Genomic DNA, 93,587 nt, shown 5'->3' with positions numbered 1-93,587 from the left:
CTTCTTTAGCCGCCTCAAGCAGTTTCGCCGCGTGGCTACCCGGTACGACAAGTTAGATGCCCATTTTCTAGCCTTTATTCACCTCGCGGCAACTGTCCTTTGGCTACGTGACTGTTAACACATCCTAATTCCTGATGTTAGGATTACTTACGCGGGAGAGATGCTTCGACTTCGCTCAGCATGACGTTTTATTCCTCCCCGCCGCCTCTCGCTCCCCCCGTCGGCCGGCTGGCGCCCACGCCCAGCGGCTACCTGCACCTGGGCAACGCCGTGAACTTCGTACTGACCTGGCTGCTGGTGCGCCAGAAAGGCGGGCAGCTGCACCTGCGCATCGACGACCTGGACCGGGCCCGCCTGCGGCGGCCGTACGTGGAGAATATTTTTCGGGTAATCGACTGGCTGCAGTTGGATTACGACCACGGCCCCGCCGGCCCCGACGACTTCTTGCGCCACTACTCGCAGCTGCTGCACCTGCCCACCTACAACGCTGCGCTGCGCCGCCTAGCTCAGCGCCCCGGCCTGCTTGCGGCCAGCCACCGCTCGCGCACCAGCGGCCCCGGCGCGGCCGCCGCCCCGGTGGCCCTCGATACGCCCGGTGTGGCCTGGCGGGCGCAAGTACCCCTAGGCACCATCGTAACCTGGACCGACGGCTGGCAGGGCGCCCCGCAGGTGCCGCTGGGCGCGGCAATGCCCGACTTCGTGGTGCGCAAAAAAGACGCCGTAGCAGCCTACCAGCTCGCCTCGGTGGTCGATGACCTGCGCCTGGGCACCACGCTCATCGTGCGCGGCCTCGACCTGCTGCCCAGCACGGCGGCGCAGCTCTGGCTGGCGGCCCAGCTGCCCGAAATGCAGAATTTTCGGGCGGCCCGCGTCCGCTTTTTTCACCACGACCTGCTGACTGATGCCGCTGGCCACAAGCTCAGCAAGAGTACCCAGGCCGGCGCCGACCGGGGCGTGCTGGAGATGCCCAGCGGCCCTAGGACCGTGTACGCGGCCGTAGCCCGGCTACTGGCCCTGCCCCCCGCGGCGGCAGAGTCGCCGGCTACGCTACTGGCCGCGTTGGGATGCCGTTTAAGTAATGATGCATAACTAAGTAGGCAGAGTACACAGGCGGTCATGCTGAGCCTGTCGAAGCATCTCTACCGCGTAACTAATTCCTGACGTTAGGATTACTTACGCGGTAGAGATGCTTCGACAGGCTCAGCATGACCGCCTGTGTACTCTGCCTACTTAGTTATGCATGGTGAGCCCCCACTATGCGCTACTGGCGCACCACATTCAGGCGCACCTGCTGGCCGGCTTGCTGCACCCGCATAATGTACTTGCCGGGGCTCAGCTGCTCGGTGCCGGGCAGGCTTACGGTGCTGGTGCCCACCTCCACATTGGCCAAGGTGCGGTCGTAGAGGCGGCGGCCCAGCACGTCGAACACCTGCGCGGTGAGCGGCCCCGCCGTGGGAGTGGTGACTTGCAGCGCCAGGCCCTCGGTAGCAAACGGAACCGGGAAGGCATTGAGAATAAGCGTACTTGCCACCGGGGCCAGCGGCGTAGTGGTGCTGGCCAGCGTCCAGCGGCCGGCCAAGTCGGTTACGTAGGCGCGGGTAACCAGCCGGGCGCTGGCATCGCGCGCGGTGGCGCCCTCATTGGCGAAGTCCGCGCTGCCGGGGGGCAGCCGAAACAGCGCCAGGCTGCTTTCGGGCAGGCCGTTTAGCTCGTGGGGTAGGTAGGCCAGGGCCAGGGTGGCGCCCTGCAGGCCGCGGCTGGTGGCGGGCCGAATGTCGTAGTAGCGGGCAATGCCGGCGTTGCCGCTGCCCGCTAGCGCGGTGCCCGTGGTGCGCCGCACGGTGGTAGTGCCCGGCACGAAGCCCGCCGCTAGGCTAACGCCCAGGTTGCCAAAGGTTTCGGGGCCTAGGCCCACGGTGCGGGTGGTGCGCAGCAGCCCCAGCACGTAGCTGGCATCGGTTTCGCCGGTTAGCGTGGCGGTGGGGGCTAGGGCTACGGAGTCGGGGCCGGTGCTTAGTACGCCGCCGCTCAGCAGCAGGCGCTGGCCAATGGTGCTGCTGCCGATGGTTTTGGTGCCCGCCCCCCCGATGATGAGGTCGAGGTAGGCGCCGCCGCGCAGGCGTTGGGCGCCGGTGCCCAGCGTCACTACCTGCCCGCCGGTTTGGGCAAACGACCCTAGGCCGCCAAAATCGCCGTACAGCAGCAGGCTGCCGCCGCGCAAATTCAGCGTGCCCTGCACGGTGAGGGTGCGCACCTCGGCCGCGCCGCTGGTAATGGTGGGGTAGGGCGCCCCGCTGAGCACCGGAACGAGCGCGTCGGTGCTGCGGGTGGGCACGCAGCCCTGCCAATTGGCGGCATTAAACCAGTCGCCATCGCCGGCCGCGCCCGTCCACACCGGCGGGCTGATGCTGACGGTGGTAGTGGCCACGCTGGGGCAGCCCGCCGGCGCCGACACCAGCACGCTGTAGGTGCCCAGGGCCGCGGTGGTGGCGCCCAGCAGCACCGGGTTTTGCTGGCTGCTGCTGAAGCCGTTGGGGCCGTTCCAGGCGTAGGTGGCCCCGGCCGGGCCGGTGGCCGAGAGGGAGAGCGTGCCCAGCCCGCAGGGCAGCCCGCTGTTGGTGGCGGTGGCTGCCACGCGGCTCGGGCACAGCGCCGGCGAGGCGGGCAAGCTGCTGCGGCGCGGCGTGCCGGCCGCCATTACCGCCTGCATGCGGTCGGCTTGGCCCCGCGAGAAAAGCTGCATGCAGGCATCGTTCACGTAGTCCAGAAAGTTCATGAACATATCGCCGTTGGGCCCGTTTGAGCAGCTGACGTGCGGAAACGCGGGGCAGCCGAAGTCGCTGGTTTGCTGGGTGGGCGTGTCGGCCACGTAGTCGTCGCCGCAGTCGGCGTCACCCCAGGTATGGCGCAAGCCCAGAAAGTGCCCCAACTCGTGGGTGGTGGTGCGGCCCCGGTCGTAGTTGGCCGCTAGGGTGCCCACGCGCCCAAAGGCCGCGTACTGGATAACGACCCCGTCGGTAGCCGCCAGGCCCCCTTGCGGGTACAGCCCCCCTAGGCCGGCCGTGTTGTCGGGCAGCTGCGCGTAGCCGAGTAGGTTGCCGCCCAGGCTCATCACCCAGATGTTAACGTAATTGTCGGGGTTCCAGCTGGTTTGGGGCTTGATAACGTTCTCGATGTAGGCCAGGTCGCTGGGGCTGCCGTAGGGCGGCGCGGCCCAGCCCTGGGCGTGACGGTCCACGCGGTCGATGCCGGGCTCGGCCATTGGCCGGCCTAGGGGGTCGATGCCGGCCAGCTGAAACTGGAACTGCGCATCACCGCGCAGAGGTTGAAACACGCTGGGCACCAGCGTGCCGTCGGCGTTGCGGTTGCGGTAGTCCTCGTTCAGTACGTCGAGCTGCGACTGCACCTGGGCTTGGCTGAGGTTGGTGCCCGTGCCCACCGCCTCGCCGTCGTAAATAACGTGCACTACCACCGGCAACGTGTAGGTGGTGGCCGTCGCTGCCTGCGGCCGCGCCGCGCCGCGCGTGGCCAGCACCGCCCGGTAGCCCGGCAGCCGGCGCACCAGCTGCGCCTGCTGCTGGGCGGCAGCCTGCGGCGTGGCACAGGTGCGCGGGCCGGGGCTGGGCAGGGTTTGGGCGGCGGTGGGGCCTAGGGCACCGGCCAGCGCCGCCGCCAGGCCCGCCAGGTAAGCGTAAAATGTGGGCATACGCAGGGTAACGGTCGGGGCCGGCCGGTCATTATGGCCGGGCGGGCCCGTACCCAAAAGTAAGCTGCTGGCTTTTGCGTTTCAGTGAAGGCGTCCGGCTTTCTGTTAGAAATATAAAGTGCAAAAAAGGCGGTCATGCTGAGTTTGCCGAAGCATCTCTACCACGCCTCTAGGGTGCTGTTTGGTAGAGATGCTTCGGCAAGCTCAGCATGACCGCCTTTTTTATCCGTCTACGGCTTGCTAGTTTTTCAGGCTCAGCGTACCTCCTTCTTAAACTCCTCAGCCCAGTGGTCGGCCAGGCGGGTGGGCTCGGGCAGCTTGTAGCCGCGCAGGCAAGCCAGGGTGAGGCGCAGGGCGGTGGCCTGGTCGCAGCGGTGGCCGGCGCTCACGAATAGCGGCTGCACCTTGTCTTTCGAGCGCAATACCTCGCCCAGCAGCTCGCCGGTTTTGGGGTCGGTGAGGGGCGTCACGTCGCCCTTGGTGGGGCCCGGCTCCTGGTAGGTGCCGAAGAGCTTGTGCTTGGCCACGCCGAAGGTGGGCACGTCGAGCAGCACGCCCAGGTGGGCGGCAATGCCCAGGCGGCGCGGGTGCGCCACGCCGTGGCCGTCTACCATCACCACGTCGGGGTGCTGCTGCAGCTTAGCGAAAGCCTGCACCACGTTGCCCGCCTCCCGAAACGAGAGGTAGCCCGGCACGTAGGGCATCGTGACGGGCGCGTAGCTGTACACCTTCTCCACCAGTTCTAGGCTCGGGAACGCCAGCACCACAAACACCGACAAGATGGTGTCGGGCGTGGGAAACGACGAGTCGCACCCCCCGATAAAGCGCGGCGCCTGCGCCAGCGGCTCCAGGCGCAGGCGCTCGCGCAGTGCCAACTGCTGCTGCGTCAGCGAGCGCACCAGGGCCGGGTCGGGCGGCGGGCCGGGCGGGCGGTAATAGGCCATATAATAATGACGAACGACTAGTGACTAGTGACTAGTAATAAATGGATGGAGCCGCCGGGCTGGGCCCTGGGGGGGCGCCAAACTGCGGGGGTACGTAAAGAACGTAAGTTGGCCGCTCCCGTTTCATAGCTCGGCCCGGTGGTGAGCACTACCAGCTACTGTTTTCCTCATCCGTCATTGGTGACTAGTCATTTGTCACTAGTCATTCGTCACTATCACTATGACTACTACCGAACGCGAGCAGCCCGCGGCCCTGGGGGCGGGGCCCGAGCTGGAGCGGCGCTACTTTCTGGATGTAGCGCGCCCGCACCACGGCCCCGCCGCGCTCATGCAGCGCATTCAGCAGGCCCTGCCCAGCTTCTCGCCCGAGGCGCTAGCCAACTTTGAGCGGCGCACCGGCCAGCCGGGAAGGCTAGCCGTGGGCGACGAGTTCCTGATCAAGATTTTGGGTCCCTGGGACGGGGGCGTGCGCGTGACGGCCGTGGATGCTACCAGCTTCGAGTTGGTGACGCTGGAGGGCCACCCCGAGGCCGGCCGCATTCGCTTCGAGGTGGCCCCGCTCGACGAGCGCCCCGACGAGCTGCGCTTCCAGATTCACTCCTGGGCCCGCTCGCGCGATGGGCTGGTGGCCTTTGTCTACGACACTATTGGCGGCGGCCGGCTGCTGCAAGAAGCTACCTGGGTGGAGTTTTGCCGGCGCGTGGCCCAGGCCAGCGGCGGGCAGGCCCTAGGCCCCATCACGGTCGAAACCACCCGCCACGAGCCCGGCCAGCCCGCGCAGCAGTCCCGCCACTATGTTTAGGAAGGCCTTGCCCCCCGGCCCGGCCGCCTGGCAGCGCTACCGCACCCAGCTGGCGGCCTACGCCCACGCCCCGGTCAACTACGACTACGCGCACCAGGCCGAGTTTACGGCCGCCACCGGCTGGCACCGCGACCACTACGCCACCGCCCTGCCCTCCGAAGCACCCGGCCCGCCCGCCCCGGCCGGCTCGTTTGCGGCCGCCCAACGCGTGCTTTGGCACTACACCTTCCCGCCGCCCGGCCTGCTGCAAGGCTACTTCGACCCCGCCCAGCCCCTGGCCGAGCGCGTAATGCTGCTGCGGGCACGCTTTCTCGGGTTCGTATTTTGCTTCGGCGTGCGCATTGCAGACGTGGTAGATGAGGAGCGGCCGGCCGCCGCTGGGGCCCTAGGGCCTTCCGAGCGCGTGTGGGGCTACGGCTACCGCACCCTGCAAGGCCACTTCGAAATGGGCCAGATAAACTTCGCGGTGCACAAGAACCTGGCTACCGGCGCCGTCGAGTTTCGCATCGATTCCGTGTCGAAGACGGGGCGCATCCGCAATCCGTTCTACTGGCTGGGCTTCAGGCTGTTTGGCCGCACGTTGCAGCTGCGCTTCGCCCGGCAGTCGCTGGCCCGAATGCGGGCCCTGGTGGCGCACGCCCTGGCCCAGCCCCAAACAATAGCCGCACCGAGGGGTTAGGAAGGTGTTGAGTAAGTTGAAAAGAACGTCATGCTGAGCCTAAGCGAAGCATCTCTCCCACGCCGCCTAGGGTGTCGTTTGGGAGAGATGCTTCGCTTAGGCTCAGCATGACGTTCTTTTTAATCTGCTCGCCCCACGTTCTTTTCTAAACCAACCCAGGTTACATGTCCACCACCAAAGCGTACGCCGCCCCCGCGGCCAATATTCCCCTCGAGCCCTTTAGCCTAGAGCGCCGCGCGCCCGGTCCTCACGACGTTCAAATCGACATTCTCTTCTGCGGCGTGTGCCACTCCGACCTGCACCAGATTCGCGACGAGTGGGGCGGCTCCATCTTCCCCATGGTGCCGGGCCACGAAATCGTGGGCCGCGTGTCGGCCGTGGGCGACCACGTGCAGAAGTTTAAAGTAGGCGACCTGGCCGGCGTGGGCTGCATGGTGGACTCGTGCCGCACCTGCCCCAGCTGCCAGGAGGGCCTGGAGCAGTACTGCGAAACCACCGGCATGGTGGGCACCTACAACGGCCGCGAAATCGGTAGCGGCCAGCCCACCTACGGCGGCTACTCGCAGCAGATTGTGGTGGACGAGAAGTACACCCTCCAGGTGAGCGACAAGCTCGACCTAGCCCGCGTGGCGCCGCTGCTGTGTGCCGGCATCACCACCTACTCGCCGCTGCGCCAGTGGCAGGTGGGCCCCGGCCACCGCGTAGCCGTGATGGGCCTGGGCGGCCTGGGCCACATGGCCGTGAAGTTTGCCGTCGCCCTCGGGGCCGAAGTCACCGTGCTCAGCACCTCGCCCGATAAGGAGGCCGACGCCAAAGCCCTAGGGGCCCACAAGTTCATCGTAACCAAGGACAAGGCGCAAATGAAGTCGGTGGGCAACTACTTCGACTTCATTATCAACACCGTATCGGCCCAGCTCGACCTGGCCAGCTACGTGAATTTGCTGCGCCGCGAGGGCACCATGATTCTGCTGGGCGTGCCCTCCGAGGCCCCGCACATCCACGCCTTCAACCTCATTGCCAAGCGCCGCCGCATTGCCGGCTCGCTCATCGGCGGCATTGCCGAAACCCAGGAGATGCTCGACTTCTGCGCCGAGCACAACATCATGTCTGATATTGAGATGATTGATATTCAGCACATCAACGAAGCCTACGAGCGCATGCTGAAAGGCGACGTGAAGTACCGCTTCGTCATCGACGTGGCCTCGCTCAACTAAGCTCCAAGGTTCACTGCCTGTTTAAAAGCCCACCCTGCCAGCCGAGCAGGGTGGGCTTTTAGTTTTTTCAGACCCTAGGGGCCCTGGCTGGCGCAAGGGCCTACCCAGCCAACCGCTAAAAGCTACAGTCTGATAGTTTGCCGCACCTGGGTAGTGAAGCTGTTGTAGCCCGGCGCGGGCACAAACGTGGCGGGCAGCGCGGGCGCCCCGGCCGCTGGCGGCAAGCCTAGCGCCCGGCTCAGCAGTTCGAGGCGCGGGTGGGCCCTAGGGCGCAGCACCAACTCGAGGGTGGTGCCGCCGGGGGCGGGCGGCAGCAGCAGCAAGCCCGACCGGGCAAGGGCGCGCGTGGGCACCAGCTGGCCCGCCACGCGCACCGCCAGCGGCAGCGCAGCGGCCGTAGTATCGGGCAGGCGCAGCAGCAGGCTGGTGCAGGCCGGCTGGCCCGGCAGCAGGCGCAAAGCGAGGTGGCGCTGAGCGCCCAGCAGTGTATCGGTTAGCACGAAGGCCTGAGGAGTGGGCAAGGGCAGGGGCGGGGCCGGCTGCCACTGGGCGGGGTGGCCCGGCAGCCCGGCCGGCGCGGGGCCCGCCGGCGGGCTGCCCAGCACGGCCCGCGTGTAGGCATCGGGCTGGGGCAGGGCCGACAGCCAGTAGCCCTGGCGGGTGGTGGCGTTGAGGAAGTAGTAGAGGTGCGTTTGCTGGGGCTGCGCGGGCGTGGGCTGGCTGGTCAGGTGGCCCCACCCTAGGGCCCCCGCCGCGCCCGCCAGGCCCAGCAGCGGCAGCGCGTAGGAGGCGCGCGGGGCGGGGCGGCCGGTAGCGGCGGGCCGCGCCCGGCCCGGCCGCTGCAGCAGGGGCAGTAGTAGCGGCAGTAGCAGCCCCAGGCCCAGCGTCAGCAGCAGCCCGGCCGCCAGCACCAACTGGCCCAGGCCGAATAGCGCCAGTAGCAGCGCCGTAAGGGGCACCAGCAGCACCACGGCCGGCAGGCTCAGCAGCCAGGTAGCCACCAAGGCCAGCCCCCCGGCCGGCTGCCCCGGCTGCCGCAGCTGGCTGAAACCCCAGGCCAGGGTGCTGGCCAGCAGCGGCCAGGTAAGCACGTAGGCCGAAGTAGGCGCCGCCCAGGCCAGCGCCGCCGCCAGTCCCCACACCACCAGTAGCGCCCCGCCCACCAGGGTATTGGCCCGCAGCCGGCGGCCCAGCTGCCCGTAATACCAGCTCCACGCGGCCAAACCCAGCGCCAGCAGCGCCACCTGGTAGGCTAGGCTATTGTAGAACGTGCCCTCGTAAAAGGCCTGATACTGCGGATATAGGGCGCGCACGGCGGCCAGCAGCCCCCAACTGCTGGCTACTACCAGCGCCAACCCGCCCAGCCAGGCCAGCGCCCCGCCCAGCAGGCCGCCCCACGCCAGGCGGCGCTGCTGCTGGGCCACGGCCGCCACCAGCAGCAAAAGCAGCGCGGCCGCGCCCACCAGCGGCAGGCTCCAGGTGGCGGGGTAGCGCAGTAGCCCTAGGCCCGGCACACTAAAAAAGGTGCAGTCGGGCGCCTTGGTAGCCGCTAATGAATGGTCGCCAAACTGCCGCACCAAGCTCAGCAGGTAGCTGCCGTGGTGCTGCACCGAGGCCAGGTCGAGGTGGGCGGGCGTATCGGCCGGGCTGTGGTAGTAAGGGAAGCCGCCTACAAACGCAAAATTCAGCCCCGACACGCCCGCCTCGCGCAGGGGCGTGAAGTCAGTATCGTTGGGCAGGCGGCGGTACACCTCGTAGAACAGCGACGAGGCCAGCGGCGCCGGCACCACCTGGGCGTATTTGCGCATCAGCCAGCCATTCTGCGGGCTCACCTCGAAGGTGAGGCTAGGGCCCGCGTTGCCGCGCCCCTCCAGGTTGAGGGCCACGCCCACCCGGCGGCGCAGGCGGGCGGTGTCGGCGGCGTAGGCGTGGGCGCCCAGCAGGCCCGCTTCCTCGCCGTCGGTAAAGAGCCACTCCACGTCGTGCAGCAGGGGCGGGCCGGCGCGCAGGGCCCGAATGCCTTCGAGCAGGGCCGCCACCCCGGCCGCGTCGTCGCCCGCGCCGGGCGTGTGGGGCTGCGTGTCGTAGTGGGCCAGCACCAGCACCGCGCGGCCCCCGGCCTGAATGCCCGGCTGCTGGGCCACCACGTTTTGCACGTGCGCCAGCGTGGGTTGCCCATGTAGCAGCAGCAGGGTGGTGTCTTGCACGCGGGGCCGCAGGCCTAGGGCCCGCAGGCGGCGCAGCAGGTAGCGGCGCACCTGGGCGTGGGCGGCGGTGCCCGGCGCGTGCGGCTGCCGGGCCAGGCTATCGAGGTCGGGAAGGGTGCGGGCCGCCGCAAACTCGGTGGCGGGCGCCGTGGCCGGCCGGGGGCGGGGCGGCCGCAAGCCGTACAGGGCCAGCGCCCCCGCGGCTACCAGCGCCAGCAGCGGCCACCAGCGGAGAAAACGACGCATAGTCCTAAGCTACCAGTGAAGTACAACTTACTTCCCCGCAAGTAACTCAATAAACTGATAATTTTCCCATGCGCCCACGGGGAAGTGTAAAAGCACCTAACCACCGGGCTGCCAGCGCTTTCACTCTACTTCCTCCGTTGGCGAGCTGGCTGGTGGCCGCCGCCCCTCCACAAACCACGAGGCCAGCAGCCCGGTGAAGGTGCCAAACAAACCCACGCCTACCGTCATGAGCACCGCCGCAATAAGCCGGCCCGCCCCGGTCACGGGGTATTTATCGCCGTAGCCCACGGTGGTAATCGTGGAGTAGGCCCACCACAGCGCGTCTTCGGCAGTTTTAATATTGCTGTCGGGCGCGGTTTCGACTTGCAGAATGGCAACCGACGCGGAGATAACCATCAGCGTGGCCACCAGCGCTACCACCGTGAAGGTACCCTGCACCCGGCTCCGAAACAGGTGGTGCAGCAGGTGCCGCGTCGAGCGGAAGGCCCGCAAAATGCGCAGCACCCGCACCAGGCGCAGCGTGCGCCCCACCCGCAGCACCGCCACATTCGGAATGCTCGCGACTAAATCGACCCAGCCCCAGCGCAAAAAGTGCCCCTTGCGCGGCGCCTGGTAGAAGCGGATGCAAAACTCGACCAGAAAAAAAGCGCAGATGGCGTTGTCGGCCAGGTTTAGGATGCGCTCGGTTTGGGGCGGCAGCCGAAACACCGTGCTGACGAACAGCGCCAGCAGCACGTACACCGACAGCACCACCACGGCCACGTTGAGCACTCCCACGCGGGGAAAAGAAGAGGGCGTAGTACTTCGGCGCATATCGTCGCCAAAATACTACGCCCCTCTTAGCTGCGCTCTGAAGCGCTGGGCAGGCCCTAGGCCGGCTATTGCTTCACAAAGCGAGCGTGGCGGGTGGCTTGCCCCGGCACCTGCACGCTCAGCACGTACACGCCGGCGGCCAGATTGTCCAGCGGCAAACTCACGGCCGCGTCGGTGCTGGCGGCCGTGGTGTAGTGCGCCACGCGCTGGCCCTGCACGTTTAGCACCACGATTTCGGTGCCCGCCTGGCCGGCCTCGGCAAAGCTGACCGCCAGCGGCCCGCCCTGCAGCGGCACCGGGCTCAGCGTGAGGTCGGTGCCTAGGGCGGCGCGGCTAACGGCAGCTACTGCCGAGTAGTGCAGGCTGCCATCCGTGTCCTCCTGGCGCAGCCGGTAGTATACCTGAGTAGCCGCTGCCGGCAAGGTTTTGTCCAAGAAGCTGTAGCTGCTGCCGTTGGCCAGGTTAGTGGCCGCCACGTAGCCCACCGATTGCCAGGTAGTAGCGCCGGCTACCTGCCGCTCAATCCCGAAGCCCTTGCTGTTCACTTCCGAAGCCGTCAGCCATTTCAGCGCCGCGCCCTGCGCCGTACCGGCAGCCGTGAAGCTAACCAGCTCCACCGGCAGCGGGTTGTTGATGTCGCCTAGGGTAAAGGTAGCGGCTAAAGTGCCCGTGATGCCGGTGCGCGTCAGCGTATTCGTAGCAGCGCTCATGGCAGTATAGCCCAAGCCTTCAAACGGAACCCCGCCGCTAACCGACCGGAAAAGGCGCAAGTCGCTTTCCTTGATGTTAGTATTGTTGCCGGCAGTATTGGTCAATTCAGCATCCAAGTAGTGAAAGATGACATTAAAGGTCAAGCCGGATGGGTTATCAGGCTGAAACTTGAAGCCGCGGCGAATACTTTGACTGGTACCTACGCCGGTATAATTAAACCCGTAGGTACCACCCGTCGAGCGAGTTACTACCACATTGTTGGGCTGGCCGGTGGTAACGAGCAAATCAATGCCGATGCCGCCGAAATAATTAGTAGCACCCTGCGTGACCAAGCGGGTAGTGCGCAGAATGCCTTGTACGTAACTGGTTTCCGACTCATTGGTAATCGTGGCATCGTAGACTGTCTGGCCGGAGGTAGTCGCACTTAAATCGACGCCTGCATTTTGAATATCCCGCGGGTCGGTCAGCAAAATGCCGCCCCCGTTTCTGAAATCCAAGTTTTGTAGCACGGACAAGCGGCCGTTCAGTATCTTCATCGTACCGCCCTCGATGCTGATGTTAAATAAGCTTTCGCCAGTAAATGATTGAGCTCTAACAGTACTGGTACTGGCTAGCGTAAACGTGCCGCCAGTCTGCTGAAACGCGCCATTGTTATCGGTAAAATCACCGTATATCTTGAGTTGGCCAGCATCCTGAAATAGGCTTAAACCTGGGCCGCTAGGATTGCCAGTCAACGTGAGGTCGTGCGTATAAGCTACGCCGCTACCAATCCGTGGCCGGTTGGTAGTGTTAAAGGGAATAACAACATCGGTATTCTCATCGGGCACTGTGTTGGAAGACCAGTTGCTAGCGGTAAACCAGTCATTATTACTGTTACCGGTCCATTGCGCCTGCTGTAGTCTGGTACCAGTTATCGTAAATACCGCTTTGTAATTGTTGCCGCCGTTGTTGTCGTAAAAAGTAAAGCTTCCGCTTCCACCGCTATTATTATAAGTAGCCGTGCCCTGGAAGTAAACCTCCAGCTCGTAAGTACCCGCATTGAGGCCGCCTACTATGTTGGGCCGAGTGTATGTGTTGCTCCACGTTTGGCTGGTAGCTTGGCCGTCGTCACCCGACCGCAGGTAAGTAAGTGGCAGCGCGGCGAAAGCGCCGGTATTCACTCCTTTTGGATGCACCCGGTAGTACATGGTCATGCCATCCTGCAGCACGTTGTCGCCGTTTACGCGCCTTGTGCTAGCTTCCCCTCCCAGGTATATAGTAGCCACATTGACGTCGTAACTGCCTAAATCCGCGCCCTGAAAATTGCTAAGCCCATTAACTGGCTGGTTTGTGTAGTAGTAGTCATTTCTGCGGCTGCCATTATCAATCACTACAAAATCCTTGTAGAAGCCGGTGCCACTCGTAACCTGCGCTTGGGCATACTTGGGAACTCCTGCCAGCAGCAATAAGCAGCCGAGTAGTACTCCGGTCTTGGTTGACCTAAGTGCTTGTTTACATAGCAGGAGGTAAGGGCGGAAAAGTATCAGGTGTTGCATAATGTCAATAGGAAATTGGGTGGAATTGACAAGCAAATATACTAAAGTAGCGAGCGCGAATAGGATTTGAGCAACAAAATATTGGGTTTGCATCCATTACCTAATTATAAATACGGGTTTGATACTGGCTTAACTATCTGTTGGTTAGTAGTATATCAGGCATGTAGCAGGCTTTTTGCCCCTGGTTGAATTATAAGGCATTTAAGGCAGCCTTCCTAACGCAAAAAGCCCATCCGTAGGAATGGGCTTTTTGCGTTAGGAAGGCTAGCAGCTAGCGCTGCGGGAGGGCCATCTTACTTGCTGATGGTAAGGCGCTTTTGTATTTGACCGCTGCTATTGGCCAGGGTGAGAAAGTAGGTGCCCGGCGCTAAGCTGGCTGGCAGCAGCAGGGGCGTCTGGTAGTTGCTGGCTACGGGGGTGAGGGCTTGCTCCCACAGGGCCTGGCCTAGGGCACTCGCCAGGCGCACCGTCACCAATTCATTGGCGTAGCCGAGGAGCTGCAGGTTAACCGTCTGCCCGGCGCTGGGGTTGGGATATACTTCAATGCCGCGGGCGAAACTTGCGGCCGAGGCCAGGGCGGTAGCCGAGGCCACGCGAGTAGAAGTAGCAATGCTGCTGCCGCGGTTATTGTAGCGTATATGGGTGCCGTCGGTGTTGAACTCGGCGCAGGTGATGTAATAGATGGTGCTAGGCGTAAGGTTCGTGACCGTAACCGAATGCCCCGTACCGGCATACACGATAAAGCCTTGGCCGATGGCCGAACCTTGCCCATAAACCGGATTGGCCGTGTAGAACGTGCTATCGGCCGCGGCAAGAGGGGTGGGGGCCCCGCTGGGGATAGCCGCAATTGCTACTACCCGGCCCTGGCCCGTGCCGCGCATACCAAACTCTAACTCCATCGTGGTAGCCGTGATGGCCTTAATGCCTACCTCACCTCCTAAGGTGGGCGCAAGCACTTGAGCTTTAGCGGGCTTGAAGGATAGAATAGTAACCAGACTCAGTAGGATATAGGTACAAAGTTTTGACATAACGTAAGAGAATAGGAAGGATAAAAAATGAATTTTATGGTATTATTTATATAACAAGTAAAAGGGTATAATCTGGATTATGACAAATAAAGAGGTTAGTAGGATGTTACAAATATAGGATTAAAATTAAAAATAGCTCGTTTTTAGACAAAAAATATGTTTTATTATTGTACTAATAAAAGAATTAGCTATATATAATATTGTCTTGCGAGCAATAGTGAAAAATTTTGTGAGAATTTTAAAAATATAATTTGCAGTGGATAGCTTGCTTAACAAAGAATGATGGCTGCGTTGCACGCCCGGCGCCATCCGGTGCTGATAGTGTTCGGCTATGCTGGGCTGGGTTAGGTGAGGCGCAGGCTTGGTGGTAATGCGCCTAGCAGGGTGTCGGCCCCAAGGCTACCCGAGCCTGGGCATTGCCCATACCTTCGCCTTATGCTATTTGCCTTTGGTCCCCGTAGTGCGTTGCTGCTGCCCTTGGTGGTGCCGGGTCTGGCTGCGGCCTTATGGCTGCTGGGCCGGTTTGGGCGGCGTAGGGCGGCCCCCGATGCTCTGCTGGCCCTGCTACTGCTGGTGCCTACCTTCAGCGTCGCTCGCTGGATGCTCGGCTACGCGGGCTGGTTCGATAGCCACGATGGCTACTCCACCTTCATGTTTTACTGGCCCTGGGATGTGGGGCTGGCCCTAGGGCCCGCGTACTACCTATATTTCAAGAGCCTGACCAACCAAGAGTTTAGCTGGCGGCAGGCGTGGCCCCTGCTGCCGGGGCTAACCCAGGCGCTGCTGCGGCCCCTGGCGGCAGCCTACGACCTGCTTTGGTGGCGGGGCGTGCAGCACCGGCCGCTGCCTTACCACTTTGGCACGCAGGGGGTAGCATCGAAGCTGCTCGACAATCTTAGCGCGCCGCTCGACTGGCTAGGGCTGGCGCTGCTGCTGGGCTACGGCCTGCGGGTGCTGGCCGACTACCGCCGCTACCGCCACTACCTCAACGATAACTTCTCGAATCCTGAGCGGCTGCGCTTTGCCGGCCTGCGCCAGCTGCTGCTGTTGCAGGCGGCCGTGCTCACGCTCAACCTGGTGTTTCTGGCCCTCAACGCCGCGCTCGATTTCAGCTACGACGCGGCCTGGAATTTTTACGCCCTGCAGGGAATTCTGATTTATGGACTCATCGTGGTGGGTATTCAAGCCAACTACGCGGCGGCCAGCAGCCCTTTGCTCTTCGAAGCCGGCCCCCAGCCGCTGGTGCTGCCGGTGCCCGAAACCTTGCCGGCGGCCCTAGGGCCGCCCGCGCCCGCTGGTGCCCTAGGGGAGGCTACCCAACCGTTGGCGGCTCTACCAATCGGGCTGCCCCCGCCCGCCAAGACCAACCCCGCGCCGCCCGCCCAACTGGCGCCCGAGCTGCAAGCGCTGCGCACCAGGCTGCTGGCCCTGATGGCGGCCGAACAACCCTGGCTGGAGCCCGAACTAACCCTGGCCGAGCTGGCCCAGCGCCTGCGCACCAACCCCAGCTTGCTATCAAAAGTCATCAACCAGGGCTGCGGGCAAAACTTCAACGACTTTGTGAATGGCTACCGGGTGGCCGAGGCCCGGCGCAAGCTGGCCGACCCGCACTACCGTCACTACTCGCTGGTAGGGGTGGCGTTGGAAAGCGGATTCAACTCTAAATCAACGTTTAACCGCGTGTTTAAGAAGCTGCTGGGCCAGGCTCCTAGCGAGGTCGTGCGCCCTAAATCATAAGTTGGGACGAGCCAGATTATAGCTTGGAGCGCTGGGCGCGGCGGGGTAGGGGACCTTTGGGCCATCATTTCACCCTAGCCCCGCTACCATGCGAACCCTGCTGACGACCCTGGTTCTGTGCTGCGCCGCGTTGCTCGCGGTTAGTGGCGACATCTTTTCCCAAACATTTATTGATGCCGGCCAGCAGTTTGTGCTGGGTGGGCAGCAGCGCGGCGCCTTCCGGGTGGCGGCCCACAATACTGGCCCGGTGCCGGTGAGCGTGGCCGAGCGCCAGGCCGACGGTAAGGTGCAGGAGCGGGGCCGCCTCGAACCTGGCCAGCGGGTGGCGCTGGCTTTCGGGGCGGGCTCGGCGGCCCTGGTGCGCAACCTGGGCGAGCGCCAGGCAGTGCTGGATTTTCGGATTAGTGGCGACGCGTCAGTCAGCATGGGTATGCGTTCCGAAGCGTTAAAAAAATAAAGTTCCCCCCGCGTAACGAAACGGGTCTTAACCCGATAACGGGAGCAACCTACGGCCTTGCGCTTTGCAACGCTTAGGTTGTTGGCTGCATCTGTTGGGTGCCTTTTCCACCCCCAAGCTATGAAAAATACAACGTTACTACTCTTCGCTAGCCTGTTTATGTGGCTGGTAACGGCAGCTTATGGCCAGGCCCCCGATACCCCCGCCGCGGGCACTGGCTCGCTCACGGGCGCGGTGCTCGACTCGCTGACCCGCCAGCCGGTGGCCTACGCAACGGTGGTGCTGCTGCCGCCCGCCCCGAGCGACAAGCCCATCACGGGCGTGGCCGCCGACGACCAGGGCAAGTTTGCGCTGACCAAGCTGCCGGCGGGCTCGTACCGGCTGCGGGTGCTGTACGTGGGCTACGCCACCCGCACCCGGCCCGTAACGGTGGGCACTGGCGCCACGGCCCTAGGGTCTATTTTGCTGCCCAGCGCCACTACCGCCCTGGCCGAGGCCGTGGTAGTGGGCCAAAAGCCGGTGGTGGAAGTGAAGCCCGACCGCCTCGTGTACAACGCCGACCAAGATGTAAGCAACGCCGGCGGCACTGCCCAGGATGTGCTGCGCAAAGCCCCGCTGCTGGCCGTGGATGGCGACGGCAACGTGACCATGCGCGGCTCGAGCAACTACAAAGTGCTGGTCAACAATAAGCCCTCGCCCACGCTGGCCAAGAACCTGGCCGAAGCCCTCAAGGCTATTCCGGCCGAAAATATTCAGAGCGTGGAAGTTATCACCACGCCCTCGGCCAAGTACGATGGCGAGGGCACGGCGGGCATCATCAATATCGTGCTGAAGAAGGGCACCAAGCAGGCGGCCAACGGCCGCATCAGCGCTAGCAGCGGCAACCGCAACAGCAGCCTCAACACGTCGCTCAACTTCCGCAGCGGCAAGCTCAACTTCACCTCGTCGGCCAACACCGGGCTCTGGTACAACCCCGGCCGCTCCGAAACTTACCGCCAGGGCTACTCGCGCTACGGCACCGACACCCTACGCCAAAGCAGCAGCAACTACAACCGCGGCCAGTGGTACTACGGCACCCTAGGGCTCGACTACGACCTGAACGAGCACAACACCCTGTCGCTGGCCAGCGCCCTCGACGGCTACGGCGGCTCCTCCACCAGTAACCTGCTCAATTCCTACGTGTCGCCGGTGCCGGGCGTAGCCAGCCAGCTCTTCACCCGCGACACCAAGAGCGTGTTCAACGGCGTGAATCTGGAAACCACCGGCACCTACACCCACACCTTCGCCCAGGCCCGGCGCGAGTTCAGCGCCCTGGCCCAGTACGCGCTCACGCCCGGCACTTTCGGCTACGATTTCAACCAGTACAACAATTCGCTGACGGCCCTGGAGCCCAGCCAGGCTACCTACGTCGAGCGCAGCCGCGGGCGCACCCCCGGCCACGAAATCACCCTACAAACCGACTACGCGCATCCCTTTGGCGAAAAGAATAAGCTGGAAGTAGGCCTGAAGGCGATTTTTCGGCGCACGGGCTCGGTGGCTACCGTCGATACCCTGGGCACGCGCTACGGCCGCGAGCTGGCGCCCAACCCCGCGCGCGCCACCGATTTCCGCTATAACCAGGACGTGCAGGCAGCCTACGCCATCTACTCGTTTGGGGTGGGCAAGAAGCTGACGGCCAGCGTGGGCAGCCGCTTGGAGCGCACCGGTATCAGCGCCGAGTTTCGCACCACGGGCTCTACCCTAGGGCCCCGCGCCTACCTCACGCCGCTGCCCAATGCCTTTGCGCAGTATAGCCTGGGCGAGGCCAGCAGCGTGCGCGCTGCCTACAGCCGCCGCATCACGCGCCCCTTCATCGACTACCTCAACCCATTTGTGGACCGCTCGCAGCCGGGCGTCATTAGCTACGGCAACCCCTACCTCGACCCCGAGCTAACCGACTCGTACGAGCTGAGCTACAACACGAGCATCAAAACCACCTCGCTCAATGCCGCGCTTTCGGTGCGCCATACCGGCAACGCCATCGAGCAGGTGCGCCTGCCCACCGATAGCAGCGGCGTGATTGCCAGCACCTTCGCCAACGTAGCAGCCAATACCTATTACCAGTTCAACGTGTACGGCGCATTCAAGCCCACTACCAAGTGGAGCATAAGCCTAGGGCCCGACGTGCAGTACCTGGTGTTGCGCTCGCCGGCCCTGCAAGCCGAGCGGCGCGGCTTCACGGCCGGCCTCAACCTGAATACGTCGTACAAGCTTACCAAAACGCTGACGCTCCAGGCCTTTGCCTTTGGCTCGACCCCTAGGCCCAGCATCCAGGGCACCAGCTCGGCTAACCTGTACTACCAGCTTGGCGCCAAAAAGACCTTCCTCAACGACAAGCTGGATTTGACGCTCAACTTCGGCTCGCCCTTCAACCAGCGCTGGGCCTACCGCAACACCACCAGCACGCCCACCTTCGACCAGCGCTCGACCTACTACGCCTACCAGCGCTCGTTCCGCTTCACGCTGGGCTACCGCTTCGGCCAGGAGCAGGCCGGCCGTCAGCGCAAGAGCATTCAAAACGACGATACCAAGGGCGGGGGCAGCCGCCAGGGGGGCTAGGGCTAGCCAAAAACCGGGGCAGCTAGTAGCTGGGCATCTTGCTGCGCCCGCTGCCGTAGCCTGGCTCCATTTAGCGGCAAGGTCTACTCAGGGTCTACCCCCACCGCCGATACGTTGCCTGTTGCCCGGTCTATTTCGGCGTGGCCCCGCCTATCGGTAAAAACGAACACAAAACCGGAAGACAATACCAGCCTTTTGATGGTAGCACCTGGCAGCACGTTGGCAAAAGCCTGAGCTACATTGGCTTGCCAAGCTTGTCGGCCGCTTTTGTACGCCGTCAGCCGCTGGCCATCCGCATTCACCCAGTACACGGTATGGTGCAAACCCTGCACTCCGCGCCGCTGGGCCGACATGCGGTGGATGCCCGCAAACCCACCGCTAAGGTCATCTAGCTCTTGGTCGGGCTCCGTGAGCTTCGTGTCGTAGGGCAGGTGCTGCTGAGCAAGTAGGGCAGCCGGGCCTAGCAGCAACCCAACGCCCAGCAGCCAAGTAATGCTTTTCCTGGTCATAGAAAGGGAGGTTGGGGTAGTAGTACGCAGTCAAACAGGCTGATGCTACGCAGGGCGCATTTGCACAGGGTGCCGTATAAAAAAAACTTCTTTAGCCAGTAGCAAGCCGGGCCAGCCTGGTTGCCGGCCCACCCGGCCCTAGGCCAACTGCCCCGCCGCTGGTTTCTTTGCGGGGCGGCCCTAGGGGCCGGCGCCCGCTATGCTATTCACCTATATGTTTCGGGCGGCGGTGCTGCTGCCGCTACTGGGGCCGGCGGTGGCCGTGGCGGTCCTGCTGGCTACCAGCCGCCGGCGCCGGCCCTTGCTGCCGGGGCTGCTGCTGGCGCTGCTGTTGCTGCTGCCCGTGTTTCTGCTGGCTCAGTGCCTGCTGAGCGTAGCCAGCTGGTGCCTCACGCCCCTGGCCGAGGCGGCGGCTACCCCCTTCTACGCGCCCTGGTATGCCGAGCTGTTGCTGGCCCCCGTGTGCTACCTCTACCTGCGGGTGCTCACTAGCCCTGCCCTGCGCCGGGCCCGCGCGTGGCGCCGGCTGCTGCCGGGCCTAGGGCAAGTGGGGCTGTTTGCGGGCGTGGCGGTGCTCGACTTAGGCTACCGGCACGGGGTGGCCGCCGCCCGCTTTGGGCCGCCCAGCGCAGCGGCCGAGCTGCTGCGCCACGTGCTGGTGCCGCTGGCCCTGGGCTGCTACGCCCTGCTGCTGCTCTACGGCCTGCATACCCTCGAGGCCCAGCGACGCTACCGGGCGGCGGCTCCCTTCGGCGTGGCGCGGCCAGCGGGGCCCCCGCGCACGCTGCTGCTAGTGCTGCTGCTGGGCTTCGGCCTGGGGCTCAGCTTCGTAGCGCTCGATGCCTGGTTCGGGCCGTTTCCGTATTCCGAAATCTGGTACGCGCTGGGGGTGCGGGCCGGCCTGGTATTCGGGTTGGCGGTAGTGGGCCTGCAAGCCAGCTACGCCGGGCCCCGGCCGCCGCAGCTAGCCAGCGCCTGGCTGCCGGCCAGCCGGGCCCTAGGGCTGCCGCCGTGGGGCCGGCCGCCCGCCGCTAACCTAACTACCGGGAGCCCACCGCCCGCCGCGCCCGTCGGCAGCCCGCCCCCCGAGCTGCCGACCGAGCTACTGCCCGTGCGCACCCGCCTGCTGGCCTGCATGGAAGCCGAGCGCCCCTGGCTAGAGCCCGAATTAACCCTGGCCGAGTTGGCCCTGCGCCTGCAGGCGCACCCGGCGCTGCTATCGAAAGTCATCAACCAAGGCTGCCGGCAAAACTTCAACGACTTCGTGAATAGCTACCGCGTGGCCGAAGCCCGGCGCAAGCTGGCCGACCCGCGCTACAGCCACTACTCGTTGGTAGGCGTGGCCCTGGAAAGCGGCTTCAACTCCAAGTCCACCTTCAACCGCGTGTTCAAGAAGCTGACCGGCCAGGCTCCCGGCGAGCTAACGCGGCCTAAATTGTAAAGCAAGGTGGGTCAACTTGCGAAATTGAGGCGCTTGGTAGGGCAGGAGGTAGGAGTTTTGCCGATACTTCCGTTCACCCTAGCTGGCCCGCTGGCCACCCCGCAACGTATGCGCCGCATTATAGTAAGTTGCCTTATCAGCGGCTTGGCCACCCTGGGGCCCGTGGCGGCCCACGCGCAAGCCGTGGGCGATGGCCTGCGCGGCGCCTACTACGACGGCATGAATTTCGAGCACTTCATAGGGGCGCGGCTTGATAGAACGATTGATTTTTACTGGCCCAACGAGCAGCCTATGCGCGGGGTGCCCGCCGAGCAGTTTACCGTGCGCTGGACGGGCTGGCTGGTGCCGCCCACCACCGGCCACTACGTGCTGCACCTAGCCGTGGACGATGGCGCGCGGCTGTGGCTCGATGGCCAGCAAGTGCTCGATGAGTGGCGCGGCCAGCCCCTCAGCTACTTCGATGTGCCGCTAGAGCTGGAAGCCGGCCACCCTTATAGACTACGCCTCGATTATTGCCAGTACTCGCTGAGTGCTAGAGCGCTGCTAATTTGGGAGCGGCCCCGCCACACCGAAACGCTCAGTTCGTGGCGCAATCTGTGGGGCCTGACGGAAGCGCCTATCCCATTCACCAAACGCATTCAGGAAACTATTCCTACCCGCTACTTATTCAGCCATATGCCAGCACCGCCCAAGCTAACGGTGGCCCTAGCCAATGTGGCGGTGGTAGCGAAGCAGCCCCTTCCGCCCGCGCTGCTAGTCACGGCTCCGGCGCCCGCCCCACCAAGTAGCGCCAGGCCACCACGGATTGCCTTGAAGCCTAGGGTAGTAGCTCGCCGGCACCGCACGCCAGTTGCCAGTAGTCCCCGCCGCGCCGATACCCTGGCCGCTCACCTGGCTAGAGGCCAGGCACTTACGCTACGCGCGCTTTACTTCGAGCAGGGTAAGGCCGACTTGCCCGCGCCGGTGCAGGCCAGCCTCGATACCCTGGCCCAGGCCCTAGGGCACTACCCGCGCCTGCGCCTGGAGGTGCAGGGCCACACCGACAACCAAGGCGACCCGGAGCTGAACCGCCAGCTTTCGCAGCGCCGCGCCGAGGCCGTGTGCCAGTACCTCGCCGCGCGCGGTGTTGCTACCGCCCGCTTGCAGCCCTTAGGGCTGGGCGGCACGCAGCCCGTAGCCGATAACAACCTGCCCGCCGAGCGCCCCCGCAACCGCCGCGTGGTGCTGCGCCCGCTGCCCTAAGTGTGCACTTTTTCCTTGCTGCACGGCCGCACGCTCAAATAGCAGAACTATAAGTACTAAGCTGCTTACCAGCAGTAGGCGAATCTGCTGCTGCCACAAACCACTCCAAACTAGTGATTCGCCTTCGTGCACTTGCGGAAAGAAGGTGCAGACCACGAAGGCGATTGCGGGCCACCACACAATGTTCCAAAGCCAATTCCGCTCAATAAAGCGGTCTGCCACGCCATCAAGACCAAAATGATTCGGCACCAGCGGAAGCACGGTGGGCCAAATGTGCCATAGCCACCACGCTGGTACTAAACTGAGTAGACCGCTGAGCAAAGTAGTGGCAACTACGCGGGACATAGGGTAGGGTGAGTAGCAGGTTGAAAATAGATTAAAAACCTAGCTTGCAACAAAAAAAGGCCGGTTCCGCACTGCGGAACCGGCCTTTTACTACTTAGCTAACCTCATTTCGTCTCGCCGCTTTCGGGCTCCGAGGGTGCCTCGGCCGGCCGCTCGTCGCTGGCCAGGTTGGGCTTCTCGTCGCTCTTGCTCACCGAGAACGTCAGCTCCTCCTTGCCGTCCTCGTAGTCGGCCGTGATGATGTCGCCGTGCAACACCTGGGCCTTGAGGATTTCTTCGGCAATCGGGTCTTCGATGTACTTCTGGATAGCCCGGTTCAGCGGACGCGCGCCAAACTTGGGGTCGTAGCCTTTCTCGGCCACAAAATCCTTAGCTTTCTCGGTCAGCTCCACGCGGTACCCTAGGGTCAGCACGCGGTTGAGCAACTTGCTCAGGCTGATGTCGATAATCTTGTGGATATCCTTCTTCTCCAACGAGTTGAAGACAATCACGTCATCCAAGCGGTTGAGGAACTCGGGCGAGAAGGTCTTGCGCAGGGCGCTGGTGATGGTACCCTTCGTCAACTCGTCCATGTTCTCGTTGCGCGCCTTGGTGCCAAAGCCGATGCCAGCGCCAAAGTCCTGCAAGTCACGCGCCCCGATGTTCGAGGTCATGATGATGATGGTATTGCGGAAGTCCACCTTGCGGCCTAAACCGTCGGTCAGAATACCGTCGTCCAGCACTTGCAGCAGCAGGTTGTACACGTCCGGGTGCGCCTTCTCAATCTCGTCGAGCAGGATAACCGAGTACGGCTTGCGGCGGATTTTCTCCGTCAGCTGGCCGCCCTCTTCGTAACCCACGTAACCGGGAGGCGCGCCCACCAAGCGCGATACGCTGAACTTCTCCATGTACTCCGACATATCTACGCGCACCAGCGCGTCTTCCTTGTCGAAGAGGTAGGTAGCCAGCACTTTGGCTAGCTCGGTCTTGCCCACGCCCGTCGGGCCTAAGAACACGAACGAGCCAATGGGCTTCTTCGGGTCTTTCAAGCCTACGCGGGTACGTTGGATGGCCTTCACCAGCTGGGCAATGGCCTTGTCCTGGCCGATAACCTTGCCTTTCAGCTCGTTGCCCATGTTCAGCAATTTCTCGCCTTCGTTCTGGGCCACGCGGTTCACGGGGATGCCGGTCATCATGGCGATTACCTCGGCCACGTTTTCCTCCTTCACCGTGTAGCGCTTCTTCTTGGTCTCGTCTTCCCAGCTCTTCTTCGCCGTTTCAAGCTGTTCCAGCAGTTTCTTCTCAGTATCGCGCAGCTTGGCGGCTTCCTCGTACTTCTGCGACTTCACCACCCGGTTTTTCTCCCCTTTGATGGTTTCAATCTGCTCCTCGAGCTTCAGAATGTCCTCGGGCACCACAATGTTGTTGATGTGCACGCGGGCGCCGGCCTCGTCCAAGATGTCGATGGCTTTGTCGGGCAGGAAGCGGTCGCTCATGTAGCGGTCGCTCAGCTTCACGCACTGCTCAATGGCCTTGTCGGTGTACACCACGTGGTGGTGGTCCTGGTACTTGTCCTTGATGTTGTGCAGAATTTCAATCGTTTCCTCGGGCGTGGTGGGGTCCACCATCACCATCTGGAAGCGACGGGCCAGGGCGCCATCCTTCTCAATGTACTGGCGGTACTCATCCAGCGTGGTAGCGCCGATGCATTGAATCTCGCCGCGGGCCAAAGCCGGCTTGAACATATTGGAGGCATCGAGCGAGCCCGAAGCTCCGCCGGCGCCCACGATGGTGTGCAGCTCGTCGATGAACAGGATAACGTCGGGCGACTTTTCCAACTCGTTCATCACGGCCTTCATGCGCTCCTCGAACTGGCCGCGGTACTTGGTGCCGGCTACCAGCGAAGCCAGGTCTAGGGTCACTACGCGCTTATTAAAGAGCACGCGGCTTACCTTCTTCTGGATGATGCGCAGGGCCAGGCCCTCGGCGATGGCGGTTTTACCCACGCCCGGCTCGCCAATCAAAATCGGGTTATTCTTTTTGCGGCGGCTCAGCACCTGGGCCACGCGCTCAATCTCTTTTTCGCGGCCCACGATGGGGTCGAGCTTATCTTCTTCAGCGAGCTTAGTCAGGTCGCGGCCGAAGTTATCGAGCACCGGGGTGCGTGATTTTTCGCCGGCCTTGCGGGCACCACCCTGGCCGCCCTGGGCGCCTTGGTTGCCCTGGCCGCGGCCCCCACCGCCCTGGCCCTGGCCAAAGAGACGGTCATCATCGTCGTCGGTATCCGGCTTCTCGGCTTTGGGGCCGTTACCCGGAGCGGCGCCGTGGTAGTCGAGCGAGTCGCGCACGGTTTCGTAGTTCACGTTGAATTTGGAAAGAATTTGGGAAGAAATGTTGTCCTCGTCGCGCAGAATCGAGAGGAGCAAGTGCTCGGTGCCAATGATTTCCGACTTGAAAATCTTGGCTTCGAGGTAGGTGATTTTCAGCACCTTCTCCGTCTGCTTGGTCAGCGGAATGGAGCCGGTGATGCTGGTGCCCTGGCTGGCCGTGTTGCGGGTAGCCTGCTCCAGGGCAAACTTCAACTCGTCGGTGCTCACGCCCAATTTCTTGAGCAGGCCCAGGGCCGTACCCTCACCCTCCCGAATCATGCCTAGCAGCAGATGCTCGGTGCCGATGTAGTCGTGGCCCAGCCGAATGGCCTCCTCGCGGCTCAGGGAGATGACCTCCTTGACGCGGTTTGAAAATTTAGCTTCCATGCAAGCAAGATAGAATGTAGCGGTGGTATTGTGGCTACCGAAATAGAAATCAATAATAGCGCTACGCAGATACAAAAAAAACGATGGACTATTCCTTAAAAACAAGCACCCGCAAACGAAGGTTCGGGCCAGTTAGGAATTAGCTAACTGCCTGCCCGCCAAAAATTGCCCCGCTCGCGGCCCTTGCATAAAGAGCAAGTCAACCACGCTCAGCCCTGGTACAAACGCGGGGCCAAACACTTGCGGATACGGCCGCTGCGACGTACTGTCAGGTGCCGCGGTGCGGGGTGTCAATACGTCGCGCCGGTCGAGCACCCTAGGGGGCAGCGGCCCGGCCGGGTCTAGGTAAGTGGCAGTGGCGTCGAGGGGGAGCGGCCAGCGCAGGCAGCGCAGCAGTAGCTGCAGCAAAGCCAGGTTCAGGTCCCAGAGGCGGCCGGGTTTCTGGCGGTAAATATCTTCGAAGTAATCGGCGTAGTAGCCGAAGTAGGGCGAGCTGCCATAGGCCGTTTGCAAGGTGCGCAGGTGGCGGTGGGGCCAGTTTTGGCGGTAGTCAATCTCGATGTCGCTGGTGCGCACCTTGGTGGCGCTGGCCCCGTCGCGTACCGGCACGGTAAGGGGCTGCGGTCCCTGCGCCGTGAGCACCAGCGCCCGGTTGCGGTAGGTTTGCTTGGGGTAGTGCTCGTGGGCGTCGAGCAGCAGCGCCTCGGCCGCCAGCAGCTGCCGGAAATAGGGGATGGATGGTAGGTAGTGCAGCTCAGAAAGAACGATGGACATGGAGCGCAAGGTAGCCCTAGGCGCCAGAAGTGTGGGCCGCCCAAAAACCGGAACAATCCTTGCCCCGTTGCCTCACCCTAAATTTGCTTTCTATGCGTCACTTCCTGTTATCTCTGGCTACCCTCTTAGCGCCGCTGGCCGCCCAGGCTGCCCCGCCGCAGCTGCTGCTGCAAACCGCCACGTTCCGCAGCCTCGACCAGGCGCAGCACAAGGGGGGCGAGGTGGAGATTTACGTGACGGTGCCGGTGCGGCCGCTTACCTACCGGCAGCGGGCGCCGCGCTCGTTCCAGGCCGCGGCGGTGGTCGATTTGAGCATTGTGAAGGCCGATGGCCAGCCCGCTTGGCAGGAAACCGTGACGCTGAAGCCGCCCGTCCTCACCGATACCACCGTCAGCATCAAGAACCCGCTCAGCTTTTTGAAGCGCGTGAACCTGCCCGACGGCACCTACACGCTGCGCGGCAAAGTGCGCGACCAGTACAAGCCGGCCAACGGCGAAACCACCGTGGAGCTGCCCCTCACCGTGGCCGCGCCCGCCGGCCCCGCTTTCAGCGACGTGATATTTCTGAGCCGCCCCGCCACCAAGGCCGATGGCCAAAGCAACTTCAACCGCGGCGGCTACCTGCTGACGCGCGCGCCGGGCAACTACTACGGCCGCGGCGCCGATAACATCTTCTTCTACACCGAGCTGAGCCAGCTGCCCGCCAGCCGGCCCGTGGTGCTGCACTACCACGTAGAAAATGCCGAAGGCTTCGCCGCCGATGCCGATGCCGACCCTATCAGCCCCACGGTGGGCCGGCCCACCACCGTAGTGGGCCAGCTGCCCTTAGGGCCCCTGCCCGCCGGCCCCTTCACGCTCACCGTCACGGCCCGCGACGCTGCCACCAAAAAAGTGCTCGCCACCCAAAGCCAGCAGGGCACGCGCAGCCTCACCGAGTATGCGCCCGCCGGCGCCGCCCTGCCCCGATGAGCCAGCCACCCCCTAGGGTACCCTGGTACTACCACCTGCTGGCCGCGCCGCTGCTGGCGCTGGCCCACCTGCCCCTAGGGGTGCTGTATGGGCTGGCCCGCGTGGTATACTGGCTGCTGGCCTACGGGGTACGCTACCGCCAGCGCGTGGTGCTCGACAACCTGCGCCACGCATTTCCCGAGAAAAGCGAAGCGGAAATTCGCCTCATCGGCCGGCGCTTCTACTGGCATTTTGCCCAGGTGCTGGTCGAGATTATCAAGCTGGCCGCCATCAGCCCCGTGGAGCTGAGCCGCCGCCTGCGCTTCACCAACCCCGGCGTGCTGCTGCGGCCCCTGGAGGAGCGACGGCTGGTGCTGGTGCTGGGCTCGCACTTGGGCAACTGGGAGTGGATACTGGCCCGCGCGGGCGCCCTGTTTCCGGGCTGGGTAGCGGGGGTGTATAAGGTATTAAGCAACAAGTTTTTCGAGTGGTTTATGCGCCGCCTGCGCACCCGCCTAGGGCCTGAGGCCGTGCCCATGCAAAGCACCCTGCGCTACTTAGTGCAGCACCGCGACACGGGTCACACCGTGAGCTTGCTGCTCGACCAAGCCGCCGGCCCCGCCGACCGCCCCTACTGGACCGAGTTTTTGCACCGCGACGCCGGCTTTTACAGCAGCGCCGACCGGCTGGCACCGCAATTCGATGCCATCGTGCTCTACGTGGGCATCCGGCGCGAGCGGCGCGGCTACTATGCCGTCACGTTTGCCGAGCTGCCCGGCGGGCCGCTGCCCGGCCTGGCGCCTACCGTGTCCGAGGCCCTGCGCCACCCCGCCACCGAGGCCTTCGTGCGCCACCTGGAGGCCGACATCCGCGCCACGCCCGAGCAATACCTCTGGACGCACCGCCGCTGGAAACATAATCGCAGATTTAACTGATTTAACGGATTGCGCAGATACGCCGCTTTGCGGCTGACGACGTGGGTGCAGTGGACTAACCACAGCCAGCGTCGTCAGCCGCGAAGCGGCGTATCCGCGCAATCCGTTAAATCAGTTAAATCTGCGATTACAGGTACTGCTCGATGTCGCCTAGGCCCTGGCGGACGATTTCGTAGTCCTCGGTGGTGCAGTCGACGATGGTGCTAGGCGTGTTGCCGCCGAAGCCGCCGTCGATAACTAGGTCCACCAGCGAGCGGTACTTCTCCAGAATCAGGTCGGGGTCGGTTACGTATTCCTCCAGGGTTTCCTCATCCTGGCGCACCGACGTGCTCACGATGGGGTTGCCAAACTCCTTCACAATCTGGCGCACAATTAGGTTGTCGGGCACCCGGATGCCCACCGTCTTGCGCTTCACGCCGCCGTAGCGCGGGGCGTTGGGGCTGGCCTCAAACAGAAAGGTGAACGGGCCCGGCAGCGCCTTCTTGATAATCTTATAGGTTGGCGTGGTGATGCCGTGGGCGTAGTCGCTCAGGTTAGACAGGTCATGGCAGATGATGCTGAAATCGGCCTTCTCCGGCTTCACGCCCTTAATGCGGCACAGCTTCTCCACCGCTTTCTGGTTGTAGATGTCGCAGCCAATACCGTACACCGTATCGGTGGGATAAATAATCAGCCCCCCTTTGCGCAGCACGTCCACTACTTGTTGAATGCGGGCCTGGGGCGGATTTTCGGGGTGGATGCGGAGCAGCGTGGCGGCCATAAGGTAAGGAAGCGAACTAAAGGCTAAAATAAGAAGTCGGACAAGCAAAAGTAGGCAGTGCTACCAAACCCCTTTTGGGCGGGCAAGGTACTACCAGGCGGGGTTTCCGCCCTCACTTGCCCGCAATAAGCAAAAGTGCCGCCACTTGTTTCAAAATCCAGAACCGGGCGGGGGTTAATTTTGGGCGGTTATTCCCTTCCCTATGTCCGAACCTGTCAGAAAGTCCGTTGCCGAAGCCCGCGAGCAGGGTCAGAAGCGGCGCAACCTCATTGCCACCGTGGTGGGCCTAGGGGGCCTGCTGCTGGTGAGCTTCTCCTATTACTTCTACCAGATTTTTTTCACGGCCAACATCGATTCCAAAGAGCACCCGGCCTACGTGTTCATTCGGCGCGGCAGCTCTTGGAAGCAGGCCCTCGACCAGGTAGAGAACACCAACGCCGTTATCGACAAGCTCTCGCTGCGGTTCGTGGCCCGACTGATGAACTATGACAAGCCCGGCGCCGTGAAGCCCGGCCGCTATGCCCTGCGCGACCAAATGACCAACCGCCAGGTTATCAACCTGCTGAAGTCGGGCCAGCAGTCGCCGCTCAACCTCACCTTCACCAATGTGCGCCTGCGCCGCGATCTGGCCGACAAGCTGGGCCGCCAGCTGGCCGCCACGCCCCAGCAGCTGGACTCGCTGCTGAGCAGCCCCAGCTTCACGCGCAGCCTGGGCTTCGACACCACTACGGTACTGGCCATGTTTGTGCCCAATACCTACCAGGTGTACTACACCACCCCGGCCGAGAAGCTGCTGCGCCGGATGAAGGACGAGTATGAGAAATTTTGGACGCCCGCCCGCGACGAAGCCCGCCAGAAGCTGGGTCTCACGCGGGTGCAGGTGAGCACCCTGGCCAGCATCGTGGAAGCCGAGCAGCAGCAGCACGCCGACGAGCGCCCCCGCATTGCGGCCGTGTACCTCAACCGCCTCAAGCGCGGCATGAAGTTGCAGGCCGATCCCACCGTGGTGTATGCCAACGGCGACTTCACCATTAAGCGCGTGCTGGGCAAGCATTTGCAGAAAGAATCGCCCTACAATACCTACCGCGTGGCGGGCCTGCCGCCCGGCCCCATTGACTTGCCCAGCATCAGCAGCCTCGACGCCGTGCTGCACCCCGAGCAGAACGACTACCTCTACTTCTGCGCCAAAGACGACTTTAGCGGCTACCACGCCTTTGCCACCACCCAGCAGCAGCACATCCTAAACGCGCGCCGCTACCAGGCGGCTCTCACGCGGGCGGGCATCAACTAGGCTGGCGGGTAGGGGCCGGCCCCGCCAGGGCCAAGGCTTTTGCCCCGTGCGCTACCCTAGGGAGCCGGCTACCTGGTTTTGGCCAGGGTAAGGGCTGGGCTGTCGGCGGTAGCGGTGGCTGGGCTAGGCGCGCTGGTCACGTCGGCGCCGTTTTGCACGCGGATGGCTAAGCCCAGCAGCACTAGCAGCACCAAAACCAGGTAGTAGCGAAAATGAGGCGAGGCATTCATAAATGTAATTGTGGGTGCATAAAAAATTTTACAAAGCTACCTTAGCCTCGCCAGCGCAGCATTTTTATTGGCTTAATTCAAGGATTTCTTAGCCGAAGCAGGGTTTTTGCCCGGTAGCTCGTTGCAATGGCTCGCCAGCAGCGGGCTGCCAGGCAACGGAGCGCTGCTGCACGAAGCCCCTGATTTCTGCTACCGCCGGCCCCTAGGGCAGCTAACACCCGCCAGCGCAGCGCGAAACCCAAGCCGGCGCTAACCCAGTACCCGCCGCTCAGCCAGCGCCTTACCTCACCTGCTCCATGACCGCACCCGACCCCCTAGCCCCCGCTTGGAGCCTGCTCACCGTGGCTCAGGTGCGAGGGCGGTCGCGGCTGGTGGCGAGCCGTAGCGTGCAGCCACTCAAAATCATCAACCCGGCCGCCCACGCTGGGCCGGCCTGCCACTTGGTGCTGGCCAGCTACGGCGGCGGCCTGCTGGCCGGCGACTGCCCGCGCCTGCGGGCCGAAGTGGGGGAGGGGGCGCGCCTGCTGCTCACCACCCAGGCCAACACGCGCATCTACAAGTCGATAGACGGCCGCCGGGCCGAGCAGCACATTGAGGGCCACGTGGCCGAAGATGCCCTGGCCGTAGTACTACCCGACCCGCTGGTGCCCCAGGCCGCCAGCCGCTACCACCAAACCCAGCACTGGCACCTGCACCCCGGCGCCACCTTGCTGCTGGCCGACTGGTTTCACGCCGGCCGCACCGACGCGGGCGAAAAATTCGCTTTCACCGATTTCAGCACCGAGTTGCGTGTGCGCGTGGCCGGCCGCCTGGTGCTGCTCGACCGCCTAGCCCTGCGCCCGGCCGAGCACCTGCTTACCTCGCAGGCCAGCTTCGGGCCCTATCATTCGGCCCTGACCCTCTACCTAGTGGGGCCGCCCGGCGGCGCGGCCTTCGCGGCCCTGGCGGCCGGGCTGCGCCAACTGCCCCCGCCCGGCCAAACCGCCCTGCACGCCACCCTAGGGGGGCGGCCCTGCGTGGTGAGCGTGGCCCAGGCCCGCGAGAACGTGCTGGTGGTGCGGGCCGTGGGCACGTCGCGCTTGGCCCTACAACCGGTATATCAGGCTGTGGGGGCCGCGCTGGCCGCGCCCGGCCTGCTCGGCTTCGACCCCCTAGGGCGCAAATACTAGCGCGACGGCCGGGGCCAACCATCGCGGCGGCGGCTGCGTTTCAGGTGCTTTGCAACAAGTTATGAAGCAGTTCGTTTCGTTGGTCCTAGCCGGGGCCCTAGGCGCCGCCGGCTTGCCGGCCGCGGCCCAGCAGGCACCCTCGCCCTACCACACGCGCGTTGCTGTGGAGGCGCCCATTATCGCCGTGGAGGCGGCGGCCAGCGGCTTCGGGCTGTACCGCTCCATGCAGCGCAACGGCCTCACCAACACCGAGCTGGCCGCGCTCAACAAGAACGACATTCCGGCATTCGACCGGTTTTCGGCGGGCTACTACAGCACGAATTACCAAACGGCCGGCGACTTGCTGTGCTACCCCTCGCTTGTGCTCGTGCCCGGCCTGCTGGCCCTGAACCCGGCCGTGCGCAGCCACTACGGGCAGGTAGTGGTGCTCTACATCGAGTCGCTGGCCGCCGCCGATGCGCTGTTCCTCACGTCCATCGGCAATATTCCGCGCTACCGGCCCTACCTCTACGGCCCCGAGGGGGGCGACCTGCGCAACGGCCACATCGCTACCAACGCATTCTTTGCCGGCCACACGGCGCACACGGCCGCCGCTACCTTCTTCGCCGCCAAGGTATTCCACGATTTCCACCCCGGCTCGCGGGCCGAGCCTTACGTATGGGCCGGCGCGGCGCTACTGCCAGCGGCCGTGGCTTTCACCCGCATCGAAGCCGGCAAGCACTTCCTCTCCGACAATATTGTGGGCTATGCCCTAGGGGCCACTTGCGGCGTAGTGGTGCCGCAGCTGCACAAGGTGGCTGGCCGCCACGGCGTGTCGCTGCTGCCGCTGCAGGGCGTGAACGTGAACGGCTACGCCTACAGCGGCCTGCTGCTAAGCAAGCAGTTGTGAGGCAGCGCAAGGCCAGCGAGGGATGGGGCAAGCAGGTAGGCTCACTTTGCGGCGCAAGCGGCCCTAGGGGCAGGCAGCGCTGGACGCGGCCAAACTTGTGGGCGACTGACCCTTACTATTGCGCGGGCAATGGCTGCCAGCCGCATGCGCAGCCGCAACGCCCCGCCACCGGTAATGGGATTTTTGGACCGCTTCCGACCAACCCCTCCTGAGCCCGAGCCCGAGGAGCCGCTCTTCAACGCGCCCAGCTTGCTTAGCCTCAAGCTACTATTCACGGAAAAGCCGGTGGTTGATGCCCAGGCCATCCTGGCGGCGCTGCGCCGCACTTACCCGCGCGTCGAGCCGCCGCCGGGCGAGGGCCCGCTACTATTCTTCTTCCCCGAAGTGGAGGTTGAGTTTACCGACGGCCGCCTGCCCGCGCAATGTACCATCATGCAGCCCGACGACTCGGCACCCGGCGTCGTCATCGCGCCCGAGGCGTTGCAGCAGAACTGGGACTGGCCCGAGGCGGCCGCCACCGCCGAAAGCTGCCGCTACGAACTGCTGCTTGTCGATTTACTGTCACGCCCGCTGGCGTACCCAATTCGTACCGAGCTGTTTATGAACTTCGTGGTTGCCGTCATTCAGGCTACCCGGCCGCAGGTGGTGTATGCCCAAACCTCGCAGAAGCTGTTGCAGCCGGCGGCCCTGGTGCAGCAGTGGACGGGCCCGGATAAGCAGCCGCTGGCGGCCCTGGTACAGGTGCGGCTCTTCAACATCAGCAACGGGCAGCCTGCCGAAACAGTGCTGGATACCCTAGGCCTGCACGCGCTGGGCTTACCCGATGTGCAGGTACATACCATCGGCTTCGACCCTTCGGCCGTGGCGGGCCTGCTGTGGAACTACGCCTACTACCTCTTTCAGCACGGCGACATCATCGCTAACGGTAATACCATTGCCGGCTTGGAGCCGGGTTCGCGCTGGGTGTGCGACCGGGAGATGGCTCTAGTAGGCCCCGAGCGTATGGTGCTCAACATCCAGCCCGACTAACTGCTGATGGAAGTAAAAGAAGAAAAAGACTTGCAGCTCGACCGCCTGGTGTTCTTTTCCGACGCCGTGGTGGCCATCGCCATTACCCTGCTGGCCCTCGACCTGCGCCTGCCGCGCCCCGGCCCCGAGCACCTGCACTGGGCCGACGTAGGCGCACAGTGGCGCACGTTTGCAGCGTTTCTGCTCTCGTTCATCAACATCGCCGGCTTCTGGCGCATGCACTACCGCTTCTGCATTTACCTGCGCCACGCCGACGACCGGCTACTGGGCCTCAATGTGGGCTGGCTGCTGTTTATCGTGCTGCTGCCCTTCACCACCACGCTCGTCAGCAGCTACTTTACCGATAAGCCGGCCATGCTGCTCTACTGTCTCAATACGCTGGTTATCGCCGTGTTGCAGAACTTTATCTGGGACTACGTGGTGGCGCGCCCGGCGCTGCTCAAGCCGCAGGCCCTCTCGCGCCTCACCAGCTACTATCTGCGCGCGTACTGCAACCTGGAGATGCTCAACGCTGCCGTGGCCGTCGGTGTGGCCTTCCTGAGCCCGGCGCTGGCCTTCGTGCTGCTTTTTCTTAAAATACCTACTATGCTGATTGTGTGGATATTCTACGGCCGCCGCCGCGCCCGGCAGCGGCGGCGCGGGCGCACGGACCTCATCCCCGACCCGCGAGGCTAGGGAGTGCTACTAGTGCGGGTGGGGCACCTCACCCGCACTAGTAGCACTCCCTAGCCTCGCCGGGCGTAATACACCGAAGCCTATCCCCCAAAATAATTCGCATCCATATCGGCCAGCAGCCCCATGTGCGTCGGCTGCCAGCCCAGGCGCTGCTGCGTCAGCGCGCTGCTGCCGGTTAGGTTCAGTCCTGCGAAGCGGGCCATCCAGCCGAGGTGCACGGGGGCTTCCTCGGCCGTGATGGATACCACCGGCACGCGGAGGCGGCGGCCGATTTCCTCGGCAATCTCGCGGAACGGAATGCCCGCTTCGCCTACGCCGTGGTAGCGGCTGCCGGCCTCGCCCTGCTCCAGCGCCAGCCGGTAGAGGTGGGCCGCGTCGAGGCGGTGCACGGCGGCCCAGCAGTTCTGCCCGTCGCCGATGTAAGCCGCTTTGCCTTTCTCGCGGGCTACCTGAATGAGGTAGGGCACGAAGCCGTGGTCACCGGCGTCGTGCACGGAGGAAGCCAGGCGCATTACCATGGCCCGCACGCCCTGCGGCACCAGCGCCAGCGTGGCCGGCTCGGAGGGGCGTATGCTGGAGGTAGACTCGTCGGTTTCGCGGCCGTTGGCCAGGCCCGCCAGACCAGACGTTGTCACCAGCGGCTTGTTGCTGCCAGCCAGTGCCTTGCCCAGCGCCGCAATAGCCTGCGCCTCCGTTTGGCCAGCCTTCTCGTACTGCGAGAAATCGTGGTTATAAGCCGTGTGAATGACGCCATCCACGCCAGTAGCGCCCCGAGTCAGGCTGTCCGGGTCGTCGATGGAGCCGCGAAACACCTCGGCACCTGCCGCCTCAATCGCCTGAGCCGCCTCGTCGGAGCGGGCCAGCCCGCGCACCTGGTGGCCGGCTTTCAATAATTCCTGCACCACGGCCGAGCCCACAAAGCCCGACGCGCCGGTTACGAAAACTTTCATAGTAGTCTGGGGAAAAGGTGAGTGATTACCCCGGCAAAGGTCCGGCGAGTGACGGCTGGTGGCGTTGCGCAAGGCAAAGCGTTTGCTGTATAAATCAAACAGACAGCCTCAGCACACCTAAAAGGCCGGTCATGCTGCGCGCAGCCGAAGCATCTCTACCGCGCAAGTAATCCTAATGTCAGAAGTTAGTGCTGGGGTAGAGATGCTTCGGCTGCGCGCAGCATGACCGGCCTTTTAGGTTCAGATGCTTACTGCTACTCCGCCGCCCCGGTACTCGCCCGGCGCGCACCCCGTCTGCCGCTTGAAGAAGTGGCAGAAGTGAGCTGTATCGGTGAAGCCCAGGCCATCGGCGACTTCGGCGACCGTCCAGGTGGTGTGGCGCAGTAGTTGCCGAGCCTCCTGGCCCAAGCGGACGGCGATGAGGGCAGTGGTAGTGCGGCCGGTAGCGTCCTTCAGTACCCGGTTGAGGTGGTTGACGTGCACGGCCAGCGCGTCGGCGAAGTCGCGGGCTGTGCGCAGGCCCAGCGCCTGCCCCGGCGTGGCCAGCGGAAACTGCCGCTCCAGCAGTTCCGTGAACCGCGCCGCCAGCCGGGCCGCGGCGGGCGGGGCCAGGGTGGCGGCGGTAGGCGGCAGTAGCTTTTGGGCTAGAAATATCAACTCCAGCAGGTAGGCCCGTAGCAGCTCGTGCTTGTAGGCGTAGCCCGAGGTCATTTCCCGCGTCATCTTCTCGAAAATGACGGCTACGGCCGCGTAGTCGTCCTCGCCCAGCGGCAGCACCGGGCAGGCGGCCGGCTGAAAAACGGGTAGCTCGTCGGGCACCAGGCTGCCCTTTACGGGCACCAGAAACTCGTCGGTGAACACGCAGAAGCAGCCCACTTGCTCGGCATCGTGCGGGTGCCAACGGTAAGGCACCCGCGAGGTCACGAGCCACAGCGCCGGCCCGGCTACCTCCACCGTGCGGTCGGCCACCTCCACCCGGCTGCGCCCCCGCATCAGGCTAATCTTGTAGAACGGCCGCCGCCCAAAGCTCATCGGCGGCCGGCTGCCGCGGGTGGCTAGCAGGTCGGCGATGTTGAAGACGTTGAACTGCCCGGTTTCGGCGGCCGTGGCGGCGGGCAGCAGGCGGCCGGTCTCGGCGGCCGTGGCTTCGGCCAAGTACTCGTGGTAGGTGGCGGCGGGCATCGCGGTAGGCTGTAAGAAGTCAAAGGTAAATTGTTCTTGATTGTACCTTGTGTCTTCAATACTCACCTTGCAAAGTGTCTATAACTTGATTATGAACAAATTAAATATATTTGTTAGCTCAACTTGCTATGATTTATCGCAAATCAGGGTTGACATGTCAGACTTCATAGGCGGTGTTGGCCACAATCCTGTTCTGTCAGAATTTGATAACTTTCCTGTTAATCCGCAAGAAAATACGATTAAGAATTGCATCAATGCTGTTCGAGACTCTGCTGATATAATGATTTTAATAGTCGGTAATAGATACGGTAGTCTAGTCGATACAGGAAAATCTATCACTAATTCAGAATTTTTAGCAGCAAAACAAAAGCGAATACCCATCTTCGTTTTTGTAGATAAAAAAACGTTAAGCGCATTATATTTTTATAAAGAAAACAAAGATGCTAATTTTTCTAAATTTGTAGACTCTACAAAGGTATTTGATTTTATAAATGAAATCAGAAATGATTCACAATTATGGACATTTGAATTTGAAAAAGCTCAGGATATAGTATCAATATTGAAAGTTCAATTATCTTATCTTTTCAGAAATAGTCTCAAGATAAGAGCAAAGTATGAGCAGAGAATACCAAGTGTATTCAGGTTAGGCGTTTCAGACGATGCTATTAGAATACTTGTAGATAAGGAAGATTTATATGAGTATATATTCTTTGCGCAAGTATTATTTGATGAAATGCAGAATAAAATGCATGTATACAATGATTATAAATATAGCATTCGTTACGGAATAAAATCCATGATTCGTTCAAATAGTGAAATTATGGATTGGGTTTCTAATCGAATAGATTCAATATCTAATCTAGTTGTATCTTTAGGAAGTCTAGTCAACAGAGCACTTGCTGATTTTTTGAACGAACCGGGTGTTCCCGCTGATTTAAATGGGTTATTTTATGTGGCTAAAACTTATGCTAATATATATGAGGAATTACTTAGATGGTCTATCGATACCAATTGCACATCTGTTCCCGATTATTGTGAAGAAGTTAAAATAAAATTAGCTGCTCTAGCAAATAAAGTATTGATTAGCTTAAGAGAGTTTCCTAAAATAATTATGGATAACTTAATTAATGCGAAATCATCTATAGAACTTAATGAGAAAGTTGAGCTTAGTTTATCTCTAAAGGTCGAATTAGATGAGCAAGCTTTACAAGAATATAATGTGGAGTTTGAGAAATTAACCCTCAAACTATTATCTTAAAAAATAAAAAGCCGCCCCGGCAGCACCAGCTACCGGGGCGGTTCCGTTACGGCCCTAGCCAGCTTTACCCCCGCATCCCCGGCCCGTTCTTGCTGGGCAGGTTGGTTTTGCCCATCAGGTATATGTCAATCTGGCGGGCAGCCTCGCGGCCTTCGGAAATGGCCCAGACTATTAGCGACTGGCCGCGGCGCATGTCGCCGGCCACGAACACGCCGGGCACGCTGGTGTGGTAGGTGGTTTCGGGGGCGTGCACGTTGCCGCGCGCGTCGAGGCCCACGCCGAGTTGGCCAAGCAAGCCGGCGTTGGCCGGGCCGGTGAAGCCCAGGGCCAGCAGCACCAGCTGGCAGGGCATCTCGCGGTCGGAGTTCGGGATTTCCTCGAAGCGGACGCGGCGGCCCATCTCGTCGGTTTCCCAGGTGATGTCGCTTACCAGCAGGGCGCGCACCTGGCCTTGCTCGTCGCCCAGGAAGGCCTTGGTATTGACGCCCCAGTAGCGCTGGCAGCCCTCCTCGTGCGAGCTGCTGGTGCGGAACACATTGGGGTACAGCGGCCAGGGCGTGTGGGCCGGGCGCTCCTCGCCGGGCTGGTGCATCATGGCAAACTGGGCCACCGAGCGCGCCTGCTGGCGGTTGGCGGTGCCCACGCAGTCGGAGCCCGTATCGCCGCTGCCGATTACCACCACGTCGAGCCCGTCGGCCAGGATATGCTCCGAGTCAATGGGCGTGTCGCTGACGCGGCGGTTTTGCTGCGTGAGGTACTCCATGGCGTAGTGGATGCCGCCCAGCTCGTGGCCGGGCAGCTTCAGCTCGCGCGGGGCCGAGGCGCCGGCGGCCAGCACTACCGCGTCGAAGCCGGCGCGCAGCTCGGCGGCCGAGAGGTCGCGGCCGATTTCGACGTTGCAGCGGAAGGTTACGCCAGCGGCTTCGAGCAAGGAGATGCGGCGCTCAATCACCCACTTCTCCAGCTTGAAATCGGGCACGCCGTAGCGCATGAGGCCCCCAGGGTGCGGGTCGCGCTCGAACACCGTGACCGTGTGGCCGGCCTCAGTGAGCTGAGCCGCCACGGCCAGCCCGGCCGGGCCGCTGCCCACCACGGCAATGGTTTTGCCGGTTTTGAGCACCGGCGCCGTTGGCTGCACGAAACCCTTCTCGAAGGCAATCTCGATGATGTGCTTCTCGATTTCCTCGATGGCCACCGGGGCGCTGTGGATGCTCAACACGCAGGCCGACTCGCAGGGCGCGGGGCAGATGCGGCCGGTAAACTCGGGGAAGTTGTTGGTAGCCGAGAGGATGTCGTAGGCCGCCCGCCAATCCTGCTGGTACACCGCCTCGTTGAACTCGGGGATGATGTTGCCCAGCGGGCAGCCCGAGTGGCAGAATGGGATGCCGCAGTTCATGCACCGCGCCGCCTGCTGGTGCAGCTGCCCCTCGGGGTAGAGGCCGATAAACTCCTGGTAGTGGGCCACGCGCTCGGTCGGGGCCGCCTTGGGTGGCGCGGTGCGCGGGTATTCTTTGAAGCCGGTGATGTTGCCCATGATTGTACTGGCGGTGCGCCTCACCCCCCGGACCCCTCTCCTTCAGAGAGGGGGAGCCGAGGCGGCATTTGAAAAATGGTAATCGGTGGTCTTAAAATTAACTACTTAAGGAAGCAATGATTCCTAAGAGACGTCATGCTGAGCTTGCCGAAGCATCTTGGCAGAACAGCCCCTAGGGTATCCGCCAGCCAAGATGCTTCGGCAAGCTCAGCATGACGCTCTACTGCGTCGCCTCGGCTCCCCCTATCCTTTTCGGGGAGGGGGCCGGGGGGTGGGGCTACACGTTCACCTTGCGCCCCACCAGCACCCGCTTGTACTCCAGCGGGAACACTTTTACGAAGCGCCCGGCTTCCTCCTCCCAGCTGCCCAGCAGGAAGTTGGCCAGGTGGCTGCCGGTCAGCTCATGGTGCTGCTTCAGCAGGGCCAGGATTTCCTTTTCGTCCTCCTCCATGAGGCCTTCCAGCGATACCATGTCGGGGTTGCAGTTGGCGGGGAAGGTGCCTTCGGGGTCGTAGACCCAGGCCAGGCCGCCGCTCATGCCGGCGGCGAAGTTGCGGCCAGTGCGCCCTAGGATGAGCACCCGGCCCCCGGTCATGTACTCGCAGCCGTGGTCGCCCACGCCTTCGACTACGGCGGTGGCGCCGGAGTTGCGCACGGCGAAGCGCTCGCCGGCCTTGCCGCGCACGTACAGCTCGCCCGAGGTGGCACCGTAGAGGGCCACGTTGCCGATGAGGATGTTATTCTCCGGCACGAAGGTGCTGGCGGCGGGCGGGAAGATGGCCAGCCGCGCCCCGCTCAGGCCCTTGCCCACGTAGTCGTTGGCTTCGCCTTCGAGCTGGAAGGTGAGGCCCTTGGTGGCGAAGGCGCCGAAGCTCTGGCCGGCCGAGCCGGTGAAGCGGTAGCGCAGCGTGTCGGCGGGCAGGCCGGCGGCGTGGTAGCGCTTGGTGACCTCATTGCTGAGCAGCGTGCCAATGGTGCGGTCGGTGTTCTTCACCGCGAAGCTGGCTTCTACCGGCTCCTGGCGCTCCAGGGCGGGGCCGGCTTTCTCGAACAGCTGCCAGTCGAGCACCTCGGCGATGCCGTGGTCCTGCTCCTCGCTCTTGTAGAGGGTGCCGCCCGAGAGGTTGGGGGCGGGCGAGAGCACTGCGTCGAGGTTGAGGAGCTTGGCCTTCCAGTGGCCGGCCTCGGGGTTCACTTTCAGGAACTCGCTGCGGCCCACCATCTCGTTGAGGGTGCGGAAGCCCAGCTCGGCCATGATTTCGCGCAGCTCCTCGGCCAGGAAGCGGAAGAGGTTGACGATGTGCTCGGGCTTGCCGCTGAAGAGCTTGCGCAGCTCGGGGTCCTGGGTGGCCACGCCGACCGGGCAGGTGTTGAGGTGGCACTTGCGCATCATGATGCAGCCGCCGGCGATGAGCGCGGCCGTGGCCACGCCAAACTCCTCGGCCCCTAGGAGGGCGGCTACGGCCAGGTCGCGGCCGGTTTTCATCTGGCCGTCGGCTTGCAGCACCACGCGGCTGCGGAGCTGGCTGCGCAGCAGCGTCTGGTGGGCTTCGGCCAGGCCCAGCTCCCAGGGCAGGCCGGCGTGGCGGATACTGCTCAGGGGTGAGGCGCCGGTGCCGCCGTCGTAGCCGGAGATGAGAATCACGTCGGCGTGGGCCTTGGCGACGCCGGCGGCGATGGTGCCCACGCCCGCTTTACTCACCAGCTTCACGTTGATGCGGGCGGCGCGGTTGGCATTCTTGAGGTCGAAGATGAGCTGGGCCAGGTCCTCGATGCTGTAGATGTCGTGGTGCGGCGGGGGCGAGATGAGGCCCACGCCGGGCGTGGCGTGGCGCACCTTGGCAATCCACTCATCTACCTTGTGGCCAGGAAGTTGCCCGCCCTCGCCGGGTTTGGCGCCCTGGGCCATCTTGATTTGCAGCTCGTCGGCGTTGGTGAGGTAGTGGGCCGTGACGCCGAAGCGGGCCGAGGCAATCTGCTTGATGGCCGAGCGCATGGAGTCGCCGTTTTCCATAACCTCGTAGCGCAGCGGGTCTTCGCCGCCCTCGCCGGTGTTGCTCTTGCCGCCGATGCGGTTCATGGCGATGGCCAGGGTGCTGTGCGCCTCGTGCGAGATGCTGCCAAACGACATGGCGCCGGTGGCGAAGCGCTTCATGATGCGCTCAGCCGGCTCCACCTCCTCCAGGGCAATACTGGGGCGGTGCCGCGCGAAGCCCAGCAGCCCCCGGATGGTAAAGAGCTGGTTGGGGTGCTCGTTGAGCAGCTGGGCGTACTTCTTGTAGGTCTGGTAGTTGCCGGTGCGGGTGGCGTGCTGGAGCAGGTGCACGCTCTCGGGGTCGAACATGTGGGCCTCGCCCTGGCGGCGCCACTGGTACACGCCGCCGGCCGGCAGCAGCTCGGGCCCGAGGGTGGTTTCCTGCTTGTAGCCCTGGCAGTGCTTGTGCAGCGTTTCCTTGGCAATCTCGTCCAACCCCAGGCCCTCGATGCGCGTCACGGCGCCGCTGAAGTAGGCATCCACCACGGCCTGGTTGAGGCCCAGAATCTCGAACACCTGCGCGCCGTGGTAGCTCTGCAGGGTCGAGATGCCCATCTTGGAGAAGATTTTGAGCAGCCCGTCGCACACGGCCTTGATGTAGTTGTAGGCCAGCTTCTCGTAGGGCAGCGCCGTGCCCAGCAGCCCCGCCGCGTGGCGCGTCTGGATGGTGGCCAGCGCCAGGTAGGGGTTAATGGCGGTGGCTCCGAAGGCCAGCAGGCAGGCGAAGTGGTGCACCTCCCACACGTCGCCGGCCTCCACCACGAGGCCCACCGAGCCGCGCATCCCGCGCTTTATCAGGTGGTGGTGCACGGCCGACACGGCCAGCAGCGAGGGCACCGGGGCGTGCTCCGAGTCCATGGCGCGGTCGGAGAGGATGAGTACCTCAAAGCCGTCGTGCACGGCGTCTTCGGCGTAGCGGCACAGGCGCTCCACGCCGCGCTGCAGGGCGCCGGGCTTGCCGTCGGCCTTGAAGTAGGTTTGCAGCGTCTTGGCCTGAAACGAGCCGGTGTCAATGCTGCGCAGCTTTTCCAGCTCATGGTTGTTGAGGATGGGCTGCTTGGCGGCTACGCAGTGGCAGTGCCTAGGGTCCTCGTCGAGGATGTTGCCGTTGTTGCCGATGAAGGTGGCCAGGCTCATCACCAGCCGCTCCCGGATGGGGTCGATGGGCGGGTTGGTGACCTGGGCGAAGAACTGCTTGAAGTAGCTGCTCAGGTGCTGGGGCTGGTCGGAGAGCACGGCCAGGGGCACATCCACGCCCATCGAGCCGATGGGCTCCTTGCCATCCAGGGCCATCGGGGCGAGCACGGTTTCGATGTCCTCGCGGGTGTAGCCGAAGGCCTGCTGGTACTTGAGCACGGCCTCGGCGCCGAGGTCGGTGAAGGCCAGGCGCGGCTCGGGCAGGTCCTCGAGGCTTATCTGGTTGTTATCGAGCCAGTCGCCGTAGGGCTGCTGGCTGGCGGCTTGGGCTTTAATCTCGCGGTCGGAGAGGATGCGGCCCGCCTTGGTGTCCACCACGAACATCTTGCCCGGCTGCAAGCGCCCCTTCTTGATGATGGTTTCCGGCGCCAGCGGCAGCACGCCGGCCTCGGAGGCCACCAGTACCCGCCCGTCATTAGTGACGGCGTAGCGCAAAGGCCGCAACCCATTCCGGTCGAGCATGGCGCCCACCAGCGTGCCGTCGGTGAAGTTGAGGGCCGCCGGACCGTCCCAGGGGGCCATAAAGGTGGCGTGGAACTCGTAGAAGGCTTTTTTGAGCGGGTCCATCTGCTCGTTGCCGTCCCAGGCTTCGGGCACCAGCATCATCAGCACGTGGGGCAGCGAGCGGCCGCAGTGCAGCAGCAGCTCCACGATGTTGTCGAGGCAGGCCGAGTCCGACTGGCCGGGGTCGATGACGGGCAGCAGCATCTCCATCTCCTCGGCCGTGAAGTAGGGCGAGGTGTAGGTGGGCAGGCCGGCGTAAAACCAGTTCAAGTTGCCCCGCAGCGTGTTAATCTCGCCGTTGTGCGCCAGGTAGCGGAAGGGCTGGGCCAGCTTCCACGAGGGCATGGTATTGGTGGAGAAGCGCGAATGCACCAGCCCGAACGCGGAGGTCACGCGCTCGTCGCTGAGGTCGGGGAAGTACATGCCCACCTGGTAGGTCGTGAGCTGCCCCTTATAGACGATGGTGCGGCACGAGAGCGAGGCGAAGTAAAACGACTCCAGCGCCGCCGGTAGCTGCTCGGTCAAGAGCTTGATAACCAGCCGGCGCAGCACAAACAGCTTGCGCTCAAAGTCGGCCTCCTGCACCACCCCTAGGGGCCGCCCCAGCACCAATTGCTCAATGGCCGGCTCGGCCGACAGGGCCGTGACGCCAATGCCTTCGGTGCGCACCGGCACCGGCCGGTAGCCCAGCACCGGGAAGCCCAGTTGCGCCGCCGCCTGCCCGATGAGCTCCTTGCAGGCCACCCGCAGCTTCTCCTTCTTGGGCAGAAACACCATGCCCACGCCGTACTCGCCCGGCTCGGGCAGCCGGATGCCGTGGGCCACGCACTCCTCCAGCAGAAACCAGTGCGGCAGCTGAATGAGCACCCCCGCCCCGTCGCCCGAGTCGGAATCGCAGCCGCAGGCGCCGCGGTGCTCCATGTTGGCCAGCATCGTGAGGGCGTCGGCCACCATCTGGTGGCTCTTGCGCCCGTCGATGCTGGTGATAAAGCCGGTTCCGCAGGCATCGTGCTCAAACTCGGGGCGATACAGGGTAGTCATGGGTTTGGTGACAGTTAGCAAGTGGTTGTACCGTGGACTCTGCGAGTCCGCGCGTGGGTGCGCCGGCCGCCCAACCGCGCGGACTCGCAGAGTCCACGGTACGGGCGGGCACGCCTAGCCGGCGCTGGCCCCCAGCTGCTTGCAAAGCAGCGAGGCTAACGCCGAGCAGTCGGCATCCACGAAAGGCTGGGGGGAGAGGGGGAGGGAGAGCAGTAGCTAAACCGCAGGCAGCCAGAAAAAATCAAGCGCCAGCCTAGTTTTTTGCTATTTCACTCGCAAGATAGGGCAAGCGCCGGTTGCGGCAAACTCTTATTTCACCGCCGGTCCTCGCGCACGGCGGCCAGCGCCCCGGCCCGCGCTGCCCGAATGTGGGCAATGATGTCGTCCAGGTTGTGCCCATCGGAGGCGCGGGCAAACACAAACGGGCCGTCGCCGCGCATCCGGCGCGAGTCGCGGGCCATCACGTCCAGGTCGGCGCGCACCAGTGGCGCTAGGTCTATCTTGTTAATAACCAGCAAGTCGGCTTGCGTGATGCCTGGCCCGCCCTTGCGCGGCACCTTGTCGCCGCCGCTCACGTCGATGACGTAGATGGAGTAATCGACCAACTCGCGGCTGAAGTGGGCGGCCAGGTTGTCGCCGCCGCTTTCCACGAACAGCACATCCAACTGCCCGTCGAAGCGCTGCATCAGCTCCTCCAGCGCGTCCATATTGAGCGAAATATCCTCCCGGATGGCCGCGTGCGGGCACCCGCCGGTTTCGACGCCGATTATTCGGTCCTCGCTCAACGCACTCTCGCGCACCAGAAACTCGGCGTCCTCTCGCGTGAAGATGTCGTTGGTAACGACCCCTAGGCGGTACTCGTCGCGCAGGTGCTCGCACAGCGCCTTGAGCAGCGCCGTTTTGCCAGTACCCACCGGCCCGCCCACGCCCACCGTAAAGGCCCGCTTGCGAAAATTCCGGTACGGCGGCAGCCGCCGCGTTTCGCGCTCCGAGAAGCTGCCGGGCGACTCCAGCGCTTCGTGGCTGTGGCCGTGGAGGAGCAGGGCGAGTTTATCAACGAAGGCCATATTTTTAATGACTAACGATTAGTGACAAATGACTAATGTAAGAGCGTTATGCTGAGCTTGCCGAAGCATCTTGGCAGGGCTGCCTCTGCCGCTTTTGACCAAATTTCATAACGCCGATTTTATAAAATTGCATAGCCTTCGTGAATGACATATTGCAAAGTAGGATATCAGACATTTTCAGATACATATTAACTTTTAGCAATGCCTCATCCAAATTCGTTAGATATGAGTCGCGCCGGCCAACGACAACATAGATTGCTGGCTTGTCAAACAGTGAATGCGCGTACTCAGTGACTTTATCAAGTTTGAATTCGCTTGCCGTTTCATGGTTTAAGCCAACGTAAATCGGTTCTGACCAATTAAAGTCTGTGAGGCAATGCTGACTTGAAATAAATATATTCCTTGAGTCCATAGCAATAGCATTTATTTCTACTTAGAAGTCCTAGGTGGCGTGGTAGAGATGCTTCGGCCAGCTCAGCATGACGTTCTGTTGAAAATCTTGCTAGCACTGAAACAGCCGCGAGTATAGCTCCTCGTGCAGCGTTTGAGCCACGTCGAGCAGCACGGTGCAGCGGGTGGCTTCGGTGTAGGGCGGCACTACCGTCAGCAGTTCCTCAAAGATGCCGTAGAAGTCGTGTTGTAGGCGGTGGCCGGCCATCGGGCCGAGCAGCCCTAGGCGGATGGCGGCGCTGAGCTGGTCGCGCAGGGTGAGGTGCAGGTAGGTGGCTTGCAGGTCGGCCACCGGGAAGCCTACCCGACCCAGGGTGTAGCCGAACAGCGGCCCGAAATGCGCGGGCAGCTCCTGCCGGGCCAGGGTGGCCCCTAGGGTTTCCAGGCCGGCCTCGGGGTAGAAAGTCGCCAGCAGCTTCAGCCAGCTCTTGCCCTGCGTGACGCTGGCGCGGTGCAGGGCGGGCACCAGCAGCTGGGCGTCGTACTCAAGCAGCAGCGGCCCTAGGGCCTCGACCGGCGCGGTGGCGGCCGAGGTGAGGAAGGGCAGCTCGAGGCTCACGGCCTGCTGCAAGAACGAGTAGAGGTAGGCCCGAAACTCGGTTTCGGTGCGCAGCAGGCCGAAGGTGAGGGCGCTTTCCAGGCCGTAGGAGTAGGCAAACGAGCCGGTGGGCAGGGCCGAATCGGCGAGGTGCAGCAGGCGGGCGAGCTGGGACATGGCGGGGCCGCAAGCTACGCGCCGCCGCGGGTTTGGTGCCTAGTAGAACCCTAGGGGGTAAGCAGGGCGGCCAGCTGCCGCAGGGTTATTTCGGCCGTTTTGGCGGCGTAGCGGTAGTTTACCAAGCGGTAGCCGGCATCCTCGAAGCTCTGCTGAGCCAGCTTCACGTCTACCAGCGTCGAGAGGCCCGCATCGAGGCGCAACTGCACTAGCTTGAGCAGCTTGCGGGCGGTGGTGTAGTTTTCCTCGGCGGTGGCTACCTGCCTAAGTTGCACTTGGTAGGCCTCCCAGGCCTTGAGCGCGTTCAGGCGGTAAGTTTTTTGCAGGCTGGTGCGCTGCAGCTCGGCGGTGCGGGTATTCAGCCGGGCAATATCGACTAGGCGCTTATTTACGCCGCCTGTGTAGAGCGGCACGCTCAGCGAGAGGCCGGCGTAGGGGCCATAGCTCTGGTTGAAGAGCGTGGTACCCACCGAGTTGGCGTTGCGGGCGAAGTTGGTGCCCGCGTTGGCGCTGATGGCGGGAAAGCGCACGGCCTGGGTTTCGCGCTCCACCAGCTGCTGCACGGCCACCTGGCGCTCGGCGGCCAGCAGGTCGGGGTTGCGCTCCAGGGCCGTTTCGATTTCCGGCCAGCTCAGAGTATTGCTCACCGGGATGCTGTCTTCCACGGCCACGGGTGTGTTCAGGTCCAGGGTGAGGGCGCGCAGCAAATCGGCGGTGGCCTGCTGGGCGGCCAGGGCCTGCTGCTGCTGGGTCAGCAGTTGGGCATTCAGGTCGAGTTGGGCCTGAAACTTGTCGGCGTTGTTGGCTAGCCCCACGCTCTGGCGGGTCTCAATCAGGCGCAGCTTCTGGCGCGTCACTTCCACCGAGGCCTCCAGGGTGCGGATGTAGCGCTGCTGCTGCACCACGGCGAAGTACTTGAGGCTCACGTCGGCCAGCACGTTCTGGATGGTGGAGTTTACCTGCAAAGCGCTAATTTGCTGCAGCTCGTCGAGGCGCTTGCGGGTGGCGCGCACCCGGCCGCCGTTGTAGAGCAGGTAGCTGCCCGTGAGGCCCGCCGCGTACTGGCTCGACTGCGCTCCCGTCACGGCCCGGTTCACGTTGCCGCCGGTGCTGGCGTTGAAGATTTCCTGACTGGTGTTGTTAATCACGCCGTTGGTGCTGGCGGCGATGCCCACTGTGGGCAGCCCGCCCGCAAAGCCCAGGGTGTTACGCGTTTGCTGCACCTGCTCGTTGGTTTGGCTGATTTCCACGTCGAGGCTGTTCTTGAGCGCCGTTTGCAGCGCCGCCTGTAGCGTAAGCACCGGGCCCGGCCCCCCGCGCCCAGCCGGCGACTCGGTGGGCGTGGCCGTTTGGGCGAGGGCCAGGCTGGGAAGCAGTAAAAAGCTGAAAAGGGGAAGTTTCATTGAGAGTGGCCCTAGGGGCTTGCGGTGCCTCTAGGCCACCAGTTCGGCGGGCGCGTGGGCGTCTACTGGTGCGTCGGTTGTGTCGGTAGGCTTGCGCTCCTTAGCAATGAAGGTATACACGGCCGGAATAACTAACAACGTGAGAATGAGCGAGAACAGGATACCACCCACGATAACCGTACCCAGTGGCTTGCGGCTGGTGCTGGCCGCCCCCAGGCTTAGGGCAATGGGCAGGGCCCCTAGGGCGGTGGCCAGCGACGTCATTAGGATGGGGCGCAGGCGCTGCTGGGCGGCCAGGCGCACGGCCTCGTGCAGGGGCAGGCCGGCGTCGCGCTGGTGGTTGGCAAACTCCACGATGAGAATACCGTTTTTCGTCACCAGGCCGATGAGCATAATCATCCCAATTTGCGAGAAGATGTTGAGCGTCTGGCCCATTACCCACAGGCTGAGCAGGGCCCCGGCCAGCGCCAGCGGCACCGTGATGAGGATGATGAGCGGGTCGCGGAAGCTCTCGAACTGGGCGGCCAGCAGCAGGTAAATCAGCACCAGCGCCAGCACGAAGGCAAAGGCCGTATTGCCCGAGCTTTCGGCAAAGTCGCGCGATGAGCCCGTAAGCGCCGTTTGGAAGCTGGCATCCAGCACCTTATCGGCAATGGCTTGCATAGCCTTTACGCCGTCGCCCACGGTTTTGCCCTCGGCCAGCTGCGCCGATAGGGTGGCCGCCTTCAGGCGGTTGAAGTGGTAGAGGGTGCTGGGGTTGGCGTCTTCCACGCGCTGCACCACGGCCGAAAGCGGAATGCTCTCGCCCCGGCTGTTGGTGACGTAAAGCTGGCTGATGTCGCCGGGCTTGCCGCGCTGGCTGCGCTCCACCTGCCCGATTACCTGGTACTGGCGCCCGTCGAGCAGGAAGTAGGCCATGCGCCGGCCCCCGAAAGCGCCCTGCACGGCGGCCACCACTTGCTGCGTCGTTAGCCCTAGGTCCCTGATTTTGAGGCGGTCGAAGCGCAGCTGCACTTCGGGCTTGTTGAATTTCAGGTTGGCGTCCACGTTCTGGAAGGTGGGGTCCTGGCGGGCGGCGGCCAGAAACTTAGGCAGCGCCTCCTTAATCTTACCCAGGTCCACGTTTTGCAGCACAAACTGCACCGGCACGCTACTCTTAGAGCCCGAGCCCACGGCAATCGTCTGCTCCTGCACCACGAAAATGCGCGCGTCGTTGAAGCGCTTGGTATTCTTGGTCAGGTACTTGGCAATGTCATCCTGCGAGCGCTTGCGCTCATCGGGCGGCACCAGCCCTAGGCGTACCTGGGCCGTATTGGCGCTGCCGCCGGCCGGCGTGCGCGCAAACACGAAGTCCAGCTCGGGCACCGAGTCCTGCACGAAGGTGGCTACCCGGTCGGCCGTTTCCTGCATGGCGCTGTAGCTCATGCCCTCGGGGCCGGTCAGGGTGAGGCGCACGCTGCTGCGGTCTTCCAGCGGGGCCAGCTCGGTGGGCAGGCCGCGGCCGATGAAGTAGATGAGGCCGCCGCAGGCCAGCACCACCACCCAGGCCAGGCTGCGCACCCGCAAAAAACCACCTACCAGCTTGCCGTAGCCGTTTTCCATACCCTGAAAGAACGGCTCAGTGCGGTCGTAAAACTTGCCGTGCCCGCTGCCGCCGTCTTTGTTTTCGCGGTGCAGCACCACGTTGAGCACCGGCGTAATAGTAAGCGACACGAAGGCCGAAATCAGCACCGCGCCGGCCACCACCACCCCAAACTCGCGGAATAAGCGCCCGGTAAATCCCTGCAAAAAAATGACCGGCAAAAACACCACCGCCAAGGTGAGCGAAGTGGAGATAACGGCGAAGAAAATCTCCTTGCTGCCCTCCAGCGCCGCGCGCTTGATGTCCATCCCCTCCTCCAGCTTGCGGAAGATGTTCTCCGTCACCACGATGCCGTCGTCTACCACCAGGCCCGTGGCCAGCACAATGCCCAGCAAGGTCAGAATGTTGATGGTGAAACCCGCCAGGTACATCACGAAGAACGTGGCAATCAGCGAGATGGGAATGTCGATGAGCGGACGCAGGGCCGTGAGCCAGTTGCGGAAAAATAGGAAAATCACGACCACCACCAGCCCAAACGAGATGAGCAGCGTTTCCTCGACTTCCTTAATCGAGTTCTTCACAATGCGGGTGTTATCGATGATGACGCGCATCTCGATGTCCTGCTTGTTTTCCTTCTGCACCTCGGCCAGGCGCTTGTAAAATTCGTCGGCAATCTGCACGTAGTTCGAGCCTGGCTGCGGCGTAATGGCCAGGCCTACGGCTAAGGCGCCGTTCAGCTTCCAGCTTTGCTCGTAAGTTTCGGGCCCTAGGACCACCCGCGCCACGTCGCCCAGGCGCACGATGCCCTGGGCGTTCTCGCGCAGAATCAGGTCCCGAAACTGCTGCTCGGTCGAGAAGCGCGCCATCGTGCGGATGGTCAGCTCGGTTTGGCCGCCGTAGATTTTGCCGGCCGGCACCTCCACGTTCTCGGCGTTCAGGGCGTTCTGCACGTCCGTAAACGACACCTGGTAGGCGTCCATCTGGGCTGGGTCGAGCCAGAGGCGCATGGCGTAGCGCTGCTGCCCGAAGATGTTGATGGCCGACACCCCGTTGATGGTTTGGAAGCGCTGCTGCAAGTTGTTCTCGGCAAAGTCGCTCAGTTCCAGCAGGCTCTTGGTGCGGCTCTGCACCGCCAGAATTAAGATGTTGTCGGAGTTGGCGTCCGACTTGGCCACCACCGGCGGCGCGTCAATATCCTGCGGCAGCGAGCGCACGCCCTGGCCCACCTTGTCGCGCACGTCGGAGGCGGCGGCCTCCAAATCGACCCCTAGGTTGAACTCGACCGTGATGTTGCTCGACCCCAGCGAGCTGCTGCTGGTAATGGACCGGATGCCCGGAATGCCGTTAATCTGCTTTTCGAGCGGCTCCGTTATCTGGTTTTCAATCACGTCGGCGTTGGCCCCGGTGTACGAAGTCGTCACGCTGATAATCGGCGGGTCGATGGCCGGGTAGTCGCGCAGGGCCAGAAACGAGAACCCCACCCCGCCGAAGAGTAGCAGCAGTAGGTTGATGACCGTGGCCAGCACCGGCCGCTTCAGGGATAGTTCGGATATGTTCACAGGAAGTAATTAGTAATGAGCAATGAACAAGAACGTCATGCTGAGCTTGCCGAAGCATCTCTACCGCTTCGTTGCAACGATTCAGGCGAAGCGGTAGAGATGCTTCGGCAAGCTCAGCATGACGTTCTTGTTCATTTTTAACTCTTCGCTACTGCTTTACGCACTTTCACCGGCTTGCCGGGCTGCGTAAAGAGCACGCCCTTGGTCACCACCGAGTCGCCGGGCGCTAGGCCGCTCAGAATGGCGATGCTGTCGTTTTGGCGGTCGCCGGTTTGCACGTTCTGCATCTTGGCCTGGCCATTTTTCACCAGCACCACCTGGTCGGCCTGGTCGCCGGGCACGATGGCGCTGGTGGGCAGCTGCACGCGCTGGCGGGTCGCGCCGGTGCTCACGCTGATGCGGGCGAAGGTGCCCGGCGTGGCCGGCACGCCGGCCGGCAGCAGGGCGCGCACCGTCAGGTTGCGGGTGGTTTGGTTGACCTGGCTTTCCAGGGCTTGCACGGTGGCTAGGTAGCGGCGACCCCCTAGGCGCACCACCACCCGGCTGCCCGGCTGCACCAGCGGCGCATTAGCTTCGGGCAGCGTGAAATCTACCTTCAGGTTATCGTCGGCCCGCACCGTGGTGAGGATAGTGGCGGGGGTCACGTAGGCGCCGGGGCTTACCTGGCGCAGGCCTACCACCCCGCCAAAGGGCGCGCGGATAATCGTTTTGGCCAGCAGCGCGCGAGTGTAGGCGGCGTCGGCCTCGTTGCTTTGCACCTGGCTCACGGCCAGGTCATAGTCGGCCTGATTAACGCCCTGCATGGCCAGCAGCTTTTCGAGGCGCTGCTGCGAGAGGTGCGATACCTTCAGCAGGGCGTTGGTTTTGGCCAGCTGGGCCTGCAGGTCGGCGTCGTTGATGCGCGCAATAACGGTGCCCTTGGCGATGTGCTGGCCCTCGCGCACGTTCAGAAACGTGAGGCGGCCGCTGACCTCAGGGTGCAGCTCGACGTAGTTGCTGGCCACCACCGCGCCGTTGGCCACCACCGAGTCGCCGCTGGCGGTGGGGCGGGCCACCAGCACGTCTACCAGGGCCGGGCCGGCGTTCTTCTTGTCGCCACCCTTAGCGGCTTTGTCGGTTTTGGCGTGGCAGCCCCCCAGCAGGGCTAGGGTGCTGGCAGCCAGCAAATAAAGCGGCGCGGAAAACAGGCGCATAAAAGGCAGCGAAGAAAAAACGACTGGCGGCGCGGCAGTCATTGCCGCCCGCGCGCCAAGCCAGGTGCAACGAACCCGGCAAAGTTCGGGTTCCGGCTGCTGGCGTCGGCAAAGACAGTCCAAGCCGGCCGAGGTTGCGCCCGCTACGTATTTTCAGCCCATGAAGAAGCCCGCCGCCCCGCCGCCCTCCACCCCGCCCACCGAGCGCAACTTTTTCCACGACGTGTACGAGGTGGTGCGCCTCATTCCGCCGGGCCGCGTGAGCACCTACGGCGCTATTGCGCACTACCTGGGCACCCGGCAGGGCAGCCGCGCCGTGGGCTACGCCCTCAACGCCAGCAACCTCGACGCGCTCACGGCCAAGCGCGAGCACCCCGTGCCGGCCCACCGCGTCATCAACCGCCTCGGGCAGTTGTCGGGCCGCCACCATTTTCCCACCCCCACCGCCATGCAGGAGCGCCTAGAGGCCGAGGGCGTGCGCGTGGAAGATGCCACTGTGGTAGACTTCAACCGGCTGTTCTGGGACCCGAGCAAAGAGCTGGAGTAGCGGCTACTGTGGGAGCCGCTCGTAGATTACTTGGCTTAGCACGGTGCGGTACGTCACGTACTGACCAGGAATTTTGCGCTCGGTTACGCCGTAGGTGTGCAGGATAAGCCGACCTTGCCCATCGAGCCCGACCTGGCAGACGCCGCCCCCCGCTTTGCTCAACCCGTACAGCAAGAGGTAGCGGCCACTGACCAACTCGTATTTTCGGCGACCCTCTTTTTTGAGCGCCGCCCCCGCCGGTGCCATAAATTGCGTTACGTGCCCATCGGCTGTTAGCAATTCGTTCTGGCCAGTATCTGCCTCCGGATGCGGCAGCAGTTGCACGCTGCGGTATATCCGTTTATCCAGCAGCGCAGCCGAATCGGTGTGTGCAATGGTGCGCATCAATACGCTGCGCCAGCGGCCCTGCAGCAGCTGGGGGTCGGCCACGCGCGTGAGCGTATCGAGCTGCGCATGGGCGGTAGCAGCCGGCCGGCAGAACCAGTAGTGCACGCCCTCCCGCACAGAAGCTAGTCCTAGCTGCGTGCGCCGGATTTCGGGCGTCAGAAAATGGGCATAGCGGGCATAGTCGTCATCCCAATGCGCAACGTCGGCGCGGGGTAAGGCGGTGCAGTACGTGAGTGGCAGATTCTCTATGGAGGTAGCACTCGGAGCAGCTTGCGCGCTGGCCAGCTGACTTGCTAACAGGCTCCCCCAAAAGACCAGGCATCGATAAGTAAACCGCATGATTAAGCGCAAATTCGCAGTCAGGGCACAGTAGGGGCGTAGCTTGCTACTTATAAAGTGAGCAATATAAGACCGCCTTTTGCTAGTGCAGCCTGGGCCAGCGCCGCGTCAGACCGAACGCAGTTGGCCGGCCGGCAGCGGGGGCGGGGCGAGTTGTGCCCTAGGGTCTTTTGCTTGCTCAAGGCGAAGTAGCTACCGAGCTACTAGGCTGGCACTTAGGTAGCTTACCGACAAACGAAACCGAAGCGGCGAACCGGGTAGCAGCCTGGGCGCTGGTGAATTTTTTAGGGTATCGGCGGCTGCCGCCCCTTCTCCTAAAGCTGCCGAATACGCTTGCCTGGCGTAAAGCATCCCTAGGGCAGCTCGGCGTTAGTTCACGGCACAGGTACGCTAAACCGGGAAGTGCTGCGAAATCAGTAGTCGAATTTGGAAACTGTACCAGGACTATCCATAACCGGTTCCCCTTTTGTCAGGGCAAGGCCCTAGGCGCAGTTCTTTTCTGCTCATAACCCGCCCCTCCATCGTAGCGTACTCAACCAGCTATTCCCGCGTCTTATGCCAACTCTGCCTCCTACCGAACTATCGCGCCAACTACGCCTGGGGCAAAGCGCCGACCTTACGCGCCGCCGCTGGATAATTGGCCTTTCCCTGGTCACGGTAGCGGCCGGCCAAATCGTGACGCTGTACCAGACGGGCGTTATTCGGCACCTGCCCGACCCACCCCTGCCGGTTTTCGATTCCGACAAGGTTGATGCTTCCGACTACGCTTACAAGCGCCTGCAAATGCCCGACGCCCCCGCGATGATTGTCACGGGGGGCATCACGGCGGTGCTGGCCTCAGCGGGTGGCCAGGCGCGCGCGCAGGAGTTGCCGTGGCTGCCGGTAGCCCTGCTGGGTAAAACTCTTATCGACTTGGTCACCAACGTGCAGCTGGGCCGCGAAGAATGGCAAACTAATAAGAAGCTCTGCTTCTATTGCCAGACTTCTACCGTTGCCGCCACGGTGGCGGCAGTGCTGGCCGTGCCCGAAGCGCTCAAAGCCTCTAAAACGATTTTTGGCAAAAAGCGCCAGGCTGCCTAACGGATTAGAAACGGTCTGCGAGCGCAGCAAATACGTTTAGTATTTCCCGCCACTTTTTATGCCGCCAGCACCTGCGGCGGCGTGGGCGCGGGGGTGGGCTGCGGCTCCGAGCCATCGGGGCGAGCCCAGGGCTCGAGCGGGGCTAGGGGCAGGGCAAGGAGCTGCCCCGCAGTCTGGGCAGCGGGGTCGGCCAGGGCGGGCACCCCAATGGTAATGGCCTGCTGGGGCACGTCAAGGCGGCGGGTGCGGTGCAGCCAGTCCCACAGCATCAGCACGATGCCGTAGTTGCTCTGGGTTTCGCGGTGCACCATGGAGTGGTGGATGCCGTGCAGCCGCGGCGTCATTAGCCACGGGGCCAGCTGACGCTCCAGGGCAATGGGCAAGCGCCAGTTGCTGTGCTGGAAGGCGGTAAAAGCTTCAAACACAACTTCGTAGGCCAGCACCGTGGCCGGCCGCACGCCCAGCACTGCCGGCAAGCCAGCGCGATACGGAATGCTGGCCAGCATCTCGCCGAAGTGAAAGCGCCACGCCGTGGTCAGGTCCATATCCAGGTCGCAGTGGTGCACGCGGTGCAGCCGCCACAGCAGCGGCGAGTGCAGCAGCCGGTGCCAGGTATACCCCAGGTAGTCAAGCAGTAGCACTTCCAGCGCCAGCCGCAGGGGGGCGGGTAGCCGGCCGGCTTGGTGGGCCATGCGGCGCGGGCCAGCCAGCTGCGTCAGGCCCACCATGGCGGGCAGCAGCGTCAGGCGCATAGCGGGCAGCGACGGGGCCGCCAGCAGCACGTTGCGCACCCAGCGCTCGGTACGGGGGCGGGTGCGGCGGCGCAGGGGGCGGGTGGTTTCGAGCAGCAGCAGGCCTAGGGCAAGGCCCGCCAGCGCGGGCCCGGCCCAGCGGTCGAAACGCTTGAGCAGCGGGTGGGCAACGGGGAAAATCTTCATGAAGCAGGTGAAGGAACCAGTAGGGGCTATAACCCTAACGCTAGCCGGCAGGTTGCCCGGCGCGCGTACTTTCGGCCTGGCAAGCTCCCCTCCCGCAGCTTGCACCCAGGTTAGTGCCAGAGTCGGTTAGCATCATTCTTCCTACCTATAACGAGGCGGCCAGCATCGGGCAGCTGCTACGCTACCTGCGGGCGCAGGCGGGCGAGCCAATCCTCGAGCTGCTGGTAATCGATGGCGGCAGCACCGACGCCACGGTAGCTCAGGCCCGGCAGGCCGGGGCCACGGTGCTGCGCAGCCCGCGCAAAGGCCGCGCCGCCCAGCTGAACTACGGCGCCCAGCAGGCGCGGGGCGACCTACTGTATTTTCTGCACGCCGATTCTTACCCGCCACCGGGCTTTCTGGCCGATTTGCGCCAGGCCGTAGCGCAAGGCTACGGCAGCGGCTGCTACCGGCTGGCTTTCGACCATCGGCACTGGTTTTTGCGCTTCAGCGCGTGGTGCACCCGCTTGCCGTTCACCTTCCTGCGCTTCGGCGACCAGAGCCTGTTTGTGCGCCGCGAGCTGTTTGCGCAGCTGGGTGGCTACCGCGAAGACTTGCAGGTGATGGAAGACCAGGAGCTAGTGGCGCGCCTGCGCGCCCGCGCGCCCTTCCGGCTCCTGCCGCGGGCCGTTACCACCTCGGCCCGCAAGTACCTGGCCAACGGCGTGTTCCGGCTGCAAGGCATTTTTACGCTTATCGTACTGCTCTACTGGGTTGGCGTGTCGCAGGCTAATTTGGTGCGGCTGTACCGGCGGTTGATTCGGCAGGGCAAGCTGTAGGTTTTTTCCAGTTGCCAGTTAAGTTGCTATGGCTGCTTCGCTCGAACACCTGCTCATCTTTGCCCGCGAGCCCGTGCTGGGCCAGGTCAAAACCCGCCTGGCGGCTGATATTGGCCCCGTAGCGGCGCTCGCCACCTACCGCGAGCTGCTGGCCCTGACGGCCACCGCCGTGGCCGCCGCCCAACTTCCCGCCACCGTGTGGCTGGCCGAAGCGCCCACGCCGCCCGCCAGCCCCGCCCAGCCCCGGCCCGAATGGGTGGGCCTACCCTGGCGCGTGCAGCCGCCCGCCGCTTCGCTCGGCGAGCGCATGCGCTACGCTTTTGCCGAGGCTTTCGCGGCCGGCGCGGCCCGCGTGCTCATCATTGGCACCGACTGCCCAGGGCTGACGGCCACCGTGCTGCAACAAGCCTGCGACCTGCTAGCGACGCACGACGTGGTAGTAGGCCCCGCCACCGATGGCGGCTACTACTTACTGGCCATGAAGCACTTGCACGATGACTTGTTTGCCAATAAACAGTGGAGCACGGCCACCGTGCTAGCCGATACCCTGGCCGACGCAACCCGCTTGAACCTGCGCGTGGCCCAATTACCCACCCTGGCCGACGTTGATGCGGCCCGCGACTTGCATGCCTGGCGCGGAGCCAGTGCCAGCTAAATCAGGGAAGCCGGCGCGGCCACACCGCCGCCCTAGCAGCAGCCCCCGCCGTCGTAGAAGTAAGTGGGCGGCGACACGAAAATATCATCCCGGCCCAGGCCGAGCAGCGCGGCCGCCGTTTTGTCGCATACGCCTAGGGGTTGGTTTTGCAACAGCACGTGGCCCTGGTCGTCGTCGAAATATTCGGCCGGGCCGTAGTAGATGGCCGTGCGGCCCGTGAAGATGCACGGCCCGTCGGCGGGCATGGGGTCCTTGATGGCGCACACCTCCACGCTTTCGATGTAAAGTAGCTCGTGGGTGGCGTAGTGCCGGGGCGAAAGCACGCGGTAGGCCCGCCGCGCCCGCACTTCCACCGTGCCAAAGCCTACGCTGGTTATCAAGTCCAGGTACTCCTGGAGCGGCAGCGAGCCCGTGAGGCACAGGGCCCGCAGGCGCTCGTCGGCCCGCAGCTCGGGGCTCAGGGGCTGCTCGCAAGTGGGGTCCGACATCACCAGCCGGCCGTGGGGTTTGAGCACGCGGTAGGTTTCCTGCAAGGCCTGGCGCAGGTCGTCGGTTTTGAAGATGTTGAACAGGCAGTTTTGGGCGGCTACGTCCACGCTCTCGTCGGCCACGGGCAGGTGCAGCGCGTCGCCTTCCCGCAAGTCAATAAACTCCGGGCGGAACCAGTCGTTTTGCGCGGCCGCGGTGTGCATATTTTCGCGGGCGGCGGCGAGCATCTCGGGCACTACGTCTACCCCAAGCACGGCCCCCGGCCGCCGGCTGAAATAGGCAAACTGCAGCAGTTCCATGCCGCCACCCACGCCCACGTACAGCACCGTGGGCGAGTTGGTTAGGTCGCGGGGGTTGACGGTGCTGCCGCAGCCGTAATTCATGGCGAGCATGCGCGCCGGAATGCGCAGGCCCGGCAGCTGCCACACGGGGTTGGTGGTGCAGCATAAGCCCACCTGGGGCTCCTGAGCCGCCTGGCGGTACACGTCGGCGGTGGTGGCTAAATAGCTCATAAACAAATAAAGAATAGGGTTTTTTGACGGGAGCCAGCGCGGGATAAGGCAAAAAAGTGGGCGTAGTGAGCGTTATCTTGTCACTTTCTAAGCAGTTGCTGCCACTGGCAGCCGCTACCTACACCCACTCCCACGCTTTTAGTTTATGGCTACCTACTACGACCCCGCCGACCTCAAGAAGTTTGGCAACATCGCGGAGTTTCAGAAAGAATTTGCCGATAAGTTCTTCGCCTACTACGGCGCCGTATTTGCCGAAGGCGCCCTCACGGCCCGCGAAAAGTCCCTCATTGCCCTGGCCGTGGCGCACGCCGTGCAGTGCGCCTACTGCATCGACGCCTACACCACCGACACGCTCGAAAAAGGCTGCACCGAGGCCGAAATGATGGAAGCCGTGCACGTGGCCGCGGCCATTCGGGGCGGCTCTACGCTGGTCCACGGCGTGCAGATGATGAACAAAGCCAAGGAATTATCGATGTAACTAGGGCTGTTGCCAGGTAAAGCCCGTTGTGCTTCGGCAAGCGCAGCATAACGGGCTTTGCATTAACGACGAACAACTGACTGCGCCATGAAATCACTTAAAGCCACCGGCCACCAGCTGGCCGACGCGGCCTTTCAGCTCACGGTGCTGAGCCAGGAGGCGGCGGCCACGGCGCACCTGCCCCGGTTTCACCAAAAGCTGGCGGCGGCGGGCTTGCTGCCGCTACGGCCGGTGGCCCCGGCCGTGCTGCAGCTCAACGTGGGCAAGATGTGCAATCAGGTATGCAAGCATTGCCACGTCGATGCCGGTCCGGACCGTAAGGAGATTATGACCCGCGAAACGATGCAGCTCTGCCTCGACGCGCTGGCCCAAACCGATATTCCCACGGTAGACCTGACGGGTGGCGCGCCCGAGATGAACCCCAATTTTCGGTGGTTGGTGGCAGAAATCAGCAAGCTAGGCCGCAAAATACTGGTGCGCTGCAACCTAACCATCATCGTGGCCAACAAGAAGTACCACGACTTGCCTGAGTTTTTCCGGCAGCACGGCGTGGAGGTAATTAGCTCGCTGCCTTTTTACTCGGCCGATAAAACCGACCGCCAGCGCGGCGACGGCGTGTTTGCCGATTCCATCCGGGCGCTGCGGATGCTCAATGCCGTGGGCTACGGCCAGCCCGGCAGTGGCCTGGTGCTGAACCTGGTATATAACCCGGCCGGTGCCTTCATGCCCGGCCCGCAGGCGGGGCTGGAGCGGCAGTTCAAGCAGGCGCTGCTCAAGGATTTTGGCATTGTCTTCAACAGCCTCTACGCCATCACTAACCTGCCAGTCAGCCGCTTCCTGGACTACCTTCTCGCGTCGGGCAACTATGCCGGCTACATGGAGAAGCTCGTGACGGCCTTCAACCCCGCCGCCGCCGCCGCCGTGATGTGCCGCGACACGCTCTCGGTAAGCTGGGACGGGGGACTCTACGACTGCGACTTCAACCAGATGCTCGACCTGCCCGTGGCCAGCCCCAGCAGCCAGCACATCCGCGACTTCGACGCGGCGGCCCTAGCCCGGCGCGCCATCGTGGTCAACGAGCACTGCTACGGCTGCACGGCGGGCGCGGGCTCCAGCTGCGGCGGCACCGTGGCCTAGCCCTAGGTAGTGGCTGGCGCTATTTTTTGATTATTTATAGCGAATAGACCTGTTCCCAAATTAAACTACCCGAAAAAGAACGTCATGCTGAGCGCAGCCGAAGCATCTCTACCGCATAAGTAATCCTAACGCCAGGAGTTAGTTACGCGGTAGAGATGCTTCGGCTGCGCTCAGCATGACGTTCTTTTTCGGGTAGTTTAATTTGGGAACAGGTCTAATTCATAGTTAGTGTAGGGGCGAGGCTGACTTCAAAACGGCTTTACTTACGTAGCCTGTCCAGCTCGTCGAGGTCGGCCTCCCCCTGCGCGGGCGCCACCCACTGCCAAGCTTGGGCGGGGGTAGTAGGCGTGAGGCGCAGGTAGTTGCGGCGCCGGGCGTTGGGCACCAGGTATTGGCAAGGGCTAGGGCCGGGCAAGCCCTCGAGGCGCAGGCGCAGGGGGCGGGCGTAGGCGGGCCAGGGCAGCTCCAGGTACTCGCCGGGCCCTAGGCTGCCAGCTACCTGGTCGTTTAGCAGTACGCGCACGGCCGCCGGGCCGGGGGTGGGGGCCGCCGGCCGGTACACGTACACGTAGGCCGTATCGAGGCGAAACGGGTCACCGGCGTTTAGGCCGGGGAAGGGCGCCAGCCCGCCCGTGCGCATGTCCACGGCGTAGGCCATGGGCTCGGCCGTGTGGTCGGTGGCCCGCACTGGCGCCACGCCCGCCCCCACCGCGCCGGCCATCATCATGGCGTGGCCCTGGGCCTCGGCGCGCGCGTGGGCATATTCCAAATCGACCGGCGCTTCGCCCACAAACGTGAAAAAACTGCCCTGGCGCATCAGCGGGAAATAGTGCTGGTGGTGCCGCACAAACAGCTGCTGCCCCGTAGAAAAGCCCCAGAGCTCGGCGGGCAGGGCGGTGCCGCGCTGGGTGGGTAGCGGGCGCACGCGGGCCACGCCCAGCCACTTGCGGGTGGCCAGGGCACTTTTATGGCGTAGCTGCAGGGTGTCGAGCTGGAAAGCCAGGGTGGTATCGGGCCGGTTGGCCAAAAACTGCTCGAAGCCGTGGTAGATGCCCCGCCGCGGCGCCTCGCGCAGGATGGCCGCGCCGGGGCTTCGGCGACCGGCGGGGCCTAGGCTGGCTGGGGCATCGGCGGGCAGCTGCGCCAGCGGCAGGGCCGGGCGGGCAGTAACGGCCGGCCAGTCGGCCTGGGTGAGTTGGTTGAGGCACTGCGCCAGCAGCTGCGCCAAGTGGCTGGCGTGCTCGCTGGTCAGGTCGAGGCCGTGGGCGCTGGTGTGCGCGCCCACGCTCTGCACAAAGTGGTAGCCATCGGGCAGGTGCTCGTACACATCGGCGGCCAGGTCGGCGTTGGCTTGCTCGCGCAGGCTGCCCAGCTCCTCGCTCACGCGCAGCTGGCGCAGGCACAGTACCACGGGGTGGTCGGCAGCGCGGGTGGCTAGTTGGGCGTGCAGGTAGTCGGTTAGCTCGGGCCCTAGGCCGCGCTTAAAAAGCACCGCCGCCGGCTTGTTGCCTAGGCCGCGATACACAAAGCCAATGGCGGCCTGCTGCCCGCGCCCGTCCAGCACCTGCTCCACGGCCACCGGGCAGTCCACCAGCGGCATGGGAGTGGCGGCCAGGCTGAGGTAATAGGCTTGCGCCTGCGCGGCCAGACTGCTAATAACTAGAAAACCCGTAAGGATAGCTGGATGCATATAGGTGGTTAAGTAACTAACCCCAAATATGCGAATGGTTCAGCTAAGTTGCAGCGCCCGCTACCCAGCTTAAGCGCTACGGCAGGGTGGCCTAGTGGCCCAGGTGGCAGTCCTTGTACTTCTTGCCCGAACCGCAGGGACAGGGCGAGTTACGCCCTAGGGTCTTCTTTTTACCCCGCAACTGGCGCAGCCACTGGCGCGGGTCGAGGTGGCCGGGGCGGGCGGCGTAGGTGTGCTCGGGGTGCTGGTGCAGCGCCTGGGTCAGCAGCTCAAACAGCTCGGGGTGGTGCGCCTGCAGCTTCTCGGGGCGCTCGAAGAAATACTCGTTTACCACCGCAAAAAACTCGGCCTCGCTAGTGCCGCCGTAGGGGTCAATGTCGGAGTGGCCGGCCCGGATGGCGGCCAGCTCGCGGTGCAGCACCTCGGCCCAGGGCTGGCGCAGGCTGGGCGGCAGCACGGCGCCGGGCACGCCGTCAATCTGCCCATCGGCCTCGTCCACGAGGTGCGCGAACTCGTGCACGCCCACGTTGCGGCCATCATCGGCGTCGGCAAAGCCCTGCACCAGCGCGGCCTTGCTCAGGCGCATGTACTGCGAAGTTTGGAAGCCCTGCACCGACCCTAGGAGGGTGCCTTGCAGCGGCGCCTGCTCTTGGTCGGGACGGGCTTCGAGCTGCCAGGCGTCGGGCACTATCAACACCTCGTGCAGGGTAGGGTACTCCCAGCCGGGCAGCCCAAACACGGGTATTACGGCCGAGGCGGCCGTGAGCACCCGCGTGAGGTCATCGACCTCGGTTTGGATGCCGGTGAGCTGGGTGCGCGCCAAAAATAGCTGCATCTGCTGCTCGAAGCGGGTTTTTTCGGCAGCGTCCAGCCCGTCGTAAAACGCGACGTGCTCGGCCAGCAGCTGGCGCCAGGCGGGCGGGAAGGGCGCCGCCAGGGCAGCCTGGCGGCGGCGCGCATCGGCCGTGAGGTAGCGGTAGAAGGCGTAAAGCAAAGCCAGCAGCGCGGCGCCGGCCAGCAAATAGGGGAGGGGCATGGTCAGAAATATGGCCTGGGGTTAACGGAACGGGCGCGCGGGCGGTTTTGGGCAAGGAGGGCCCTAGGGGCCGCCGCGCCCGGAAATGGCCGATTCGCGTTTCGTGCGCACCTTTGTGCTTCACACCGCTACTTCTGCCGCCCTCCTCAGTTACACGCATATGAACGCCGCCGACCTCAATAAAGCCCTCGTCGCCCTCATCGAAAAGAAAGCCGAGCTGCAGCAGCTTACCTACGACGATGCCCGCTACGACGACGTGGAAGAGGCCCTGCACGACCTCGAAGACGACTTCAACGACGACTACGGCCACGACTTGGAAGAAGCCTTGGAAAAAGTGCACGCCGACCTCAAGTCCGATACCGACGTGCTGCTGCCCACGGCCTACCTGCCCGCCGCCCTCAGCGCCCAGAAGGACGATGGCGTGTGGATAGACTCGGAAAAATATCCCGGCCGGGTGCGCCTGGTGCTGCGCCCCAACCCCGCCCGCTTCGCCCTCACCACCAGCAAAGGCGAGGTAGACGTGTGGACGGCCGCCTAGGGCCTCGCCAGTCTTGAAAGTCAGTAAGAACGTCATGCTGAGCTTGTCGAAGCATCTCTGCCGCGTAACTAGCTCCAAACGTTAGGGTTAGTACGCGGGAGAGATGCTTCGGCAAGCTCAGCATGACGTTCTGCTTTAGTCTACCTGCTACCCCATGCCCGACTCCCTTCCACCCGCCCTGGCGGCCCAGCTAGCCGAAGTGCCCCGCGGCAACACGCAGAAGCACGTGAACCGCGCCGTGCTGGCCGACCTGCTCACCCACGAGGCCGCGCGCCTGGGGCAGCCGGGCCTGCGCTGGCTGGATGCCCCCTGCGGCGAGGGCGAGTTTCTGACCCAGGTGCGGCGCTTTTTTCCGCAGGCCGACCTGAGTGGCGTGGATGTGCGCCCGGTAGCGCCCGCCGTGCCCGGCGCCCCGGTGCACTACCAGGTGGCCGACCTGAGCCGGGCCGTGCCGTTTGTCGAGGACCCGCCGTTTGAGGTGCTCACCAGCATCAGCGGCATCATGTGCTTTGCCAACACGGCCCAGTTTATTGCCGGCTGCGCCCAGCGCCTGCGGCCGGGTGGGCTGCTGCTCGTCAGCAACGATAACTGCCTGACCGTGCGCGACCGGCTGTCGTACCTTTTTTCGGGCCGGGTGCGCCGGTTCAAGCTGCTGTTCGAGCCCCACGAGGGCAACTTCCAGCTGGTGCAGCACCAGGAATTGAAGCGCCTGTTTGACGTGAATGGCGTTGCGCTAAAGCGGGTGGTATACACTGCCTTCTACACCGAGGATTTGCTGTACCTGCCCCTGGCGCTGCTGCTGTGGCCCTGGCAGTGGTGGCAGCTGCGGCGGGCGCGCAGCAGCACCAGCCAGGTGCTGCGCCGGCAACTGTTCGGGTTCAAGTCGCTGCTCTACCGGCATTATTTCTTCGTGGGGGAGAAGCTTGGGGCCACCGAGGCCTAGGCCGCGCCGCCGGCGGTAGCGTGGTGCTGTGCCTTGGCTGCCCCCAAACTGGAAGCTAATTTGGCAAGAAATGGAGCCCTAGGGCTCCTGAAAAAGATAAGCCTGCGCTACTTCCTGAGTGAGCGAGGCCAAAATGGCTGCCACTTTTAGCTGGCCAGTAACGTAGAAGTCCGCGCCGGCCCTTTTACTGCCAGCAGCTCCATATGCGTCCATTATTCTTTATACTATTACCGGGCCTATTAGTGGCCGGTGCCGCCTGCCAGCGCACCGACCGGGGCAGCTCGGCGCCCCTGGTGGGCCCGGTGCCCGCCGCCTCCGTGGTTACGCCCGACGCCCGCCTGCGCGAAACCCGCTGGGTGCTGCGCCGCATTGCCAGCCAGCCTGTAGCCGACTCTACCGTGGGGGGGCAGCAGCCCTACCTGCAGATAACCGACGCCGGCACCGCCGAGGGCCAGGGCAGCTGCAACCGCTTCCGGGGCACGCTGCAGCCCGCTGCCAACGACGGCGAGCTGCAGTTTTCGCCCCTGGTCAGCACCCGCATGGCCTGCCCGGCCCTGGCCACCGAAACGCTCTTTACTAAGGCCCTGCAAAGCACCCGCGCCTACCGCATCCAGGGTGATACGCTGTGGCTGTACGGCAACGCCGAGCGGAGCGGCACCGCGCTGGCCCGCCTGGAGGCGACCCCGGCGCGCTAGCCGGTCCTAGGGCCCTAGGGCTTTTCGAGGGCCACGCGGGTGGGCGTTTGGCGGCCAGCCACGATGCCGCTGGCGCTGCGCGCAATGGCCGAAATGACGTCCGTCATATTTTTGACGTCCAGGCTGCTCACCTCGTCGTCTACGCTGTGGTAGAGCTTGTCGTCCGGAATCTGGTCGGTGCTGATGGTGTGGGCCGGCACGCCCAGCTTGGCCAGCGTGGCGTTATCAGAGCGGTAAAACAGGTTCTGCTCGGGGTAGGGGTCGGGCTCAAACTTGAACTCGGTGCCCTTGAGGTTGGCTTGCAGCAGCGGCCCAAAATCCGACCGCTCGTAGCCGGTAATGAACGCCGTTTTGGGCCCGAACTTGGCCGGCTTGCCAATCATCTCGATGTTGAACATGGCCACTAGCTGACTAGGGTCGAGCTGGCGCGAAAAGTACTGCGAGCCAAAGCCGCCGATTTCTTCGGCCGTAAAGGCCACAAAAATCAGCGCGCGCGCATTGTCGTGGCGCTTCTTAAAGTACTCGGCCAGGGCCACCACGGCCGTGGTGCCGCTGGCATCGTCGTCGGCCCCGTTGGCAATAGAGTCGCCCTCGGCCGAGGGCTTGATGATGCCCAGGTGGTCGTAGTGGCCCGAAAAAATGACCTCTTCGGCGCGATGGGCGGGGTCGCGGCCGGGCAGGTAGCCCGCCACGTTGCGCAGCGGCACGGGGGCCGTGGTGGTGGTGGCAGCCACGCGGAAGGCCGACTTGCCCGCCGGCGCGGGCGCCACCACCCATACGCTCGACGTGGGGCTAGGCGCCTGGGTGGCCCGCAGGCGGGGCTGCTTAAACTGCTTCACCAGGGCCTGAAACGCTGCGGCCTGCGCCGGGTCGAAGAGCACCAGCGTGTTCTTTTCGGGCCGCAGCAGCTCGCGGTAGTGCGCCTGCGGCTTTTCGCCGGGGCCCAGCACCAGCACGCGCACGCTGTCGGCGGCTGTCCAGCTCAGCTGCGGCTGGGTGGTGACGGCGAAGGCCTGTCCGGTTGGAATGGGCGCCCCATTCAGCGTTACGGTCAGGCTCGTCAGGGAGGTGGTGTAGGCCGGAAACTCCTGCATGAAGCTGGTGGCGCCCGGCAAGGGCTGCAAGCCAATGCGCTTAAATTCGCCGGCCAGAAACTCGGCTGCTTTCAAGTTGCCGGCCTGGTCGGTGGGGCGGCCCTGCATATCGTCGGCCGCCAGGGTGGTGAGCACCCGCCGCACGGTGGCTTCCGACACCGCGGTTTTGGTTTGGGCCTGGGCCAGCAAGGTGCTAGCCCCTAGGGCACTAGCCAGTAAAAAAGCACGCATAGCGGAAAAGAAGGGGAGAAGGCGTAGGGGGCTATTTGCCGGGGGCCACGGCGGGCGCCACGGCCGCCACGGCCGCCGCCAATTCGGCCTCGGTGCCTAGGCTGCCCTTGTGCGCCTTGAGGGCAGCCAGGGCGGCGGGCTGCCCGGCCAGGGCCTGCTCCAGGCTGGCGCGCTTGGGCTTCACGGCCGTGAAGTGGCCATCAGCCGGCCAGCGCAGGTAGTAGTGCGTTTGTTCTTCCAGGGCCGAAACAGTGTTGGTTGACACGTAAGCGCCGTTGTCGGCCGCGCGCTTCACCACTTCCTTGCGCTGAAACTTGAGCAGCTGCAGCCCTGAGCCATCGGCCAGCACCTCGCCGCAGCCGCCGCCTACCTCGGCGGGCAGCGTGGCGGCCGGGTAGCACACAAAGCGCCGCGCCGGTCCGGCAGCCGTGAGGCTGAACTCTTTCACCCGCGCCAGCGGCACTACCACCGAGTCGCCGGCGGGCCGCTTGGCGCGCAGCTCCTGGTGGTAGATGTCGTACTTGAGGGGTGCGCTCAGCGGGGCCCCGTCCCCGTTGAGCTGCAGCGTGCCCGGCAGCCAGGCTGGCACCAAAAAGGCGCTGCCCTGCACCCCCGATGCCTCGGGTGGCGCTACGGCATAGCCATTGTTGAGGTAGCCGTTGCGCTGGTCGCGGTTCATCTCCGAAACCTGCGCGACGCCGAGCAGGGGCAAAGCCAGGAGCGGCAGTAGTAGCTTAGTGGTCAGCATATAATGAATAAGTTAAAGCGAGTAAGACGTTCCTAGGCCACCGTCACCACCAAGTCGTCGGCCATAACGCGTGCGCCCTCCCCTAGGGCAATGGCGCTCACCGTCAGGTCTTGCGGAGCGGTGATGGTGGTTTCCATCTTCATGGCCTCGATAACGAAGAGCGGGGTGTTTTTCGTCACTTGCTGGCCGGGCTGCACCAGCACCTTGCTCAGCAGGCCTTGCAGCGGGGCGGCAATCTGCTTGGGGTTGGCGCGGTCGGCTTTCTGGTTGTGCACGGTTTTTACCTCCACCCGCTGGTCGCGCACCTCCAGGTTGCGCGTCTGGCCGTTGAGGGTGAAGAAGACGGTACGCATCCCCTCTTCGTTTACCGGGCCAATGCTTTGCAGGCGGATGATGATGGTCTTGCCCTTGGCCAGCTCAATAATGGTTTCCTCGCCTTCCTGCAGCCCGAAGAAGAACACCGGAGTGGGGATGCGGCTCACGTCGCCGTACTGCTGGCGAAACTGCCAGTAGTCGGCAAATACCTTGGGGTAGAGCAGGCTGGAAAGAAAGTCGGAAAACTGCGCGTAGGGGTGCGCCTTCTCAAATTCGGGCCACTCCTTCTCGAAGTCAATGGGCGCGAGGTGCTCGCCGGGCCGGTCGGTGAAGGGCTGCTCGCCCCGGAGCACCACCTGCTGAATGTCCTGGGGCCACCCACCCTGGGGCTGCCCGATGTCGCCACGCAACAACTCGCGCACCGATTCGGGAAAGCTTAAACTCTCGCCGCGCTGCAGCACGTCGTCGGGCGTGAGGTTGTTCGACACCATAAATAGCGACAAGTCGCCCACCACCTTGGAGGAGGGCGTCACCTTGGGGATGTCGCCCAGCATAAAGTTGGCGTCGTGGAAGCGCTGCTTCACCTCCTCGAACTTGTCGAGCAGCCCTAGGGCCGCCGCCTGGGGGCGCAGGTTGCTGTACTGGCCGCCGGGTATCTCGTGGTAGTAGACCTCGGCGGTGCTGGCCAGCAGGCCGCTCTCGAAGGGGTAGTACTGCTCGCGGATGGCCTCCCAATAGTCGCTGAACTGGTTGAGGCTCTGCTGGTCGAACTCGCGGTGGCGGGGCGAGTGGCGTAGCATCTCCACCACGGCGTTGAAGTTGGGCTGCGAGGTGAGGCCCGAAAGCCCCCCTAGGGCCACGTCAATGACATTGACGCCGGCCTCCACGGCCTTGAGGTAGGTGGCGGGCTGCAGACTGCTGGTGTCGTGAGTGTGCAGGTGGATGGGCAGCTTTACGGTGTCGCGCAGGGCGGGGATTAGCTCGGCGGCGGCGTAGGGCTTCAGCAGCCCAGCCATGTCCTTGATGCAGAGAATGTGCGCGCCGGCGTCTTCGAGCTGGCGCGCTAAATCCAGGTAGTACTGCAGGTTGTACTTGGGGCGGCTCTTATCCAGGATGTCGCCGGTGTAGCAGATGCTGCCCTCCGCGAGGCCGGTGGTTTGCTTGCGCACAAACTGGATGCAGGCCTCCATGCCCTTCATCCAGTTCAGCGAGTCGAAGATGCGGAACACGTCGATGCCCTTGGCACCCGCCTCGGCCACAAAGCGCTCGGTGAGGTTGTCGGGGTAGGCCTTGTAACCCACGCCGTTGGCCCCGCGGATGAGCATTTGCAGCAGGATGTTGGGCACGGCTGCCCGCAGCCGCGTGAGGCGGGCCCAGGGGTCCTCGTGCAGAAAGCGCAGGGCCACGTCGAACGTCGCGCCGCCCCACACCTCCAGCGAGAACGTCTGCGGGTGCAGCTGGGCGAAGCGCCCAGCCACGGCCAGCATGTCGATGGTGCGCATGCGGGTGGCCAGCAAACTCTGGTGGGCGTCGCGCAGCGTGGTGTCGGTGTAGTGAATCAGCGGCTCCTGGCGCAGCCACTTGCCGAAGTTGTCGGGGCCCAGCTCCTGCAGTATCTGGCGGGTGCCGCTGGGCGTGGGCTGGTTCAGGTCGGCGGGCGGCAGCGGCACCTTGCGGAACTGCCGCTTCTCGTCCGCGCGGCCGGCCACGTCGGGGTTGCCGTTTACTACCACCTCGCCTACGTAGCCCAGCAGGCGCGTAGCGCGGTCGAGGCGGGTCTTGAAGTTGAGCAGCTCGGGGTGGTCCTTGATGAAGTCTACCGTGGCCTCGCCGGCCTGAAACTCGGGGTTGCGGACGATATTCTGCAGAAACTGCATGTTCGTCTTCACCCCGCGCACCCGAAATTCGTCCAGGGTGCGCAGCATCTTCTGCGAGGCGCTGGCCAGGGTGGGCGCCTGGGTCGATACCTTCACCAGCAGCGAGTCGAAGAAGGGCGAAATCACGGCGCCCTGGTACACCGAGCCCTGGTCGAGGCGGATGCCGAAGCCGCCGGCCGAGCGGTAGGCCACCACCGTGCCGTAGTCGGGCTTGAAGTCGTTGGTGGCGTCTTCTGTCGTGATGCGGCACTGCACGGCCACGCCCATGCGCGGCACCACCACGTCGGGGCCCAGGCCGATTTCGGGTGCCCCTAGGGGGTAGCCCGAGGCGATGAACAACTGCGTTTTCACAATGTCCACGCCGGTTATCATCTCCGTCACGGTGTGCTCGACCTGGATGCGCGGGTTCACCTCGATGAAGTAGATGCGGTCCAGCTCGGGGTTCACCAGAAACTCCACCGTGCCCACGTTGTCGTAGCCCACGGCCCGGCCGATGGCCAGCGCGTAGCCGTAGAGGCGCTGGCGCAGGTCCTCGCTCAGCCCCACGGCCGGGGCCACTTCCACCACCTTCTGGAAGCGACGCTGCACCGAGCAGTCGCGCTCGTAGAGGTGCGTGAGGTGCCCGTGCTGGTCGCCCACCAGCTGCACCTCGATGTGCTTGGGGCGCTCCACGAACTTCTCCAGAAACACAGTGTCGTCGCCAAAGGCGTTCTGGGCCTCGTTGCGGGCCTCGAAGAAGCCCTTGCGCAGCTGCTCGTCGTCGCGAATCACGCGCATGCCGCGCCCGCCGCCGCCGCTGGCCGCCTTCAGCATCACCGGGTAGCCGATGCGGTGCGCCTCCCCTAGGGCCACGTCCACGTCGATGAGGTCGGTTTCGCTGCTTTCAATCAGGGGCACGCCAATCTTTTGGGCAACCTCCTTGGCGGCTACTTTATCCCCTAGGGCCTCCATCACTTCGGGGCGCGGGCCCACGAAGATGATGTTCTCCTCGCGGCAGCGGCGGGCCAGGGTGGCGTTCTCGCTCAGGAAGCCGTAGCCGGGGTGGATGGCATCAGCACCGTTAGCCTTGGCTACCAAGATGATGCCTTCGATGTCGAGGTAAGGCCGGAGCGGTTCGTCGTCGCGCCCAATCTGGTAGGCTTCGTCGGCTTTGTAGCGGTGCAGCGAGTAGCGGTCCTCGTAGGTGTAGAGGGCCACCGTGGCAATGCCCAGCTCGGAGGCAGCCCGAAACACGCGAATGGCAATTTCTCCGCGGTTGGCTACCAGCAGCTTCGTGATTTTCATAACGTTTTCGGCAGGTGTTTAGCGGGAGGCTAAGCTACGGTGCCGCCTTGCACAATTCCGAACTTCAATTGAATAAAGTCGCCCTCCGGGGGATGGGGTCAATCGTTGTACGGCTCTACTCCCGCGCCCACGGCAGCCGCGCCCGCGTGGCCGCCAGCCGCTCTTGCAGCACCCCTAGGCCGGGGTTGTGCACGCTGCCCAGGTGGCTGGTGCTGAACTCCTTGTGCGGCTGATAGCTGTCACTGTCCACGGCCTGGCCCACTTGCTTGTAGGCATCGCGGAACGGCACGCCCTGCTGAATGAGCTGGTTGATATTCTCGACCGAGAAAATGGCGTCGTACTTGGGCTGGTTGATAACGCCCGGCACCACCTGCAGCGCGGGCACGGCAAAGAGCAGGATATCCAGAATGTCGGCAAACTGCACCATGGGCCGAAACAGGATTTCCTTCAGGATTTGGAAGTCACGGTGGTAGCCGCTGGGCAGGTTATTTATCGTCAGTATAATGTCGTTGGGTAGGGCCTGCAGGCGGTTGCAGTGGGCGCGCACCAACTCAAACACGTCGGGATTCTTCTTGTGCGGCATGATGCTGGAGCCGGTCGTGAACTCCTTGGGCAGCAGCACGAAGCCCAAATCCTGGCTGTTGTAGAGCACTAGGTCGTAGGCCAGCTTGCTAAGCGTGCCCGCCACGCCCGCAATGGCGAAGGCCAGCGTTTTCTCGGTTTTGCCGCGCAGCAGTTGCGCCCCCACGGCGCTCACGGCCACCTGGCCAAAACCCATGTCGCGCGTGGTTTGCTCCCGGTCGATGGCGAAGCTGCTACCAAAGCCCGCGCCCGACCCTAGGGGGTTGCGGTCGGCCACGGCGCGGGCGGCCTCCAGCAGGTGCATATCCAGCAGCAGGTGCTCGGCGTAGGCCCCAAACCACAGCCCGAAGCTGCTCGGCATAGCCGCCTGGAAGTGCGTGTAGCCAGGCAGCAGGGCGTCCTTGTAGCGCTCGCCCTGTTGCAGCAGCAGCTCAGCCAGCGCCAGTACCTTACCGCCAATCTGCTCGCAGTAGTCTTTGATAAACAGCTGAATGGCCGTGAGTACCTGGTCGTTGCGCGAGCGCGCGGTGTGGATTTTCTTGCCTGCGTCGCCGTACTTCTCGGTCAGATAGTGCTCGATTTTCGAGTGCACGTCCTCAAACTCGAGCTCAATCTGGAAGTTACCGGCCTCCACCTGGGCTAGCAGTTCGTCCAGCCCTTGCAGCAGCTGGCTTTCTTCCTCCTTAGAAATCAGCCCGATGCTGGCCAGCATCCGGGCCTGTGCCTTGGAAGCCTGCATATCGAATGGCGCTAGGTACAGGTCCAGTTCCCGGTCCTGACCCACCGTGAATTTTTCAATCTTATCGTTAACGGAGAAGCCTTTTTCCCAGATTTTCATAGTTAATTAAGTGCTGTTTCAAATCAAAAAAGGCGGTCATGCTGAGCCTGCTGAAGCATCTCTACCACGCATTGTTCGGTAGAGATGCTTCGGCAGGCTCAGCATGACCGATAGTAGTGGGATAATTCCCTGTCAAAACTCAAAGCCAGTCAGCAGCGCGATGTAATCGGCAATGCCAGCGCGAATTTCACTCAGTAAGATGTACTCGTCGGGTGCGTGCGAACGGGCGCTATCGCCGGGACCTAGTTTTAGGGTCGGAAAGCGCATCAGCGCCTGGTCGGAGAGCGTGGGCGAGCCGTAGGTGGTCTTACCCATAGCCACAGCCTTTCGCACCAGCGGGTGCCCTAGGGGCAGGCCCGACGACTGCAAGTGCATGGAGCGCGCCGTAATCTCGGCCTGCACATGGGCACGAATAGTAGCCAGAATTTCCTCGTTCGAGTAGCACTCGGTGGGGCGCACGTCCACCACGTAGCGGCACTCGTCGGGTACCACATTGTGCTGGGTGCCGGCGCTTATTTGCGTCACCGTCAGCTTCACCGGCCCCAGCAGCTCCGACACCCTAGGGAACTGGTAGCTGCGCAGCCAAGCGATGTCATCTAGGGCTTTATACAGCGCGTTGTCGCCCTCGTTGCGGGCGGCGTGGCCGGTGCGGCCCCGCGCCACCCCGTCGAGCACCAGCAGGCCTTTCTCGGCCACGGCGGCGTGCATGCCCGTCGGCTCGCCCACAATGCCCAGGTCAATTTTCCCCAGCTCGGGCAGGATGCTGCGCACACCGCTCGCGCCCGACACTTCCTCCTCGGCCGTGATGGCGCAGATGAGGTTGAAGGCCGTGGGCTGGTCGTAGAAATGCCGAAACACCGCCAGCAAGCTCACCGCCGAGGCGCCCGCGTCGTTGCTGCCCAGGCCCGTTAGCCGGTCGCCTTCCAGCGTGGCCACGAGGGGCGGGTAGGTCCAGCTCGGGCCGGGCTTCACGGTGTCATGGTGCGAGTTGAGCAGCAGTGTGGGCTTGGTCTCGTCCCAGTTCTGGCTCACGGCCCACACGTTGTTGCCGGCGCGGCGCGGCGCAATGCCGTGCCGCCGCAAAAACGCCTCCAGCAGGTCGGCCGTGCCGGCTTCCTCGCGCGAAAACGACTGGGTCTCGATAAGTTGCCGCAGCAGCGCAATGGCATCGTCGGCCAATTGGGCGATGGGGATGGACATGGCTAGGTGGTCAGCACCGTTTGCACGTCCGAGCCTAGGCGCAGCGCGTGGCCGATAATTACCCGGCGCACGCCGGCCCCTAGGGCCGCGAAGGCATTTTCGAGCTTGGGCAGCATCCCATCGGCGATGACGCCTTGCGCCCTTAACTCGGCGTAGTGGGTGGCGTCGATTTCGGGGATTACCGAATTGTTGTCATTTACGTCGCGCAGCACGCCGTTCTTCTCGAAGCAGTAGTGCAGCGTCACGTCCAGCACCGGGGCCAGCGCCACCGCCACGGCCGAAGCAATGGTGTCGGCGTTGGTATTGAGCAGCTGCCCCTGCCCGTCGTGGATGATGGGGCAGAGCACCGGCGTAACGCCCGCTTGCAGCAGCGTTAGCAGCAGCTCGTGGTTGACGCTGGCCGCCGTGAGGTCGCCCACGAAGCCGTAGTCGATTTCCTTCACCGGGCGTTTCTGGCCGCGAATTACGTTGCCGTCGGCGCCGCTCAATCCCAGCGCATTCACCCCTAGGGCCTGCAGCTGGGCTACGACTTCCTTGTTGGTTTTGCCGGCGTAAAACATCACCACCAAGTCGAGCGCGGCGGCGTCGGTCACGCGGCGGCCGTTCACCAGTACCGGCTCCTGGCCGAGCTGGCGCATTAGGGCGCTGGCGCCTTTGCCGCCGCCGTGCACCAAGATGGTGGGGCCCGGCGCCTGGGCCAGCAGCGCCAGAAATTGGTGCAGCTCGGGCGCGTCGTCGATGATGCCCCCGCCAATCTTATATACCGTTACCGCTTGTTGCTCCATGAGGTAGAACTAGACCGGCTGCCCCGCTCGGCAAAAATTAACACGCCCATCTATTGTGCGCAAAAGTAGAAACTTTTACCTTTGCGGCTGAATTATGGCCCTAGGTTTGCTAGCAATGCGCTAGTCCCTAGGCTGCTTTGCACATGACGCTCTTGGCTCGCACCACTCTTCAGCTTTCTGCCTCGGCCCCCAGGGCTACGGAAGGCGTGCGCACGCTGACCAGCGCGTTGCTGCGACGACCCTAGCCGGCCTCACCCGCCGGATGCTGACTTGCGTAGTCAGCCTTTTTCGGGCCAGTCCTCGTATCAACGGACTGCCCGGCGCTTAACCGATAGAGTTCGGGTTTTCTGCCGCCTGCTCGCTTAGCCGCGAGGGCTGGTAAACTACGTTTCTTTCCCTTAAGTCTTTCTCCTTCAAATCATAATGACAATTCGGGTTGCAACGGCCGCAGATACGCAGTACGCGGATTTGCTCTGCCAGTGGTACATCGAGTCGGCCAAGCAGCGGGGCACGGGCATCGCGAAGCGCGACCCGGAATACGTGCGCGAGAAAATGCGCCAGGGCAACGCCGTCATCGCCTTCGTGGAGGGCGAGCTGGCCGGCTTCTGCTATATCGAAACCTTCGAGAGCGGCAAGTTCGTGGCCAACTCGGGCCTGGTGGTGAACACCGAGCTGCGCAAGCACGGCCTGGGCCGCGCCCTCAAGCGCGAGGTGTTCCGCCTCTCGCGCACCAAGTACCCCGAGGCCAAGATTTTCGGCATCACTACCAGCCTGGCCGTGATGAAAATCAACTCCGACCTGGGCTATGAGCCCGTCACGTTCTCGGAGCTGACCACCAGCGAGGACTTCTGGAAGGGCTGCAAAAGCTGCAAGAACTACGGCATCCTGACGGAAAACGACCGCAAGATGTGCCTCTGCACCGGCATGCTCTTCGACAAGCTGGAGGCGCCACTGCCGGCGGTAGAAATACCCGAGGCGCTGCGGCTGCCCGTGGTGCAGTAGCCTGTATCGTGGCCTCTACGAGTCCGCGCGTTTGAACGGCAGGTGCCACCACGCGCGGACTCACAGAGTCCACGGTACATCCTAACCATTTTTTATCCATACGAGCAGCGGAGTAGAACTCCGTTTTACCCCCTAGAATGAAGAAAAAGGCGATTGTAGCGTACAGCGGCGGCCTCGACACGTCGTACTGCGTAGTAAACCTCACCCGCGAAGAAGGCTGGGAAATCCACACCGTTATCGTGAACTCGGGCGGCTTCTCGGCAGAGGAATTAAAGGCCATCGAGAAGCGGGCCTACGAGCTAGGCTCGACCAAGCACGAGGTCATCGACATTACCGAGCGCTACTACCACGACTGCCTGCGCTACCTGCTGTTCGGCAACGTGCTCAAAAATGACACTTACCCGCTGAGCGTGAGCGCCGAACGCATGTTCCAGGCCCTGGCCATCGCCGAGTACGCCCGCCAGGAGCAGGCCGACTACATCGTGCACGGCAGCACCGGCGCCGGCAACGACCAGGTGCGCTTCGACGTGGCCTTCGCCGTAATTGCGCCTGAGGTAGAGATAATTACCCCCATCCGCGACCAGAAGCTCTCGCGCCAGCAGGAAATCGAGTACCTGCAAAGCCAGGGCTTCGAGATGAGCTGGGAGAAGGCTAAGTACTCCATCAACCGCGGCATCTGGGGCACCAGTGTGGGCGGCGTCGAAACGCTGACCTCGCGCCAGGCCCTGCCCGAGAGCGCCTACCCCACCCAGCTCTCCCAAACCGAGCCGAGCCAGCTGGAAATCAACTTCGAGCACGGCGAGCCGGTGGCCCTGAACGGCGAGAAGATGGGCGCGGTAGCCCTCATTCAACAGCTCAATGAGCTGGGCGGCGCCTACGCCATCGGCCGCGATACGCACGTGGGCGACACCATCCTGGGCATCAAGGGCCGCGTGGGCTTCGAGGCTCCGGCGGCGCTGCTGCTCATCAAGGCGCACCACCTGCTCGAAAAGCACACCCTCTCGCGCTGGCAGCAGCTGCACAAGGAGCCGGTAGCCACCTGGTACGGCACGCTGCTGCACGAGGCCCAGTACCTCGACCCGGTGATGCGCGACTTCGAAGCCTTCCTGGTGTCGTCGCAGGCCCGTGTATCGGGCACGGTGTTCGTAGAGCTGCGCCCCTACCATTTCGAGTTGCTCGGCATCGAGTCGAAGTACGACATGATGCAATCGAAGGTGGCCACCTACGGCGAGGAGAACAACGCCTGGGATTCGCGCGATGCGCGTGGGTTTATTAAAATCTTTGGGAATCAGTTGAAGATTCACGCTTCGCTGGAGTAGCCCCACCCCCCGGCCCCCTCCCCTGCGGGGGAGGGGGAGCCTGACGATTTTTTAGCACTGCATTTATGCGCAACCGCCTGCGCTGCCTCGGCTCCCCCTCCCCCGCAGGGGAGGGGGCCGGGGGGTGGGGCTGCACCCTATGAACAACCCAATCACCGTCGGCATCGTGGGCGGCGCGGGCTACACGGCCGGCGAGCTGCTGCGCCTGCTGCTGCACCACCCGCAGGCCGAAATCGGCGCGGTAGTAAGCTCCACGCAGGCCGGGCAGCCGGTGCATGCCGTGCACGACGACCTGCTGGGCGACACCGACCTGACCTTCGCCAGCGAGCTGCGCGGCGACGAGGACGTAGTATTTCTGTGCCTGGGCCACGGCCACTCGCGCGAGTGGCTGGGCCAGGCCCGCCTGCCCGCCCGCACCAAAGTCATCGACCTGAGCAACGATTTCCGCCTGGCGGCCGACCGCGACGCCACCGGCCGGCACTTCGTGTACGGCCTGCCCGAAGCGAGCCGCGAGGCCATCCGCGCCGCCGACAGCGTGGCCAACCCCGGCTGCTTTGCCACGGCCATTCAGCTGGCGCTGCTGCCGCTGGCTGGGGCCGGGCTGCTGCGCGAGGCGGTGCACGTGTCGGCCATTACCGGCAGCACGGGGGCCGGCCGCGGCCTCGCCGAAACCACCGGCTACACCTGGCGCACCGGCAACATCTCGACCTACAAAACCTTCACGCACCAGCATCTGGGCGAGATTGGCGAAACGCTGGTGGCCTTGCAGCCGGGCTTCGACCAGCCGGTGCGCTTCATCCCCTACCGCGGCAATTTCACGCGGGGCATCTTCGCCTCTACATACACCACCTGCGCCCTGCCGCTGCCCGACCTCCAGCAGCTGTACGCCGACTACTACCGCGCCGCGCCGTTCACGCTGGTGTCGGGCAAGGAAATCCACCTCAAGCAAGTGGTGAACACCAATAAGTGCCTGGTGCACGTGGCCAAGCACGACGACCAGGTACTCATCACCACCGCCCTTGACAACCTGCTCAAAGGCGCCTCGGGCCAGGCCATCCAGAATATGAACCTGCTGTTCGGCTTCGAGGAGACAGCGGGCCTAGGGACAAAGGCCTCGTTTTTTTAGTATTTGCTATTAGCTAATAAGTTTTGTGAAAGCAGTTAGAGTGATTTTGTTTTTATTGATTCTATGCGCCCTCGTTTCTAGGATTAGCGTCGCTGCGTATGAGAAGGATATGAGTGTTTTAACCACTACTTACGAAATACATAATCAAAACCCGCAAGAAGCGATAGAGCAAGAGAATTTAGCTAAGCGAGACGCTGTGAGAGTCAATTACGCAATCGGCATTCTCACAGTGTTATTCTTTGCTTCTTTTTTCTTCGGTAGAAAACAGGAATTAGATAACAACGCCAAGTAGAACGTCATGCTGAGCTTGCCGAAGCATCTTGGCAGAACGACGCCGCCCTAGGCGGCGTGGTAGAGATGCTTCGACAAGCTCAGCATGACGTTCTAACTAACCGACGTTCTTTTAAACATAGAAACTACTTAAAATGAACCTCTTCAACGTTTATCCGCTGGTTGATATTACGCCGGTGCGGGCGCTGGGCGCGACGCTGTGGGACGACAAGGGCCAGCAGTACCTGGATTTTTACGGCGGCCACGCCGTGATTTCTATCGGCCACAGCCACCCGCACTACGTGCAGCGCCTCACCGAGCAGCTCGGGCAGCTGGGCTTCTACTCCAACTCGGTGCAGATTCCGATTCAGCGCGAGCTGGCTGCCAAGCTGGGCGAGGTGTCGGGCTACCCCGAGTACGCGCTGTTTCTGTGCAACTCGGGCGCCGAGGCCAACGAGAACGCGCTGAAGCTGGCTTCCTTCCACACCGGCCGCACGCGGGTGCTGGCCTTCCGGGGCGCGTTTCACGGGCGCACGAGCGGCGCGGTGGCCGCCACCGACAACCCCAAAATCGTGGCCCCCTTCAACGCCGGCCACGCCGTGAGCTTCCTCGACTACGACCTCGCGGCCGTGGAAACCGCCCTGCAAGCCGGCGACGTGTGCGCGGCCATCATCGAGCCCATCCAGGGCGTGGGCGGCATCATCAGGCCCGCCGATGAGTTCCTGCGCGGGCTGGCGGCGCTCTGCCAGCAGTACGGCGCACTGCTCATCGCCGACGAGGTGCAGTGCGGCTACGGCCGCAGCGGCAAGTTTTTCGCCCACCATTGGGCCGGCATCCGCCCCGACATCATCTCGGTGGCCAAGGGCATGGGCAACGGCTTCCCCATCGGCGGCATCCTCATCGCGCCCACGCTCCAGGCCTCCTACGGGCTGCTGGGCACCACCTTCGGCGGCAACCACCTGGCCTGCGCCGCCGCCCTGGCCGTGCTGGAAGTCATTGAGCAAGAGCACCTCGTGGAGCACGCCCGCACCCTAGGCGACTACCTCCGCACCGAGCTGCTGGCCCACGCCGGCGCCGAAGAAATCCGCGGCCGCGGCTTGATGCTGGGCATCAAGTACGACTTCCCCGTCAAGGAAATCCGCGACAAGTTGCTCTCGGAGTACCGTATCTTTGTGGGCAACGCCTCCGACCCGACGGTGCTGCGGCTGCTGCCGCCACTCAACATCAGCCGGGAAGAAGTTGACCGGTTCCTGGAAGCGCTGTACGCGCTGGTACCGGAAAAGGCGCTGCCTTAGCCTGATAGAACGCACCCGTCCATGCCTCCCGCCGATAACAATAGTGTCCAGCTCTGCGCGCAGCGCGTGAGGTGTAAAGCGAAAGGCGAGGCCGTTGGGGCTCGCCTTTTTTTTGGCCTGGCCCGTCGGGCAGCTGCCGCGCCGCGCCCGGCGGCCCGGTTTTAAACTTTCGCAGCGATTATAAAAACGGCGCATCTGTCGCTACCTTTTACGAAGTGGAAAACTCAAAGCTAGTAAAACTCATCCTCGAAGACGGCACCGAAATTCAGGGCCAGTCGTTCGGCGCACACATGTCCGTAGCCGGTGAAGTCGTGTTCAGCACGGCTATGACGGGCTACCCCGAAAACCTCACCGACCCCTCGTTTGCGGGCCAGATTCTGGTGCTCACCTACCCTATTGTAGGCAACTACGGCGTGCCCGGCGAGGACTTGTACGAGTCGATTTCAAAGATTTTCGAGTCCGACAAAATCCACATTGCCGGGCTGGTGGTGAACTACTACTCCGACGAGCACAGCCACTGGAACGCCGCCAAGAGCCTGGGCGACTGGCTGAAAGAGTACAACATCCCCGGTATTGCGGGCGTGGATACGCGCATGCTCACCAAAATCCTGCGCGAGAAGGGCGCCATGCTAGGCAAAATCGTGGCCGACGAGCAGGACGTGCCCCTACACGACCCTAATCTCGACAACCTGGTGGCCCAGGTAAGCCCGCCCGAAGTGAAGCACTACGGCCAGGGCCAGCACAAAATCGTGCTCGTGGACTGCGGCACCAAAACCAACATCATCCGCTGCTTCCTGGAGCGCGACGTGGAACTGATTCGGGTGCCCTGGGACTACGATTTCACGACCCTCGACTACGACGGCCTGTTCCTGAGCAACGGCCCCGGCGACCCCAAGATGTGCGAGGCCACCATCCACAACCTGCAAAAAGCCTTGCAGCAGGACAAGCCGATTTTCGGCATTTGCCTCGGCTCGCAGCTCATGGGCCTGGCCGCGGGCGGCGACACCTTCAAGCTGAAATACGGCCACCGCAGCCACAACCAGCCCGTGCGCCTCAGCGGCACGCAGCGCAGCTACATCACCAGCCAAAACCACGGCTTCGCCGTCGATACCGACACGCTGCCCGCCGAGTGGACCATGCTCTTCGAGAACCTCAACGACGGCACCTGCGAGGGCATCAAGCACAAAACCAAGCCGTTTTTTTCGACGCAATTCCACCCCGAAGCCGCCGGCGGCCCGCAGGATACGGAGTTTATGTTCGATGATTTTATTGAGGCGGTGAAGGAGTATAAGGCGGCCGGCAAACAAGGTTAGCCCACCAACTAATCGTCATGCTGAGCTTGCTGAAGCATCTTGGTCGCGCCGCCTAGGGTAGTAACTCGCTCCCTAGGCGGTCATGCTGAGCTTGTCGAAGCATCTTGGCAGAACGACACCCGCCCGGCAACCGCCAGCCAAGATGCTTCGGCAAGCTCAGCATGACGTTCTAGCGAAATATCATGTACGTCTATATCCTCACCAACCCCACGAAAACAGTGCTCTATATCGGCACAACTAACGACCTGACGCGACGGCTTTTTGAACACAGCGAGGGGCGTGGCAACGTTGGGAAATTTACGGGGAAGTACCAAGCGGACTTGCTTATCTATTTTGAAATTTGTCCCGACGCTGTGCAGGCTATTGCCCGCGAAAAGCAACTGAAAGGCTGGACACGGGCAAAAAAGGAAGCGCTGATAAATGGCTTTAATCCTGAGTGGAAGGAAATCGACTTAGAAACCTGGAAAGGTTAAAAAATGGCTGAAGAAGTACTTGCTTGGAGAGAATATCCTTTACCTCATGGAAAGAGATATTATGCCGCTGATTTAGATACTGAGGATGAGGTTGAACAACTTTTTGATTATTGCCAGATACTTGAGGCAATAATATTCGATATAGGCTGGGAATTTCTTATAAAGCGCTACAGCTTAGAAAAGCTCTACGAAATAAATAAGAGGAGTGGATGGCATGATGTCTATAGCGTTGATGAGTATAAACAATGGTTACCATCTCACCTTTTTTCAAAATAAACTGGTTAACCCGACGGACCTACCAAGATGCATCGGCTTCGCTCAGCATGACGTTCTTATTTAATTAGTTACTTCTTCAACGAAGCGGTAGAGATGCTTCGACTTCGCTGCGCTCCGCTCAGCATGACCGTTCTGGCCGTTTGCTAACGGCTTGTTACAACCCCCTAGAATGAACAAACCCACTAAAGTTCTTATCCTCGGTTCCGGCGCGTTGAAAATCGGGGAGGCCGGCGAATTTGATTACTCCGGCTCGCAGGCGCTGAAGGCGCTGAAGGAGGAAGGCATCCGCACCATCCTCATCAACCCCAACATTGCCACCGTGCAAACCTCGGAGGGCATGGCCGACGACGTGTACTTCCTGCCCGTCACGCCCTACTTCGTGGAGGAAGTCATCAAGAAGGAGCAGCCCGATGGCATTCTGGTGGCGTTTGGGGGCCAAACGGCGCTCAACTGCGCGGTGGCGCTGTACCGGGCCGGGGTGTTTGAAAAGTACAACCTGCCAGTGCTCGGCACGCCGGTGCAGTCGATTATCGACACCGAGGACCGCGACATATTTAAGGAAAAGCTCGACCAGATTGGCGTGCTCACGGCCCGCAGCGTGGCCGTGACGACGATGGACGACGCGCTGGCGGCCGGGGAGAAAATCGGCTTCCCGATTATCGTGCGGGCGGCGTTTGCCCTGGGCGGCCTGGGCAGCGGCTTTGCCAACAACATGGACGAGCTGCGGGCGCTGGCCGAAAAATCCTTCACCACCTCCGACCAAATTCTGGTGGAGGAGTCGCTCAAGGGCTGGAAGGAAGTGGAGTACGAAGTGGTGCGCGATGCGTTTGATAACTGCATCACGGTCTGCAACATGGAGAACTTCGACCCCATCGGTATCCACACCGGCGAGAGCATCGTGGTGGCCCCGTCGCAGACGCTCAGCAACCGCGAGTACCACAAGCTGCGCTCGATTGGCATCAAGACCATCCGGCACCTGGGCATCGTGGGCGAGTGCAACATTCAGTACGCCCTCGACCCCGTGTCGGAAGACTACCGCGTGATTGAGGTGAACGCCCGCTTGTCGCGCTCGTCGGCGCTGGCCTCCAAGGCCACAGGCTACCCGCTGGCTTTCGTGGCGGCCAAGCTGAGCTTGGGCTACTCGCTGGCCGAGCTGAAAAACAGCGTGACGCAGACGACGACGGCGTTTTTCGAGCCGGCGCTCGACTACGTGGTGGTGAAGCTGCCGCGCTGGGACCTGGGCAAGTTCGCGGGCGTACAGCGCCTCATCGGCAGCGCCATGAAGAGCGTGGGCGAGGTAATGGCCATCGGCAAGTCGTTTGAGGAAGCCATTCAGAAGGGCCTGCGGATGCTGGACACCGGCAAGCGCGGCTTCGTGGGCAACGCCCCGGAGCAGGCTGATAACGAGACCATTGACCGCCTGCTCAACCAGCCCAACGAGGAGCGCATCTTCGCCATCAACCAGGCGTTTGAGGCCGGCTACACCATCGAACGGGTGCACGAGCTGACCCGGATTGACCTCTGGTTCTTGCAGCGCCTGCACGGCATTTTCGAGCTGGGGCAGCGCCTGGCTACCGGCCGCGAGCAGGGCCTATGGTCGCTGGATGTGGACTTACTACGCGAAGCCAAGAAAGCCGGCTTCTCCGACCAGCAGCTGGCCGTGCAGCTACTCGGCGCGGACGACGTGAAGGCCGACGAGCTGCGCGTGCGGGCGCACCGCAAGGCCCTAGGGGTGCTGCCGGTGGTGAAGCAGATTGACACGCTGGCCGCCGAGTTTCCGGCCAAAACCAACTACCTCTACCTCACCTACCACGGCACCGAAAACGACCTCGCGCCCGAAACCGAGCGCTCGATTGCCGTGCTGGGCTCGGGCGTGTACCGCATTGGCTCGTCGGTCGAGTTTGACTGGTGCGGGGTAAATGCCGTGCAAACGGCCGCCGCCGAGGGCTACAAAACCCTCATCATCAACTACAACCCCGAAACCGTATCCACCGACTACGACGTGAGCGACCGCCTCTACTTCGAGGAGCTGAGCTACGAGCGGGTGATGGACATCCTGGACTTCGAGCACCCGACGGGCGTGATTCTGAGCACCGGCGGGCAGATTCCGAACAACCTGGCCACCCGCCTCGAAGAAGCCGGCGCGCCCATCCTGGGCACCTCGGCCGCGAGCATCGACATGGCCGAGAACCGCCACAAGTTCAGCAGCATCATGGACGAGCTGGGCATCGCCCAGCCCCGCTGGAACGAGCTGACCTCGCTGGCCGACATGCACGCCTTCGTGGGTGAGGTAGGCTACCCGGTGCTCATCCGGCCGAGCTATGTGCTGTCGGGCGCGGCCATGAACGTGGTATCGAACCCGCACGAGCTGGAAGAATTCCTGCAAACGGCCGCCGAGGTGAGCGCCGAATACCCGGTGGTGGTATCAGAGTTCATCCAGGAAGCCAAGGAGATAGAGCTGGACGCGGTGGCCGACCACGGCGAAATCGTGAGCTACGCCATCTCGGAGCACGTCGAGTTCGCGGGCGTGCACTCGGGCGACGCCACCATGTACTACCCCCCGCAGCGGGTGTACGTGGGCACCATCCGCAAGCTCAAGAACATCGCCGAGAAAATCGCCCGCCGCTACGATATCAGCGGCCCCTTCAACATCCAGTTCCTGGAAAAGAACGGCGTGATTCGGGTAATCGAGTGCAACATCCGCGCCTCGCGTAGCTACCCCTTCGTGTCGAAGATATCGGGCAACAACCTGGTCACCAAGGCCACACAGGTGCTGCTGGGCGTGCCCGTCACCCGCGACGACAGCGAGCGCGTGTACGACCTGCCCTTCGTAGGCGTGAAGGCCCCGCAGTTCTCCTTCACCCGCCTGCCCGGCGCCGACCCGGTGCTGCGCGTCGACATGGTGAGCACCGGCGAAGTAGGCTGCCTGGGCGACACCGCCGAGGAGGCCCTGCTGAAGTCGATGCTCAGCGTGGGCTACAAAATTCCGCAGAAAACGGTGCTCATCTCGGGCGGCCCTATCACCTCGAAAGTGGCCCTGCTCAGCTCGGCCCAGCTACTGGTGAAAAAGGGCTATCAGATTTTCGCCACCCAGGGCACGCACCGCTTCTTCGCCGAAAACAACGTACCTAGCAGCCTGCTCTTCTGGCCCGACGACCACCAGGAGCCCAACGTGCTAACCTACCTGCGCGAGAAGAAAATCGACCTGGTCATCAACATCCCCAAAAACCTGTCGAAGGGCGAGCTGGACAACGACTACAAAATCCGCCGCACCGCCATCGACTTCGGCATCCCGCTGCTGACCAACGCGCGCCTGGCCTCGAAGTTCATCCGCGCCTTCTGCTCGCTGGAAATGGCGGACTTGAAGATTAAGAGCTGGAACGAGTATAAGGCGATGTAATAATCGTCGCTACCTGCAAAAAAGAAGGTCCGCAGCTAATTAGCTGCAGACCTTCTTTTTGCTATACAGTAGCGGACTCACTGCCGCGTAATTCCATGTTACGCCGGCACCTGGTCGATGCTGGTGGGTTCGCCTAGGGGGTCGTGGTTGCCCTGGCGGCGGAGCTTGGCCATAGCGGGGTAGGCGGCCAGGCGGGCGCGCATGATGGAGCCCAGCGGGCGGTGGGCCGCCAGGCTGTGGGCGGGGCTGAACGAGAGGCCATCGACGTAGTTCTGGCGGGCTTCGCTGAAGGCCTCCTGGCGGGGCAGGCGGATGCGGGCTACGGGCTGGTAGGGGCTGGCCTCCTCGCTCCACTCGGCGGTGGCGTCCTCGATGGGCATCTTTTCGAGGTCGGTGCAAAGCTGCACGCGCACCTCAAACTCGGCGTCGTGCTCGCGTAGGTAGCCCACGGTGGCGGTGCGCAGGGCGTTGGGGTCTTTGTCGCCGTCTACTTTTACCTCATTCTGGGCCAGCTCTTTTTGGGCGGGCGCTACGGGTACTATCTCCATTTTGGCGATGTAATTGCCGTAGCGCATCGGGGTCTGGCTGTAGTAGGCCTCGGCCAGGGGGTGGATGCGGGAGTCGCCGAAGAAGTCGAGCTTGGGGTTGCTGCTACCCCCTAGGGCCTGGATGGCGTCGTTGGTGACGCGCGACACGGTGGATACAACTTCCTTGATGGCCGTCGGAATCAGGGGTGCGTGCTCGGATACGGTGCGGTGCTGCTGCAAAAAGGCTTTGGCATCGGGCATGGGGAAGTTCTTGGTGCCCGAGTCGAACACGAAGTCCTGGGTGGTCTGGCCCTCGTGGCCGGCAATTTTCTCGCCCTCCACCCCCAACACCTTGAAGGAGAAGCCGCGCTGCGTGTTCACGGCGTCGCTGATGATTTCGCCCGGCACGTTGGCCAGGCGGGCGATGAGGGGGTAGGTGGCGGGGTGCGCGAACAGGCCCTGAGCCAGCGGCTCGGGCAGGTTGTCGAGCACGGTCAGCTCGCCCACGGCCAGGCCGTGGCTTTTGCCGTGCGACACGCGCACCTCGTGGCCGTACTGCTCGCGGGTGCGCCCGGCGAGGCGGGTCATCGAAGCGATGATGTCGTGGAAAGTTTGCTGCTCGTCGTCCTGGGGCTGTTCGACGCCGGGGCTGTAGGGCACATACTGGGTTGACATGCGGCTAGCTGGATTAGAGGGGTGAGGGTATGCTCGCTCCTACGAAGGGCGGCCTGTTTGGATGCAACAGGCAGTGACAAGTAGTTATTGGAAAACAGGTTATACCCATAGCAACGCATCAGCCGGCCGCGCCGCCTAGGGGTGCGGCGGCCTCGCTAGCCCAGCGCCGCGTTCTTTTGCACTAGGTTCTATTTTTCGCGGACTAAAAGTCCGCGCTACTGCTTCCATGAAAAACTTTCTCTCCTTCGCCGATGCGGGCGACTATAAAGCCTTGCTGGCGCAGGCCCTCGAAATCAAGCAAAACCCCTTCGGCTACCAGCACGTAGGCCGGAACAAGACCGTCGGGCTTATCTTCTTCAACCCCAGCCTGCGCACCCGCCTGAGCAGCCTGAAGGCGGCCTACAACCTGGGCGCCCAAGCCTGGGTGCTCAACGCCGGGGCCGACTCGTGGACGCTGGAAATGGCCGACGGCGCCGTGATGAACGGCACCACCCAGGAGCACATCAAGGATGCCATCGCCGTGATGAGTGAGTACTGCGACGTGCTGGGTGTGCGCACGTTCCCGACGCTCAAGGACAAGGAGGCCGACTACAGCGAAGAGGTGCTGAGCAAGATTTTGCAGTACGCCACGGTGCCGGTTATCAGCCTCGAAAGTGCCACCTTACACCCGCTGCAAAGCTTTGCCGACCTCATTACGGTGGCCGAAACCAAAACCAAGCCCCGCGTGAAGGTGGTGCTGACCTGGGCGCCCCACGTGCGCGCCCTGCCGCAGTGCGTGCCCAACTCGTTTGCCGACTGGTTTTCGGAAATTGACTGGGTGGATTTCGTTATTACCCACCCCCACGGCTACGAGCTGGACCCGAAGTTCACCAAAGGCGCCACCATCGAGTACGACCAGCGCAAGGCCCTGGAGGGCGCCGACTACGTGCAGGCTAAAAACTGGAGCAGCTACCGCCACTACGGCGAGGTGCTCAGCACCGACCCCAGCTGGATGCTCACCCCCGAGCACATGAACTTGACCGACAACGGCAAGTTCATCCATTGCCTGCCCGTACGGCGCAATGTAGAAGTATCCGACGCAGTGCTCGACGCGCCGGGGTCACTCATTATCCAGGAGGCCGGCAACCGCACGTTTTCCATGCAGACGGTGCTGCACGAGCTGTTGAAGTAAGTATTGGTTTCGTTTAACCTCACCCCCCAGCCCCCGGTTCGCTTGAGGCGCGAAGCCTTGGGGAGAGGGGGAGCCTACCGATTACTAAACGTCAGCAGACAGACGCGCCGTTGTGGCTCCCCCTCCCTCTCCCCAAGGCTTCGCGCCTCAAGCGAACCGGGGGCTGGGGGGGAGGTACACCCGCTAGCACATATGAACGACATTACCATTCGCCCCATCGCCTCCGGCGATGCGGCCCCGCTGGCGCGCGTTATCCGCGACACACTCGCCGAGTTTGGCGCGGCCAAACCCGGCACGGCCTACTACGACGAGAGTACCGACCACCTGCCGGCGCTATTCGCCGCTACGCCCCGCAGCGCCTACTTTGTGGCCGAGGGTGCAAACGGCGTGCTGCTGGGTGGCGGCGGCATCTTCCCCACCACTGGCCTGCCCGCCGATACCGTGGAGCTGGTGAAACTCTACCTGCTGCCCGCCGCCCGCGGCCGGGGCGTGGGCAAGGCGCTGATAAACCAGTGCCTCGCCGCCGCCCGCGCCGCTGGCTACGCCCGCGTGTACCTCGAAACCACCGAGGAACTGACCCAGGCCATTCCGCTTTACGGGAAGCTCGGCTTCACCTACCTCGACCATGCCCTGGGCGAGAGCGGCCACTTCGGCTGCCAGCTCTGGATGATTCGGGCGGTGTAGTTATTGGCTTAAAAGAACGTCATCTAAGCTTGTCAAAGCATCTCTATCGAATGACACCCTAGCGGTGCAGTAGAGATGCTTCGACAAGCTCAGCCTGACGTTCTGTTGTTTTTTCGCGTTTCATGCAGCCCCTTGTTCCTATCCTGTTTGCGGCCGTGGTGGGCATGGGCCACGCCTTCGAGCCCGACCACCTGCTGGCCGTGAGCACCCTCGTCACGCGCCACGACCGGCTGGGGCCGGCCCTGCGCGATGGGCTGTTCTGGGGCCTGGGGCACACTACGATGCTGGTACTCTTTGGCTCGGTCATCATCTTCAGCCGCGCCGCCTGGCTGCACTCGCACTACTTCGAGGCAGCGGTGGGCGTCATGCTCATCGGGCTAGGCATCGGCCGGCTGCTGGATAAAAATTCGTATAACTCCTTTCAGAAACCCCGCGCCGGCTCTGGCTTTGCCTACACCGTGGGGCTGGTGCACGGGCTGGCCGGCAGCGGGGCGCTGGTGCTGGCGGTGCTAGGAGCCATCCCGCAGCCAGCGTGGGCCGTGGCCTACATCCTGGTATTCGGCCTAGGGTCGGTACTGGGTATGCTGGCCGCCGTGGGCCTCATGCACCTGCCCTTCACCCAGCGCATGCGCCTGGGCCGCCGCCTGCGGGCGGGCGTGGTGCTGCTGTCGTCGGCGCTGAGCGTGGGCTACGGGGGGTGGCTGGTGTGGGCGAACGTGTAGAAAATTATCCCTTATATCGTTCGTTGTGCAGCCGTAGAAACTGCTGGGCAGGGCGCTCTAGGCGTTCATGTGGAAGGCGCAGCTTTTGGCCATCGTATTGGTAGTAAGCAACACCGTTTGAAAACTCTTCCTTGATGCGCTTGCTAACCTCTACTCGTAAGCTGTCCGCGTTGATGGTGAGGTAATGCCGGTCGAAAAGGCGGTGCAGGTCGGAGCGCAACAGTAGACCGTTGCTGACGATGCTAGGACCAGCCTCGGCATACGGCTTGATGTGAGCGGCTTCGAGCACAGGCACGGTCTTCTCACCTGAAATTGCACACTTGCTATCGTAGGCCTGCTTCACGATTTCTTGGAACGCCCGTTGTTCAGGTCGCACCTGCCGCAACGCTGTGCGGTAGCTTACAACCGGCTCCAGTACCAGGTCAGAAACTACCGGTTCCGACGATAATGCGGCCGGCCGGTACTGTTGTAGCACTTGGTCTACTCGCTGCCACAAGTGCAAGCCCGCTGGCTCACCGGTGTTGAACCGCTTGCCTTGCACAATGCCGTGTCCCCAATCGGCAGGCGCGGGCACCCAATCAGCCGGTTCGAAAAAAACGGGTGTATTGAGCGTCAGGCACAGAATAGTAGCGTTGTCGGTGCTAGGGCCATAGCGGTTGCCATAAATGAGGCGGTGAAATTCCTCATAGCTGCCCACTCCGTTGCGCGGCCCGAAGATGTTCCAGGCCTCACGCAAAGGCACTGCCATCTTGCCAGCGAAGTAGCCCATTCCTACGATAGCGTGCGCAGGCTTTTTTAGCAGAAACAGAAAAGGGCCATTGGGTGGTAGCGCTTTGAATGTTTTAGCCGATGGCTTCCAAAAATTAACGTCGCTACGTGGCTCCTGGCGCAGAAAATCATACCAGCGCCGGTCAGTCAGGCCTACGTAAAACTGAATGTTGTTCATAGCTAGGCCTTTCTGCTTACCCCCGGCCGCGCTCGGCCAGCAGGGCGTTGTACTTCTCTTGCAGCTCGGTATAGAGGCCGTACACGTGCAGGAGCTTGTTTTTGCAGTCGTCGAGGGTGTCGAGGTGGTAGGCGGGGGCCGGCTCGGCCACGGCCGCTACCGTAGCTGCCGGCGGGACCAGCTCGCGGAAGTCCTGGGCGAAGTCGTGGCGGATGAGGGTGCCGACCTGCTCGATGAAGTCGAACGCCAGATTGGGCTCCTCGAAGCGGCGGTAGAGAGTGGGGCGACTGACGCCCAGCGACTGGTAGAGCTTGGTGATTTTAACGCCGCTTTTCAGCACAGCCTCCTTCACAATTTCGCCGCGGTGTTGCCTGGTCATAAAGCTAACTAAGTGAATGAGACAAATTTGGATTCATTCTGACCCACTCTAGTTTTCATTTATGAGCTATTCGTGACTCGCTCGTAGCGCTTATGATACATTTATGTATCATATTTGTCTCATAAGCGCTACTGCATGCTTGGCCCCGCCGATGAAGCCGCTCCCACCCGGCTGCCCGACAACCCCATCCTCAACAACCCCTACCAGGAGCCGGCCGGGCACTACGCCACCGACCAGCAGGGCAACCTCGACTACGCCCGTGTGGAAGCCGGCCGGCGGCTGTTCGTGCCCGAGGTGCAGGTGGTGCCCGGCAAGCACCAGGGCCAGAAGGAGGTGTTCGCCTTCAATGAGGCGGCCGCCAGCTACGGCACCCACCCGGTAAACCTGCTGCGGCGCGAGGTGGGCCAGTGGCGCGCCGCCGGCTACCCCGAGGCCACGCGCGTAACCCGCGAGCTGCTCACTTACTGGTTTCCCGACCACGACGACTCGCCGGTGAAGAAGCTGTTCTTTGCCCAGCGCGAGGCCATCGAAACCGCCGTGTGGCTGAACGAGGTAGCCGGGCGCTCCAACGCGGGCAGTCACTTGCTGGGGCTGTTGCGCGCGGGGCAGCAGTCGGTATCGGCGCAGGTAGCCGACCAGCTGCCGCGCCTGGCGTTCAAGATGGCCACTGGCACCGGCAAAACGGTGGTCATGGCCGCCCTCATCCTCTACCACTACCTCAACCGCCAGCAGTACCGGCAGGATGTGCGCTTTGCCGACTATTTCCTGCTGGTGGCGCCTGGCATCACCATCCGCGACCGCCTGGGTGTGCTGCGCGTGGACACCACCGCCGACCGCAACTACGCCCAGGACTACTACCACCAGCGCAAGCTCGTGCCCCTGGCCTACGAAGACCAGCTCGAAGGCCTCAACGCCCGGCTGGCCATTGCCAACTACCACCAGTTTGAGCCCCGCACCCTGCAAGGCAACAAGCGCGGCGCCTTCGACGGCAAAATTGGCCTGGATGGCAAGAAGCAAGACGAGTACGAGGACTACGCTCAGGTATTCAAGCGCCTGCTAGGGGGCTTCCGGCCCGGCAGCCGCCTGCTGGTGCTCAACGACGAGGCCCACCACTGCTACCTGCCGCAGCCCCACGGGACCCCTATGGGGCCGGCCCCCTCCCCTGCGGGAGAGGGGGAGCCACGGCGGCGTGGCCGTAAACAATCGTCCGGCTCCCCCTCCCCCGCAGGGGAGGGGGCGGGGGGTGGGGTCGACGAAAACGCCCGCGCCGCGGTGTGGTTCAGCGGCTTGCGCGAGCTGGGGCGGCGGTTTCAGCTTGCGGCGGTGTACGACTTGTCGGCCACGCCCTACTACCTGCAAGGCTCGGGCTACCGGCCCTACACGCTGTTTCCGTGGCTGGTGTCGGATTTCGGGCTGGTGGAGGCCATCGAGAGCGGGCTGGTGAAAATCCCCTACCTGCCCGAGAAGGACGACACCCAGCAGCTGGACATGCCGGTGCTGCGCAACCTCTACGAGCACGTGAAGGACCAGCTGCCCAAGATGGGCAAGGCCACCGAGCGCAAGGAAAAAGGCGCCGCCTACGCCGAGAAGCGGCCCGAGCTGCCCCAGCTGCTCGCGGCCGCCCTCGACCAGCTGGTGGCGCACTACGAGGAGTACGACCAGGGCGTGCGCGAGCGCGGCGAGCGCCGCCCCGAGCTGCAAAGCACCCCGCCCGTACTCATCGTGGTGTGCAACAACACCGGCGTGTCGAAGGAAGTGTACAAGCACCTGGCCGGCTACGAGTACGACGACCCCAGGCACGGCCGCCGGGTGGCCCCCGGCTACCACCCCATCTTCTCCAACTACCTGCCCGACGGCATCCCTAGGCAGCGCCCGCCCACGCTACTCATCGACTCCGACGCGCTCGAAAATAGCGGGCAGGTGAACGAGGAGTTTCGCAAGGTTTTCAAGGACGAGATTGAGCAGTTCCGGCAGGAGTACCGCCGCCTCTACCCCGAGCGCGGCGCCGAGGAGCTGACCGACGCCGCCCTGCTGCGCGAGGTAGTGAACACCGTGGGCCGCCCCGGCAAGCTGGGCGCCCACGTGCGCTGCGTGGTGAGCGTAAGCATGCTCACCGAGGGCTGGGACGCCAACACCGTGACGCACATCGTGAGCCTGCGCGCCTTCAACTCGCAGCTACTGTGCGAGCAGGTAGCCGGCCGCGCCCTGCGCCGCCGCGGCTACGAGCTGGTGGGCTACGACCGGCAGGGCCAGCCCGTAACGGGCACTACCAAAGCCGATAAGGCTCGCATCGTGAGCTACAAGTTTCCGCCCGAGTACGCCCGCATCATTGGCATCCCGTTTCGCACCTTCCGGCGGGGCGCGGCCAGCACGGGCGGCGCCGGCGGCGAGGAGCAGACGCTCGTCCGGGCCCTGCCCGAGCGCAGCCACCTGGAAATCACCTTCCCCAACCTGCTGGGCTACCGCGAGGAAATCGCCGCGGGCGAGCTGCGCCCCGACTTCGCGGCGGTAGGCAAGTTCGAGCTGGATTTCTCGAAAATCCCGACCCACACCGAGCTGGCCTCGGCCTTCTCGGGTAGCACCGAAAACCTGACCTTGCAGGCCCACGAGCAACTGCGCGAGGGCGAGGTGCTGTACTACCTCACCCGCGAGGTGCTGCGCCACCACTTCGCCGACGTGGACGGCACGCCCAAGCCCGAGTACTTCGGGCCGGTGCAGCGCATCGTGCAGGGCTGGTACCAGCAGTGCCTGACGCTGGTGCACCAAACCGACCCCGCCTTCAAGCGCCTCGTGCGCTACTGGGACCCCGAGGCCGTGGCCCACCACATTGCCCAGGCCATCGTGGTGGGGCAGCCCCCCGAGCAGCGCCGCATCCGGCCGGTGCCCAACTACTACAACCCGCGCGGCAGCACCCGCTTCGTGCACGGCCTCACCACCCGGCCGGTATTTGCCACCACCAAAAGCCCCATCAACTACGTGGTGGCCGATACCGAGAGCTGGGAGCAAGTCTGCGCCAAGGTGCTCGAAGACCTGCCCCAGGTGCTGAGCTACGTCAAGAACGCCTTCCTGGACCTGCGCATCCCCTACCTGCGCGAGGGCCGCCGGCACGACTACCTGCCCGATTTCGTGGCCCGCGTGCGCACCGCCCGCGGCCAGGTAGTGAACCTCCTAATCGAGGTCACGGGCATGAACAAGGACAAGCAAGCCAAGAAGCTCTACACCGAGCACTTCTGGCTGCCCGCCGTCAACGGCGACCTGGCCGCCCTAGGCCTGCCCCCCGACGAGCCCTGGGCCTTTGTCGAAATCAGCGAAAGCGAGAAGTACTTCCGCAACCAGCTGGTAGCGAAGATTCAAGAGCTATAGCTGAGTGGCCTCACCCCCCGACCCCCTCTCCTTCAGAGAGGGGGAGCCTGACGATTACAATTTCAACTCTTATCCGCGCCGCCGTGGCTCCCCATCTCTGAAGGAGAGGGGGCCGGGGGGTGAGGCCCAATTATGCCCAAAAAACCTATCCCACCCACTCCAGCCACTGCCGACCCGGCCGCCTATACCCACCAGGACCGGCGCCCCTACATCCCGGCCGGAACCGAGGCCGGGGCCGAGCAGCTCAACCCGAAGGTGCAGGCCCACACTCTGCGCGAGCTGGACAAGAACCCCATCGTGCACCGCGGCCAGGACCCCGAATTGCAGTGGCTGGGCAAGTACGCCCACGAGGGTGACCACCAGCCCGACTACCTGCGGCTCGACATCCGCTCGCTCTACCGCCACGAGCACATTCGGCCCCAGGAGCTGATGGCGCGCCTCTACCGCGAGCGCCTGGCCGAGGCCAATGCCCAGCTCGGCCTCTTTGGCCAGGACTACCAGACTGTGGACGAGCTGGATAAGCCCCTGAGCTACTACCAGCACCACGCCGCCTGGGAAAACCACCTTATCCTGGGCGACTCGCTGGCCGTGATGACTTCGCTGCTCGAGCGCGAAGGCCTGGGCCAAAAGGTGCAGATGGTATACCTCGACCCGCCCTACGGCATCAAATACGGCTCGAACTGGCAAATCAAGCTCAACAACCGCACCGTGCAGGATGGCAAGGACGAGCACCTCTCCTCCGAGCCCGAGCAAATCAAAGCCTTCCGCGACACCTGGGAGCTAGGCATCCACAGCTACCTCAGCTACCTGCGCGACCGCCTGCTGGTAGCCCGCGAATTATTGACGGAATCGGGGTCGTGCTTCGTGCAGATTTCCGATGAGAACGTGCACTTGGTCAGGAGCCTGATGGACGAGATTTTTGGCAGCTCGAATTTTGTCAGCCTTATAACCGTAAAAAAGACTTCGGCCCGGAGCGCCGAATTGCTGGCTGGCATCTCGGATTATTTGGTTTGGTATGCCAAAAGCAGGGACGCAATAAAGTTTCGACCTATTTACAAAGACCGGGAGATTAACCGGGAAATATTAGCTCAGTACAGCTTTGTTGAGACCGAGCAGGGACGGCGGCGGCTTACTAAAGAAGAGTACAATGACCCTGGCAGCATAGCCGGCAAGCTCTTTAGACCCGTTATCCTCACCTCTGAAAAAGGTTATTCAAAAGGAAAAGACTTGTTCGAGTTTGAGGGTAAGCTGTATGGACCCGGCTCCCGGTTTTGGAGCACATCGCCCGATAAAGGCTTGCCGAACCTAGTTCGCAAGAAGCGTTTGATGGCGCAAGGAAACTCGATAAATCTGGTGCGTTACCTGGATGATTTTCCTTTAATGCCCATTGCAGATTTATGGGATGATACTGCCAGCGGGGGCGGCGAGGATAAACGCTACGTAGTCCAAACTACCCAAAAGGTCATCCAGCGCTGCATCCTAATGACCACCGACCCCGGCGACCTGGTGCTGGACCCTACCTGCGGCTCGGGCACCACGGCCTACGTGGCCGAGCAGTGGGGGCGGCGCTGGATTACGATGGACACCTCGCGCATCGCCCTTAACATTGCCAAGACGCGGCTGATGACGGCCAGCTTCCCCTACTACCGGCTCTACGACGAGGCCAGCCAGGATTTGCGCCAGGGCTTCGTGTACCGGGAGGTGCCGCACATCACCCTTAAGAGCCTGGCCAACGACGAGCCGCCGGCCACCGAGAAGCTCTACGACCAGCCCGAGGAAGACAAGAAGCGCCTGCGCGTGGCCGGCCCCTTCACCGTCGAGACGCTGCAAAGCCTCAACCCCGTTCCGCCCGAGGAGCTGGAAGCCCCTAAGCAAGAGCTAGAGAGCCATGCCCAGTTTGAGGCGCGGGTGTTTGCCGGCCTCACCGCCTCGGGCATCCGCAACGGGGCCAAGAACGAGCAGGCCGTGTTTCTGCGCGTCGAGCGCCGCGCCTCGCCCGCCCTGCCCGCCGAGGGCTACTGGCGCGACGCCGACGGCCGCGAGCGCAAGGCCTACTTCCTGCTGGGCCCGCGCTTCGGCACCGTGAGCAAGA

General features: G+C 63.2%; 74 protein-coding genes and 1 pseudogene (1 of these 75 only partly in view). 41 read left to right on the top strand and 34 right to left on the bottom strand.

From position 1 onward, the window contains the following. Together HHL22_RS10440 and HHL22_RS10435 are read left to right on the top strand one after the other, a co-directional pair. Positions 1–118: pseudogene (locus tag HHL22_RS10440) on the top strand (IS5/IS1182 family transposase); the annotation flags it as partial. A gap of 62 nt (positions 119–180) precedes the next feature. Further along, entirely contained in the window at positions 181–1,089 is a 909-nt protein-coding gene (locus HHL22_RS10435) for a glutamate--tRNA ligase family protein (RefSeq protein ID WP_169530916.1), read from the top strand. Between the two features lie 172 nt (positions 1,090–1,261). Here HHL22_RS10435 and HHL22_RS10430 read toward each other — a convergent pair whose 3' ends face one another. Further along, positions 1,262–3,706, bottom strand: a complete 2,445-nt coding sequence (locus HHL22_RS10430; RefSeq protein WP_169530915.1) for a M43 family zinc metalloprotease — start codon at positions 3,704–3,706, stop codon at positions 1,262–1,264. 254 nt (positions 3,707–3,960) lie between these two features. Next, positions 3,961–4,650: a deoxyribonuclease V gene (gene nfi / locus HHL22_RS10425; protein ID WP_169530914.1), complete on the bottom strand. Its 690-nt coding sequence runs from the start codon at positions 4,648–4,650 to the stop codon at positions 3,961–3,963. A gap of 220 nt (positions 4,651–4,870) precedes the next feature. On the opposite strand from nfi, the gene HHL22_RS10420 reads away from it, so the two are divergent. The 3 genes from HHL22_RS10420 to HHL22_RS10410 all read left to right on the top strand — a co-directional run bounded on the left by HHL22_RS10420 (position 4,871) and on the right by HHL22_RS10410 (position 7,345). Further along, a complete protein-coding gene (locus HHL22_RS10420; protein WP_169530913.1) occupies positions 4,871–5,452 on the top strand; it encodes a DUF1990 family protein in 582 nt (193 codons plus the stop codon). Next, positions 5,445–6,131 carry a DUF1990 family protein gene (locus HHL22_RS10415; RefSeq protein ID WP_169530912.1) on the top strand — a complete coding sequence of 229 codons (687 nt, stop codon included), beginning with the start codon at positions 5,445–5,447 and terminating at the stop codon, positions 6,129–6,131. The genes HHL22_RS10420 and HHL22_RS10415 overlap by 8 nt, the downstream gene beginning before the upstream one ends. A 164-nt stretch (positions 6,132–6,295) precedes the next feature. Then, positions 6,296–7,345 (top strand): NAD(P)-dependent alcohol dehydrogenase, encoded by a 1,050-nt coding sequence (locus HHL22_RS10410; RefSeq protein ID WP_169530911.1) that lies wholly within the window; start codon positions 6,296–6,298, stop codon positions 7,343–7,345. Between the two features lie 122 nt (positions 7,346–7,467). On the opposite strand, the gene HHL22_RS24230 is transcribed toward HHL22_RS10410, so the two are convergent. From HHL22_RS24230 to HHL22_RS10390, 4 genes are all read right to left on the bottom strand, one after another. Next, a complete protein-coding gene (locus HHL22_RS24230) occupies positions 7,468–9,798 on the bottom strand; it encodes a M28 family peptidase (RefSeq protein WP_169530910.1) in 2,331 nt (776 codons plus the stop codon). Between the two features lie 120 nt (positions 9,799–9,918). Continuing rightward, on the bottom strand, positions 9,919–10,611 hold the full coding sequence (locus tag HHL22_RS10400) for an ion transporter (RefSeq protein ID WP_169530909.1): 693 nt from the start codon (positions 10,609–10,611) through the stop codon (positions 9,919–9,921). A 65-nt stretch (positions 10,612–10,676) separates the two neighbouring features. After that, a complete protein-coding gene (locus HHL22_RS24380) occupies positions 10,677–12,587 on the bottom strand; it encodes a T9SS type A sorting domain-containing protein (protein WP_169530908.1) in 1,911 nt (636 codons plus the stop codon). 563 nt (positions 12,588–13,150) lie between these two features. Beyond that, positions 13,151–13,885 carry a T9SS type A sorting domain-containing protein gene (locus HHL22_RS10390; RefSeq protein WP_169530907.1) on the bottom strand — a complete coding sequence of 245 codons (735 nt, stop codon included), beginning with the start codon at positions 13,883–13,885 and terminating at the stop codon, positions 13,151–13,153. 435 nt (positions 13,886–14,320) lie between these two features. Between HHL22_RS10390 and HHL22_RS10385 the strand changes: the two genes are divergently transcribed. The 3 genes from HHL22_RS10385 (at position 14,321) to HHL22_RS10375 (ending at position 18,677) form a co-directional block, all read left to right on the top strand. Continuing rightward, entirely contained in the window at positions 14,321–15,622 is a 1,302-nt protein-coding gene (locus HHL22_RS10385) for a helix-turn-helix domain-containing protein (protein ID WP_169530906.1), read from the top strand. An 88-nt stretch (positions 15,623–15,710) separates the two neighbouring features. Further along, complete coding sequence (locus tag HHL22_RS10380) at positions 15,711–16,079, top strand: hypothetical protein (protein WP_169530905.1); 369 nt, start codon at positions 15,711–15,713, stop codon at positions 16,077–16,079. Positions 16,080–16,199: 120 nt separating this feature from the next. After that, positions 16,200–18,677, top strand: coding sequence for an outer membrane beta-barrel family protein (locus HHL22_RS10375; protein WP_169530904.1), 2,478 nt, complete (start codon positions 16,200–16,202; stop codon positions 18,675–18,677). An 83-nt stretch (positions 18,678–18,760) separates the two neighbouring features. On the opposite strand, the gene HHL22_RS10370 is transcribed toward HHL22_RS10375, so the two are convergent. Further along, the gene (locus HHL22_RS10370) at positions 18,761–19,186 is read right to left on the bottom strand and encodes a hypothetical protein (protein ID WP_169530903.1); all 426 of its coding nucleotides are present in this window, start codon (positions 19,184–19,186) and stop codon (positions 18,761–18,763) included. A 199-nt stretch (positions 19,187–19,385) separates the two neighbouring features. Between HHL22_RS10370 and HHL22_RS10365 the strand changes: the two genes are divergently transcribed. After that, the gene (locus HHL22_RS10365) at positions 19,386–20,627 is read left to right on the top strand and encodes a helix-turn-helix domain-containing protein (protein WP_169530902.1); all 1,242 of its coding nucleotides are present in this window, start codon (positions 19,386–19,388) and stop codon (positions 20,625–20,627) included. 108 nt (positions 20,628–20,735) lie between these two features. Continuing rightward, on the top strand, positions 20,736–21,869 hold the full coding sequence (locus HHL22_RS10360) for a PA14 domain-containing protein (RefSeq protein WP_169530901.1): 1,134 nt from the start codon (positions 20,736–20,738) through the stop codon (positions 21,867–21,869). A gap of 449 nt (positions 21,870–22,318) precedes the next feature. Here the strand turns inward: HHL22_RS10360 and HHL22_RS10355 are convergent, their stop codons facing one another. After that, the gene (locus tag HHL22_RS10355) at positions 22,319–24,949 is read right to left on the bottom strand and encodes an ATP-dependent Clp protease ATP-binding subunit (RefSeq protein WP_169530900.1); all 2,631 of its coding nucleotides are present in this window, start codon (positions 24,947–24,949) and stop codon (positions 22,319–22,321) included. A 132-nt stretch (positions 24,950–25,081) separates the two neighbouring features. Further along, a complete protein-coding gene (locus HHL22_RS10350) occupies positions 25,082–25,723 on the bottom strand; it encodes a WbqC family protein (RefSeq protein WP_169530899.1) in 642 nt (213 codons plus the stop codon). A 92-nt stretch (positions 25,724–25,815) separates the two neighbouring features. On the opposite strand from HHL22_RS10350, the gene HHL22_RS10345 reads away from it, so the two are divergent. Both HHL22_RS10345 and HHL22_RS10340 read left to right on the top strand, forming a co-directional pair. Further along, entirely contained in the window at positions 25,816–26,691 is an 876-nt protein-coding gene (locus HHL22_RS10345; RefSeq protein ID WP_169530898.1) for a hypothetical protein, read from the top strand. After that, positions 26,688–27,605 carry a lysophospholipid acyltransferase family protein gene (locus tag HHL22_RS10340; RefSeq protein ID WP_169530897.1) on the top strand — a complete coding sequence of 306 codons (918 nt, stop codon included), beginning with the start codon at positions 26,688–26,690 and terminating at the stop codon, positions 27,603–27,605. The genes HHL22_RS10345 and HHL22_RS10340 overlap by 4 nt, the downstream gene beginning before the upstream one ends. Before the next feature lie 127 nt (positions 27,606–27,732). Here the strand turns inward: HHL22_RS10340 and HHL22_RS10335 are convergent, their stop codons facing one another. Next, positions 27,733–28,365 carry an L-threonylcarbamoyladenylate synthase gene (locus HHL22_RS10335; protein ID WP_169530896.1) on the bottom strand — a complete coding sequence of 211 codons (633 nt, stop codon included), beginning with the start codon at positions 28,363–28,365 and terminating at the stop codon, positions 27,733–27,735. Between the two features lie 202 nt (positions 28,366–28,567). On the opposite strand from HHL22_RS10335, the gene mltG reads away from it, so the two are divergent. Continuing rightward, positions 28,568–29,656, top strand: coding sequence for an endolytic transglycosylase MltG (mltG, locus tag HHL22_RS10330; protein ID WP_169530895.1), 1,089 nt, complete (start codon positions 28,568–28,570; stop codon positions 29,654–29,656). 68 nt (positions 29,657–29,724) lie between these two features. On the opposite strand, the gene HHL22_RS10325 is transcribed toward mltG, so the two are convergent. Then, complete coding sequence (locus HHL22_RS10325) at positions 29,725–29,886, bottom strand: hypothetical protein (protein WP_169530894.1); 162 nt, start codon at positions 29,884–29,886, stop codon at positions 29,725–29,727. A gap of 296 nt (positions 29,887–30,182) precedes the next feature. Between HHL22_RS10325 and HHL22_RS10320 the strand changes: the two genes are divergently transcribed. The 4 genes from HHL22_RS10320 (at position 30,183) to HHL22_RS10305 (ending at position 33,648) form a co-directional block, all read left to right on the top strand. Then, complete coding sequence (locus tag HHL22_RS10320; RefSeq protein ID WP_169530893.1) at positions 30,183–31,055, top strand: urease accessory protein UreD; 873 nt, start codon at positions 30,183–30,185, stop codon at positions 31,053–31,055. Positions 31,056–31,116: 61 nt separating this feature from the next. Continuing rightward, positions 31,117–31,944: a phosphatase PAP2 family protein gene (locus HHL22_RS10315; RefSeq protein WP_169530892.1), complete on the top strand. Its 828-nt coding sequence runs from the start codon at positions 31,117–31,119 to the stop codon at positions 31,942–31,944. Between the two features lie 129 nt (positions 31,945–32,073). Next, positions 32,074–32,973, top strand: coding sequence for a DUF4261 domain-containing protein (locus HHL22_RS10310; protein WP_169530891.1), 900 nt, complete (start codon positions 32,074–32,076; stop codon positions 32,971–32,973). A 6-nt stretch (positions 32,974–32,979) separates the two neighbouring features. Continuing rightward, complete coding sequence (locus HHL22_RS10305; protein ID WP_169530890.1) at positions 32,980–33,648, top strand: TMEM175 family protein; 669 nt, start codon at positions 32,980–32,982, stop codon at positions 33,646–33,648. An 80-nt stretch (positions 33,649–33,728) separates the two neighbouring features. Here the strand turns inward: HHL22_RS10305 and HHL22_RS10300 are convergent, their stop codons facing one another. After that, entirely contained in the window at positions 33,729–34,598 is an 870-nt protein-coding gene (locus tag HHL22_RS10300; RefSeq protein WP_169530889.1) for an SDR family oxidoreductase, read from the bottom strand. Positions 34,599–34,838: 240 nt separating this feature from the next. Next, positions 34,839–35,780 carry a helix-turn-helix transcriptional regulator gene (locus tag HHL22_RS10295; RefSeq protein ID WP_169530888.1) on the bottom strand — a complete coding sequence of 314 codons (942 nt, stop codon included), beginning with the start codon at positions 35,778–35,780 and terminating at the stop codon, positions 34,839–34,841. Between the two features lie 91 nt (positions 35,781–35,871). Between HHL22_RS10295 and HHL22_RS10290 the strand changes: the two genes are divergently transcribed. Then, positions 35,872–37,038 carry a DUF4062 domain-containing protein gene (locus HHL22_RS10290; RefSeq protein WP_169530887.1) on the top strand — a complete coding sequence of 389 codons (1,167 nt, stop codon included), beginning with the start codon at positions 35,872–35,874 and terminating at the stop codon, positions 37,036–37,038. Positions 37,039–37,102: 64 nt separating this feature from the next. Here HHL22_RS10290 and HHL22_RS10285 read toward each other — a convergent pair whose 3' ends face one another. From HHL22_RS10285 to HHL22_RS10255, 7 genes are all read right to left on the bottom strand, one after another. Beyond that, positions 37,103–38,572 carry a glutamate synthase subunit beta gene (locus HHL22_RS10285; RefSeq protein ID WP_169530886.1) on the bottom strand — a complete coding sequence of 490 codons (1,470 nt, stop codon included), beginning with the start codon at positions 38,570–38,572 and terminating at the stop codon, positions 37,103–37,105. Positions 38,573–38,849: 277 nt separating this feature from the next. Next, the gene (gene gltB, locus HHL22_RS10280; RefSeq protein WP_169530885.1) at positions 38,850–43,349 is read right to left on the bottom strand and encodes a glutamate synthase large subunit; all 4,500 of its coding nucleotides are present in this window, start codon (positions 43,347–43,349) and stop codon (positions 38,850–38,852) included. A 314-nt stretch (positions 43,350–43,663) separates the two neighbouring features. Further along, the gene (gene ureG, locus HHL22_RS10275; protein ID WP_169530884.1) at positions 43,664–44,416 is read right to left on the bottom strand and encodes an urease accessory protein UreG; all 753 of its coding nucleotides are present in this window, start codon (positions 44,414–44,416) and stop codon (positions 43,664–43,666) included. Positions 44,417–44,918: 502 nt separating this feature from the next. After that, complete coding sequence (locus HHL22_RS10270) at positions 44,919–45,581, bottom strand: urease accessory protein UreF (RefSeq protein WP_169530883.1); 663 nt, start codon at positions 45,579–45,581, stop codon at positions 44,919–44,921. A 50-nt stretch (positions 45,582–45,631) separates the two neighbouring features. Then, the gene (locus tag HHL22_RS10265) at positions 45,632–46,984 is read right to left on the bottom strand and encodes a TolC family protein (protein ID WP_169530882.1); all 1,353 of its coding nucleotides are present in this window, start codon (positions 46,982–46,984) and stop codon (positions 45,632–45,634) included. A gap of 30 nt (positions 46,985–47,014) precedes the next feature. After that, positions 47,015–50,125 (bottom strand): efflux RND transporter permease subunit, encoded by a 3,111-nt coding sequence (locus tag HHL22_RS10260; RefSeq protein ID WP_169530881.1) that lies wholly within the window; start codon positions 50,123–50,125, stop codon positions 47,015–47,017. 137 nt (positions 50,126–50,262) lie between these two features. Continuing rightward, positions 50,263–51,318 carry an efflux RND transporter periplasmic adaptor subunit gene (locus HHL22_RS10255; protein WP_169530880.1) on the bottom strand — a complete coding sequence of 352 codons (1,056 nt, stop codon included), beginning with the start codon at positions 51,316–51,318 and terminating at the stop codon, positions 50,263–50,265. A gap of 160 nt (positions 51,319–51,478) precedes the next feature. Here HHL22_RS10255 and HHL22_RS10250 point away from each other — a divergent pair, with 160 nt between their 5' ends. Next, positions 51,479–51,865, top strand: a complete 387-nt coding sequence (locus HHL22_RS10250) for an MGMT family protein (protein ID WP_169530879.1) — start codon at positions 51,479–51,481, stop codon at positions 51,863–51,865. Positions 51,866–51,868: 3 nt separating this feature from the next. On the opposite strand, the gene HHL22_RS10245 is transcribed toward HHL22_RS10250, so the two are convergent. Next, positions 51,869–52,591, bottom strand: coding sequence for a hypothetical protein (locus HHL22_RS10245; protein WP_169530878.1), 723 nt, complete (start codon positions 52,589–52,591; stop codon positions 51,869–51,871). Positions 52,592–53,146: 555 nt separating this feature from the next. Here HHL22_RS10245 and HHL22_RS10240 point away from each other — a divergent pair. Next, a complete protein-coding gene (locus HHL22_RS10240) occupies positions 53,147–53,671 on the top strand; it encodes a vitamin K epoxide reductase family protein (RefSeq protein WP_241738004.1) in 525 nt (174 codons plus the stop codon). A gap of 56 nt (positions 53,672–53,727) precedes the next feature. Here the strand turns inward: HHL22_RS10240 and HHL22_RS10235 are convergent, their stop codons facing one another. Continuing rightward, positions 53,728–54,609 (bottom strand): sterol desaturase family protein, encoded by an 882-nt coding sequence (locus tag HHL22_RS10235; RefSeq protein ID WP_169530877.1) that lies wholly within the window; start codon positions 54,607–54,609, stop codon positions 53,728–53,730. 113 nt (positions 54,610–54,722) lie between these two features. On the opposite strand from HHL22_RS10235, the gene HHL22_RS10230 reads away from it, so the two are divergent. Both HHL22_RS10230 and HHL22_RS10225 read left to right on the top strand, forming a co-directional pair. After that, complete coding sequence (locus tag HHL22_RS10230) at positions 54,723–55,427, top strand: TIGR04283 family arsenosugar biosynthesis glycosyltransferase (protein WP_169530876.1); 705 nt, start codon at positions 54,723–54,725, stop codon at positions 55,425–55,427. Positions 55,428–55,455: 28 nt separating this feature from the next. Beyond that, positions 55,456–56,082, top strand: coding sequence for a TIGR04282 family arsenosugar biosynthesis glycosyltransferase (locus HHL22_RS10225; RefSeq protein WP_169530875.1), 627 nt, complete (start codon positions 55,456–55,458; stop codon positions 56,080–56,082). Between the two features lie 32 nt (positions 56,083–56,114). Here the strand turns inward: HHL22_RS10225 and arsM are convergent, their stop codons facing one another. Then, positions 56,115–57,083, bottom strand: a complete 969-nt coding sequence (gene arsM / locus HHL22_RS10220) for an arsenosugar biosynthesis arsenite methyltransferase ArsM (protein ID WP_169530874.1) — start codon at positions 57,081–57,083, stop codon at positions 56,115–56,117. A gap of 145 nt (positions 57,084–57,228) precedes the next feature. On the opposite strand from arsM, the gene HHL22_RS10215 reads away from it, so the two are divergent. Together HHL22_RS10215 and arsS are read left to right on the top strand one after the other, a co-directional pair. Then, positions 57,229–57,561 carry an arsenosugar biosynthesis-associated peroxidase-like protein gene (locus tag HHL22_RS10215; protein ID WP_169530873.1) on the top strand — a complete coding sequence of 111 codons (333 nt, stop codon included), beginning with the start codon at positions 57,229–57,231 and terminating at the stop codon, positions 57,559–57,561. A gap of 87 nt (positions 57,562–57,648) precedes the next feature. Further along, complete coding sequence (gene arsS, locus HHL22_RS10210) at positions 57,649–58,698, top strand: arsenosugar biosynthesis radical SAM (seleno)protein ArsS (RefSeq protein WP_169530872.1); 1,050 nt, start codon at positions 57,649–57,651, stop codon at positions 58,696–58,698. A gap of 259 nt (positions 58,699–58,957) precedes the next feature. On the opposite strand, the gene HHL22_RS10205 is transcribed toward arsS, so the two are convergent. Next, complete coding sequence (locus HHL22_RS10205) at positions 58,958–60,388, bottom strand: hypothetical protein (protein WP_169530871.1); 1,431 nt, start codon at positions 60,386–60,388, stop codon at positions 58,958–58,960. 91 nt (positions 60,389–60,479) lie between these two features. Then, positions 60,480–61,424: a zinc-dependent peptidase gene (locus tag HHL22_RS10200; RefSeq protein WP_169530870.1), complete on the bottom strand. Its 945-nt coding sequence runs from the start codon at positions 61,422–61,424 to the stop codon at positions 60,480–60,482. An 85-nt stretch (positions 61,425–61,509) separates the two neighbouring features. On the opposite strand from HHL22_RS10200, the gene HHL22_RS10195 reads away from it, so the two are divergent. From HHL22_RS10195 to HHL22_RS10185, 3 genes are all read left to right on the top strand, one after another. Beyond that, positions 61,510–61,962: a hypothetical protein gene (locus tag HHL22_RS10195; protein ID WP_317172643.1), complete on the top strand. Its 453-nt coding sequence runs from the start codon at positions 61,510–61,512 to the stop codon at positions 61,960–61,962. Positions 61,963–62,116: 154 nt separating this feature from the next. Further along, positions 62,117–62,905 (top strand): class I SAM-dependent methyltransferase, encoded by a 789-nt coding sequence (locus HHL22_RS10190; protein ID WP_169530869.1) that lies wholly within the window; start codon positions 62,117–62,119, stop codon positions 62,903–62,905. A 203-nt stretch (positions 62,906–63,108) separates the two neighbouring features. Then, a complete protein-coding gene (locus tag HHL22_RS10185; RefSeq protein ID WP_169530868.1) occupies positions 63,109–63,600 on the top strand; it encodes an META domain-containing protein in 492 nt (163 codons plus the stop codon). A gap of 14 nt (positions 63,601–63,614) precedes the next feature. Here the strand turns inward: HHL22_RS10185 and HHL22_RS10180 are convergent, their stop codons facing one another. From HHL22_RS10180 to argB, 6 genes are all read right to left on the bottom strand, one after another. After that, a complete protein-coding gene (locus tag HHL22_RS10180) occupies positions 63,615–64,925 on the bottom strand; it encodes a M20/M25/M40 family metallo-hydrolase (RefSeq protein WP_169530867.1) in 1,311 nt (436 codons plus the stop codon). 31 nt (positions 64,926–64,956) lie between these two features. Further along, a complete protein-coding gene (locus HHL22_RS10175) occupies positions 64,957–65,673 on the bottom strand; it encodes a hypothetical protein (RefSeq protein WP_169530866.1) in 717 nt (238 codons plus the stop codon). Positions 65,674–65,705: 32 nt separating this feature from the next. Beyond that, positions 65,706–69,149, bottom strand: a complete 3,444-nt coding sequence (locus HHL22_RS10170) for a pyruvate carboxylase (protein WP_169530865.1) — start codon at positions 69,147–69,149, stop codon at positions 65,706–65,708. 115 nt (positions 69,150–69,264) lie between these two features. Then, positions 69,265–70,569, bottom strand: coding sequence for an argininosuccinate lyase (gene argH, locus HHL22_RS10165; protein ID WP_169530864.1), 1,305 nt, complete (start codon positions 70,567–70,569; stop codon positions 69,265–69,267). Positions 70,570–70,701: 132 nt separating this feature from the next. Next, positions 70,702–71,769: a M20 family metallo-hydrolase gene (locus HHL22_RS10160; RefSeq protein ID WP_169530863.1), complete on the bottom strand. Its 1,068-nt coding sequence runs from the start codon at positions 71,767–71,769 to the stop codon at positions 70,702–70,704. A gap of 2 nt (positions 71,770–71,771) precedes the next feature. Further along, entirely contained in the window at positions 71,772–72,554 is a 783-nt protein-coding gene (gene argB, locus HHL22_RS10155) for an acetylglutamate kinase (protein ID WP_169530862.1), read from the bottom strand. A gap of 423 nt (positions 72,555–72,977) precedes the next feature. Here argB and HHL22_RS10150 point away from each other — a divergent pair, with 423 nt between their 5' ends. The 9 genes from HHL22_RS10150 (at position 72,978) to carB (ending at position 83,028) form a co-directional block, all read left to right on the top strand. Next, positions 72,978–73,556 (top strand): GNAT family N-acetyltransferase, encoded by a 579-nt coding sequence (locus HHL22_RS10150; protein ID WP_169530861.1) that lies wholly within the window; start codon positions 72,978–72,980, stop codon positions 73,554–73,556. Positions 73,557–73,693: 137 nt separating this feature from the next. Beyond that, a complete protein-coding gene (gene argG / locus HHL22_RS10145; protein ID WP_169530860.1) occupies positions 73,694–74,875 on the top strand; it encodes an argininosuccinate synthase in 1,182 nt (393 codons plus the stop codon). 139 nt (positions 74,876–75,014) lie between these two features. Next, positions 75,015–76,001, top strand: coding sequence for an N-acetyl-gamma-glutamyl-phosphate reductase (gene argC, locus HHL22_RS10140; RefSeq protein WP_169530859.1), 987 nt, complete (start codon positions 75,015–75,017; stop codon positions 75,999–76,001). A gap of 25 nt (positions 76,002–76,026) precedes the next feature. Further along, entirely contained in the window at positions 76,027–76,293 is a 267-nt protein-coding gene (locus HHL22_RS10135; protein WP_169530858.1) for a hypothetical protein, read from the top strand. A gap of 133 nt (positions 76,294–76,426) precedes the next feature. Continuing rightward, positions 76,427–77,566: an aspartate aminotransferase family protein gene (locus tag HHL22_RS10130; RefSeq protein ID WP_169530857.1), complete on the top strand. Its 1,140-nt coding sequence runs from the start codon at positions 76,427–76,429 to the stop codon at positions 77,564–77,566. A gap of 215 nt (positions 77,567–77,781) precedes the next feature. Then, on the top strand, positions 77,782–78,879 hold the full coding sequence (gene carA / locus HHL22_RS10125) for a glutamine-hydrolyzing carbamoyl-phosphate synthase small subunit (RefSeq protein ID WP_169530856.1): 1,098 nt from the start codon (positions 77,782–77,784) through the stop codon (positions 78,877–78,879). 182 nt (positions 78,880–79,061) lie between these two features. Beyond that, on the top strand, positions 79,062–79,352 hold the full coding sequence (locus HHL22_RS10120) for a GIY-YIG nuclease family protein (protein WP_169530855.1): 291 nt from the start codon (positions 79,062–79,064) through the stop codon (positions 79,350–79,352). Positions 79,353–79,355: 3 nt separating this feature from the next. Then, positions 79,356–79,628: a hypothetical protein gene (locus HHL22_RS10115; protein ID WP_169530854.1), complete on the top strand. Its 273-nt coding sequence runs from the start codon at positions 79,356–79,358 to the stop codon at positions 79,626–79,628. Positions 79,629–79,797: 169 nt separating this feature from the next. Further along, positions 79,798–83,028, top strand: coding sequence for a carbamoyl-phosphate synthase (glutamine-hydrolyzing) large subunit (gene carB / locus HHL22_RS10110; RefSeq protein ID WP_169530853.1), 3,231 nt, complete (start codon positions 79,798–79,800; stop codon positions 83,026–83,028). Between the two features lie 98 nt (positions 83,029–83,126). On the opposite strand, the gene HHL22_RS10105 is transcribed toward carB, so the two are convergent. Next, positions 83,127–84,230, bottom strand: coding sequence for a catalase family protein (locus tag HHL22_RS10105; protein ID WP_169530852.1), 1,104 nt, complete (start codon positions 84,228–84,230; stop codon positions 83,127–83,129). A 226-nt stretch (positions 84,231–84,456) separates the two neighbouring features. Between HHL22_RS10105 and HHL22_RS10100 the strand changes: the two genes are divergently transcribed. From HHL22_RS10100 to HHL22_RS10090, 3 genes are all read left to right on the top strand, one after another. Then, positions 84,457–85,401, top strand: coding sequence for a Rossmann-fold NAD(P)-binding domain-containing protein (locus HHL22_RS10100; RefSeq protein ID WP_169530851.1), 945 nt, complete (start codon positions 84,457–84,459; stop codon positions 85,399–85,401). Positions 85,402–85,593: 192 nt separating this feature from the next. Beyond that, the gene (locus HHL22_RS10095) at positions 85,594–86,085 is read left to right on the top strand and encodes a GNAT family N-acetyltransferase (RefSeq protein ID WP_169530850.1); all 492 of its coding nucleotides are present in this window, start codon (positions 85,594–85,596) and stop codon (positions 86,083–86,085) included. A 122-nt stretch (positions 86,086–86,207) separates the two neighbouring features. Then, complete coding sequence (locus HHL22_RS10090) at positions 86,208–86,807, top strand: urease accessory protein (protein ID WP_169530849.1); 600 nt, start codon at positions 86,208–86,210, stop codon at positions 86,805–86,807. A gap of 4 nt (positions 86,808–86,811) precedes the next feature. Here HHL22_RS10090 and HHL22_RS10085 read toward each other — a convergent pair whose 3' ends face one another. Further along, a complete protein-coding gene (locus tag HHL22_RS10085; protein WP_169530848.1) occupies positions 86,812–87,753 on the bottom strand; it encodes an HNH endonuclease in 942 nt (313 codons plus the stop codon). Positions 87,754–87,769: 16 nt separating this feature from the next. Next, the gene (locus HHL22_RS10080) at positions 87,770–88,132 is read right to left on the bottom strand and encodes a helix-turn-helix domain-containing protein (protein ID WP_169530847.1); all 363 of its coding nucleotides are present in this window, start codon (positions 88,130–88,132) and stop codon (positions 87,770–87,772) included. 135 nt (positions 88,133–88,267) lie between these two features. On the opposite strand from HHL22_RS10080, the gene HHL22_RS10075 reads away from it, so the two are divergent. Together HHL22_RS10075 and HHL22_RS10070 are read left to right on the top strand one after the other, a co-directional pair. After that, positions 88,268–91,495, top strand: a complete 3,228-nt coding sequence (locus HHL22_RS10075) for a BPTD_3080 family restriction endonuclease (protein WP_206680704.1) — start codon at positions 88,268–88,270, stop codon at positions 91,493–91,495. 132 nt (positions 91,496–91,627) lie between these two features. Then, positions 91,628–93,587, top strand: the 5' portion of a protein-coding gene (locus HHL22_RS10070) for a site-specific DNA-methyltransferase (protein WP_169530846.1). The gene runs 632 nt beyond the window's last position; 1,960 of the gene's 2,592 nt are visible here — the first part of the coding sequence; its start codon is at positions 91,628–91,630; its stop codon lies beyond the right edge, outside the window.

Source organism: Hymenobacter polaris (genome assembly GCF_012927305.1).
In the GTDB taxonomy this organism is placed as follows: Bacteria; Bacteroidota; Bacteroidia; order Cytophagales; family Hymenobacteraceae; genus Hymenobacter; species Hymenobacter polaris.
Note: the sequence above shows the minus strand (reverse complement) of the source record. Positions and strands in the feature narration are given on the sequence as shown.

What these genes read in the sequence shown, in the direction of transcription:
- HHL22_RS10435 (WP_169530916.1), top strand. Translation starts at nt 181, where the DNA reads ATGACGTTTTATTCCTCCCCGCCGCCTCTCGCTCCCCCCGTCGGCCGG.
- HHL22_RS10430 (WP_169530915.1), bottom strand. Translation starts at nt 3,706, where the DNA reads ATGCCCACATTTTACGCTTACCTGGCGGGCCTGGCGGCGGCGCTGGCC.
- nfi (WP_169530914.1), bottom strand. Translation starts at nt 4,650, where the DNA reads ATGGCCTATTACCGCCCGCCCGGCCCGCCGCCCGACCCGGCCCTGGTG.
- HHL22_RS10420 (WP_169530913.1), top strand. Translation starts at nt 4,871, where the DNA reads ATGACTACTACCGAACGCGAGCAGCCCGCGGCCCTGGGGGCGGGGCCC.
- HHL22_RS10415 (WP_169530912.1), top strand. Translation starts at nt 5,445, where the DNA reads ATGTTTAGGAAGGCCTTGCCCCCCGGCCCGGCCGCCTGGCAGCGCTAC.
- HHL22_RS10410 (WP_169530911.1), top strand. Translation starts at nt 6,296, where the DNA reads ATGTCCACCACCAAAGCGTACGCCGCCCCCGCGGCCAATATTCCCCTC.
- HHL22_RS24230 (WP_169530910.1), bottom strand. Translation starts at nt 9,798, where the DNA reads ATGCGTCGTTTTCTCCGCTGGTGGCCGCTGCTGGCGCTGGTAGCCGCG.
- HHL22_RS10400 (WP_169530909.1), bottom strand. Translation starts at nt 10,611, where the DNA reads ATGCGCCGAAGTACTACGCCCTCTTCTTTTCCCCGCGTGGGAGTGCTC.
- HHL22_RS10390 (WP_169530907.1), bottom strand. Translation starts at nt 13,885, where the DNA reads ATGTCAAAACTTTGTACCTATATCCTACTGAGTCTGGTTACTATTCTA.
- HHL22_RS10385 (WP_169530906.1), top strand. Translation starts at nt 14,321, where the DNA reads ATGCTATTTGCCTTTGGTCCCCGTAGTGCGTTGCTGCTGCCCTTGGTG.
- HHL22_RS10380 (WP_169530905.1), top strand. Translation starts at nt 15,711, where the DNA reads ATGCGAACCCTGCTGACGACCCTGGTTCTGTGCTGCGCCGCGTTGCTC.
- HHL22_RS10375 (WP_169530904.1), top strand. Translation starts at nt 16,200, where the DNA reads ATGAAAAATACAACGTTACTACTCTTCGCTAGCCTGTTTATGTGGCTG.
- HHL22_RS10370 (WP_169530903.1), bottom strand. Translation starts at nt 19,186, where the DNA reads ATGACCAGGAAAAGCATTACTTGGCTGCTGGGCGTTGGGTTGCTGCTA.
- HHL22_RS10365 (WP_169530902.1), top strand. Translation starts at nt 19,386, where the DNA reads ATGCTATTCACCTATATGTTTCGGGCGGCGGTGCTGCTGCCGCTACTG.
- HHL22_RS10360 (WP_169530901.1), top strand. Translation starts at nt 20,736, where the DNA reads ATGCGCCGCATTATAGTAAGTTGCCTTATCAGCGGCTTGGCCACCCTG.
- HHL22_RS10355 (WP_169530900.1), bottom strand. Translation starts at nt 24,949, where the DNA reads ATGGAAGCTAAATTTTCAAACCGCGTCAAGGAGGTCATCTCCCTGAGC.
- HHL22_RS10350 (WP_169530899.1), bottom strand. Translation starts at nt 25,723, where the DNA reads ATGTCCATCGTTCTTTCTGAGCTGCACTACCTACCATCCATCCCCTAT.
- HHL22_RS10345 (WP_169530898.1), top strand. Translation starts at nt 25,816, where the DNA reads ATGCGTCACTTCCTGTTATCTCTGGCTACCCTCTTAGCGCCGCTGGCC.
- HHL22_RS10340 (WP_169530897.1), top strand. Translation starts at nt 26,688, where the DNA reads ATGAGCCAGCCACCCCCTAGGGTACCCTGGTACTACCACCTGCTGGCC.
- HHL22_RS10335 (WP_169530896.1), bottom strand. Translation starts at nt 28,365, where the DNA reads ATGGCCGCCACGCTGCTCCGCATCCACCCCGAAAATCCGCCCCAGGCC.
- mltG (WP_169530895.1), top strand. Translation starts at nt 28,568, where the DNA reads ATGTCCGAACCTGTCAGAAAGTCCGTTGCCGAAGCCCGCGAGCAGGGT.
- HHL22_RS10325 (WP_169530894.1), bottom strand. Translation starts at nt 29,886, where the DNA reads ATGAATGCCTCGCCTCATTTTCGCTACTACCTGGTTTTGGTGCTGCTA.
- HHL22_RS10320 (WP_169530893.1), top strand. Translation starts at nt 30,183, where the DNA reads ATGACCGCACCCGACCCCCTAGCCCCCGCTTGGAGCCTGCTCACCGTG.
- HHL22_RS10315 (WP_169530892.1), top strand. Translation starts at nt 31,117, where the DNA reads ATGAAGCAGTTCGTTTCGTTGGTCCTAGCCGGGGCCCTAGGCGCCGCC.
- HHL22_RS10310 (WP_169530891.1), top strand. Translation starts at nt 32,074, where the DNA reads ATGGCTGCCAGCCGCATGCGCAGCCGCAACGCCCCGCCACCGGTAATG.
- HHL22_RS10305 (WP_169530890.1), top strand. Translation starts at nt 32,980, where the DNA reads ATGGAAGTAAAAGAAGAAAAAGACTTGCAGCTCGACCGCCTGGTGTTC.
- HHL22_RS10300 (WP_169530889.1), bottom strand. Translation starts at nt 34,598, where the DNA reads ATGAAAGTTTTCGTAACCGGCGCGTCGGGCTTTGTGGGCTCGGCCGTG.
- HHL22_RS10295 (WP_169530888.1), bottom strand. Translation starts at nt 35,780, where the DNA reads ATGCCCGCCGCCACCTACCACGAGTACTTGGCCGAAGCCACGGCCGCC.
- HHL22_RS10290 (WP_169530887.1), top strand. Translation starts at nt 35,872, where the DNA reads ATGAACAAATTAAATATATTTGTTAGCTCAACTTGCTATGATTTATCG.
- HHL22_RS10285 (WP_169530886.1), bottom strand. Translation starts at nt 38,572, where the DNA reads ATGGGCAACATCACCGGCTTCAAAGAATACCCGCGCACCGCGCCACCC.
- gltB (WP_169530885.1), bottom strand. Translation starts at nt 43,349, where the DNA reads ATGACTACCCTGTATCGCCCCGAGTTTGAGCACGATGCCTGCGGAACC.
- ureG (WP_169530884.1), bottom strand. Translation starts at nt 44,416, where the DNA reads ATGGCCTTCGTTGATAAACTCGCCCTGCTCCTCCACGGCCACAGCCAC.
- HHL22_RS10270 (WP_169530883.1), bottom strand. Translation starts at nt 45,581, where the DNA reads ATGTCCCAGCTCGCCCGCCTGCTGCACCTCGCCGATTCGGCCCTGCCC.
- HHL22_RS10265 (WP_169530882.1), bottom strand. Translation starts at nt 46,984, where the DNA reads ATGAAACTTCCCCTTTTCAGCTTTTTACTGCTTCCCAGCCTGGCCCTC.
- HHL22_RS10255 (WP_169530880.1), bottom strand. Translation starts at nt 51,318, where the DNA reads ATGCGCCTGTTTTCCGCGCCGCTTTATTTGCTGGCTGCCAGCACCCTA.
- HHL22_RS10250 (WP_169530879.1), top strand. Translation starts at nt 51,479, where the DNA reads ATGAAGAAGCCCGCCGCCCCGCCGCCCTCCACCCCGCCCACCGAGCGC.
- HHL22_RS10245 (WP_169530878.1), bottom strand. Translation starts at nt 52,591, where the DNA reads ATGCGGTTTACTTATCGATGCCTGGTCTTTTGGGGGAGCCTGTTAGCA.
- HHL22_RS10240 (WP_241738004.1), top strand. Translation starts at nt 53,147, where the DNA reads ATGCCAACTCTGCCTCCTACCGAACTATCGCGCCAACTACGCCTGGGG.
- HHL22_RS10235 (WP_169530877.1), bottom strand. Translation starts at nt 54,609, where the DNA reads ATGAAGATTTTCCCCGTTGCCCACCCGCTGCTCAAGCGTTTCGACCGC.
- HHL22_RS10225 (WP_169530875.1), top strand. Translation starts at nt 55,456, where the DNA reads ATGGCTGCTTCGCTCGAACACCTGCTCATCTTTGCCCGCGAGCCCGTG.
- arsM (WP_169530874.1), bottom strand. Translation starts at nt 57,083, where the DNA reads ATGAGCTATTTAGCCACCACCGCCGACGTGTACCGCCAGGCGGCTCAG.
- HHL22_RS10215 (WP_169530873.1), top strand. Translation starts at nt 57,229, where the DNA reads ATGGCTACCTACTACGACCCCGCCGACCTCAAGAAGTTTGGCAACATC.
- arsS (WP_169530872.1), top strand. Translation starts at nt 57,649, where the DNA reads ATGAAATCACTTAAAGCCACCGGCCACCAGCTGGCCGACGCGGCCTTT.
- HHL22_RS10205 (WP_169530871.1), bottom strand. Translation starts at nt 60,388, where the DNA reads ATGCATCCAGCTATCCTTACGGGTTTTCTAGTTATTAGCAGTCTGGCC.
- HHL22_RS10200 (WP_169530870.1), bottom strand. Translation starts at nt 61,424, where the DNA reads ATGCCCCTCCCCTATTTGCTGGCCGGCGCCGCGCTGCTGGCTTTGCTT.
- HHL22_RS10195 (WP_317172643.1), top strand. Translation starts at nt 61,510, where the DNA reads ATGGCCGATTCGCGTTTCGTGCGCACCTTTGTGCTTCACACCGCTACT.
- HHL22_RS10190 (WP_169530869.1), top strand. Translation starts at nt 62,117, where the DNA reads ATGCCCGACTCCCTTCCACCCGCCCTGGCGGCCCAGCTAGCCGAAGTG.
- HHL22_RS10185 (WP_169530868.1), top strand. Translation starts at nt 63,109, where the DNA reads ATGCGTCCATTATTCTTTATACTATTACCGGGCCTATTAGTGGCCGGT.
- HHL22_RS10180 (WP_169530867.1), bottom strand. Translation starts at nt 64,925, where the DNA reads ATGCGTGCTTTTTTACTGGCTAGTGCCCTAGGGGCTAGCACCTTGCTG.
- HHL22_RS10175 (WP_169530866.1), bottom strand. Translation starts at nt 65,673, where the DNA reads ATGCTGACCACTAAGCTACTACTGCCGCTCCTGGCTTTGCCCCTGCTC.
- HHL22_RS10170 (WP_169530865.1), bottom strand. Translation starts at nt 69,149, where the DNA reads ATGAAAATCACGAAGCTGCTGGTAGCCAACCGCGGAGAAATTGCCATT.
- argH (WP_169530864.1), bottom strand. Translation starts at nt 70,569, where the DNA reads ATGAAAATCTGGGAAAAAGGCTTCTCCGTTAACGATAAGATTGAAAAA.
- HHL22_RS10160 (WP_169530863.1), bottom strand. Translation starts at nt 71,769, where the DNA reads ATGTCCATCCCCATCGCCCAATTGGCCGACGATGCCATTGCGCTGCTG.
- argB (WP_169530862.1), bottom strand. Translation starts at nt 72,554, where the DNA reads ATGGAGCAACAAGCGGTAACGGTATATAAGATTGGCGGGGGCATCATC.
- HHL22_RS10150 (WP_169530861.1), top strand. Translation starts at nt 72,978, where the DNA reads ATGACAATTCGGGTTGCAACGGCCGCAGATACGCAGTACGCGGATTTG.
- argG (WP_169530860.1), top strand. Translation starts at nt 73,694, where the DNA reads ATGAAGAAAAAGGCGATTGTAGCGTACAGCGGCGGCCTCGACACGTCG.
- argC (WP_169530859.1), top strand. Translation starts at nt 75,015, where the DNA reads ATGAACAACCCAATCACCGTCGGCATCGTGGGCGGCGCGGGCTACACG.
- HHL22_RS10130 (WP_169530857.1), top strand. Translation starts at nt 76,427, where the DNA reads ATGAACCTCTTCAACGTTTATCCGCTGGTTGATATTACGCCGGTGCGG.
- HHL22_RS10120 (WP_169530855.1), top strand. Translation starts at nt 79,062, where the DNA reads ATGTACGTCTATATCCTCACCAACCCCACGAAAACAGTGCTCTATATC.
- HHL22_RS10115 (WP_169530854.1), top strand. Translation starts at nt 79,356, where the DNA reads ATGGCTGAAGAAGTACTTGCTTGGAGAGAATATCCTTTACCTCATGGA.
- carB (WP_169530853.1), top strand. Translation starts at nt 79,798, where the DNA reads ATGAACAAACCCACTAAAGTTCTTATCCTCGGTTCCGGCGCGTTGAAA.
- HHL22_RS10105 (WP_169530852.1), bottom strand. Translation starts at nt 84,230, where the DNA reads ATGTCAACCCAGTATGTGCCCTACAGCCCCGGCGTCGAACAGCCCCAG.
- HHL22_RS10100 (WP_169530851.1), top strand. Translation starts at nt 84,457, where the DNA reads ATGAAAAACTTTCTCTCCTTCGCCGATGCGGGCGACTATAAAGCCTTG.
- HHL22_RS10095 (WP_169530850.1), top strand. Translation starts at nt 85,594, where the DNA reads ATGAACGACATTACCATTCGCCCCATCGCCTCCGGCGATGCGGCCCCG.
- HHL22_RS10090 (WP_169530849.1), top strand. Translation starts at nt 86,208, where the DNA reads ATGCAGCCCCTTGTTCCTATCCTGTTTGCGGCCGTGGTGGGCATGGGC.
- HHL22_RS10085 (WP_169530848.1), bottom strand. Translation starts at nt 87,753, where the DNA reads ATGAACAACATTCAGTTTTACGTAGGCCTGACTGACCGGCGCTGGTAT.
- HHL22_RS10080 (WP_169530847.1), bottom strand. Translation starts at nt 88,132, where the DNA reads ATGACCAGGCAACACCGCGGCGAAATTGTGAAGGAGGCTGTGCTGAAA.
- HHL22_RS10075 (WP_206680704.1), top strand. Translation starts at nt 88,268, where the DNA reads ATGCTTGGCCCCGCCGATGAAGCCGCTCCCACCCGGCTGCCCGACAAC.